We start from the raw sequence: 106633 nt of genomic DNA on the forward strand, positions 1-106633 counted from the left end.
GATGCGGTACGAGGGCGTCAGCCGGGCGCGCAGCACCGGGTCCTTGATCGCCCGCGCCATATTGGCCTTGGCGAGGGACTCGACGAGCCCGAGTTCCTCCGGCCGCTTGGTGAAGGCCTGGACCTGCAACTCCCTTATGCCCCACAGGAGCCGGCGCCGCAGGGTCCCGGTGAACGGCAGCGCCCGGTGCAGCCTGCGCTCGGCCCCGGATATCGCCCGGTCGACGCGCGGCATCACCCAGGGCGGTGTCCGCTGGAACAGCGTCAGTCTGCCCACCTCGGGCTGGATCGCGGGCACGATCTGTATGGCGGAGGCGCCCGTACCGATCATGGCGACGCGCTTGCCGCGCAGGTCGTAGCCGTGATCCCAGCGGGCCGAGTGGAAGACCTTCCCCGGGAACCCGGCGAGCCCGGGTATCTCCGGGATCTTCGGATCGGAGAGCGGCCCGGTCGCGGAGACGATGACATCGGCGGTGAGCGTTCCGCGCGAGGTCTCGATCTCCCAGTGCAGTGCGTCGTTGTCCCAGCGCATCAGCCGTACCTCGTGGTTCAGCCGCAGATGCGGCCGGAGCCCGAAGGTGTCCGCGACATGTTCCAGATACGCCCTGATGTGCCGCTGCCCGGAGAAGGTGCGCGGCCAGTCGGGGTTGGGCGCGAACGAGAACGAGTAGAGATGTGAGGGTACGTCGCAGGCGCATCCCGGATAACTGTTGTCCCGCCAGGTCCCGCCGACCGAGTCGGCGCGCTCCAGCACGACGAAGTCGGTCATCCCCTCCCGGCGCAGCCGGATGGCCGCCCCGAGCCCCCCGAACCCCGACCCGACCACCGCCACATGGACGTGCTCGGGCTCGTGGTCATGTTCGTGGTCGTGTTCGTGCTGGCCCATACCGCCTCCTGACACCGGACGACACCCGCACAACCGCGCCAGTAATCACTGGCACGATTTGGAGAGTAGAGCAGTGTCGTACTGATGGGTAGGGGGTGGGAACGGGAAAGTCGCCGCCGGGGCGAGCGGGGGTTACGGGCGGTACGTGAGGTACGGGAGGGGCATGACGGAGCGGTACGGGAGGGACGCCACGGGACGGGCGTGCCGGGCGTCGCGCGCCCGGCGGGACTTTTCCAACCCGACCCGGCACGCCATAAGCTGGCGGGCATGGCAGAAGGCCCGGAACCCCGCGAGTACCGCATGGAGGAGCTGGCCCGCGAGGCGGGCATCACCGTGCGTACCGTGCGCTTCTACCGCGAGCGCGGCCTGATCCGGCCGCCGCGCCGGGAAGGCCGGATCGCCTGGTACGACGACCACCACCTGGCCCGGCTCCGTACGATCGCGGCCCTGCTGGAGCGCGGCCACACCCTGACCGGGATCGCCCACCTCGCCACCGCCTTCGAGAGCGGCCGGGACGTGGGCGAGGTGCTCGGCCTCGGCGAGCCCACCGAGGAGACCCCGGTCCGGCTCTCGCCCGAGGAACTCGCCGACTACTTCGAGGGGGAGGTCACCCCGGAGAATCTGCGGGCCGCCCTCGATCTCGGCTATCTGGCCACGGACGGCGACGAGATAGTCCACATCAGCCGCCGCCTGCTGGATGTGTCGGCGGCCCTGGTCCGCGAGGGCGTCCCCCTGGCGGCGGTCCTCGACGCGGCTCGCCGCGTCCGCGTCCACGCGGACGCCCTGGCCGGACTCTTCGCCGCGGTCCTGCGCGCCCACACCGCCACCACGACGGACGCGGAGAAGCTCCGCCCGCTGGCGAAGAGCGTGGTGGAGGCGGAATTCTCCCTGGCCCTGGACCGCCATCTGCGTACGGACCCGGAAGCCACGGCGCCCCCCAGTCCGCCCCGCCCCGCGGCCGGTTGAGAACCGTCCCGCTGCGGCGCCGTCGCGCGGAAGGGCGTCAGCCGAGGTCGTAGGTGACCGTCACCGGCGCGTGATCGCTCCACCGCTCCTCATGGCTCGCGGCCTTCTCGACGTACGCCTTGACCGCCCGCGCGGCCAGGCCCCGCGTCGCCACGTGGTAGTCGATGCGCCAGCCCGTGTCGTTGTCGAAGGCGCGGCCGCGGTACGACCACCACGAGTACGGGCCCTCCCGGTCCGGGTGCTGGGCGCGCACGACATCCACGTAGTCCGCGTCCGTCACCTCGAAGACGCGGGTCAGCCAGGCGCGTTCCTCGGGGAGGAAGCCCGAGGACTTGCGGTTGGCCCGCCAGTTCTTGAGGTCGGCCTCCTGGTGGGCGATGTTCCAGTCGCCGCACACCAGCACCTCGCGCCCGTCCGCCGCCGCGCGCTTCTTCAGCCGCTCCAGATACGGGAGGAACTCGTCCATGAACCGGATCTTCTCGTCCTGGCGCTCCGTGCCCACCTCGCCCGAGGGCAGATAGAGGCTGGCGACCGTGACGCCCGGCAGGTCGATCTCCGCGTACCGCCCGCTCGCGTCGAACTCCGTGCTGCCGAAGCCGATCCGCGTGCCCTCCGGCTCCCGTCGCGCGTACAGCGAGACACCCGCGCGCCCCTTCGCGGCGGCGGGCGCGTGCAGGGCGTGCCAGCCCTCCGGGGCGCGGACCTCCTCGGGGAGCTGCTGGGGCTCGGCGCGTACCTCCTGGAGGCAGATCACATCGGCGGAGGTGCCGGCCAGCCACTCCACGAAACCCTTCTTCGCGGCGGCGCGCAGTCCATTCACATTCACGGAGGTCACAGTGAGCATTCCGACACACTACCCGCCCGGCCCGGACGCCCCCGGGCCCGGTCATGGCCATTCCGCGTCCTCCCGTAACGGGGCCGGTAATCCCGGGCGAGGTGAATTCCCCGGGCGTTCACGCCGCTCACACCCCGCCGCGACCGCTCCATTTGTTCCGCTCCGCCACACGCGCGGAGAGCGCCCCCGAACCGGCGCCGCCACGCGCCGCGCCCGACCCCTTGCTGTCGGGGCAAATCGACTGTCCGCACTCGCACTTGGGCCACCGGAGCCCGGACCCCGGCACCAGATCAGCGCCCTCGACCCCGCGTACGGTCATTCGGCCAGCCCCCGCAGTCCGACGGCGACGCGCTCCACCAACTCGCGCGTGGGCTCGGGAAAATCCGGCGGCACCCAGTCAGGGTCCCATCGCACATAATCCCGGACCACGGCCGACGTCGCCGGCTTGTCGATCTCGTCGATCGAGAGTGAATCCCTAGCCATAGCTGCGAGTCCTCGCCTCTTCGTGTGCAATTCCTCGTTTCTACACCCGAAGTGACCTTTCCTCACTACTCCGCATGGGGAATTCTCCGCGACAACCCATATGGAACAAAGGGGAGTTGAACGCATGAGCGAGCCGGACCGCTCAGACGCCCGCGCTATGTCCGCGGATTGGCCGCCCGTTCCAGCACCAGATAGCCGCCCACCTCGCCCACGACCGTATAAGTGGCCCGTGGATGCAGCCGCTTCGCGTACCTCAAGGGGTCGGAGACCCACCGGCTCGTGTTGTTCAGCGCGATGTAGTCCGGTGTGATGCCTCGCGTATCGCCCACCCAGAAGACCCGGCAGCGCGAGGTGAGCACGCTGACCGGCCCCACGTTGGCCTCGACCGTCGCGCCGTCGGGGATACGGTCCAGCAGCCGCTGCGCCGCTCGCACCTCGGGCCGGACACGGTAGGTGTCCGCCTCGGTCAGGGCCGACAGCGGCAGCGACGTCGTCAGGGCGAGCGCCGCGCCCGCGACCGCCGCCGGGAGATGGCGCGCGTACGCGCGCAGCCAGGGGCGCGCGTCGCGCCGGATCCGGTGGGCGGCGTCGACCAGCGCGAGCGCCACGACGGGCATCAGCACGGCGCTGTAGTGCCAGCCCGTGCCCCAGTAGTGGTCGTCCGACGACAGGAAGCGCCAGCCGAGCGTGGGCAGGGCGATCAGTATCAGCGGGGAGCGCGGTGCGAGGAGCCCGGTGGTCGGCAGCAGGAGCCAGACGAGGGTACGGAACTTGGTGTCGAAGCCGTCCAGCGGGCCGTTCCCGCCGTCGGCCTTGCCCCAGTAGTCGTATGTGCCGCCCGAGTTGAAGGCCGGTATGACGACCGTGAACGTGAGCACGGCGGCGACCACCGCCAACGCCGCCACCACCAGCGCCTCGCGCACGAACCGCGGTGCCGCGTGCCGCGCGCGCCAGGCCACGACCAGCGCGATCGCGGCGGCGGTCAGCCCCAGGTCCTCCTTCACCAGCACCAGCGGCAACGCCCAGTACAGCGCGGCCCGCCGGCGGCCCGTGAGCAGCGCTTCGAGGGAGAAGGCGATCAGCGGGACCGCGAAGGCGATCTCGTGGAAGTCGAACTCGACCGCCCGCTGCACCCCCCACGACAGGCCGTACGCCACACCGATCGCCAGGCCCGGCCACCGGCCCAGCAGACGCGCCGCGACGCGCGTGACGGGGATGGCGGAGAGCGCGAACAGCGCGGCCTGGGCGACCAGCAGCGTGACGGGCGTGGGAAACAGCCGGTACGCCGGGGCGAGCAGCGCGGTGATGGGGCTGAAGTGGTCGCCGAGGATGTTGACGCCGGGCCCCTTGAGGTCGGCGACGGGGGCCCGCAGCTGCGCGTACGCCCGTATCGCCTGCTCGAAGATGCCCAGGTCCCAGGACATCGTCCGCAGTTGCCGGTACCTGCATATGGACAGGGCGGCGTACGCGCAGAACAGGACCACGGCCACGAGGTACGGATCGCGGACCCGGACAGAGCGCGCCGGGGCCCCGGCAGGCTCGGGAAGCGGCAGGGCGGGCGGCGCGCCAGGGGGCGGGGAAGAGGACGTAGAAGGGGTGGGCGGCGGGCTCGGTATGCCGTTTTCGGGCAGGGCGAGGCTGGCTCCGTGCATGGGTGTGAGATCTCTCTGTGGATACGCGCCGGCGGACCGGACAGGACCGCTGGTCTAGTCGGCCGGCGGCCGGGAGGTGCTCGCGCCGGAGCCGGGCGGCATCGAGGCCGAAGGCCCGGGGCCGGTCCCCCGGCCGAAGGGCGGCGGCGTGAACGTCGGCGCGCCGCTGGGCGACCCCGACCCCGCGCCCGGAGGCGCGGGCGGGTACGCGGCGCTGGTGGACGGCGTGGCGAACGGGGTGCGCGACGGCGGTGGACCGGACGGCGACACGGGCTGCGACGGGGTGACCGAGGGGACAGGGCGGGCGGGCGGCTGCTCGGAGGTGAGGTTCAGCGCGGCGACCGCGCTCGCTCCGCTCAGCACGCACACCGCGCACCCGGCGGCGAGGGCCAGCGTCGTACGCCGCCGCCGGGTCCCGCGTGCCTCGATCTCCTCGACGGGCAGCGGCGACACCCGCCGCCCGCTCCGGTCCGCGGCCTGTTTGAGTGCGGCGGGCAGGCGATCCTCCAGGGGATCCTCTCCGCCTCTTCGATGAAACTCAGGCACCGTGCTCCTCCTCGGAGGCGGGTGAGTCGTCGAGCCCGGCCGCGAGCGCGGCCCTGGCCCGGGACAGATGCGTCTTGACGGTTCCGGTCGAGACCCCGGCCTCTGCCGCCACCTGCTCCACCGTCAGGTCGCACACGTAGTACAGAACGGCCACCAGACGCTGGCGCGCCGACAGCCGCTGGAGCGCGGAGACGAGGGCGACCGTGCCCGGCTCGGGCGCGGCCTCGGTATGCGGTTCGCTTCCGCTGTACCGCCGCCAGGCCTCCAGCGCCCGGCCGCGCCTTCGCCACCGGCTGACCGCCAGCCGGAACGCGACGGTACGGATCCACGCCTCGGGCCCCGCGTCCCTGTCCAGTTTCGCCCGGCGGCCCCAGGCACGTACGAAAGCCTCCTGCACCACGTCCTGAGCCTCGTGAAGGTCTCCGGTCATCAGGTACACCTGTCCCACCAGCTGCTGAACGGAGTGAGCGTAGAACTCCTCAAACTCCTCGACGGTCATGCGGCTCCCAGGACGTGATCAGGTCTCAAGACATATACGCATGGGGGCGGTGATCCGGTTGACACCGTTCCGCGAGTTTTTCCGCACCCGTCGGCCACGGGGCCCGGACATGCCGAAGGCCCGGCCCCGCGCAGTGCGCCGGGCCGGGCCTTCGGGTGGGATCAGCGGTTGCCGACACCGTTCCCGGACAGGACCGGGATGTCGTCCAGGATGTGCGACAGCGGCTCGTCGCCCTTCGCCTGGGTCGAGTTCTCGACACACTGCTGGTTCTGCGGAGAGGACAGAACGTTGATGTCCTGGACCGTGACCGGCACGAGGCCGATGAGGGAGCCGACGTTCGCCTTGAGCGGCAGACCGACACAGGGCTTGTTCAGCGAGCCCTGGACCAGGCCCAGCTGCGGGCTCATGTCGCCCCTGGTCGACTGGTTGCCGAAGGCCTGCTTCGCACCGTTGCCGCTGAGCGAGGTGGTGCCGCCGTCATCGGCGATGGCGAGCGCCGGCGACGCGGCGGCGGCCGTGGCTCCGACGATCGACGCGGCCACAGCGGCGGTTGCCCACAGCTTCTTCATGTAAATGCCTTTCCGGAAAGTCGGACTCCACCGGTGGAGTCCGACTTGCTCAACTCGCTCACGGATGGATTAGTTGCGGCGGTTCCCCCGAATGGCGTAATGCATTATTCAGAGAAAAAGGCCGGTCCACCGCGGAATTCAGCGGTGGCCCGGCCCGGCGGCCCGGCCGATTTCTCAGCGGTTGCCCGTGCCGTTCCCGGACAGGATCGGAATGTTGTCCAGGATGTGCGACAGCGCCTCGTCGCCCTTCGCCTGCGTCGAGTTCTCCACACACTGCTGGTTCTGCGGAGAGGACAGGACATTGATGTCCTGGACCGAGATCGGCACGACGCCCAGCAGGGAACCGACGTTCGCCTTGGCGGGAAGTGCGATACAGGGCTTGTTCAGCGAGCCCTGGATGAGGGCGATCTGCGGGCTCATGTTGCCGTGGGTCGCCATGTTTCCGTACGCCTGCGTGGCGAAGTTCCCGCTGGCGGACGTGGTGCCGCCGTCATTGCCGACGGCGAGCGCGGTGGGCGCGGCGGCGGCGGAAACGCCGACCACGGAGGTGGTGACGGCCAGACCGGCCATGACCTTCTTGATCACGATGAGTCCCCTTCTGAAGGAAGCCCCAAAGTCCCCGGGGCTACTGGTGCAACTCCAGACCCCGGGTTTGGTTCCGGCCCTTCACTCCAACGGCGTATTACCGGGGATCAACAGGCCCGCCAACCCTGGCGACACCGCAGGACAATGCCGCACACACCGGCAAGCCGATCGAGTGAAGCAGCGGAACTAAACAGCTGGTGGCCGGTTGTGCAGGTCGCTCCGCATGCATTCTTTGAGAAAAGGAAACACATCGTGATCAAGAAGATTATGGCCGGCGCGGCCGTCGCCGTCTCGGTGGTCGGTGTCACGGCCGCGGCGGCGCCCTCGGCGTTCGCCACCGCCAACGACGGTGGGACCACCTCCCTGAGCGGAAACGGTGCCGAGGAAGCGTTCGGCAACCAGTCCACCAGGGGCGACCTGAGCCCGCAGGCGGAGCTGATCCAGGGTTCGCTGAACGACCTGTGCCTCGGTGTGCCGGTCAAGGCCAACGTCGGCTCGCTGATCGGCCTCCTCGTGCCGGTCACGGTCCAGGACGTCAACGTCCTGGCGTCTCCGCAGAACCAGCAGTGCACGGAGAACTCCACCCAGGCGAAGGGCGACGAGCCGCTGTCGCACATCCTGGACGACATCCCGGTCCTGTCCGGGAACGGTACGGGCAACCGCTGATCCCGCACCTCCCGCACCACGTACGGGCCGGCCGGGGCGATGGAGCCCCCGCCGGCCCGTACGGCGTTTCCGACGGCCCGTCGAGGACGTGGCGCGGGGCGCGGAATTACGCAAAATTGCGCATGTATTCCGGGATGCACGGAGAAGAAAACATTATCGTGGCAACCGAGTGAACAAACGGCTGCCCGAATCCTGGACAGTTTCTTCGACAGCACATAATCGTTGGACTTCCAGCAGCGGACGTATGAGCCGGAAAAGCCGTGCTCGCGTTCCACGAAAGCCGTGCGAACGTATTCGCCGCTGCGGAAAGGGCTCAAGATGAAGTGCAAGAAGGCCGCAACGGTCGTCGCAGGCCTGCTCCTGGCCATGGGTTCCGCTGCCCCGGCCATGGCCGACGCCGAGGCGGAGGGCTTCGCCGCCCACTCGCCGGGTGTTCTCTCCGGAAACGTCATTCAGGTTCCCGTGAACATTCCGGTCAACGTGTGTGGTAACAGCATCGACGTCATCGGCCTGCTGAACCCCGCGTTCGGCAACAAGTGCCTCAACAAGTGACGTTGCAGTGACGTTGTAAGGGCACCCCGCGGGGGTGTTCTCTGCCGGTCCCGGGGCGCGTACGACCTGCGCCCCGGGACCGGCCTCAGTTGGCACCGATTTCAACCAACGACCACTGCTCGCCGAACCGGCGGGCAGGAGGAGAACCAGATGCGAGATCTCATCAGTAAAGGACTGCTCACCGCCGCAGCGGCGTCGAGCGTCCTCTCCATGAGCAGCGGTTACGCCCACGCGGTGGGCGCCGACGGGGCGGCCGTCGGTTCACCGGGCGTGCTGTCCGGGAACAACATCCAGGTGCCTGTGGAGATCCCGGTCAATGTCTGCGGGAATACGGTGGATCCCATCGGGGTACTCAACCCGGTTTTCGGCAATGCCTGCGTCAATTCGACGAGCGGACCGCAGCACGCGACGCATCCGGCTCCCGCGCACCACGCCGCGCCGGATCCTCAGGCGGCTCCCGCGCCCCACTCGGAGCCCGCGCCCCACTCGGATCCGGCGCCCCACGCCGGTCCCCCGGCGCAGGCGGCTCCCCCCGCACACGCCACGCGGCCGGCTCCCGAGGCGGACGACGCCGTCACACCGCCCGCCCCGCCCCACAGCCACGCGCCGCACCACGGCGTGCCCGGCCAGGCGTCCCCGGGCGGATATCACGACGAGGCCGCCAGCTCCACGCACGCCTCCGCCGGGGCCATCGGCTCACCGGGCGTGCTCACGGGCAACGTCCTGGAGGCCGTCCTCGACATCCCGCTGAACATCTGCGGCAACTCCGCGGATCTGATCGGCGTCCTCAACCCGGCCTTCGGCAATCTCTGTGTGAACGGCACCCCGCAGGCGCCCCACGGAACCCCCGGCACCCCCGGCTCTCCGGAGGCGCCCGAGTCCGCCACCCCGCCGGACGACCGCGCCGTGGACCCGGCCGGCCCCGTCACGCACCCGCGTACCCCGGCCCCCCGGGGTTCCTCCGAAGCGATCCTGCCCGCCTCGTCGTCCCTGACCACGGCCTCGGGCGAGATCGCTCAGCTGGCCTCCACCGGCAGTGACCTGAACATGCTCGCCATGGGAGCCGCCGGCGCCGGTCTGCTGCTCGGTGGCGGAATCCTCTACCGCCGCGGCACCGCCGCCTCGCGCGTCTGACGGCGCGTCCGCCCGGCCGGGAGAACCACGACGGATTCTCCCGGCCGGCGGAGCCCGCCGCGTCCGGCGCCGCCCCGGCCGGGCGGCGCCGTCAGGACAGTCTCGGCTCCCCCACCGGCGTCGACGAGGTCTGCCGCTGGCGGACCGCGGCGAGCGATCCGCCCCGTGATCCGAGCCGCCGCCGCACCCCCGCCACCAGCCGCTCGGCGGTGTACGCCGCCCCGTACACGAACCGCATGGAGGGGCCGAACGACGGGGCGCTGAGCAGTCCGGCCACGAACAGCCCCGGGTACGAACTCTCGAAGACCGCGCTCGCCTCGGGCGCGCTGCTCGGGCGTACCGTCCGCATGCCGGTCCGCAGCTCACGGTCGACCAGGCCGAGCCGTTCGAGCCCCGGGGTGAATCCGGTGGCGGCGATGACATGGTCCGTGTCCACGGTCTCGACCCGGCCGGTGGTGGCGACCAGTTCCAGCCGTACGCGCCCGTCCGCCCGGACCGCGCCCGCCACGCTCTCGCCCAGCCGGACGTCCACCGCCGACTCGAAGCGGTCCCGCAGCCACCACGCGCCGGCGGGGCCGAGCGCCGAGGTGAAGACCCGGGCCCGGGTCGTCTCGGGCAGTCTGCGGAAGATGCCGGGGGTCTCCGCGTAGAGGTAGTTCTTCCATCCGCAGCCCAGGCCGGTGTGCGGGGCGCGGGCCGCCTCCAGGGCGGGGCGCTGCCGGGGCGGCGGCAGGGTGTTCCAGTTCAGTCGGTCCGACCGGGCCACCACCCGTACGACGGTGCCCTGTTCGGCGAGGAGCGCCGCCGTCTCCAGGGCGGCCTGCCCGGCGCCGATGACCGTCACGTCCCGGCCCTCGAAGCGCGTCAGATCGGCGTGGTGGCTGCTGTGCGACACCTGGTCGGAGGGGAGCCCGCGCAGCGGGGCGGGGATGTCGGTGAAGGGCATCACGCCGACCGCGAGCGCCACCGTACGGGCGAGGACGGTGGTCCCGTCGTCGGTGTCGAGCCGGAAGCCGCCGGGGCAGGCCCGTACGGACGTGATCGTGCGTTCGTCGACCGGCGGGGCCGCGCGCTCCGCGAACCACAGGCCGTACGAGGCGAAGAAGCCGACGGGCAGCGGGGAGGCGTGCCGTACCTCCACCCCCTGGGTCGCGGCGTAGGCGGCCAGGCTGAACGCGCCTTTCGGATCGGAGAGATTCGACGCCCACGGTTCGGACTTCAGGAACATGCCGGGCGGCATATTGTCCCGCCACGAGGCCATGGGTCTGCCGAACACCCGCAGATCGAGTCCGGCCGCCGCCGCGTGGGCGGCGATGGAGAGTCCGTAGGGGCCGGCGCCCACAACTACCAGGTCGTACATCGTGTGTCCCGCTTCTCTGTGTCGGACGTTCTGACGTGGGGCTTGGGTGGTTGACGGACGGTTCATCAGGGCTGGACTCACTCGTCTAGGGCGTGTGGGAGACAGGGGGGCGCGGATTGGCGCGGTTCCTGCCCCGTCCGCGCTGCCGTACGGGGGACGTACGAGGCCGCTCGGAGCCGGCCGTACGGCGCCCCGGCAGCGCCCGTCCGAGCCTGCGCCAGCCACGGCGTACGACATGCAGCAGCCACGCGACGGCCATGGCGTACGCGGGCAGCGGATCGTCCAGCGCGAACCACGCGGCCTCCGTGGACCGGGGCCGCAGCACGCCGTGTCCCGCCCGGCGCACGCCCCAGTACCGGAAGGGCGTGAGGAGGGACGACCGCAGGGACGCGAGGAAGGACAGCAGCGCGTAGTTCTCCACCACGAAGGTCCTGCCGTGCGCCGCCTCCTGCGTGGGCACGGCCCGGCCGGTGAGGTCCAGATGCAGCGCCCGTACGACATCGGTGCCCGACCGGTCCGTGAAGAGCCGGAACTGCGCGCCGGGCCGGGGGTTGAAGTCGAGCAGGTGGTAGGCGCCGGTGGCGGTGTCGAGCCGGAAGTCGAGATCGAGGATCCCGCGATAGCCGAGCGCCGAGACCATCTGACGGGCCATCCGCTCGACCGCCGGGTTGGGCAGCCACCGGCCCACCGCGGTCAGTCCGGCCCCCACCGGCCAGGACCGTTCCTTCCGTCCGGCGGCTCCGATCAGGCAGTCGCCGCCACCGCCGCTGTAGCCGTGGAAGAACCAGTCCAGGTCACGGCCCTGCGGCAGGAATTCCTGGAGGAGCAGCCGGCTGCCCGCCTCGGCGCTGCGCCCGTACAGCTCGCGGGCCTCCTGCGGGGAGCGTACGACCAGGGTGGAGCGCAGTCCGGTCCCCTCGGGCAGGAGCCAGGGCCTGCTCCACTTCGCCACCACGGGCAGCCCGAGCGACCAGGCCGCCGCCGCGGCCTCCTCGGCGCCCGAGGGGATGACGGTGCGCGGGTGGGGGATGCCGAGCATGCCGCAGATCCCGACCAGCTCCGCCTTGTCCGCGACGCGCTCCGGCAGCCCTGACGGCTGATCAGGGAGCAGATAGCGGCCGTCGAGTCGTTCCCGCAGCCGGCCGACCGCGATCGCGCTCAGGTCGTCCATGGCGATGAGCACGGGCGGGGTGGCGAGCCGGTCCGCGATACCGAGCAGCAGCCGCTGAATCTCCGCCAGATCCGAAAGCTCCGTCAGATCCGTGGGGTGGTCGGGCCGTAGATACGCCCGGCGCAGATAGCGGGAGCGCCCCACGGGGCTGCGGGCGGCCTCGATCACCGCGTGGACCTCGATCCCCGCGCGGCCAAGGGATCTGACGGCGCCAAGGGTGCCGTGGTGGAACGGGTTGCGGTCGAGCCTCATGAGTACGGCGGGGACTCGGGTGTCAAAGCTCGGCACGGTGATGTCCTTCATTTCGGTAACCCATGCGGGGGATGAAATTCACGAACGGACTACTGGAACGCCAGGCCGGGTTCCCGATCGGCTTATTAGAAATACTTTGTGATCAACGTGACCACGGATCGAGGCCACGGAAAGAGGTCCAACTCACGAGGAGCGGACATGCCCCTTCGACGACGACGGCTGACGACCACCTGCCTGGGAATGGTCGCGGCCGGCCTCCTCACGTCCGGCGCGGCGCTGCCCGTCACCCATGAAGCCGACGAGCCGGCCGCGGCGGAGGATTCGGCGCGGCGCGAGAAACCGAAACCGCCGCGGGCGGCCTCACCCGCGCTCGGCGCGTATCTCGATTACGGCCCGAAAGGCGTCCGGCGTATCGCGGGCATGCAGAGATGGCTGGGCGGCAGGGAGCTGCGGGTGGGGCACACCTATCTTCCCGGTGACGTGTGGTCCAACATCGAGGGCAAGCCCGGCTTCCTTGAGGACTGGGCCGCGTGGCGAAAGGCGAAGGACGACCGGCTGTTCGTCCTCAATGTCCCCATGCTCGAACACAATGAGGAGCGGGTGCCGGACGTTCTCGTCCGCCGTGAGCTGCGCCGGGCCGCGCAGGGCGATTACGACGGCCACTTCAAGGCCCTGGCGGAACGGCTCGTCGGCCTGGGTGTCCCGGACACGGTGATCGTGCTCGGCTGGGAAATGAACGGGGTCACGTACACCCACCGCTGCGGGCCCGACCCGGAGTCGTGGAAGAAATACTGGAATCGCATCGTCACCACCATGCGTGCAGTGCCCGGACAGAAGTTCCGGTTCGATTTCGCTCCGAACCGCGGAAGGGACGCCATTCCCTGGACCGAGTGCTATCCGGGTGACGATGTCGTCGACATCATGGGCATGGATTCTTATGACCAGCCCCCGGGCCGGACATTTGATGAACAGGTGAATGAGCCCTTTGGGCTCCAGGAGCATGTGGATTTCGCCGCTGCACACGGAAAGGTTATCTCTTATCCGGAGTGGGGCCTCTTCCGCAACGGTGACAACCCGGAATACATGCGCCGCATGCTCCAATGGATCGACACGTACAAGCCGGTGTACAGCACACTGACCGACTACTGCCCGCACGGTGTCTGGCAGTGCGGGCAGAATCCCAAGTCGTCGAAGATGTTCCGGGCCCTGCTGTACGGGTTCAAGCCGGAGCCCGTACCGCTCCCGGTGCCCACACCGGCCCCGACCCCCGCGCCCACCGAGCCGCCGCGGAACTGTATGCCGCTGGACCTCGGGCCCTGGGTCGAGAAGTGGCTGGGCGGCAAGATCTGTGTCCACGTCAACTGGTCACGGCGCGAGGACGGCTGACCGGCCCCCCGTCACGGGGCGGCGGCGCCCGGGGTCATCCCCCGGCGCCGCCGCCCCGCAGCCGTTTGACGAGCGCGGCGGCCCGGCCGCGGCCCGCCGCGAGGCTGACCAGCAGCCGCAGGGACGGCGCCAGATACGGCCGGGCGAGCAGCAGGCGCCGGTTGCGCACGGTCTCGGGGCGCCAGTGGTGCTTGTACGGCTCGTCGCCGCGCAGCATGCTCAGTGTGGCGCGGCCACTCGTACTGATCCGCCGCGCCCCGCTCCGCAGCAGTATCGAGGCGACCTCCACCTTCCTGGCGCGCAGCACCGGATCGGCCCCGTACAGATAGCCGCCCTCCAGCAGGCCGGACATCAGGGTGAGATCCGCCGCGACCACCGCGCCGGACAGCCGGAACTCGGTCAGCCGCGCGTCGCCGTACTCGGTCATGGACTGTACGGACCGGATCAGATGGTCCGCGAAGCGCGGGCTGAGGTGTTCCGGGGTGACCCCGCGGCCCTGCCACTGGAGCCGGTGCAGCTCCAGCAGCCGTCCGACCGCCGCCGGGATCTCGTCCTTCGGCACCACCCGTTCCTCGATGCCCAGCGCGTCCAGCTTGCGCAGTTTGGCGCGGGCGCGCTGGGCGCGCGAGGAGGTGAGCCTGCCGAGCAGTTCGTCCATGGGAACGCCGGGCAGTTCGAGACAGAGGGAGTCGTCGAGCTGGGTGCGCGGGCCCGTCCAGCGGGCGAAGATTCGTTCCGCCGCGGCCCCGGGCCGTACTTCGCGCAGATCGATCACCGCCGTACGGGCCAGCCGCGCGAGCGACTTCGCCAGAGCCGCGGCCGCCGCCTCGGTGCAGTCGTCGTGGAGCAGGACGTCGGAGAAGTCGGAGATGGAGCCGCCGAGTTGGACGAGAACGGGGAGGGGGCGGTGGACCAGCATCAGGGGGGCGGCCGCGACGAGTTTCGTGCCCCGGCGTACGAGCACGACGCGCAGTCCGCGCCTGTTCCCGTACGACAGCCACCACGAGTGCAGCCAGGCATGGCTCTGGAACGGTGTGGCCGTGCGCGTACAGCGGTACAACTCGTGCCAGGCCGACGCGAGTTCGGCGAAGCGGTCGGCGTCACGGCAGATCTCGGTGGTGAAGACCGGGCCGGAGGAACGCGAGGCGGAGGCGGAGGGCCGGGCGAAGACGCGGAGGTGCGTGACCGGAGGAGCTGCGGGGGCCGCGGCGGTGCGCGCGCTCGATTCGGCGGCCATCGGACTCACACCGTTTCCGGCTGCGGCAGGGGCTGCGCCTGGGACTGCGGCGGGGCGGACGTCGGACCGGGGACGTTCGCGTGGAACTCACCGCGCCGCGGCTTCGGTCTGACCAGCAGACCGAGCCCGCCGAGCAGCCCGCCCGCGCAGCCGCCGACCAGGGCCGAGAGCCCCGCCGAGGGGGTGACCGGGCCGGAAGGCGCCACGGCCCGGGAGAACCGGAGCACGCGTACCTTCGTACTTCCCTGCAGCTGGGAGCCGTTGACGACCAGCGCCCGCGCCACCCCGTCCGCCATGTTCACCGCGTCCGAGGGCCGGTCCGAGGTCGCCGTCACGGAGATCATCGGAGCGTCCGGCGAGGTGGCCGTCTGCACGCTCTCCTGGAGCGTCCGCGCGGGCACTCCGGCCCAGACCGCCGCGTCACCGATCAGCGCGACCTGAGTGGCGACTCGCCCGTAGGCCGTCGCGAAGCCCAGCGCGGCGGCCGGGTCGGACTTCTCCGTCGGTACGACGACGACGTAGCTGGTCGCCGAGTACTGCGGGGTGCGGAGCATCCCGTACGTACCGCCCGCCAGCGCCCCGGCCAGGACCGCCACCGGCACGATCCAGCGGGCGGGCAGCGCCGCCACCTTCGACAGCCGAAGACGCGGGAGACGGGGGCGGCGCGGGAGACGAAAGCGACGTGGGAGACGCGGGAGACGGAGGCGACGTGGGAGGTGCCCGAGACGGGGGCGACGGGGAAGGCGGAGGCGACGGACGAGACGGGGGCGACGCTCCGCCACCGGGGCGGATTCCGATTCGGGGACGGCGGGCCGGCGCCGCCCCGCCGGGCGGCGCGGGGGATTGCTGTGCGGAGTCATGAGCAGCTCACTTCTCGGAGGGGGCCGGGCCGAGGACGGCGTTCTCGTAGACGGTCATCAGCTGGCGTGCGCTGTGGGCGATGTCGTAGTGGCGCGCGGCCGGGGGTACGGGCAGCCGCCGCGGCCCCGCCTCCTCGAACCGCCGCAGTTCGTCGACGAGTCCGGGTACGGAGCCGCTGACCCGGCGCGCTCCGGGCGCGGCGTCGGCGGGCAGGTCCTGGAGGGCGGGGCAGGTGACATGCAGGACCGGCAGCCCGGCCGCGAGCCCTTCCACGACGGCGAGTCCGAACGCCTCGTCGTGGGAGGTGGAGACGAAGACGTCCATGGCCGCGAGCAGCGAGGGAAGATCCGGCCCGTGCTGCCGCGGGAGCGGCGCGGACGGGAGCGGCGGGGGCGGGGGCGGGAGCGGCGGGGGCGGGGGCGGGAGCGGCGGGGGCGGGAGCGGCGGGGGCGGCGGGTCCTGGCAGGAGCCGTGCAGCATGATCCGGTCGGCCGCTCCCCGCTCCCGCGCGAGCCGCAGGAGCCGGTCGCGCTCGGGCCCGTCACCGACGAGGAGCAGGCGCGCGCCGGGCAGTTCGGCGACGGCCCGGACGAGCCGGTCGAAGCGTTTGCTGCCGGTGAGCCGTCCGACCCCGCCGACCACGAAGGCGTCCTCGGGCACGCCGAGGCGGGCGCGGGCCGTGCGGCGTGCGCTCTCGTCGTAGGCGAAGCGGCCGACCTCGATGCCGTTGGGCACCACATGGATACGGTCGGGGCGTACGCCCCAGCGCTCCAGCCGCCGGGCGACGGTGGCGGAGACGGCGACGGTCGCGGTGCCCAGGCGTTCGCCCGCGAGGTAGAGGCCGCGGGCGCCCGCGGAGAGCGGCCTTCCCTCGATCTGGACAGCCCCGAGGGAGTGTTCGGTGGCCACGATGGTCCGTACGCCGGCGAGCCGGGCCGCGAACCGCCCGTACAGGCAGGCGCGGTAGAGGTGCGTGTGCACCAGGTCGTACCGTCCCCGCTTGATCAGCCGCGCGAGCCGGGGCAGGGCGCCGAGGTCGCGGTTGCCCGCCATGCCGAGGTCGGTGACGGGGACGCCGTCGGCGACGATGCCCTCGGCGACCGCACCCGGGTTGGTGAGCGTGATGACTTCGCTGTCGGTCGGCAACTGCCTCAGCAGCAGCCTGAGTTGCTGCTCGGCGCCGCCGATGCCGAGACCGGTGATGATGTGCAGCACCTTCATGTCGCCGTCGCCGCCCGGGAGTCGCCGGACACGGCCTGCGCGGCCTGCGCGGTCCCCACCGTCCGTACGGCGTGGGCGGCCCGCGTGGCCTGCGCGGTCCGCCGTGTGTGCGCCGCGTACTCGGCGTAGTCCGACGCCGGGACCGGCTCGCGGCGCCAGCGGTGCGTGCGCCGCTTGAGGTGCAGCCGGGGGCCGGTGTCGCTCTCCCCGACATGGACACGGGGCAGGGCGAACACGCCGGTGAGCGGCCCCGGGTCGATGGCGCAGGCGTACGCGTAACCCGCGGCGCGTACGGCCTTGATGGCGCGCGCGTCGACCGAGCCGTACGGATAGCAGTAACCGGCGACCTCATGACGGCCGGTCAGATCCCGGAGCAGTTCGCGCAGGAGTTCACGGCTCCGCGCGGTGTCGGCGGCGAGCACCGCGTCGTCGGCCTTGGTCAGATCGGTGTGGCGCAGTCCGTGCGAACCGATCTCCATGCCCGCCCGCGCCGCCGCGCGGATGCCGTCCGCGGTGAGGAGGGACTTGCTCGGGCCCGGCCTGTCCCATTCGTTCGTACCGCCGAGACGGCCGGGCAGGACGAACACGGTCGCGGTGAAGGCGTGGCGGCGCAGCAGCGGGACGGCCTGTTCCAGGAAGTCGGCGTAGCCGTCGTCGAAGGTGAGCCCGACGAGACCGGCGCCCCGCCCCGCGGCGCGGGCGCTCAGCAGCCGGTCCATACTGACGCCGGTCAGCCCCCGGCGGCGCAGCCAGCGCAGCTGCCGTTCGAGCCGGTGCGGCGAGACCGTCACCCGGTAGGGGTCGTCGGTGGGGTCGGCGACGGAGTGGTACATGGCGGCCCACAGGGGGCCGGCGGACACCGTGTCAGCGGGCATGCGCGAGCTTTCGTGTGAGGGGGCGGGAGAGGAAGCGGAGGATGGTGTCGGTCTCGGGGGCCCGCAGGGCGCGCGCGATGACGAGGAACACCGCGCTGACCACCACGCAGGCCGCCATGGCGCCCAGGACGGGTGACGGGATGAGGGCTCCGCAGAGCCATCCGGAGCCGGTGGCCGCCGCCGCGGCGGCGGCGAGCTTGACCAGCCCCCCGGTCATGAACCGGAGGCTGACGGGCACGCTGTGCCGGCCGACCCCGTGCAGCATCAGGGCGGCGGTGACGGTGATGCCGAGCGCGTTGGCGGCCGCGATGCCGAGCACGCCCCACACCTGTACGAGCAGGGTGCCCAGGCCGGTGGTCAGCGCGAGCCCGGTGAGCATGGCGAACGCCGGGAACCACAACGGGCGGGCGGCGGAGAAGTAGCAGCGTACGAGCGCCCCGACGAGCGTGTGGCCCAGCAGACCGAGCGCGTACACCCGCATCACCTCGGCTGTCGCCGCGGTGTCCGCCGGCTCGAACGCGCCGCGCTGGAAGAGCACTTCGATGATCTGCGGCGCGCAGGCGACCACGGTGGCGGCCCCGACCAGCACGATTATCCCGGCCAGCGCGAGATCGCGCTCGACCCTGCGCCTGGCCCGCTCGGTGTCCCCCGCCGCCATGGCGCGGGCGACCACCGGGAAGGTGACGGTGCACAGCATCATGGAGAGCGTCATCGGGATCTGCGCGACCTTCTGCGCGTAGTTCAGATGCGAGATGGCCCCGGCCGGCAGCGGCGCGGCGAGGAACCGTTCGATGAGGACCTGGGACTGCCGGCTGAGCGCGAAGACGATGACGGGCGCGAGCAGGGCGAGAGCGACGGTCGGCCCGCCGCCCGCGTCCTTCGGCCCCCGCTCGGTGACGGTCACCTCCACGGGCCGCCGGGCGCGCAGTCTGCGCCACAGCACGGGCAGTTGGACGACGACCATGAGTACGCCGCCGATGGCGACCCCGGCGGCGGCGGCCCGTACCCCCCACCGGTCGGCGACCACCAGCATGGTGGTGATGATCCCGGCGTTGTACGCGACGTAGATCAACGCGGGCGCCGTGAAGCTGCCGTGCGCGCGGAGCGCCGCGCTGCAGTACCCGGCCATGCCGAAGGTGAAGGCACAGGTGGCGGTCAGCCGGGTGCAGTCGACGGCGAGCCCCGGCTCGGGCAGTCCCGGTGCGAGGACGGCCACCACCCAGGGCGCGGTGGCCACCAGCAGCGCCGAGCCCGCGCCGAGGGCGAGGAACAGCCGGGGCAGGGTGCTCCGCACCAGGAGGCGTACGGGATCCGGGTCCAGGGCCGACGCGGTGGCGCGCCGGGCCAGGGCCAGGCTGAACGCCGGTACGAGGATCAGCGCCATGGCGTCCTCGATGAGGAGCGTGGCGGCCACCTCGGGCACGGTCCAGGCGACCAGGAAGGCGTCCGTGTCGGGGCCCGCGCCGTAGAGATGCGCGATGGTCTGGTCGCGGGCGAGCCCGAGGAGCGCCCCGGCGGCGGTCAGCAGCGCGGTGAGGAACGCCGCGCGCGCCAGGAACCGTCCGGAGGAGAAGGAGCCGCGGCCCTCCGCGCCGGGGCGGGCCTCTCCTGTGCCGACTCGTCCTGTGCCGGCTCCTCCTGTGCCGCCGCCTCCCGTTCCCCCGTCCTTCGCGACCTCCGCGGAGGGCGACTCGGGCTGCGGCGGTACGGCGGGAAGGGAGTGTCTCGTATCGCTCACGCGCGGCCGGCCTCACTCGTGGCGGGGCGCCGTGCGGGCCCGAGGGCCCACCGGGCCGCCAGGCCGAGCATCACGGCCGTCAGTACGGTCGACGGGCCGCCGATGTCGGCGTAACTGAAGTCCACCAGCTGCCAGATCAGCAGCCCGGTGACGGCGAGGCCGCAGTCGGCGCCGGTACGGGAGCGGTACGCGCCGGGCAGCCGGCGCAGCGCGCGGACGAGGAGCGCGGCCCAGCTGCCCGCCAGGGCGACGATGCCCAGCAGCCCCTGTTCGCTGAGGACCAGCAGATACATGTTGTGCGGGGAGAGCAGCGGCTGACGCTGGAAGCCGAGACCCGCGCCCTCGGTGTCGCTGGCGGCGGAGAGCGCGAGCGAGGCGTGGCTGTCGCGGTAGGCGGGGAAGCCCTTCAGCCCGACGCCGGTGACCGGGTGCTCGCGCCACATGTCCGTGGCCGCGGCCCACATGGTGTACCGGTCGGTGACGGACTGGTCGGGCGCGTCGGTGACCCGCGTGATGCTGTCGAGCCGCTCGGTGATCATCTGCGAGCCGATGCCGAGACCTCCCACGAGTACGACGCCGAGCGCCCCGGCCACGAGCGTGACGACGACGGCGCGGCGCGGCCCGGAGAGCGTCAGCTGGAGGGCGACGGCCACGGCGGTGGCGATCCAGGCGCCACGGCTGAAGGACAGGGCGAGGGGTACGGCGAGCAGCGCGGCGCAGCCGAGCGCGATCGCGCTCGGCACACGGGCGGCGTGCCGCCCCGGGCCGTCCGCCGCCGAGCTGTCCGCGGGGCTCAGGGCGAAGCCGACGCAGATGACCAGTCCGTACGCGACGACCGTGGCCATGCCCATCACGTCGGTGGGGCCGAAGGTGCCGACCGCGCGGATCTCCTCGCCCATGTACGAGGCGCCGGTGCCGGTCAGATACTGCGTGACGCCGATCGCGCCCTGTACCAGCGCGAGGACGACGACGGACCCGGCGACCAGCCGGAAGTCACGGCGGTCGCGCAGCAGGAGCAGCAGCGCGCCGGGCACCAGCACGAAGATCTGGAGGTAGCGCGCGATTCCGGGCAGGTTGGAGCCCGGGTCGTGGGCGGTGATGGCCGCGATGGTCACGCCCAGCACGGGCAGTCCGAGGACGACAGCGGCGGTACGGGTCAGCGGCCTGGCCCGGTCGCGCAGTACGCGTACGAGGCAGTACAGGACGAGCAGGCCGGAGGCCGCGTCCGCGACGCTCCCGGACCCGGCGGAGCCGTCCCCGGCGGGTGCCGAGGGCACGGCGAGCAGTGCGACGACCGCGACGGCCGGCAGCAGATGCGCCGACCGGCGCAGGACGTGTCCCCAGGGACCCGCCGCCGGAAGCGTCCGGTCGGCGGACAGGTGGGCAGCGGATCGGCGCGCGGTCAGCCCCGTGCCCGCGAAGCCGCCCCCGAAGCCGCCCGGGAAACCGACGCCGGTGGCGTCCGAGGCCATCAGCTGCCCGCCGGGCGGACGAGGGACGCGGCGGTCCGCAGCAGGATGCACACGTCCTGCCACAGCGACCAGTGGTCGATGTAGTGGTTGTCGAACCGCGACCGCTCCTCGATGGAGGTGTCCCCGCGCAGCCCGTGGACCTGCGCGAGACCGGTGATGCCCACGGGCATGCGGTGCCGGGCCGCGTAACCGGGCTGGGTCTTGCTGAAGTTGGCCACGAAGAACGGACGCTCCGGGCGGGGTCCGACCAGGCTCATGTCACCCCGCAGCACGTTCCAGAGCTGGGGCAGTTCGTCCATCGACGTACGGCGCAGGAAGTTGCCCACCGGGCTCATCCGCAGATCGTTGGCGATGTTCCAGCGGGTGGCGGACTCGTGCTCGTCGGCCGGGCGCAGGGTGCGGAACTTCAGCAGGGTGAAGGTGCGGCCGTTCTGTCCGACGCGTTCCTGGCGGAAGAGCACGTCACGGCCGTCGCAGAGCCGGACGGCGAGCGCGCAGGCCAGCAGGACCGGGGAGGCGGCCAGCAGGAGCGGGAGCGTGAACACCACGTCCAGCAGCCGTTTGACGGCGGCGTCGCGGCGGTGGCGGCGTACGGGGGGCGGCGCGACGTGGCGGGCGGCGAACCCCCACAGGTGCCGCTCCATGGCGACGGGCGCGGCGGTCAGGTCCCAGGGTCCCGCGCCGACGAACCAGGTGGCGCAGCCGTACTCGTGGAAGAGCGCGACGAGGGCCGCGCGCTCCGTGCCGTCGCCGGTGCCGGTGGCGCCGGCGTCATGGAATCCGGCGTCATGGAGCCCGGACTCGCCGAACCCCGGCTCACCGAACCCCGGCTCGTTGAACCCGGGCTCCTTGAACCCCGCCTGGCCGAACCCGGAGTCGCCGAGCCCTCGCTCGCGGTCGGTGAAGTCGATGAACCGGTGGTCGATGAAGAGCGCGTCCTGGACACCGTTCTGGATGACCGCCCGGTGGATCTCCTCGGCGGAGGTCAGCACCGGCAGGGCGGGTACGTCCGCCGCTCCGCCGTCCCGCCCGCCGGTCCTCGTGCCGGCCCGGTCCGCCTCGTCCTCGTCCTGGGCGGACCCGGCGATCCCGACGGGCCGCAGGCCGTACTCGGGATGCTGGGCGAGCAGCGCGGCCAGCCGCCGCGCGGCCGGTCCCGCACCGACGACCAGCGCGGACCGCAGCCGGTTGCGCGCCAGGGCCCGGCGCCTGGTGTGCAGGAGCGAGCGGCAGCCGCACGCGACGGCGAGCTGGAGTGCGCAGCCGCCCAGCAGGTCGGGGACGCCCACGGCCAGCCAGGGGTAGCACGCGGCGAGTACGGCCGCGGCGGCGCACCAGGCCACCGCGATCCGGGCGGCCAGCGCGGGGAGCTGGTCCAGCCCCGACAGGACGACACCGGCACGGTAGAGCCCGGCGGACGCGTTCAGTACGGTCACCCAGGCGATGAGCTGGACGACGAGGACGGCGTCGCGCTGATCGTCGCCGAGTACGACCGTGGACAGCAGCGCCGCCAGCACGTCCGAGGCGACCAGCGGCAGGCCGAAGCGCAGCGGGGAGCCCGCGGGGCGGCGGGACGGCCGCGCGAGGCGGTCGGGGGTGTCGCGCGGGGAGGCGATCGAGACGCGCCGCAGGACCTGCTGCCCCAGGGTCTGTGGTCCTGAGGTCCGCGGTCCGACGGTCTGCTGTCCCAGGGACTGCTGCCCCAGCGCCTTCTGTCCTGCCGTCTGCTGTCCGAGGGCCTGCTGCCCCATGGCCTGTTCCGCCGTCCGCGCCCGCCCGGTGGGCGGGGGAACGCTGGTGCTTTCCGTGGTCACTGGGGAATCGGCTCCCTGCGTTCGGGGCGCGGCACTGAGGCGACTTCGCGATACACATCCGCGATGGCCCGCGCTGTCTGCCGCACGTCATAGGTGCTGAGTACGTGCTGATGGCCCTGACGGCCGATCGCTTCGCGCAGTGGCGCGTCGCGGAGCAGAGCGCCGATGGCGGCCGCCAGCGCGGGCGGGTCCTCCGGCGGTACGAGACAGAGCGCTTCGCGGCCGGGCGGCAGGCTCTCGCGCGCCCCGTCCACGTCGCTGAGGACGACGGTCCTGCCGCTCGCCATGGCCTCCAGCGGGGCCACCGCCATGCCCTCCCAGCGCGAGGGCAGGACGACCAGATCGGCCGCCCGGTACCAGGGCGCGGTGTCCGGTACGGCCCCGGCGAAGAGCACCGAGGGCGGCGCGGCGGCGCGCAGGGCGGCGGCGTCGGGGCCGTCCCCGACGAGGACCAGCCGTGCCCGCGGCAGTTGGAGGAGGACCTGCCGCCAGGCCCGCAGCAGGATGTCCTGTCCCTTCTGCCGGCAGAGCCGCCCGACGCAGAGCACCACGGGTGTGTCCGGCGGGAGGGCGGCCGACGGCGGGAGCGCGGCCCGCGCGGCGGTGGTGTCGGTCAGGTCCGCGGGCCCGGACGGCCCGTCGGGGGACCGGAACCGCCCGACGTCGACCCCGTTGTGGACGACGGTCCAGGAGGCGCGGATGCCGGCCCGCTCGCCGGTGCGCCGTTCGGCGTCGCTGACGCATACGACCCGGTCGGTCCACCGGACGGCCCACCGCTCCCAGTGTCCGGCCAGCCGGCCCGTCACACCGCCGACCGCCTCGAACGACCACGCGTGCGGCTGGAAGACGGTGGGCACCCGGCCCCGTACGGCGAGCCGTCCGGCCAGACCGGCCTTCGCGCTGTGGGCGTGCACCAGATCGGGCCTGACCCGCCGTACCACGCGGGCGGCCTGGCCCACTTCGCGGACCAGCGCGGGCCCGGGGCCGCGGGTCGCCCGCCAGCCATGGACCTCGGCGCCGAGCCGGGCCGCCGCCGCGGCCAGCGGCCCTTCCCCGGGACAGGCGACGGCCACGCGTACTCCGGCGTCCCGTTGTGCCTCGACGAGATCCAGGACCACCCTGGCCACTCCGCCGTCGACCGGCTGGACGAGGTGGAGCGCGGTGAAGCCGGCCCCGGGCCGGCGCCGTTCTGGCTGCACGCGCAACTCCTCCACTCGTGGATACGGAAGAACGATCTCTGCGAGCGGGCTCGGGCGCCCGGTGTTCAGTTCCGGTTTTCCGCTCCTACGAAAAACGCACCGGCACGACAGGGGTCACGCTTGGCACCGATTCGAACGCATGAGTCACTCGGCACCAGGCGAATTCATTACCGGCCCCGAGAACCGCCGAATTCCACATAGTGGCCATCCGTCTCGAAGACCGAAACAAGAAGGCACCTTTACAGAGGGCGGACTGAAAATCACGTGAGACGCGCTGAATCGCGCTGAACGTACAAAAGGACTCTTAGGAGCGGTTGTTTCCGGCCCGACGGTTGTTCCGCGCCCGAGCGTTGTTCCACGCCCGACCGCTGTTCCGCGCCTGACTGTTGTTCCTCACCCGATCGGCCACCGCCCCGGCCGAGTGGCAGACGGGGCGTCACTCTTTCGGGCGCGCAACCGATGGGCGCCTTCGGCGTTGATGCATAGGTCAGGCAATCGCGCCCGACACGTACAGCGTCCCTTTCGACCGAGGAGCCCTTCTCCATGTCGCGTATCGCCAAGGCTGTTGTTCTCTCCACCGCGGCCGCCGCCGCTGTCGCCGGCGCCTCCGGCGTCGCCTTCGCCGACGCCGACGCCGGGGCCGCCGCTGTCGGCTCCCCGGGTGTCATCTCCGGCAACGTCATCCAGGTCCCGATCCACCTGCCCGTGAACCTCTGCGGCAACACGATCGACGTCATCGGCATCCTCAACCCGGCCTTCGGCAACGTCTGCGTCAACAGCTGACGACCTTCGTCACCGCTGTCGGCGCCACACCGACGTCGCGTCGACATCGCACGCGAGAGCCGCTCTTTCCCTCGGGGGCAGAGCGGCTCTTCCGCTGTCCGGGGGTCACCCTTACGCGCCCCGGCGTCCACTCGTACGGCGGCGCGGCACGGTCCCGCGCGAGCGCCATCCGGACGCGTCGGACCAGGTGAGAGAGGGTCGGAGCGGGCCGGGACAGCCGCGGCGGCAGTGATACCGGCCGTACGGGAGGTGTCCGTTCGGTTGCGGGCCCCGCGCGGGGAACCGACGGTGAGGAGAACGTTACGACTCGTCCCGAACATCACGGCTCGCCCCGAAAGGACCAGGCATGCGTCTCCCGCTCTCCCGCCGTTTCACGACCGCCGCCGTGTGTGCCGCGCTCGCGCTCGGCACCGTGGCCCCCGCCGTCGCCCGTGAACTCCCGCGCGACACCGGCACCGACACCGCTCCCGTCTCCGCACCTGACCCAGCGCCGGGCTCGACGGCGCCCTCGGCACCCGCGGCGCCCGTGCGACAGACCAAGCCCTCGGACGACGTCAGCAACGTGCTGAAGCCCGTCGCGGATCTGGTCCAGGCGGCGCTGAAGGCTCCCGGTGGAGAGCTGTCCGCCGCGGACATCGAGAAGCACACCAAGGCCATCAGGGACGCCGTGGCCGCCCTCAAGGCCGCCGCTCCGGCCGACGCGCTGGCCGAAGTGGTCGCGACCGTACAGAAGTCCACCGATTCATTGGCCGTACCCGCCCCCGCGGCTGATCCCCGACTGCCGTGAATAGCCCACGCCCGGCTGCTCGTTCGATACGAGAATAGGGCGAGTCCCCTTCATTCGAGTGGCCTGTCCAGAATTCCTTCCCGACGGAGTTTCCGCCGCGCGCACGCGTCGTTACTGATGACGAGCGACCGCGCGAAGGTTTCTCCAAGAGGCCTGTGCGAAGCGTGAGTTGTCTCGCAACAGACATCACTGAAAGAAGGATTCACCATGAAGCCCATGAAGGTCGCCGCCGTTGTCGCCGGTTCCGTGATGGCTCTCGGCGCCGCCTCTCCGGCGTTCGCCGCCGAAGGCATGAGCCTCAATGGCGGGCTGGAGACCGTGATGAGCGAGGGCCTCAAGGACCCCCGGCCGCTGAACACCAACGCGCTGGACACCGAGAACCCGGGGTCCGTGCTGAACGCCGTGAAGGGTGCCACGGACAGCCTGAACAAGAAGAAGGGCGGCAAGACGAACGGCAAGAAGACGTCGGGCAAGACGGGCGCCAAGGAGATCGTCGGCACGTCGACCGGCAACAAGCTGCTCGGTGGCCTTCCGCTCGGCAAGTAGCCCCGTCCCCGTCATCCCCGTCGTCATCTCCGTCGTCATCTCCGTCAGCGGTCTCCGGAGAAGGAGATGACGGTTTCCGGAGGCGTGGCGATTCCCGTGCGTGACCGGACGGGACGGTCCGGGCCCCGCGAGGGCCCGGACCCCGTAGCCGGCCGGGCCGTGACCGGACCCCGCGGGACCTGGCCTCAGCTGGTCCAGAAGTCCCACCAGCGGGTCAGGATGAGCATCCCGATGATCCCGGTCCACAGCACCGGCGGCACCCAGTGGAACTCGCCGAGCGCGTCCCGCAGCCCGGCGGGCGCGGGCAGGATCCCGTGCCCGATGTTGTGCGCCGTGACGTAGCAGAACATCACGATGGTGGCGACCCAGGCCAGACAGCACCACAGACACAGCGAGTTGATGCTGTAGAGCGACTGGTACTGGAGCCACGTGCAGAAGCCGACGCCGAAGAGCGTTCCGGCGTTCAGGCCGAGCCAGAACCACCGCCGGTAGCGCGCCCCGGCCAGCAGCCCGGCGCCGACGCCGATGACCACCGCGTACGCCGCGAGCCCCAGCATCGGGTTGGGGAAACCGAAGACCGACGCCTGGTCGCTCTTCATGATGTTCCCGCAGGAGACCACCGGGTTCAGACTGCACCCCGGGGTGAAGTCCGGGTCCTCCAGCAGCTTGAACTTGTCGAGAGTGATCACCCAGGCCGCCAGCAGCCCGGCCGCCCCGCTGATCATCAGCACGAACGCGAAGGCCCGGCCGCCGCCCCACGTACCGCCGGTGGTGTCCGTACGCTCGTCGGTGGCCGTGTTCTCGGCCAGTGCCGTCGCCATGACGTCCGCTCCCCTGCTTCCGGTGCTCATCCGGTATCCGTCCGGGCTTCCGACGCTCAGCCGCGCAGGCTGCGTACCGGCACGAGACAGTGCGCGGCGCTGGTGAGCATCGCCTCGTCGCCCGCGAAGGCGCGCAGCTGCTCCTCGGTGACGGGCCTGCCCGGGGTCGCCTCGGCCCACGGCCGGGTGGCGACGATGAAGTAGACCTGCCCGTGATCCCGCGCGTCCCGCTCCCACTCCGGCGGTACGGGGCACTGCGCGTTCAGATACGGCATCGTCAGCACGGCGCGGCCCGCCTCGACGAGCAGCGTGATCGGCACGTTGGGGGTCTTCGAGACATCGACCAGATCGCCGCCGGGGATCAGCCCGATCTCGGCGAGCACCGTACGCATCGTCTCCTCGCCGACCTCCGCCCCGTCCTTGCCGTCCCCGAGTGAATAGGCCAGCAGGAAAGGCGCGTTGCGATCGCCGGTGGCGGGGTCGCTGGTCCAAGGAATTACCGAGAGAGTGCCCAGCCTGGAAGCGTGCCGCGCACTGATCGAAACGGAATTGGTAGAGGTCATGTTGCGGCACAGTAGTGGCCTGCGGGGAATATCCGTGAGCCCGCTTCACCCAAGTGGGGGACCACGCACGCCACTTCGGGACATCACTCTCTCAATTTCGTTTTTCAGTACGAGACTTATTCATCTGTCCCCGCGCGAGGCGCGTTGTACCGCCGCCTCGACGGCGGGACCGCGCTGTGACCCAGCTCTCATCCTGGCCGTGCAGCAGATGAACCGGCTGCCGCGTCGAGGAGGGGTGACAGGAAGGGAGGAGCGCATGGATCTGGCAACTGAGCGGCAGCTAACGGCAAGCCAGGCTCGGTCCTCGCCGTCGCCCCCCCACAGCCCGAAGACCGTGTCCAAGGGCGACACCATCAACCTGACGCTCTGCGCCGACAGGGGACCGGCCGAGTGTCCGAGTCCCATGACATGCTGAAAGATCGCACGAACTGATTACCGGCAGAGTGGGGGCTGTTGCGTCGTGGGTTACACAATTCCAGAAGGCGTCGACACGATGCTCGATGTGGTCGGTGTGGGGTGGCCCAACGTCGACGAGGACGCCTACCGGGACATGGCCGACGCGTTACGGGTCTTCGCGGATGACGCCGATGACGACGCACACGCCGCGTACCAGCACATCCAGCAGTTGCTCTCCAGCGGGCAGAGCGAGTCCCTCACGGCGTTGGACAATCACTGGTCGAAGGTCCAGGGCAAGCACAAGGACCTGGCGAAGGCTTCCCGGACAATAGCGGGCGCTTTGGACCGGGTGGCGGACATCATCGTGGCCCGGAAGATCGCCGCCGTGGGTGAACTGGCCGACCCGTGCGCCACGGTGGGCGTCACGCTCGCCTTCGCACCCGTGACGGCGGGGCTGTCGACACTCCTGGCCGGCGCCAAGATCGCGGCCACCCGGATCGCGTTCAAGAGGATCCTGAAGGAAATGGCGGAGGCGGCCGTCTCGGAGATCGTGGCGACGCTGACCGAGCCTGCGGTCGCGGCGATTGAGAACATCGTCGCCGACCTGGCGATACAGACCGCGATGAACGCGGCAGGAGTGCAGGACGGCTACAACACCGACCGGACAGTGCAGGCCGGCAAGGACGGGCTGCAGATCAATTCGGCCGGCGGGGCGTCCGGCCCGTCGCCGGGCGGCGGTCCTGAGATCGACCACGACGCACACGGCAAAGCCGGGATGCGGCTGGCCAACGTGCGGATCTCGATGAACGGCAGGACCAAGGGCAAGCTCGGCAGAGCCAAGAGCCACCACGGGCGCGCCAAGGGCAAGGACTCTCTGACCGCCGTCCTGGACACCACTATCGAAGGGGTCACGGAAAAACTCGGCAAGGCACTGAAGGACCTTGGCGACCACGTCGGCAAGACGGTACCCAACGCCATCACCAGAAGCTCCAAAACCCACAAGAACACCGACCAGGACGTCCGCGACCGCGTCAAGAGCATCGTGTCGAACGACGGCAAGGACGAGGGCGGCCTGGACGGACGGCGCGGCATCTCGGACGGCGAGCAGCATCGCGGATCCGACGACACACGTGTCAAGCCGAACTCCCTCGACGGCGCCAGGGACGACGCTCGCCGCAACGCCGTATCGCTGGAGAAGAAGACCTGCAGGAACGATCCGGTGGATGTCGCCACCGGCGAGATGACACTTCCCCAGACAGACCTGTCGCTCCCCGGCGTCCTTCCCCTCGTCCTGCGCCGTACTCACCTGTCCGAATACCGGTGGGGTCGCTGGTTCGGCCGGAGTTGGGCCTCCACCCTGGACGAACGCATCGAACTGGACGCCAAGGGGAAAGGCGCGGTCTGGGCGCGGGAGGACGGCTCTCTGCTGATTTACGCGGTGCTCCCGGCTCCCGGCGACACCGACGGCGTCCAGCCACTTGAGGGGCCGGACCTTCCTCTGATGTACGAGGGGCAGGACAACGCCTCCACGACGTACCGAATAACCGACCCGTCCTCGGGGTGGACGCGGTACTTCACCGGCAGCCCGTACAACGAGTCCTCCGCGTACTGGCTGAAGGAGGTGAGGGACCGAAACGACAACTACGTGTCCTTCGCACGGCGCCCCGACGGCGCGCCCGTGTCCGTGGCTCACAGCGGCGGCTACCACGTGCAACTGACGGCCGACAGCTCCCGCGTCACCGCACTCGCCGTGCGTGCTCCTACCGGCCCGGTGACCCTTCTCGACTACGGCTACGACGCGGCAGGCGACCTCACCGGCCTGACCGGCCCCGTCGGACGGCCGATGCGGTTCACCTACGATGCCGACGGCCGTATCACGTCATGGACCGACCGGAACCTCTCGACGTTCCAGTACGTGTACGACAGCGCCCGCGTCGTACGGACCATCGGCCCCGACGGCTTCCTGTCCGCCACGTTCGGATACGACGTCGAGGCCGGAACCGGCCACCGCGTCGTCCGCTACACCGATTCCACCGGCGACACCACCGTGTTCCGGCTCAACCACCGTCTTCAGGTGGTCGCGGAGACGGATCCCCTGGGCAACACCACCACCCAGGCGTGGGGCCCGGACGACCGTCTGATCTCGCGGACCGACCCGCTGGGCCACACCACGGAGCTGACGTGGGACGACCAGGGCAATCTGGCCTCGGTCCGATTGCCCGACGGCGCCCTGGCCACCGCCCGCTACAACGCGCTCGGCCTTCCCGTCGAGGTGACGACCGCCGAGGAAACCGTCTGGCGGCAGACCTTCGACGAGCTGGGCAACTGCACCAGCACCTGCGCCCCGGACGGGAGCGTCACCCGCTTCACTCACGACCGCACAGGCGCCGTGGCCGTCATCACGGACGCGCTCGGCGACGTCACCCGTATCCGAGCCGATCGGGCCGGGCTGCCTCTTGAGATCACCGACGCCGGTCACCATGTCACCCGCGTCGTGCGCGACCATCTGGGCCGCCCCACGCGGATCACCGACGCCACGGGAGAGACCGAACACTTCGCCTGGGATGCCGAGGACCGGCTGGTCTCCCGCGTCCTCAAAGATGGCAGCCGGGAGGCATGGACCTGGGACGGCGAGGGGAACTGCCTCACCCACACCGACGCGCACGGCGGTGTGACGACGGCCGAGTACGGGCACTTCGACAAACCGATCACCCGCACCACCGCCGACGGAGCGCGTTATGAGCTGCGATACGACACGGAACTGCGCCTCGAACGGGTGACCAACCCGCTCGGGCAGACCTGGGACTACTCATACGACCCCGCCGGCCGGCTCTCCGCCGAGAGTGATTTCGACGGCCGTGAGACCCGCTACGCCTACGACACCGCGGGACGCCTCGCGTCCCGGACCACGCCGCTCGGCCGGACCCTCACCTACACCTGGGACGCCATGGACCGGTTGGCCGCCCTCGACTCGGGCGGATCCGTCACTCGCTACACATACAGCGCCGGCGGCCGGCTGACCGGTGCGCGGTCCCCGGCCTCCGCTCTCACCATGGAGAGGGACGTCATGGGCCGCCTCGTCTCCGAGACCGTCGACGGCCGCACCAGTCGCTACACCTACGACCTCTTGGGCCGCCGTCTGACGCGCACCACCCCCACAGGCGCCGTCAGCAGGCTGGAGTACAACGCGGAAGGTGACCGCGTCCGTCTGATCACCAACGGTCATGCCCTGGCCTTCACACACGATGTCCTCGGCCGCGAACTGTCGCAGTCCTGGGGCACACTTCAGACACCCGTCACCCTCGACACTGCCTGGGACACACGCAGCCGGCCGAGCCACCGGTCGCTGACGTCGCGCGGCGTCACCCTGCGCGAGCGGCAGTACGTCTACCGGGCCGACAGCTATCCGGTTTCGCTGAGCGAGTCGACCGCGGACAGCCGCCGGGACACGAACATATCCCTGGATCCGCTCGGACGCCCGGTCGCCGTCGAGGCCCCGGGCCGGCGGGAGCACTACACCTACGACGCGGCCGGCAACCAGACGGCGGCCGACTGGCCGGAGGCAAACGGACATACGGACGCCCGCGGCCGACGTGACTACGACGGCGGACGACTGATCTCCGCGGGATCGATCCGCTACGAGCACGACGCGGCGGGCCGGGTCGTCGTACGGCGCCGCACCCGGCTGTCGCGGAAGCCCGACATCTGGCGCTACGCATACGATGCCGAGGACCGCCTCATCGCGTGCACCACGCCCGACGGCATCGTGTGGCGTTACACGTACGACCCACTGGGACGGCGCACGGCGAAGCTTCGTATGGCCGCCGACGGCCGGACGGTCGCGGAGGCCGTCTCCTTCACCTGGGACGGCACACAGTTGGCCGAGCAGTCGGACACGGTCACCGGCACGACGGTGACCTGGGAATACGAGGGCAGCAGGCCGCTCGCGCAGTACGAGCGCAGGGCACCCGGAAACGAGGAGACCGACGCCCGGTTCTTCGTGATCGTCTCCGACCTGGTCGGGACACCGACCGAGCTCGTGTCCGAGACGGGCGACACAGCCTGGCGCGCCCGCTCCACGTGCTGGGGCGCCACCGCGTGGAACAAGGGAGCGACGGCCTACACCCCGTTACGTTTCCCCGGCCAGTACGCCGACCCCGAAACCGGGCTGCACTACAACTACTTCCGCCTCTACGACCCCGACACAGCCCGCTACACCAGTCTGGACCCGCTGGGCCTGTCCCCCGCGCCCAACCCGTCCACCTACGTCCTCAATCCGTGGACCTGGACAGACCCGTTGGGACTCGCTCCCAAGCGCTGTCAGATGGACGCGTACGACTGGAACGGCGGCGTTCGTTACGGTCGTCTCGATCACCTGGGCCGTCCCACCGGCGTCTACGCGCAGCTCCGTCCGGAGATGCTGCACACCGGTTCGGAGGCCGGCTCCTTGTGGCCACCGGGTTGGCGTGGCAACGGAACGGCCTTCAACGAGGCACGGGGACATCTGCTGGCCGACCGGTTGGGCGGCGCGGGCAAGGGAAGGCTGGCGTTTCACAACCTGGTGACCCAGACGCAGACGCCGACGAATTCACCGGACCAGCGGGACCAGGTCGAACAGGTCATCTTCGACGCGGTCAAGAAGGGTGAAATCGTTCAGTACAACATCAAGCCGGTCTACGAAGGCAGCAATCCAATCCCGATCCGTATTGAATTCACCGCTTTCGGCAATGACACATTCAAGTTCACCCACAGCATGGAGAACCCCGCCGCCGGGGTTCGAACCGGCGTGTAGCCTTCGCGGTGAACAGCAACTGGGAGGAAAGACGTGACGCGCACCACGCCCGAGCGGCCCGTCGATATCGAGGAGGTTTTCCCGGAGCTTGTCCGGTACCGGCGCACAAGTACCCGACTGCATCCCCGGAAAGGCTCCCCGAAGCCTGACGAGAGCTCAGTGGCGGGCCCGTTCCTGTGGCCTTCCGCCGAGCCGTGGCCCGTGTGCACGGCCTCCCACGACAAGAGCACGGGCCACCGGCTGGCGGACGTACGGGAAGAGCGCCGGATTCTGAACGCCGCCCGGCAGCGCGATCCCCGGGGCGAACTGTCGCAGACGGAACGTGAGGCTCTCGCCGCGCTTCAACCCGGCTTGCACGCCCCGGAGATCGAGGCGGAAGATCCCATCCCGCTACTCGCCGCCGCCCAGTTGTTCACGCGCGACATTCCGGACCTCCACTGCCCCGAAGGGAAGGACCTTCTTCAAGTCCTCTGGTGCCCGTTCGAGGCCCACGGCCCGGACCGCACCATCGACGTGGTACTGAAATGGCGGCACTCCCAGGATGTGACGGACATTCTCCCGGACATCCCGGAGCCCGTTGTCATCGGCCGTCAGGAATGCGTGCCCATGACGTGTGTGATCGATCCGGAACAGGTGGTGGAGCATGAATACGTCGGCATGCTGAGCCAGGACCTTCAGGAGTCCATCGAAGTATGGGAGGAAGATCTCCTCGACGCCGCGGACGACTCCGGAGACCTCGGCAGCTACGACAGTTACGACAGTTACGAGGAATATGAGGCCGCCGCCGGTGACGGCCCCGAACAGTCCGAACTCACCTACCAGCACGACCTGTCCATTCCACCGGGATGGAAAGTCGGCGGTTTCGCCTCCTGGCACCTCACAGGGCCGGCTCCGATGCCCTGCTCGTGCGGCGCGGCCATGCGGCCCCTGCTGACCGTCCACGACCGTGAGTGGGACAACGGCACGCTGAGCTGGGTCCCGCTGGAGGACCGGGACAGTGTCCACATCATGGGTGCCAACGTGCCCACCGGCGTCTATCTCGGTCGTGGGCTGATGCGCGTCTTCACCTGCCCTGACGACCCCACACATCCGCACCGGCTCAGCTTCCAGTGAGTGAGGACCGACACGTCGCGAGACCGCGGGAGCCTGCTTCCGCTCCGGCGGTCTCCACGTTGCCCGGCAGGCGGACTCTCCCACCAGCAGGTGCTCAAACGGCAAGATCCCGGTCAGACGATGACCGTCTGACCGGGATCTCGTGAACCATTCCGGGACGAACCCCTGAATAGCTCTGTTGTTGTGGACCTGAGGGGATTTGAACCCCTGACCCCCTCGATGCGAACGAGGTGCGCTACCAGTCTGCGCCACAGGCCCTTGCAACGAGTGAAACTTTAGCACCCTCGCCGCCGTGCTCGGAAATCCGTCAGGGGCCGGCCACCGGGGCACCGTGTCACCGGGCCCGGGGGCGGGCGGGGTGAGCGGGGGCGGGGTGGGGGGCGCTGGGTCACTCGTTGGCCGCTCGGGGGCGGTCGTCCTCGTCGTACTGGTCGAACAGCGGCGTCCTGCCGCGGTCGCGCGTGCGGCGGGGGGCCGGGGCGCGGGGTGGCGGTGGGGGCTCCACGGTGGGTTCGGCCGTGGAGGAGCGGGCCGCGCTCCATGTTTCCGGGTCGCCTACCTCGACGCCGCCGGTGGCGCGGGGAGCGACCGGGGCCGTGACGTACGTGGGGAGCGGGACCGGTACGGGGTCCCAGCTGTCGCCGCTCGCCGGGCCGCGTTCGCGCTGCTGGTCCACCCACTCCGCGTGGTCGGTCTGCTCGACCAGGGCGCGGCGGCCCGCCTCTTGGGGCGAGACCGTGGGGGCGGGGGCCGGTTCGGGGCCGGGTTCGGGCTCCTCGTCCGGCTCGCCCGCGGCGGCCGTCGACGGCTGGTGGCGGCGCGGGCGGTTCTCACGGAGCCGCTGCGCGGCGGCCTCGGCCCTGCGCCGGTCCATGGTGAACGCGAAGCGCCGGCGCTCCTGGCCGCGCAGATGCACGATGTACGCGCTCAGGAGTACGGCCGGGAAGGCCGGTGCCCAGAGGAAGCCGAGACCGCCTACCGCCGCGACGACCGTGCCGATGGTGAAGGCGAGAAAGAGGATCACGGTGGTACGGCGCCGGCGGGCGAGGACCTGGAGGCGCTGTGCGCGCCGGGCGCGTTCCGCCGCGGCGCCCGAGGGGCGTACGCGCCGCTCGGGAGCGCGCCGCCCGGGAGCGGGCGCGGAACGGTCGGGCGCGGGGCGTCCGGGCGCCGGGCGGGATGCCTGGGCGGGACGGGACGCCTGGCGCGCGGCCTCCGGCCTGGCCGGGGCCGGGACGTCCGCGCGGATCTCCATCCGGGCTTCGGTACGGGCCGGGGGCGCGGAGAAGGCCCGGACATCGACGGAGCTGATCGACTCCGTGCGGCTGTCCGGTCCCCGGTCGGGCCCCGCCTCCTCGGCGGTGCGCTCCTGAAGCTCCTTGGCGTAACGGCGCTCCATGGCCGCCCGTCCGGACAGCAGCCGGATGGCGGTGCTGAAGCGTTCCGTCGGGCGTGCCTCATTGAGCTCGTCCTGCCTGCGGAGCCACATCGGCACCAAGTAGGCGGCCCAGGCCCCGACAATGACTGCGTAGATGAGGCCGCTGCTGCTCACGGTTCACACCGTAGAGGGGTTCGCACGAGGGCATCCGCCAATTGAGCCGGTGTGTCGCACGATCTAGCTGATAGCACTGAATTTTTTTGTGATGGTGCGGATCATTTTATGGCTATATGCCGATCATTATCGAACACTTATTTCATTTTCTGATCGTTGCCGGTCGCACCAGGTCGGGCCCTGCGCCAGCGGCGGAGCAGCCCCTCGGGCACCTCCTCGGCGGTGAGCACATAGATGAGATGGTCCCGCCACGCTCCGTCGATATGCAGATAGCGGGGGCGCAGCCCCTCCTCGCGAAATCCGAGTTTGTCGACCACCCGGCGGCTGGGGCCATTCTCGGGGCGGATACAGATCTCGACGCGGTGCAATCCGACCGTACGGAAGCAGTGGTCCACGGCGAGGGCGACCGCGGTCGGCATGACACCGCGGCCCGCGACCTCGCGGTCCACCCAGTAGCCGACATGGCCCGAGCACATCGAGCCCCAGGTGATACCGGCGACGGTCAGCTGGCCGACGAGCCGGCCCTGGTACTCGATGACGAAGGGCAGCATCCGGCCGGCGTTGGCCTCGCCGCGCAGATGGCGGACCATCTGACGGTAGGTGGGGCGCTGGGCGACCGGGCCGCCCGGGGGCGGCGGCGGGATCGTCGCCTCCCAGGGCCGCAGCCAGTCGCGGTTGCGCCGGTTCACCTCACGCCAGGCGCGCTGGTCGCGCATCCTTATGGGACGGAGGGTGATGTCGCCGTCCACCAGCATCACGGGCCAGGCCGGGTTCATCCGGAGGTGCGGGGGTGGTCGCCGCCGTGGATCTGGTCCACGGCGTGGACGAGCAGCCGGCCGAGCACGGCGAGACCGTCCCGTACCCCGCCCGTCGAGCCCGGCAGGTTCACGATCAGGGTCCGCCCCGCCACGCCCGCCAGGCCCCGGGAGAGGGCGGCGGCGGGGACCTTCGCGGCGCCCTCGGCGCGGATCGCCTCCGGGATGCCCGGGATCTCGTAGTCGAGCACGCGCCGGGTGGCGTCCGGGGTGCGGTCCGTCGGGGAGACGCCCGTGCCGCCGGTGGTGAGGATGACGTCGTACGCGGCGGCGACGCCCTCGCGCAGGGCCTGCTCGACCGGATCCCCGTCGGGGACGACCTTCGGTCCGTCGACCGCGAAGCCCAGCGCGGTCAGGCCGTTGGCGAGGATCGGGCCGCCCGTGTCCGCGTAGACCCCGGCGGCGGCGCGGTTGGACGCCGTGACGACGAGGGCACGGTACGTGGACGGGGTGGCGGACGGGGCCTCGGAGGGGCTGTCGGACGAGGTGGCGGACCGGGACGCGGACGGGGCCTCGGACGTGGGGACGGGTCCGGGGGCGGGGGCGGGGGCGGATCGCGGCTCGGGTCCGGGCCCGGGACCGCCGCTTCTCGCGGACGTACTCACTCCGCGCCTCCGTCCGCCTCGGAGACCGCCGCCCCGGGCGGCACCACCGCCTCGGGCCGGGTCCAGTGCCCGGACTTGCCGCCCGTCTTCTCCTCGACCCGTACGTCCGTGATGACCGCGGCCTTGTCGACCGCCTTCACCATGTCGACCACGGTCAGCGCGGCCACCGAGACGGCGGTCAGGGCCTCCATCTCGACGCCCGTGCGGTCGGTGGTCTTCACCGTCGCGAGGATCTCGACGGCGTCGTCCGCGACCGAGAGGTCGAGCGTGACCCCCGAGACGACGAGCGGATGGCAGAGCGGAATCAGGTCGGGGGTCCGCTTGGCGCCCATGATGCCCGCGATACGTGCGGTGGCGAGGGCGTCCCCCTTGGGCACTCCCCCGCCCCTGAGCAGTTCGACGACGCGCGGCGAGACCAGTACCCGGCCGCTGGCGCGCGCGACGCGCGCCGTGACCTCTTTCGCCGAGACGTCGACCATGCGAGCCGCGCCCGACTCGTCGATATGCGTCAAGCTGCCTTGCTGAGGGGGTCCAGGGGTCTCCCCCCGGGAAAACACGGTCATTCGCTGTGGCGCTCCCGGTCCGGGCCCGACGGGGCCTGTGTGGGCAGACACGGTACCGCCACCGCGCGGTGATCAGCCGATCAGGACGACGTCGACCTCCGTACCGGGCTCCACGGAGACGGACTCCTCCGGGATCACGATCAGCGCGTCGGCATGGGCGAGGGCGGCGATGAGATGGGAACCGGCCCCTCCCACAGGGGTGATCGTGCCCTCCTCGGCGTCGTACGTACCGCGCAGGAACTGGCGTCGGCCCGCCGGGGACGACAGCGTCTTGCCGGCCGCGAGTGTCGCCCGGACGACGGGGCGGTGCACGTCCTCCCGGCCCATCAGGGCGCGGATCGCGGGGCGGACGAACAGCTCGAACGACACGTACGAGGAGACCGGGTTGCCCGGGAGGGCGAGCAGTGGGGTGTGCTCCGGGCCGATCGAGCCGAAGCCCTGCGGCTTGCCCGGCTGCATGGCGAGCTTCCGGAAGTCGACACCGCCGCCCGGCTCGTCCTCGTCGCCGACGGAGGAGAGCGCCTCCTTGACGACGTCGTACGCCCCGACGCTGACGCCGCCCGTGGTGACGACCATGTCGGCACGGATCAGCTGGTCCTCGATGGTCGCGCGGAGCGTGTCGGCGTCGTCGGTGACGGCGCCGACCCGGTAGGCGATGGCGCCCGCGTCCCGGGCGGCGGCGGTGAGCGCGAAGCTGTTCGAGTCGTAGATCTGGCCCTCGCCCAGCTCCTCGCCCGGCTGGATCAGCTCGCTGCCGGTGGAGAGCACGACCACGCGCGGGCGGGGTCTGACCCGTACCGAACCGCGGCCGATAGCGGCCAGCAGGCCGATCTGCGGCGGCCCCAGGACCGTGCCCGCCTCCAGGGCCAGGTCACCGGCGCGCACATCGCTGCCGCGCGAGCGGACGTGGTCGCGCGCCTCGGCGGAGCGGAACACCCGTACCTCACCGCTCGATCCCTCGCCGCCGGCACCGGCGGGGCGCATGGAGGTCGCCGCGGCGCCGCCCGTGCCGCCGTCGGTCCACTCCACCGGGACGACGGCCTCGGCGCCGGGCGGCAGCGGGGCGCCGGTCATGATGCGGGCGGCCTGCCCGGGGCCGACCTCGGGCAACGCGCCGCTGCCCGCCGCGACATCGCCGATGACGGTCAGCACGGCCGGGAACTCGTCGGTGGCGCCCGCCACATCGGCCGTACGGACCGCGTATCCGTCCATGGAGCTGTTGTCGAACGGCGGCAGAGCCACCGGTACCGTGACGTCCTCCACCAGCACACAGCCCTGGGCGTCGGGCAGTTGCAGCTCGATGGGATCGAGCGGGTGGACCGCGGCGAGGATGTCCGCGAGATGGTCGTCCACCGACCACAGCCGCTCATGGCCGGCGGCCGGTACCGATTCTGCCGTGCTGCTCAAGTGCTACATCTCCTCGCTGACATAACTGCGGAGCCAGGCACGGAAGTCCGGGCCCAGGTCTTCACGTTCGCATGCGAGTCTGACAATGGCACGCAGATAGTCGCCGCGGTCACCTGTGTCATAGCGACGGCCCTTGAAAACCACGCCATGGACCGGTCCGCCCACCTTCTCGTCCACGGACAGCTGCTGGAGCGCGTCGGTGAGCTGGATCTCACCTCCGCGGCCCGGCTCGGTCTGGCGCAGTATGCCGAAGACGGCGGGGTCGAGGACGTAACGGCCGATGATCGCGTAATTGCTGGGGGCATCGGCGGTGTCGGGCTTCTCGACCAGATCGTGCACCTTGACCACATCGGCGTCACCGGTGGGCTCGACGGCGGCGCAGCCGTAGAGATGGATCTGCTTCGGGTCGACCTCCATCAGCGCGATGACACTGCCGCCCTCACGCTCCTGGACCTCCACCATGCGCGACAGCAGCGGGTCGCGGGGGTCGATCAGGTCGTCACCGAGCAGCACCGCGAAGGGCTGGTCACCGACGTGCGGGGCGGCGCAGAGCACGGCGTGACCGAGGCCCTTGGGGTTGCCCTGACGCACGTAGTGCATGGTGGCGAGGTCGCTGGACTCCTGGACCTTCGCGAGCCGGCCGGCGTCTCCCTTCCGGGTCAGCGCCTCCTCCAGCTCGTAATTCCGGTCGAAGTGGTCCTCCAGTGGACGCTTGTTGCGGCCCGTCACCATGAGGACGTCGGAGAGCCCGGCGGCCACCGCCTCCTCGACCACGTACTGAATGGCGGGTTTGTCCACAACCGGCAGCATCTCTTTTGGAGTGGCCTTCGTGGCGGGCAGGAACCGGGTGCCGAGGCCCGCGGCGGGGATGACAGCCTTGGTGATCCGGGAGGGCGAGTGAGTCATGCGGAGTACACTATCCGCGCTTTATGGGCGGAAGATGATACTCCGGTTAACTTTCGTCTCATAAAAGATCAGACGCGAGGTTTGTGATGTCCGGTGCGCAATGATGAGTAATGACATGCCCGGAAAGGCCGCGCTGCGCCGTGAACTCCTCGCCTTGAGGGCGCTCCTGTCCAGGGAGGACGCCCTCGAAACCGGGGTGGTTCTCGCGCGGCGCGCACTCGATCTGCCGGAGCTCGCCGGCGCCCGTACCGTCGCCGCTTATGTCTCGGTCGGGCGCGAGCCCGGCACGCGCCCGCTGCTCGACGCGCTGCGTGCGCGGGGGGTACGGGTGCTGCTGCCGGTGCTCCTGGCGGACAACGACCTCGACTGGGCGGAGTACGGGGGCGCGGACCGGTTGGTGCCCGCGGGGCGGGGGCTGCTGGAGCCGGACGGTACCCGGCTCGGCGTGGACGCGGTGCTGGAGGCGGAGGTCGTGCTGCTGCCCGGCCTCGCGGTGGACGGGCGGGGGATGCGGCTGGGGCGGGGCGGCGGCTCGTACGACCGGGTCCTGGGCCGGCTGGCCCGCGCCGGAGCGGAACCCGCGCTGACCGTCCTGCTGTACGAGAACGAGGTGGTCGCGCGGGTCCCGGAGGAGCCGCACGACCACCCCGTACGGGCCGTGGTGACGCCGGAGGGCGTCAGGCGCTTCGACGGCCGCCGCTAGCCGACGGGCGGCGTCGGCCTCGCCCCGGCGTTGGCCGACGGGCGGCGCCGGCCGGGCGCCGAGTCAGCCGACGGGCGAGGTTGGGCGCGGGCCGGCGTTGGCCGCGCGCCGGCGTTGGCCGCGTCGGCTCACGAGGCGGGCGGTTCGAGCGTGAGGGTGTCGCTCGTCGCGCGTTCCACCGTGTTGACCTTGTACGGCCAGTCGAGCAGCTCGCCCTTCGCCCACTTGTCCGTCTGGTCGGTGTAGTGCGCGCTGTACGCGTGCCCCGAGGCGCCCGTCAGATTGATCCAGCGGGACTTGTCCCAGTCACCGACGTTGACGACCATCCGCATCGACGGTACCCACACGACCTCGTAGCCGCCCGCCGCGTTCCAGCCCGTCGCGTCGACCGCGGCCTCGCCGCCGCCGAGGTTCCACGGGCCGCGGTTGAGCATCTGCTTCAGGAAGCCGGGTCCGCTGGTCCCGAGGGTCTGGTTCTCCAGCTGGAGCTGGTGCAGCCGGCCCCAGCTCCAGCTGGAGACGTCCTTGCCGAGCTTGGCGGTCAGCTCCCAGCGGGCGTCCTCCATGGCGCGCTCGAACAGCTTGTCGCGGGTCTTGGTGGCGTCGTCCCTGCGGCTGCCGGGGGAGCTCCACCACGCGTTGTCCTCGTCCTTGATGATGCCGCGCACGACCTCGTACCAGCGGTCCCCGCCGTCCGGCTGGGCCGCGTCGGGCGCGCGCTGGCCGCACTCCCGGACCGGCCGTATGTCGTCGTCCGCAGGACCTGTGCTGTCGGCGGGACGGACGTTCAGGCACTCGCCCTCGACGCGGACCTCCTTGGGAAGCTTGTTCCCGAAGGCGAGCTTGAGGACGTTGCGCCAGACCGCGTTGAAGTAGGCCGCGGCACCCGAGTCGGGCTCCTGGGTGTAGTCCCAGCCTTCGAGGAGCTTCTGCGCCTCGCGTACGGAGGGGTCCGGGATATCGATCTTGAGCAGATAGGGCATCAGCAGCTTCGCGATCTCGCTGGTGTTGTCCATCTGCATGGTCTGCATGTCGTCGGTCGAGATCTTCCCGCCGTCCTTGATCTTCGACTCGATCAGGTCGTTGATCCGCTGGCTGCGGGCGCCGTAGCCCCAGTCCTCGGTGAGCGGGTACGGGTACTTCTTCGAGTCGACGACGGCCTGGTTGGCGGTGACGATGTAGCCGCGCTCCGGGTCGTACTCGTACGGCAGCTCGTCGAAGGGGATGTACCCCTTCCACTGGTACTTCGGGTCCCAGCCCGGAGCCGGCGTGCGGCCGTCGAAGCCGTCGGAGCGGATCGGGATACGGCCCGGCGCCTGGTAGCCGATGTGGCCCTTGGTGTCGGCGTAGATGAGGTTCTGCGAGGGGACCTCGAAGTGCTCGGCGGCCTTGCGGAACTCGCTGAAGTCCTTGGCCCTGTTGAGCTCGAAGACCGCGTCCATGGACTTGCCCGGCTGGAGCGCCGTCCACTGGAGCGACACGGCGTAGCCGTCGCCGCGGTCCGGGGCGACATCGCCGACCGGGGCCTTCTCGCCGACCTTCACCAGTTCGCCGTTGCGGTCCGAGACCAGCGGGCCGCGGTCGGTGGAGCGTACGGTGATCGTCTTGCTCTGGCCACCCGCGACCTTGATGGTCTCCTCACGGGTCCTGAACCGCTTCTCCTTGTCGCCGTACTGGTAGGAGTCGCCGTTGACCTTCTCCAGGAAGAGATCGGTCACGTCGGCGCCGAGGTTGGTGAAGCCCCAGGCGATGTCCTGGTTGTGGCCGATGATGACGCCGGGCATTCCGGAGAACGTGTAGCCCGCGACGTCGTACTGGCAGGTCGCCGAGACGCTGCGGCAGTGCAGACCCATCTGGTACCAGAGCGAGGGCAGCTGGGGCGCGAGGTGCGGGTCGTTGGCGAGGAGCGGATTGCCCGTGGTCGTGTACCGGCCTGAGACGACCCAGGAGTTGGAGCCGATGCCGCTGCCGCTCGGGCCGAGCAGCTCGGGGATCTCGTCGAGCGTGCCGGAGAGTGCTTCGAGCTGGGAGTTGAAGTCCGCGGTGGCGCCGGACGCGGTGCTCGCGCCGCCGGTGCCGTCGCCGGTGCCGGGGTCCGTGCCGCTGTCCGTGCTGATGCCGGTCCCTGTGCCGGTACCGGTGCCCCCTGCGCCTGCGCCTGTGCCGGTTCCCGTGCCCGTGCCTGTGCCTGTGCCGCCCGTGCCGAGGTCCGAGCCCGTGCCGCCCATACCGCTTTCCGCGCCGTCTCCCGCGCTCTCGCTGGGCTCGGCCTTGGGGTCGTACTTGCCGGTGATCGGGTCGATCCCGCCCGCGCTCACGATCGGCTTGTTCCGGTCGTACGGATACGACGGGTACAGGTCATCGATCTGCTGGTCACTCAACCGGCTGGTCAGCAGTGAGCGGTCGATCTCGTCCTGCATATTGCTGCGCAGGTCCCAGGCCATCGCCTTGAGCCAGGCCACCGAGTCGACCGGCGTCCACTTCTCCGGCTTGTAGTCGTTGGTGAAGTTCAGAGCCGCGTACTCGAAGGAGATGTCCTTGCCGTCGCGGCCCTCCAGATACGCGTTGACGCCGTCCGCGTACGACTGGAGGTTCTTCTTGGTCTCCGCCGAGAGCTTGGTGTCGTACTCGCGCTGCGCCACCCCGTGCCAGTCGAGGGTGCGCAGGAAGGTGTCGGTCTTGACCTGGCTCTTGCCGAACATCTCCGAGAGCCGGCCGGAGGTCATGTGGCGCCGGACGTCCATCTCCCAGAAGCGGTCCTGCGCCTGGACGAAGCCCTGGGCGCGGAACAGGTCCTGGTCGCTGTTCGCGTAGATCTGCGGAATGCCGTAGCTGTCGCGTCTGACGTCCACGGGCCCGGAGAGCCCTTTGAGTTCGAGCTTCCCGGTCGTCTGCGGGAAGGAGGCACGGACCGTGCTGACGCCCCAGTACGTGCCGTAGCCGACACCGCCGACGAGCGCCAGCACCAGGACGATCACGATCAGACGGGCGCGTCGCCCCTTCTTTTTGGCGGAAGGGGGGGCTGTGTTGGCGGGCATCGCTGTCCTTCGAGGGGCAGGGTGGTCCTGGAATGCTGGAGCAACCATAGGCGCAGCCGTTCATCGTCCCGGACGCGGTGTCATGTAGTGCGACTCGTCGGACGATCACACAGGTGATCACGCCATGGTTCCCGGCGGATAGCTGCCGGAAGGGAGGCGCAGATCACATCGGCTCGTACTGGCAATCGAAAGCGTCAAGAAAACGTTAAAGATTAGGTAAGGTAACGAAGTACCGGCTGCCGGAGGAACGATCCGGCATGCGCGAGGGGAAGGATCGGCCGCTGTCTGTCCACCATCTCAATGAACTTCTGCTCATCAGCTCCCTCGTGCTGCTGATCGCGGTCGCGGCCGTCCGGATCTCCTCCCGGAGCGGACTCCCCAGCCTGCTGCTCTATCTCGGGATCGGGGTCGTCATAGGGCAGGACGGCCTCTTTCACGTCAAGTTCGACAACGCCGAACTGACACAGGTAATCGGATACGCCGCCCTTGTGGTGATCCTGGCCGAGGGTGGTCTGGGCACCAAGTGGAAAGAAGTGAAACCGGCGCTGCCCGCCGCGGCCGTGCTCTCGACCGTGGGTGTCGCGGTGAGCGTCGGGGTGACCGCCTCGGCCGCGCACTATCTGATCGGCCTGGACTGGCGCCAGGCGCTGATCGTCGGCGCGGTCGTCTCCTCGACGGACGCCGCGGCGGTCTTCTCCGTACTGCGCAAGGTGCCGCTGCCGTCCCGGGTGACCGGGGCGCTGGAGGCCGAGTCGGGTTTCAATGACGCCCCTGTCGTGATCATCGTGGTCGCGCTCTCGGCGTCGGGCCCGGTCGAGCACTGGTACGTGCTGGTCGGCGAGATCACGCTGGAACTCGCGATCGGCGCCTGCGTCGGACTGGCCGTGGGCTGGGCGGGTGCCTTCGGACTGCGGCATGTGGCCTTGCCGGCCTCCGGGCTGTACCCGATCGCCGTGATGGCCATCGCCGTCTCGGCGTACGCGATCGGCGCCACGGCACACGGCAGCGGCTTCCTCGCCGTCTATCTCGCCTCGATGATCCTGGGGAACTCCAAACTGCCGCACGCCCCGGCCAACCGAGGATTCGCGGAAGGGCTCGGCTGGATCGCGCAGATCGGCATGTTCGTCCTGCTCGGACTGCTGGTGACCCCGCACGAACTGGGGGACGACTTCCTGCCCGCGGTCGTCGTCGGTCTCGTACTGACCATGGTGGCGCGGCCCCTGTCCGTGCTGATCAGTCTGCTGCCGTTCCGTATCCCCTGGCAGGAACAGGCGCTGATGTCCTGGGCCGGTCTGCGCGGCGCGGTGCCCATCATCCTGGCGACCATTCCGATGGTGTCGAACATCGAGGGCAGCCTCCGGATCTTCAACATCGTCTTCATCCTGGTCGTCGTCTACACGCTGATCCAGGGACCGACGCTGCCCTGGCTGGCCAAGGCCCTGCGGCTCGGCGATCCCTCCGAGGCCGCCGATCTGGGCATCGAGTCGGCGCCATTGGAGAGGCTGCGCGGCCATCTGCTCTCCGTCGCGATCCCCGCGCACTCGAAGATGCACGGCGTGGAGGTCGGGGAGCTGCGACTGCCCGCAGGGTCCGCGGTGACCCTGGTCGTACGGGACGGCAAGAGCTTTGTACCGCAGCCTGCGACGGTACTGCGCCGCGGCGACGAGCTTCTGGTGGTCGCGACCGACCCGGTACGGGACGCCGCCGAGCGACGGCTCCGGGCGGTCGGGCAGGGCGGAAAGCTGGCCGACTGGCTGGGGACGGGCGCGGGCAACGGCACGGGCGGTGGGGCCGGCACCGGGGCTGGGACCGGGGCCGGGACCGGAAGCAAGCTCCGTTCTTAATTTCGGGCGTACGTTTCTCAGGCGTACGTTCATGGTGCTCGTTCCTTTCCCAGGTGACATGGTGTTCGTACCTGTACGATGAAGGCACAGTTGATCGACCAACTCTGCCTGACGCAGTGCTGGCGCGACCGTATGGCGGCCGTGGCGTTCCCCGATGTGGGCCCTGGTATCTACCGCAGTTCCGCGCAAGAGGACAGCTCTCGGCGGCGCCCGTGCATCCGGGGCGCGCTACCAGGCGGCAGAAAGGCAAGGACCGTGTCCCACAACACGGTCGACACCACCGAGGACGCCACCCCGGCCGCGACGCCTCCGACCGAGACGCCCCGCCCCGGATACGGACGGCTGCTGCGCACGCCCGGCGCCTGGACGTTCCTCCTCCCCGGCTTCGCCGCCCGGCAGCCCTTCGCGATGCTGACGATCGGCATCGTGCTCCTGGTCCAGCACACCACCGGCTCGTACGGCAGCGCGGGAGCCGTCGCCGCCGTGACCGGTGTCTCCATGGCGCTCTTCGCGCCCCAGGGCGGAAAGCTCGCCGACCGGTTCGGGCAGCGCGCGGTGCTCGTCCCGGGCGTGCTGCTGCACACGGCGTCCGTCACGGCGCTGATCGTGCTCGCGCTCGCCGGCGCCCCGCTGTGGGCGCTGTTCCTCGCCGCTGTCCCGACCGGCGCCTCCGTCCCGCAGATCGGCCCCATGGTCCGGTCACGCTGGGCCGCCCTGCTGGGAGGCAGCCCCTCCGGTTCCGGTTCGAGCACCGGCTCAAGCTCCGGTGGGGGCCCCGGCTCCCACTCCCGTGGCGACGCGTCGCTGCTCCCGACGGCCGCCGCCTTCGAGTCCGTGACGGACGAGTTCACCTTTGTCATCGGCCCGGTACTGGCGACCGCCCTGTGCACCGGCGTCCACCCGGCGGCCGGACTGATCGCCGAGGCCGTGCTGACGCTGGCCGGCGGGCTGCTCTTCGCCGCCCAGCGCGGTACCCAGCCCAAGACCGGGAGGCGTGGGGAAGGCGGCTCGGCCGAGCCGCGCGTCTCCGCGCTCTCCGTGCCCGGTGTGCGGGTTCTCGCCATCTCCTTCCTGGGAATCGGTTCGGTCTTCGGGGGCATGCAGGTCTCGCTGACCGCCTTCTCCGAGGAGATCGGCAACCCCGGTGTGAACGGCCTGCTGTACGGCGTCTTCGCGGCGGGCAACATGCTCGCCGGAATCGTCTGCGGCGCCGTGGCCTGGAAGATCGGGCCGCGCCGCAGACTGGTGGTCGGATACGCGGGGCTGACGCTGGCCGCGTCAGCGCTGTGGGCTGTGCACTCGGTGCCGCTGCTCGCCGGACTCGGACTGCTGGTCGGACTCTGCATCGCTCCCGCGCTGATCACGGGCTACACGCTGGTCGAGCCGCTGGTGCCCGCCTCGGCCCGTACCGAGGCGTTCACCTGGCTGACCGGCGCCGTCGCGCTCGGTCAGGCCGCGGCGGTCACCGTCGCCGGACAGCTGGCGGACGCCCATGGCGCGAGCGCCGGATTCCTGGTGCCGCTGGTGGGCACCGCGCTGGCGCTGGTCACGCTGATCGCGCTGCGTTCGAGGCTGGCCCCGAATGCCTCCGGGCGGGTCGCCGCGCGTGGGATGAGTCACCGCCTGCCGGTGACAGTGGACTGATCGCGCGGAATACGTCACTATGGAGCGTCGTTAGCACTCATTGAGTGAGAGTGCCAGGAGGAGCAAGTGCCGACCTACCAGTACCAGTGCACCGAGTGTGGCGAGGGCCTCGAGGCGGTGCAGAAGTTCACCGATGATGCCCTTACCGTGTGCCCGAATTGCCAAGGACGCCTGAAGAAGGTCTTCTCCGCGGTCGGCATCGTCTTCAAGGGCTCCGGGTTCTACCGGAACGACAGTCGTGGCTCGTCGTCGAGCAGCGCGCCTGCTTCGGCGAGCTCGTCGGGCTCCACCTCGGGTTCCGCGGGCACGAAGTCGTCCTCGTCGTCGGAGTCCAAGGCCCCGGCGTCGGCCTCGTCCTCTTCCAGCTCGGGCGGCTCCGGGTCCGGCTCCGGCTCCGGTTCCACTTCGTCGAGCAGCTCCAGCGGCTCCTCGGCCGCCTGACGCCTTCTCCTTCCGCTCCTTTCGTGTCGTGGGGACCCCGCTGTCTTGAACGGCCGGGGTCTTTCGCGTACGCCTGGACGAGTCCGGCTACTGTGATCGGATGGCGAACGCGGAGATCGGTGTGATCGGTGGCTCGGGTTTCTACTCCTTCCTGGAGGATGTGACCGAAGTCGAGGTGGAGACCCCCTACGGGCCTCCCAGCGACTCCCTCTTCCTCGGCGAGATCGCAGGCCGGCAGGTCGCGTTCCTGCCCCGGCACGGACGCTCCCACGGCCTCGCGCCGCACCGCATCAACTACCGCGCCAACCTGTGGGCACTGCGTTCCGTCGGTGTGAAGCAGGTGCTGGGACCGTGCGCCGTGGGCGGGCTGCGGCCGGAGTTCGGGCCGGGCACGCTGCTCGTACCCGATCAGTTGGTGGACCGTACGAAGGCACGCACACAGACCTTCTACGACGGGCTGCCGCTGCCGGACGGAAACACCTCGAAGGTCGTGCACATCTCGCTCGCCGATCCCTACTGTCCTGAGGGACGCAGGACAACGCTGGCGGCGGCGCGAGGGCGCGACTGGGAGCCGGTGGACGGCGGGACGCTCGTGGTCATCGAGGGGCCGCGCTTCTCGACGCGTGCGGAATCGCGGTGGCATGCGGCGATGGGCTGGTCGGTGGTCGGGATGACCGGGCACCCCGAGGCGGTACTCGCTCGTGAACTGGGGCTCTGCTACACCTCCATGACTCTGGTGACGGACTTGGACGCGGGCGCGGAGACCGGCGAGGGCGTCTCCCACGAGGAGGTCCTCAAGGTCTTCGCCTCGAATGTCGACCGGCTGCGCACGGTGCTGTTCGACGCGGTGGGCGGATTGCAGGCGAGCGAGACACGCGACTGCCTGTGCGCACACGCTCTGGACGGGATCGACACCGGGATCGAGCTGCCCTGATCCGGATTTGCCCAGGGCCCTCGCGAACCATGCGCGAGAAACCGGGAATTGCGGCGGCACCCGCCTGAACCACTCCGGCGGGTGAGGAAGTTGTCCACAACCGCCGACTGATCCACAGGCCGCGGCGGGATCGTGACGGACCGTGCATCGTGAGGAGCGACCGCAGAACTCCTCACGAAATGGTGGTGGTCGCCATGTCCCGTTACTTCTCGGGTGATGCGTCCCGTCCTCCCCTCCCGCACCCCTCGCCCGGCCTCTCCCCGCTCGCGTCACCCTTCCCCTCTCCCCTCCCCGCACCCGCCGCTCCCGAGCCGTGCGGTGTGCCGCTCTTCGATCCGCTGCGGGTGCGCGGCTCCGGCCGGCGGCTGCGCAGGGCGCTGTTCAGGCGGCGACGGGCGACCGCGGCCGGCCTGGCCATGACGGCTGCCGCGCTGGCCGCCGCCGGGGCGGGGGGCTCGGTCGGTGCGGTGGCGGATGCCGACGCCCATGCGGAGTCCACGGCGCCCGGCGCCGTGGCGGAAGCGCCGCCCCGTCCGTCCCGCGCGCAGCGGGCCGTGGAAATGGTGTCCGCGCCGGTCCGTATCGCGGACGCGGCGACGGTCAGGCTGCTGCGCCGGGGAGACCGGGTGGATGTGATCGCGGCGGCCGACGGAGCGCCGGAGGCGAGGGTGGTGGCTTCGGGAGCCCGGGTGACCGAGGTTCCGGAAGCACGGGAGACCGTCGTGGACACCGGAGACGGCGGGGCTCTGATCGTCCTGTCCGTTCCCCGCGCGACCGCCACGGAGCTGGCCGGCGCGGGCGCCACGTCACGGCTGGCGGTGACGCTGTGCTGAGCAGGCTCGTGCGGGGTCGGCTGGTGCCGAGGTTCGCGCGAGGGCGGCTTGTGGCGGGGCGGTTCGCGCTGAACCGACGCGTTCGCACTCGCACTGGCGAGCTGTGGGGTCGCCTGATCGCGTCTGCGGATTGGACAGTGTGGGCACGCGCTGCCGTAGGTTGCGAAGCTGATTGTCACCTCTACCGCACATGCGAAGAAAGGCTCACTCGTGAGCAAGGAGAAGGAGAGCGTGCTGGAGGGCTTCAAGGCCTTCCTGATGCGCGGCAACGTGATCGATCTCGCGGTCGCGGTGGTCATCGGCGCGGCGTTCACGAACGTGGTGAACTCGGTCGTGAAGGGCCTGATCAACCCTGTGGTCGGCGCGTTCGGCACCCAGGATCTCAACAAGTACAGCTCGTGCCTGCAGTCGCCCTGCGAGACGAACTCCGCGGGCGAGGTCGTCAGCGGCATTCCGATCATGTGGGGAACGGTGCTGAGCGCGGTCCTCACGTTCGTCATCACAGCGGCCGTCGTGTACTTCCTGATGGTTCTGCCGATGTCCAAGTACCTCGCCAGGCGGGCCAGGCAGCAGGCCGCCAAGGAAGAGGTTCAGGAGGTCACGGAGCTCAGCGAGCTGGAGGTACTGAAGGAGATCAGGGACACGCTGATCTCGCAGCGTGGCTCGGGGACCGCCGTCCCCGGGCAGGCCACCACTGGGCAGGAGACTCCCGGTCAGACCACCTCGGGACCGAAGAATCCGGGGCAGGGCAATCCGTAGCGGCTGAGTCCCGGACCGCCGGTCACAGGTGGTGGCGCGGCTTCTCGTCTCAGAGGTGGTGGGGCGGCTTCTCGTCGAGGAAACGCGCGAGATCGGCCGCGCTGTCGCCGCTCCCGGCGGGCCGGTCTCCCCAGCCACGGTCCGTATCGTCCGTCGACTGCTGGTCCAGCGGATCATCGAAGATCAACGCCGGACTGGGGCGGGGCGGCCGGGACGGCGGGGGCGACTGGGTCGGCTGGGACGACTCCGCCGCCGACGGCTCGGGGGTCGTGGCGCTGCTCATAGCTCCAGGGTACGGGGGCCTGGTCCGCGTCGGCGCGGGTGAGGAGGGGCGGAGGCGACCCGTCCCGGCCCCGGTGGCGCTCAGCGCGCGCCGCACCGCCCCACCACTCGTACCTCTGCTGTGCTGGGCCCATGACGTCGACCGACGCGACAGGGCCTCTGCGCCGCATGACCGCTCGCAGCCGCGCCGAGGCGCACCGTGCCGCGACACCGCTGGAGCTCTTCTTCGACCTCTGCTTCGTCGTCGCGGTCGCCCAGGCCGGGGTGCGGCTGGTGCACGCGCTCGCCGAGGGGCATACGGCCACGGGCCTCATCGGCTACCTCTTCGTCTTCTGGGGCGTGTGGTGGGCCTGGATGAACTTCACCTGGTTCGCCTCGGCCTACGACTGCGACGACGTGCCGTACCGGATCGCGACCCTGGTGCAGATCTCCGGGGTGCTGATCTACGCCGCCGAGGTGCCGCGCGCTTTCGTCGACGACGACTGGACCATCACCGTCATCGGGTATCTGGTCATGCGGGTGGCGCTGACCGCGCAGTGGCTGCGGGCGGCCGTGTCCGAGGCGCCGGGGAGCCCCGCCCGGCGGACCGATCTGCGCTATGCGACCGGTCTGGTGCTCTGCCAGGCGGCCTGGGTGGCCTTGCTGGCCGCTCCCCACAGCCTGAAGCACTGGCTGTTCCTGATCGTGGTGGCGGCCGAGCTGCTGGTGCCGGTGATCGCGGAGTGGAGCCATCAGACGCCTTGGCATCCGCACCACATCGCCGAGCGTTATGGGCTGTTCACCCTGATCGTGCTGGGCGAGACGATGTCGGCCGCGACCATCGCCGTGCAGTCGGCGCTGGACGAGCACGATGTGCTCAGGGAGTTGCTGCCCATCGCGGCCGGCGGGATCCTCATCGTCTTCGCCGCCTGGTGGATCTATTTCGCGGTCCCCGCCCACGAGCGCCTGACCGGCAATCGACAGGCCATTCCGTGGGGCTACGGACACTTCGTGATCTTCGGATCCGCCGCGGCGATCGGCGCTGGAGTGGAGGTGGCCGTGGAACAAGCGGTCGGCAAGGCACATATCCCGACGACCGCCGCCTCCGCCGCTGTTACCGTCCCGGCCGCTCTCTTCCTGCTCACGGTCTGGCTGCTGCACGCGCGCCACTTCAAGACAGGTACGGCGCAGCAGATCGTCCTGCCGGTCTCGACGGCGGCGATCGTCGGATGTACGTTCCTCGGGGCATGGGCGGTCCTCGCGTCGGGGCTGGTGGCGGCGGCGACCGTGGCGGTGGGGGTGACGCTTGCCGGGCGCCCGGACTCCCGTGGTACGGATGGGGGTTCATGACATCGAATGACGCACTGACCGACGTGGCGGGCCTGCGGGTCGGGCACGCCCAGGTGGCGGGGGACCGGGCGCTGACCGGTACCACCGTCGTTCTCGCCCCGGAGGGCGGCGTGGTGGCCGCGGTGGACGTACGGGGCGGCGGGCCGGCCACCCGGGAGACCGATGCCCTCGATCCACGCAATATCGTCCAGCGCGTCGAGGCCGTGGTGCTGACGGGCGGCAGCGCGTTCGGGCTCGACTCGGCGTCCGGGGTGATGGCGTGGCTGGAGGAGCACGGGCGGGGCGTCCGGGTCGGTCCCGATCCGTCGCAGGTGGTGCCGGTCGTGCCTGCGGCCGGGGTCTTCGACCTGGGGCGCGGTGGCGACTGGCGGGTCCGTCCGGACGCGGCGACGGGCCGTGCGGCGGTGGAGGCGGCGGCCGGTACTGCGAGCGGGGCACCGGTCGCGGAGGGCGGTGTGGGCGCCGGGACGGGTGCTCTCGTCGGTCCGGTCAAGGGCGGGATCGGTACGGCGAGTCTGGTCCTGGAGTCCGGGATCACGGTGGCCGCCCTGGTCGTGGCCAACGCCGCGGGTTCCGCGATCGATCCGCTGACGGGCGTGCTGTACGGGCGCTACCTCGAAGGCCGTCCGGAGTACCCGGCGCCCGAGGTCCACGAGGCGGCCCAGCGGCGGCTGGCCGAGCTGCTTGAGCGGAACGGACCCCCGCCGCTCAACACCACGCTCGCCGTCGTCGCCACCGACGCCGAACTGTCCCGGGCACAGGCGCACAAGCTCGCGGGCACGGCGCACGACGGTATCGCGCGCGCCGTCCGTCCCGTGCATCTGCTCAATGACGGGGACACGGTTTTCGCCCTGGCGACGGGTCAACTCCCCCTGGCCGAGGGGGCACCGCTCGCGCTCAATGAGGTACTGGCGGCCGGAGCCGACGTCGTGACCAGGGCAATCGTCTCGGCCGTCGCGGCGGCGGAGAGCGTGGCGGGGCCTGGCGGGACGTTCCCCTCGTACCGCGAGCTGTACGGGCTCGACTGACCGGCGTAGTCGCCGAGTTGGCGGGGGCGCGCGGGAACTTCACGTACGCCCCCTTCGTTTTCTCAAACTTAGGACGCGATGTAAGCCCTAGGCACTACGTTATGCAATCACCAAGTGACATGTGGCGACGGCCTGGAGACCCATCTTGAACGATCCCTACGAGACAACCGAGACGCACCTCGAGCGACTCCTGGGTCGGGCACTCAACTCCTTCGACCTGCCGGACGCATTGGTCGAGCAACTCAGCCATGCGCTGGCGCACGCCAGCTCGCTGTGTTCCGCGCACCACAGTGCGGGGCTGCACCGCGAGACGTACCGACACACGTATCTGCTCATGAACGGCAGTGCGCTGAGTCTCTGGGAGCTGGTGCACAACACCGGCCGGGACGAAGCGCGGTCGCACGAGCTGTACGCGGAGGAGTCCGAGGCACAGCTCGCCGCGGCCCGTCTCTGCCGCCCCGGCAGCCCCGAGGCACCGCGGCTCTCCGACGACGGGTCAGCGGGCCCCGAGGCGGTGCGCGATCCCGACGGGCCGCCCATGGACGACGCGGCGGCGGGACTGCTCGCGGAGTTGGAGTCCGAGCGCACGGCCGAGATCGACGCGCATCTCGCGCTGCTCCGCGGTCTGCGCGCCATGCCCTCGACCCCGCTTCCGCGGCACCGGACGTACTCGCCGGACAACTCACCCGACCATGCGCGCCGGGTGCTGCGCCGGGCGGAGAACGCCGACCGGCCGGGAGAGGAGACGGCGCGGCTGCTGCGGACGGCGTTCGCGCACCACATCACACAGGTCTTCGGCAGACAGTGCCAGGTCGAGGGCAAGGACGCCGGGTTCATGCTCTATGAGCACGCGTTCCTGCTGATCGACGGCAACGAGACAAGCCTGTGGGAGGTGGAGCACACGGCGACCCCGGACGGCCGTCATATGTGCGAGGTATACGAGACGGAAGACCTCGCGCGCGAAGCCATGGAGCTCCGCGCGCAGGTGAGATGACGTGAGGTGAGGGCGGGAAGAAAGCGGGGTGGGTCGTACGGCCGTCAGGGGTGGACGGCCGTACGACCACGAGGATCCGGCTCAGGCGGCCACCGGTATCTTGGCGTCCGCCCCGGCCTCCCCGTCACCGGTGACGCCGCCGCCGGTGCTTCCGGCCTCCGCCTGGTCAGGACGGCCCGTCTTGCGGGCTCCCTTGAGGAGGATGACCAGCCCCGTGCTCACCGCCGTACCCGCCGCGATCGCGATCAGGTAGAGGAACGGGTTGCCGATCAGCGGGATCACGAAGATGCCACCGTGCGGGGCCCGCAGCGTGCACTCGAAGAGCATCGACAGCGCGCCGGTGACCGCGCCGCCCGCCATCGCGGACGGGATCACCCGCAGCGGATCGGCGGCCGCGAAGGGGATCGCTCCCTCGGTGATGAAGGAGGCGCCGAGCACCCAGGCGGCCTTGCCGTTCTCCCGTTCGGTACGGGTGAACAGCCTGCCGCGTACGGTCGTGGCCAGCGCCATGGCGAGCGGCGGGACCATGCCGGCGGCCATCACGGCGGCCATGACCTTGAGGCTGCCCTCGTTGGGGTTGGCGAGACCGCCGACCGCGAAGGCATACGCGACCTTGTTCAGCGGGCCGCCCAGGTCGAAGCACATCATCAGACCGAGGATGACGCCGAGGATGATCGCGTTGGCGCCGGAGAGACCGGACAGCCAGTCGGTCAGCGCCTTCTGGAGCGAGGCGATGGGCTTGCCGACCACCAGGAACATCAGGAAGCCGACGATCGCGGAGGAGATCAGGGGGATCACGACGACCGGCATGATGCCGCGCAGCGGGGCGGGGACCCTCAGTTTCTGTATGGCCATCACCGTGCCGCCGGCGATCAGACCGGCGGCCAGGCCGCCCAGGAAGCCCGCGTTGATGGTGAGGGCGATGGAGCCGCCGACGAAGCCGGGCACCAGACCGGGGCGGTCGGCCATCCCGTACGCGATATAGCCCGCGAGGACCGGCACCAGGAAGCTGAACGCCAGGCCGCCGATCTGGAACAGCAGGGCGGCCCAGCTGGTGTGGTCCGTCCAGATGAAGTGCTCGGCCACGGAGGGGGCCTTGTTGATGGTGTAGCCGCCGATGGCGAAGCCGAGGGCGATGAGAAGCCCGCCCGCGGCCACGAACGGAACCATGTAACTGACTCCGGACATCAGCCACTTACGCAGCTTGGTGCCGTAGCCCTCGCCCGGTGCGCCCGCGTTGTCCACGGGTGAGGCGTGGTCGCCCGCCGTACCGGTGATCTCGCCGCGTGCCGCCTTGCCCCGTACCTCGGCGATCAGCTCGGCGGGCCGGTTGATGCCCGCCTTGACGCCGACGTCGACGGTGGGCTTCCCGGCGAACCGGCCCTTCTCCCGTACCGGCACGTCGTGGGCGAAGATCACGGCGTCGGCGGCGGCGATGACGGCGGGGTCGAGCCGGTTGAACCCGGCGGATCCCTGCGGCTCGACGACCACCTCGACGCCTGCCCGCTGCCCGGCCTGTTCCAGCGCTTCGGCGGCCATGTAGGTGTGCGCGATGCCCGTGGGGCAGGAGGTGACAGCGACGATCCGGAAGACGTGGTCGGCGGGGTTCTTCGGCTTCTTCGGCTCCTCTGCCGCCGGGGGCGCGGCGGGCTCAGGCTGCGACTCAGGGCCCGGCTCGGGCTGCCGCTCGGGGTCGGTCCGAGACTCGGGGCCCGACTCGGACTGCGGCTCAAGGCGCGGCTCGGGCTGCGGCTCGGGCTCGGGCGGCGGGGCGTCTTCGCCGCGGACCAGCGACGCCGCCGCGGTCGGGTCCGTCGCCGTACGGAGAGCCGTCGTGAAGTCCTCGTTCATCAGACGCCGGGCCAGCGCGGAGAGAATCGTCAGATGGGCGTCGTCAGCACCGGCCGGGGCCGCGATCAGGAAGATCAGATCCGCCGGACCGTCCGGGGCCCCGAAGTCGATGCCCCGCGCCGAGCGGCCGAAGGCCAGCGTGGGTTCGCTGACGTGGGCGCTGCGGCAGTGCGGGATGCCGATACCGCCGTCGAGCCCGGTCGGCATCTGAGCCTCGCGCGCGGCCACATCGGCCAGGAAGCCGTCCAGGTCGGTGACCCGGCCCAGGGTCACCATCCGTTCGGCCAGCGAGCGGGCCGCGGCTTCCTTCGTCTCGGCGGCCAGGTCGAGGTCGACCAGGTCCGCGGTGATCATGTCGCTCATCGCGGGCTCCTTCGCTTACTTATCGCGCGGGTCAGGTGAGGGGCAGAGGCAGAGGAAAAGGGAGAGGCAGAGGGAGAGGCAGGGGAAGCGGGGTGCCGTGAGGCAGGGGACGGGCTCATGAGGCGGGCTCCGTGAGAGGACGGTCCAGCGGGACGTCGGCGGTCACCGTGACCGCCGACGGGTCCAGATCCGCGGGCGACGGCATCACGCTGCCCGGCAGCTGCACCGCCGCCGCGCCGTGCGCGACGGCGGACGCGAGGGCCTCGGGGCCTTCGCCGCCCGCCGCCAGGAACCCGGCGAGTGAGGCGTCGCCCGCACCGACGTTACTGCGGACCGTGGTGACGGCCGCGTAGCCGAAGTACGTCCCCGCGCCCGAGACCAGTAGCTGGCCGTCGGCGCCGAGGCTGGCGAGTACGGACCCGGCGCCGTACGTCCGCAGTTCCTCCGCGGCCTTCACCGCGTCGCCCACCGTCGCGAGGGGGCGCCCGACGGCCTGGGCCAGCTCTTCGGCGTTCGGCTTCACGACGTCCGGCCGTTCCAGGAGCGCGGCCAGCAGCGAGGGGCCCGAGGTGTCGAGCGCGATCCTGGCCCCGGCGCGGTGCGCGCGGGCGACCAGCTCGGCGTACCACTCCGGCGCCAGGCCGCGCGGCAGACTGCCGCAGCAGGCGATCCAGGTGGCCGCGCCCGCGTGCGTACGGATCGTGGAGAGCAGCGACTCGGACTCGACGGCGGTCAGTTCCGGACCCGGCGCGTTGATCTTCGTCAGGGTGCCGTCCGGCTCGGCGAGCGCGATGTTGGAGCGGGTCGCGCCCGCGACCGGCACCGGCGCGACCTCGATGCCCTGCTCCGCGAGCAGTTCGGCGACAAGCGCGCCGGGCGCGCCGCCGAGCGGCAGTACGGCGACCGTGCGCCGGCCCGCCGCGGCGACGGCCCGCGAGACATTGACCCCTTTGCCGCCGGGGTCCATGCGCTCGGCCGTGGCCCGCAGCACCTCGCCTCGGTCGAGGGCCGGGACCTCGTACGTACGGTCCAGGCTCGGGTTCGGGGTGACGGTGAGAATCATGCGGCGCGCTCCTAGACGCACAGCACTTCGGTGCCCGCGGCCTCTACCGCCGCGGCGTCCGAAGGGCTGAGCCCGCTGTCGGTGATGAGCAGGTCGACATCGGCGAGAGCGCCGAAGCGGGCGAAGTGTTCCTGGCCGTGCTTGGCGGAGTCGGCGAGCAGCACCACCCGCCGGGCGGCGCCGACGAGCGCGCGCTTGACCGCGGCTTCGGCGAGGTCCGGGGTGGTGAGACCGCCCTCCGGCGAGAACCCGTTCGTGCCGAGGAAGACGACATCGGCGCGGATTTCGCCGTACGCGCGCAGGGCCCAGGCGTCGACGGCGGCGCGCGTACGGTGCCGCACCCTGCCCCCGACCAGATGGAGATCGATGCCCGGGTGATCAGCGAGGCGGGCGGCGACGGGCAGCGCGTGCGTGACGACGGTGAGCCCGCACTCCAGCGGCAGCGCCGCCGCGAGCCGCGCCACGGTCGAACCGGCGTCCAGGATCACGCTGCCGTCCTCCGGCAGCTCGGCGAGCGCCGCGTGCGCGATACGGTCCTTCTCATCGGCGGCGGTGGACTCGCGCTCCGCGAGGTCGGGCTCGAAGTCGAGCCGCCCGGCCGGTATGGCCCCACCGTGCACACGCCGTACGAGCCCGGCCCTGTCCAGGGCCTTGAGGTCACGCCGTACGGTCTCGGCGGTGACCTGGAACTCCTCGGCCAGCGACAGCACATCGACGCGGCCGCCCTCGCGGGCGAGGCGCAGGATCTCCTGCTGGCGCTCCGGTGCGTACATGTGGTTTTACGTCCGTTCCGTGCCCGAACCTGTGGTTTCGGCGACACGCTACGCCCAGATTTCCAGAAAGTAAACAGATCCGGGCACGGTACGGACAGGGTCGGGCGTCAGCCGTTCTCGACGGTGCCGTCGCCGTAGCCAGCGGTGCCCTCGCCGTAGCCGACGATTCCCTCGCCATGTCCGGCGGCTCCCCCGCCGCCGTCGTTCCCGGCAGCGCCGCCGCCCTCGTCGTTCCCGGCGGCGCCGCCGCCATCGTTCCCTGCGGCCTCGCCGCCGCCGTCGTTCCCCGCGGCACCGTCGCCTATCTGCGCGCCGACCGCGGCCAGCGCTGTGGTCACGGGCTGGAAGAACGTCTCGCCGCCGACGGTGCAGTCGCCGCTGCCACCGGAGGTCAGGCCGATGGCGCTGCCGTCAGCGGTGAAGAGGGGGCCGCCGCTGTCGCCCGGCTCCGCGCAGACGTCGGTCTGGATCAGGCCGGTGACCGTACCCTCCGCGTAGTTGACGGTGGCGTCCAGGCCGGTGACCGAGCCGTCGCTCAGCCCTGTGGTGCTGCCCATGCGGATCACCTCCTGGCCCACCGTGGCCTCGGCGGCCCCGGTGATCTCCACGATCTGTCCGTCGCCCGTGTCGACCGTGCTGGGGGCCTCGGTGGCGGCGTCGTCGTAGCCGACGAACGCGAAGTCGCCGTCGCCCGGGAAGGTCGCCTGCCGCACGGTGCCCACCGGCGCCCCGCCCGCGGCGTCCGACCACTCGTCGGCGGCGACTCCGCAGTGACCGGCGGTGAGGAAGCCGGGCGCGCCGTCCGCGTCGATGACGTTGAAGCCGAGCGAACAGCGCGCGCCGCCACCGAAGATGGCGTCACCACCCGCGGCCACGGTCTTGAACTCGCCCGCCGACTTCTTGATACGGGCCGTGTCGGCGCCGAGCGCCCGAACCGTGGACTGGATGCGGTCCCACTTGTCGCCGGTGACGGTGCGGTCCGCCGTGACCTGGATCTGGTTGGTCCTCGGATCGACGGCCCACGCGGTGCCCGGGATGGTGGCCTGCTGCCGCAACGTCGTCGCGGCGGACTTCAGTCGGGCCGTGCTGTTCTTGACGCTCCGCACCACGGCTCCGGCCCTGGCGGCCTCGGCACGCGCGTCGTTGTCGTCGCCGACGATATTGACGGTGACCTGCTGCCTGTCCTTGTCGTAGTAGGCACCGGCGAAGGCAGGGCCCAGTCGTACGGCGATCCGTGAGGCGAGGTCGCCCGCGGACGAGGCACTCAGTGTTTTGGGCGCGGGAGCCGGGGCGGCGTCGGATCCGTCCTGCGAGGCATTGGCCTGGGGCAGCAGAATCGCGGCAGCCACCACGGCGGCGGCACCGCCCCCGGCGAAGGCGATCTTCCGCTTGGGTATGCGTTTGTGGCTCAACTCGTGACCTCCTGTGGGGGACGGAGTCCGCTCGTCGGCAGCAGACGAAACGCGCTACGCGCTACGGGCCTTCATACGCAGGAGATCTGAGTTGTGTTCAGCCGGGGTGTTGAGCTGGAGCGTTGGGCTGGAGTGTTGGGCTGGAGTGTTGGGCCGAGGATGTCGAGCCGGGATGTCGAGCCGGGCGTTCGGCCCAGTCCTCAGCTGTCAGGAAGCGGCCTCCGAAGTGGCCCCCACCGCCGACTCCTCCACATGCTGCTTCGGCCGCGCCGGCAGCGCGAACATCATCCCGAAGATCATCACAAGCACCGCGACCACCCACCACATCGCGTGCTGGAATCCGTCCACGAAGGCCGTACCGAGCGCCCCGGGGCCGGCCACCGAGGAGCCGGCCGGCGAGGAGTCACCGACGCGGTCGTCGACCACACCGAAGAACACCACCGACACCAACCCGAGCCCGAGCGCGCTGCCCATCTGCTGCGTAGTGCTGATCAGACCCGACGCCGAGCCCGCGTGCTCGCGCGGCACCCCGGACAGCACCGCGTCCGTCAGAGGCGCGACGATCAGTCCCATGCCGAGCCCCATCACGGTCAGCGGCAGCGCCATCTGCCAGGCGTGGATGTCCGTTCCGTACCGCCCGGCTTCCCAGATGTAGACGAGCAGCCCCGTGGCCATCGTCAGAGCGCCGGTCTGGAGAACCTTCCGGCCGAAGCGTGGCACCAGTTTCTGTACGGACAGCCCCGCCGCGACCGAGACCGCGACCGAGAACGGCACTCCCGTGAGCCCCGCCCGCAGGGGGCTCCAGCCGAGGCCGATCTGCATATAGAGCGTCCAGACCAGGAAGAAGATGCCCAGAGCGATCCCGAAGGTCAGCTGCACGGCGATGCCCGCCGCGAAGCTCTTCACCCGGAGCAGCGACAACTCGACGAGCGGCGAACCGTCCTTGCGCGTCTTCCTCTTCTCGTACGCCACGAAGGCCGCGAACACCAGCACGCTGCCCGCCACGCACAGATGGCCCCACAGCGGCCAGCCCAGCTCGCGCCCGCGCGTGAGGGGGTAGATCAGCATCAGCAGGGCGACGGTCACCAGCACCATGCCGACGAGGTCCAGCCGGAGCGCCTTGGGCGCCTTGGACTCGGTGATGAACTTCCGGCCGAGCAGTACGCCCGCGATCCCGACCGGCAGATTGATCAGGAAGATCGGCCGCCACTCCAGCCCCGCGATGTTCCACTGCGTCAGCAGCGCGCCGAGCAGCGGTCCCGAGACGGCGCCGAGACCGACGATCGCGCCGAACATCCCGAAGACCTTGCCGCGTTCGTGCGCGGGGAAGGTGACATGGATGATCGCGAGCACCTGCGGCACCATCATCGCCGCCATCGCACCCTGGAGCAGCCGTGAGCCGGCCAGTATCTCCGGGGTCGCGGCGAATCCGCAGAGCGCGGAGGCGATCGTGAAGCCGCTGATACCGATCAGGAAGAGGCGCTTGCGGCCGTATATGTCACCGAGCCGACCACCTGTGATCAGTCCGGCGGCGAAGGCGAGAGCGTATCCGGCGGTGATCCACTGGATGGCCCCAAAAGAGGCACCCAGATCCCGCTCGATGCTCGGGATGGCGATATTGACGATCGTGACGTCGACCAGGTCCATGAACGCGGCGGTCATGACGACGGCCAGGGCCAGCCAGCGACGACGGTCGCCGGGCGCCGAGACCGTGCCGCCGCCCGTGCCGCCGCCTGCGGCCGGGCCGCTGTCCGGAGCGCCAGGACGGGACTCGGGTGCCTTGTCCAGAACAGCCACGGGCGTCAGGGGAGGAAGGGAAGAAGAAGTCGAAGAAGACTGAGATAGCTGAGCTGATCGAGACGGCGCAGCTGGCGGAGAAGGCTGAGCCGGCGGAGAAGGCGGAGAAGGCGGAGAAGAAGCGGGCGAAGAACTCATGCGGGAGAAGCTAGAGACCTTCTAGGCCAGCCCATGTCCTAGATGGCGCGCACCATGGATCCCATGACCGACACCCCGGCACGGCTCCTCAGTCTGCTCTCCCTCCTCCAGACTCCGCGCGAGTGGCCGGGCAGTGAGCTGGCCGAGCGGCTCGCCGTCAGCCCGCGCACCATCCGCCGCGACATCGACCGGCTGCGCGCCCTCGGCTACCCCGTCGAGGCCACCATGGGCGCGGTGGGCGGCTACCGGCTGGTCGCCGGCACCGCCATGCCACCGCTGCTCCTGGACGACGAGGAGGCCGTCGCCATCGCCGTCGGACTCCGCGCCGGGGCGGGCCATGCCATCGAGGGCGTCGAGGAGGCCTCCGTACGGGCCCTCGCCAAGCTGGAGCAGGTGCTGCCCTCCCGGCTGCGGCACCGCGTCTCCACACTTCAGGCCGCGACGATCCCGCTCACCCGGGGCGACGGCGCCACCATCGATCCGCGCACCCTGACGGTGATGGCCTCGGCGGTCACCGGCACCGAGCGGCTGCGGTTCGGCTACCGCTCGGGCGACGGTACGGAGACGAAGCGCCAGGTCGAGCCGTACCGCCTCGTCTCCACCGGCCGGCGCTGGTACCTCGTGGCGTACGACCTCGGGCGCGAGGACTGGCGTACGTTCCGGGTCGACCGGGTCAGCGAGCCCTTCCCCACCGGCGCGCGATTCCGCCCGCGCGAGCTGCCGGCCGGGGACGCGGCCAAGTTCCTGAGCCGGTCGATGTCCCGGATGCAGCCGGCGATGGAGGTCGATGTGACGTTCCTGGCGCCCGCGCTCTTCGTGGCGGCGCGGCTCCCGGCCCATCTCGGCACGCCCGAAGCCACCGGCCCCGACTCCTGTCGCCTGCGCACCTCGGTGAACGACTCGATGGAGTGGCTGGCGCTCCGGCTGGCGCTGTTGGACTGCGAGTTCACGGTGCACCGGCCGGACCGGCTGACGGACTACCTACGGGAACTGGGGGCGAGGATCACCCGGGCGACTGCCCCGACTGCCCCAGCCGCCCCGACTGCCCCAGCCGCCCCAGCGGCCCCCGGACAGGCTGGACAGAGATGAGCCCAGAGATGAGCACAGACATGAACCCCGTGGACAGAGGTGAGCCCCGGCACCTGGGGGGGGTTGGTGCCGGGGCTCGCTCTCGGGGGCCGACGCATCGGCCCGTACGTACCGCTCGGAGAGACAGTACGAGTAAGGGGGACACTACGGCTACAGGACGGCGACGTCACGCCGCCGCGTCGAAACCTGTGTCACGAGCCATCTTTTTCAGCTCCATCAGCGCGTGCTTCTCGATCTGCCGTATCCGCTCGCGGGTCAGGCCGTGCTGCTTGCCCACCTCGGTGAGCGTACGCTCGCGGCCGTCCTCGATGCCGTACCGCATCCTGATGATCGAGGCCGTGCGCTGGTCGAGCTTGCCGATCAGGTCCTCCAGCTCCTCACTGCGGAGCAGCGTCAGCACGGACTGTTCGGGCGATACCGCGGAGGTGTCCTCCAGCAGATCACCGAACTGCGTGTCCCCGTCGTCGTCCACCGACATGTTCAGACTGACCGGGTCACGCGCCCAGTCCAGTACGTCGTTGATCCGCGCCGGGTTCGACCCCAGCTCAGCGGCGACCTCTTCGGGCTCCGGATCCCGTCCGTTCTCACGGTTGAACTCCCGCTGAACGCGCCGGATCCTGCCCAGCTCCTCCACCAGATGGACCGGCAGCCGGATCGTCCGGGACTGGTCCGCTATGGAACGCGTGATGGCCTGGCGGATCCACCACGTCGCGTACGTGGAGAACTTGAAGCCCTTGGCGTAGTCGAACTTCTCCACGGCACGCACCAGGCCGGCGTTGCCCTCCTGGATCAGATCCAGCAGGGGCAGACCGCTGCGCGGGTAACGCCGCGCCACGGCGACCACCAGGCGGAGGTTCGAGCGGATGAAGACGTCCTTCGCACGCTCACCCGCGGCGACCAGCGCCTCAAGCTCTTCGTGCGAAGCGCCACCCGCTTCGCTCTTCACCTCGCCGCCGAGGATCTGCCGGGCGTAGACTCCGGCCTCGATGGTCTGGGACAGCTCGACTTCCTTTTCGGCGTCGAGCAGCGGCGTACGCGCGATCTCGTCGAGGTACATGCCGACCAGGTCGCGGTCGGCGATCTCCCCGCCTACAGCGCGAACACTGCTTGCCGCTTTCGTCCCGCCAGAGGCGGTACGACGGGCGACGGCACGGGTTGCCATGCGAGCTCCCTTACTGAACTGAGTAGGTCGCGACACCCTTGCGGGTGCCCTGCATCCGAAGGAAACAACGACTGGAATCCGGACAGAATTCCCATGCCGTACATGGATTTTGTGATCATGCAGTACCCTGTGCCGCCGCGACGGCCCCGCCGGTGCCGCGAGAAGCGCCGGAAGCGCTGGTCAGAGCAGGGGTGCGGGCCAGGATCCGGACCCGTCCCCGGTCATCGCGCATCCCCCTGCGGATCCCGGTAACACCACATTCCTGAAGACGGCTCGCGCCCGCCTTTGGTTGCTCAGCGGGCTCGGGGCAGCGGGCTCGGGGCAGCGGACTCCGGGCACCGGGCAGCGCCACCTACTGTCAGCCGAACTGCACCGACCTCTTCGCCAGGCCCATCCAGAAGCCGTCGATCACGCTCCGGCAGCTCTCCAGCTCGCCCTCCGACGCACCCAGCGTCACGAAAAGTGGCGCGAAGTGCTCAGTACGAGGGTGGGCCAGCCGGCCGGCCGGGGCCTTGTGCTCGAAGTCGAGCAGGGCGTCGACGTCCCGTGCCCGCAGCGCCCGTGTACCCCAGTCGTCGAACTCCGCCGACCAGCCGGGCACCCCGCCGCCCGCGTGCCGCAGGGCGGCCAGGTTGTGGGTGAAGAAGCCACTGCCGACGATCAGTACGCCCTCATCCCGCAGCGGCGCGAGCTTGCGCCCGATCTCCAGCAGCTTCCGTGGGTCGAGCGTGGGCATGGAGACCTGGAGCACGGGAATGTCGGCCTCGGGGAACATCTCCACCAGAGGCACATACGCGCCGTGATCGAGTCCCCGGTCCGGCACGTCCTGCACCGGCGTCCCCGCGCCGCGCAGCAGCTTCCGTACGGAGTCGGCCAGCTCGGGCGCCCCGGGCGCCGCGTACCGCACCGCGTAGTAGTGCTCGGGAAATCCCCAGAAGTCGTACACCAGCGGCACGGTCCCGGTCGCGCCGAGCGCGAGCGGCGCCTCTTCCCAGTGCGCGGAGACGATCAGGATCGCCTTGGGGCGGGGCAGCGTGGCGGACCAGGCGGCCAGCTCGCCGGGCCAGACCGGGTCATCGGCCAGCGGCGGGGCCCCATGGGAGAGGTAGAGGGCGGGCATGCGCTCGGCGACGGCGTTCATGGCGACTCCCGGTCTGTTGGCCTGCCCCGGTCCGTGGATCCCTCTGTGGATCCCACTGTGGATCTCTCCATGGATGTCTCTGTTCACGGATCCAGCTGCTTCGACTTCTACTTGAACTATCAAGCATTCGCCGACAATCCTAACCACACCTAGTTTAACTTTCAAGAATGGGTAGAGTGGAACACATGACCATGGCATCCACCGGCAACGACGCCGGTACGGGCGAGGAGCCTCGCTGGCTCAGCGACGACGAGCAGCGCGTCTGGCAGGCGTATCTCCAGGCCACCACGCTGTTGGAGGACCATCTCGACCGCCAGCTCCAGCGTGACGCCGGGATGCCGCACATCTACTACGCCCTGCTCGTGCATCTCGGGCGCGCTCCGCGGCGCCGGATGCGGATGACCCAGCTGGCCAAGGACGCCAAGATCACCAGGTCACGGCTGTCGCACGCGATCGCGCGGCTGGAGCAGCACGGCTGGGTGCAGCGCGAGGACTGTCCCTCCGACAAGCGCGGACAGAACGCGTTCCTGACGGATCTGGGAAACGAAGTCCTGGAGAAGTCGGCGCCGGGCCATGTCGCCGCCGTACGCCAGGCGATCTTCGACCGGCTCAGCCCCGAGCAGGTCGGACAGCTCGGCGAGATCATGCGGGTGATGGCGGAAGGGCTCCAGCCGGAGGGTACGGGCGCGGACCTGCCCTGGCGCCGCTGACGCACGAGGTACGACACGAGGTACGGCACGAGATACGGCACGAGATACGGCACGCGGTGCGTCGCGTAGTACGTCACCCGCGGCACGTGACCCGTAGTACGTCGCCCGTAGTACGTGACCCGTAGTACGTCACGACGCCCCACGGGTACGAGGTACGAATCCGCCCCGGTACCACCGCTGAATCGCGGCGGCACCGGGGCGGTTCCTTACGTACTCCCCGGGCAGTTCCGTACGTGCCGTAGGGCAGCGACCGTCAGTGCATCGCCACCGGCATCTTGATCTCGTCCTCCACGCCCTCGGCACCCGAGGCGACCGGCGAAGTGCCGGGACGGCCCGTGTTGATGAGGGTGACGGCGATCGCCGCGGCGACCAGCAGGATGCCGACCGCCCACCAGATCGCGCTGGAGAAGCCGGCCACCAGGGCCTGGAGCTCCAGCAGCTGCGCGTTGGTGGAAGTCGCCGCGTGGGAGGCGACGTACGCGGTCGTGGCCGAGGCCGCGATCGTGTTCAGCAGCGCCGTACCGATCGCGCCGCCCACCTGCTGCGAGGTGTTCACCATCGCCGAGGCGACACCCGCGTCACGCGGCTCGATGCCGTGCGTGGCGAGCGCCATGGCCGGCATGAACGCCGTACCCATACCGAGGCCGAGCAGCAGCTCCGCCGGCAGGATCAGGCCGGTGTACGAGGAGCCGATCTCCAGCTGGGTCAGCAGGAGCATGCCGACGGAGGCGACCAGGAAGCCGGGGCCCATCAGATAGCGGGGCGCCACCCGGGTCATCAGGCGGGCACCGATCTGCGTCGAGCCCGTGATCATGCCCACGATCATCGGCATGAAGGCGAAGCCCGTCTTGACCGGCGAGTACCCCTCGACGACCTGGAGGTAGTACGTCAGGAAGAGGAACAGACCGAACATGCCGATGATGGCGAGGCCCAGCGAGAGGTAGACACCGGCGCGGTTGCGGTTGGTCACGACGCGCAGCGGCAGCAGCGGGGCCTTCACTCTCGACTCGACGGCCACGAACGTCGCCAGCAGGACCGCGGCGGCGACGAAGAGCGAGATCGTCGTCGCGTCGCCCCAGCCGTCGGACTCGGCGCGGGTGAAGCCGTACACCAGCGAGACCAGGCCCAGCGTGGAGAGCACGACGCCGGGGATGTCCAGCGCGGAGCGGTTGCGTCCGCCCGCGGGCTCGCGGATCACGAAGTACGCGCCCAGGGCGGCCACGATCGCGAACGGGATGTTGACGAAGAAAGTCCAGCGCCAGTCCAGGTACTCGGTGAGGAATCCACCGAGGATCAGACCGACGGCGCCACCGCCACCGGCGATCGCTCCGAAGATGCCGAAGGCCTTGGCCCGCTCCTTGGCGTCGGTGAAGGTCACGGCGAGCAGCGACAGAGCGGCGGGCGCGAGCAGCGCGCCGAACACACCCTGGAGCGCGCGGGCGCCGAGCAGCAGCCCCTCGCTGTTGGCCGCGCCACCGATGGCGGACGCGGCGGCGAAGCCGATGAGGCCGGTGACGAAGGTGCGCTTACGGCCCCACAGGTCGGCGATGCGTCCGCCGAAGAGGAGCAGACCGCCGAAGGCGAGGGCGTAGGCCGTGATGACCCACTGCTTGTTGCCGTCCGATATCCCCAGGTCCTGCTGGGCGGAGGGCAGCGCGATGTTCACGATCGTCGCGTCGAGCACGACCATCAGCTGCGCGAGGGCGATGAACACCAGCGCTTTCCAGCGGCTGGGATCGGCGGCCGTGGTCCCTGGATCGGGGAGCCGCGTTTCGGCTGTTTTTGACATGGAGGTATCCACCTAAGGGTGCGTAAAGGCGAAAACGTACGTAAGTGCATGCGACGCTGCGTGACTTACGAAGTCATCGAGTCATGGAGTCATGGAGTCGACGGAGTCTCTGGTGCGGCCGCTGGAGAGCGGGCCACTGGCCGCGGGCACGGTTACGGACATGCGCCGGCGGACCTCTGAACTCAGCGGGACCGCTGGGGCTTGCCGGAACTGCCGGAGCCGCCTCGGCCACGGGATGGGCTACTGGGACTGTGGGGGCCTGGCCGCCGGGTGCGCGGGCCTGGCCGGTGCGTTGGTTCAAGGGCGCGTCACGGAGCGGCGCAGCGCAGATCCTCCAGAGTCGCGGCCGAGCCGGCGAGTTCGGACCTGGCGGGTGCTTCCAGGCCATCGAGGAACAGCTGGATATGACGGTGGGTGAACCGGTCCATATCCAGACAGCCGGTGCCGGGCAAGGGGCGGGTGAGCTGGGACAGCGCGACCATCAGATCGCCGACGGCGACATCCGTACGCAACCGCCCGGCCTGACGTGCCCGTTCCATGAGCCCCTCGACGACCGTCTCCAGACGCACACGCTGGGCGTCCAGATCGGGACGTTCACTGTCGAACGCGGCGGACAGCATCGGACAGAGCGCCCCGACTCGTTCGTCGGCCGCCGCATGCACGAAGCGGCGCAATGCGTTGAACGGGTCGGGCTCCTCCGCGGCGATACGGTCCGCCTGGTCGGCGACACTCTCCATGACGGAGCGCACTACCGCGTGAACGAGGGCGTACCGGTCGGCGAAGTGCCGGTAGAGCGTGGCATTGCCGATGCCGGCACGACGGGCGATCTCGTCGAGCGGGGCGTCGGCCCCGTACTCCACGAACATCTCACGGGCCGCCGCCACGATCCGCTCCCGGTTGCGCAGAGCGTCCGCGCGCGGACGGGGTGCTCGGCGCGCTGGGGTTTCAGCTGCGGTGGCGGTCACGTCGGACCCTTCCCTCGGTCGTTGTAAGTCGTCGTGCGTCGTCGCAAGTCGTCGTGCGTCGTCGTATGTCGTCGTAGTAGCTCGTATCTCGCAAGCGGGGATCGCTTCCCCGTTTCCCAGAGACACACGTGCAAACGGGGAAGCCATCCCCGGTTATTTCACTCAAACATGTGAGCTGGGTCACTCTGCTCCATTCGGTGCCAGGAACCCACGATCGGCGCACCCAGCGAGCGCCGACACGCCGACCGACGGAGGGTGATCGAACAGCGCAGTCAGTACGGCCGACTGCCGCGGACGTAAAGGGCGACCGCATGCAGCAGAGGCGTCAGATACGCGGAGCCGGCGGCAGTGCCGGAGCCACAGGAAACACCGAGACAGCAGCTGGAAACACCGAGGCAGCCGACGATACCGGCGACACCGACGACACCGGCGACACCGAGAACGCGACCAGCACCCGACACCCCGTGCCCGCCGGCCCCGCCCGCCGCCTCAAGCGCACCAAGTGCCCCCGCCGGCTCACCGCCATCGCCGGCCTCACGGCGCTCGCCCTCGCCGCCCTGACCTCGGCGGGTTCGTCCCTCCACGCCACCGCTCCCACCTCAGGGGGCCCCGGACATGCCATGGCGTCCCCCCTCGGCCCGTGCCGCATCCTCGCGAACGCCGCCGTACAGATGTCGGAGGGCCTGCCCACCCCGGCCGGTTACTCCCGTTCCACGGGCAAGATCCGCGCTCTCAACCTCATGATCGACTTTCCGGACGCGCCGGGCACGGGGAAGGCGCTCGACCGGCTCTCCGAGTTCTTCCCGAAGACGTCGCAGTGGTTCAGAACCAGTTCGTACGGGCGGCTCGACTACCGTCCCGAGGCCCCGCTGCGCGACTGGGTGCGGATGCCGCTGCCCTTCGCGGAGTACGGGATCGCGCGCGGCTCACCGTACGAGCCGGGCTACCGGAAGCTGGTCGACGACATCGTGGCCGTCACCGACTCGGAGGTGGACTTCAGCGCGTACGACCTGGTCAACGTGCTCGTCACGCCCAACGCGGGCCCCTCGGCGCTGGACACCGTCCTGTCCGTCACCTTCTCCGGCAACGCGGACGCCCCGCACGCCGACGGCGCCCCGCTCTCCAACACGTCGTTCGTCTACAGCCGCCAGGATGACGGCTCCGGTTCGTACGCGGAGACCGGCTACCGGGTGCTCCCGCACGAGAACGGCCATGTCTTCGGACTGCCCGATCTCTACACGATGGACGGCGGCGGCTCGGTCGGGCACTGGGACATCATGTCCGAGGACTGGGGCGCCAACAACGACCTGCTGGGCTGGCACAAGTGGAAGCTCGGCTGGCTCGACGACGAACAGATCCGCTGCGCGTCCGGTGCGGGCATCAGCGACCATGTGCTCGGTCCGCTGGCCACCACGGGCGGGCCGAAGCTGGCGTTCGTACCGATCTCCAAGGACTCGGGATACGCGGTGGAGGTACGGACGCGCGAGGGCAACGACGAGGCGGTCTGCGAGCCGGGGGTCCTGATCTATCGCGTGGACTCGGGGGTCGACACGGGCCGCGGCCCGATCACCGTCGCGGACGGCAAGCCGAACAGCGGTGGCTGTACGCGCAGGCCCAATGTGCACGCGGAGCTGTCGGACGCGCCGTACCGGCCGGGTCAGACCTTCACCGACCAGGAGAACGGCATCCGGATCTCGGTGCTGGCGCAGGAGCAGGACGGAAGTTTCAAGATCAGGGTGAAGCGGTCCTGAGCGTCTCCGCGCGCCCCTTCCCTTCATTGCCCGCACGCCCGTCATTCCTCGTGCGCACGGATGTGCTCCGCCACCGGCTCCCGCAGCTCGCGCTTGAGGATCTTGCCGGTCGGGTTACGCGGCAGCGGCTCCTCCCGTACGAGCACATGCGCCGGCACCTTGAACGCGGCGAGACGACGGCCGACATGGGCCCGCAGTTCCCCGGCGTCCGTCCCGGCCCCCGGCCTGATCCGCACCACCGCCGCGACCTCCTCGCCCAGCACGGGGTGGGGGACGCCGAGCACGGCGGCGTCCATGACGTCCGGGTGGGTGTGGAGTACGTCCTCGACCTCGACGCAGTACACGTTCTCGCCGCCGCGGACGATCATGTCCTTGAGCCGGTCCACGATGCTGACGCGCCCGTCGTCCCGTAGGACCGCGAGGTCACCGGTCCTGAACCAGCCGTCGCCGGAGAACGCCCGCGCACTCGACGCCTCGTCCCGCCAGTAGCCGCGCACGAGCGACTGGCCGCGCAGCCACAGCTCCCCCACCTGGCCGTCGGGCACCTGCCCCTCGGGCACCTTCCCCTCGGGCAGGGGCTCGTCGGACAGGGTCTCGTCGGCCGGGTCCGCGATCCGCACTTCGGTGACCGGCGTCGGACGTCCCACGCTCGCCGGGAACCGCCGGTAGTCGGCGCCGAAGTTGGCGAGCACGCCTCCGGAGGTCTCCGTCAGGCCGTAACCGTTACGGGCTTCGATGCGCTCCCCGTAACGGGCCGTGAGCCGGGCGATCAGATCGGGCGGCGCGGCGGCCCCGCCGGTGGCGAGCATGGTGAGCGATTCCAGCGGGTCGTTCCCGGCCGTCGCCTCGTCCAGCAGCTGGAGCGCGGTGGCCGGGACGCCCGCGTAGTGCGTCACCCGGTGCTCGTGGATCAGTTCCAGGGCCCGTCGCGCGTCCCACTTCCGCATCAGGACGAGCGTGCCGCCGACGGCCATCGCCGAATAGAGGCCGGTGAACGCCGCGACATGGAAGAACGGGAACGTCATGAGCGTGACGGGCGCGGGCCCCTGGCCGGGCATCTGCCCGCGCCCGAGGGCGGAGGCGGCGGCCTGGAAGCGCGGATTCATGGCCGCGCCCGCCTGTGCGAGATGGGTGGCGACGGCGCCCTTGGGCCGTCCCGTCGTCCCCGATGTGTAGAAGATGGTGGCGTCGTCCTCGGGCCGCACCTCGACGTCGGGGGGCGCGGCGGCGGGATCGGGGGCGGGGAGCTCCTCGTACCGCTCCACGCCGGCGCCGACCACGCCGCCGCCGCAGCCGCCGTAGGTGTCGTAGGTGTCGTAGGTGTCGTACGTGCCGCCGTACGTGCCGTACGTGCCGTAGTGGAAGACGACGATCCGCACCGGCTCGCTCCCGCCTTCGCGCTCCCCCTGGCCCTCGGCCCATCGGCTGACGCGCGGCAGCCGCTCGCCGTCCACGAGCAGCACGCGCGGCGCGCAGTCGTCCAGCGCGTACGTGAACTCGTCCTCGGTCCACCAGGCGTTGAGGGGTACGGCGATCAGCCCCGCCAACTGGGCGGCCCAGAAAGCGATCTGCCACTCGGGATGGTTGCGCATGGCGATGGCGGCGCGGTCGCCGGGGCGCAGCCCGTACGTGTCGACGAACCGGTTGGCGAGGGCGGAGGCGGCGGCGAAGAACTCCCCGTATGTATACGTCCGGTCCTCCGCGACCAGGAACGGCTGATCGCCGAAGGTCCAGGTCGGCTCGACGAACTCACGCAGGGTGCGCGGCCCTTCGGCGTAGACGAGCGAGCCGCTCTCGGCGCGTACGACGGCGAAGGGCGCCCCGGGCGCGGTGAGCATGTGCGACACGGGCACCTCGGGAATCTCTCCAAGCGCTTGCTCAGTACGGGGCGACGCTACTCCACCGGCATGACGGAGTCGACCCGGGCCGCCCGCGCCGCCATCAGCCCCTCAGTAGCCCCTCAGTCGACCTGCGTCCCACAGGTGATGTTGAGCGCGGTCGCGGTCATGGAGCGGGCACGGTCGGAGGCGGCGAAGGCGGCCACGTTCCCGACGTCCTCCAGCGTCGCGGCGCGCTTCAGCATCGTGCGCCGCTCGATGTCGTGGACGATGGCCTCGCGTCCGTCGAAGCCGGCGGGGAGCGTCTCCACGATGCCCGCGGTCTGGAGCGTCAATGCCCGGATCCCGAACGGCCCCAGCTCGCAGGCCAGTTGGCGCCGCAGCGAATCGAGCGCCTGAAAGGCGACCTGAAGCCCGCCCAGGCTGAACTCGGGCGTGGGATCGCCGTACCCCCCGAACATCAGGATCACACCGGAACGGCGCGGCCTCATATGGCGGGCGGCGGCGCGCGCGGTCAGGAAGTTGGTCCGCAGGGCGGTCACAACGGGCTGTTCGAAGTCCGCGAGTGCCATGTCGGCGAGCGGCGTGCCCTGCACATCGTTGTGCGAGATCAGATTGAACGAGACATCGATACCGCCCGCCCGCTCGGCCACGTCGTCGGCATGCGCGTCCACGGCCCGCTCGTCGAGCGCGTCCAGCACGGCGGTCTCGACGGCGCCGCCCTCGGCCCTGATCCCGGAGGCGACGTCCTCCAGCGGCCCGGTGGTACGGGCGACGAGAAAGACCCGCGCCCCCTCCCGCGCGAAGGTCCGCGCCACGGCGCCCCCGATGGCCCCGCTGCCCCCATAGATCACGGCGGTCTTGTTCGTGAGCAGCATGTCCGCTCTCCCCTTCTCGCATCCGAACGAGGCGTTCGTACGCCCCCACCGCATCGAACGACCGCCGATCCGCCCAGAACTCATCGCTCCGCCGGCCTGAATCCCCGCACGAACGGGACCCCGACGCCTCCCGACCAGCCCGGCACCCACACGAGCGACGGGCCCCGCACCGCCCGGCCCTGCCACGACGCCCCCGGTAGAACGGGCACAGCTAACGGCACCCGCCTCCCGGACAACGCCACCCGCTACACTGTCCCCGGCGGCGCAGCCCTCACCGGCCGCGCCGAGCCTTCGTAGCTCAGGGGATAGAGCACCGCTCTCCTAAAGCGGGTGTCGCAGGTTCGAATCCTGCCGGGGGCACAACGCGTTACCGCTCTGAACTGGGGTTTCTCCCCCAGGGAGGGGTCTTACTCGGCCTCGGACTTCTCGTCCGGGGCCGTTTGCGTGAGCGGTGCGTGAGCGGACGGGAAGTTGATCTCCCGGATTTCCCCCAACGGATCAGCACCATCCGGCACGGATTCCGCGTCGGCAGACTCTGCGTCGTCGAGCTCGGCCTCCGCCTCGGGAGCGATGTTCTCGGGGGTTGTGCGCGCTCGCGGCACGAGCCGGGCCGCAGCCTCTGCGATTGCCAGATCCGCTTCGGGGAGCAGGCTCGTGTACGTGTCCGACGTGATGGTGATCGAGGAGTGGCCGAGCATCTCCTGGATGTCCTTCAGGCCAGCACCGGCCGCGTGAGCCAGGGTGGCGGCACCGTGACGGAGGTCGTGGAGCCGGATCGGCGGTAGACCGAGTTCCTCGTGCAGTTCGATGAACCGCCGCGTGACGTTGGCAGGGTGGAGCAGTTCTCCGTTCTCACGGGTGAAGACCCTTCCGGTCTCCACCCAGGCGCTCTCCCACTCCTTGCGGTCCTTGTCCTGCTGGGCACGGTGCCGTGTCAGGGCCTGGACCGTGTCGGAGTCGAGGGCGATGGTGCGCGCTCCGGCGTCCGTCTTCGGATCGTCCTCGTACACCTCCCAGCCGTTCACCACGAGTTGCTTGGCGACCGTGAGGAGCCCGGCGTCCAGGTTCGTGTCGGTCCACCTCTGACCGCACGCCTCGCCTCGCCGAAGTCCGCGGAAAGCGACCAGGTGAAACAGCGCGTACAGCCGGTCCTCGGCTACATGGTCGAGGAAGAGCCCGGTGTGTTCCGGCGTCCAGACCATCACCGGCGAGGGCTTCTCTCCGGTGCGCTTCCAATGGAGGATGCGCTCCTCAGTCCACACAAGCGCCTTGGGGCGCCTGCCGGCCTCCAGCTCGACGTGGGCGGCCGGGTTGAAGGTGATCAGCTGCTGGGCGATCGCCGCGTTCAGCGCTGCCCGCAGCGTGGAGCGAACACGTTGCCGCGTCGCCGGACCGACAATGCGGCGGTAGGGATCCATCTCGGCGATGGCCGCTTTCATCGCCTTACGGCGGGCGCGGGGCTCGCGCCCCTTCCAGGCAATCTGTGCGAGATCCTCGAACGCCTTGCGTCGTGCGGCGTTCCCCTCAGCGATCTCGACGTTGGCCTCGGCTATGGCCTCGAACATCTCCGAGAGGTGAGTGACCCGAAGGCGGTCGAGCCGTACGTGCCCGATGCGCGGCTGAAGGTGGACGCGGATATTGCTCTCGTCGCGGCTGATTGCACTCTGCCGCCCCTTCTTGCCCGCCAGCCAGATGTCCAGCCACTCGCCGACCGTGAGGCGGCTGGTGAGGTCCAGGCCGTGGCTCAGGCGCCGACGGGTCGCCTCGATGTCCGGTAGCGGAGCCTTCTCGTCTGCCACCTTCTCCAGCAACTCGGCGATCTGATCGAGACCTTCGGAGTCATCGGAGTCGGCGAGGCCGAGAAGCGCCCGTATGTGGTCGAGGTCGACTTGGGCAGCCTTGATGCTCTCGTAGCCGGCACGGCTGAAGGATCGGCGGATTCCATCGGCTCGGGGTGGGAGCTCCTGGCGCATGGAGTAGGAGCCGTGCTTGCGGCTGGTGAGCTTGGGGCACTTCTTGCCGAGCGGCTTGCCGGTCTCGGCGTCGCGGCAGTAGCAGCGGCGGTGGGTTGATCCCTTCAAGGGCGTTCCTCCGTGGTGGTATCGGGGGCCCATTCGAGCGGGTCGACGTCGTGGAGTGCGGGTGGGAGATCGGGCGGGGTGGCCCCGTCGTCGAGGAGGTCTCGGCGGAGGTAGCGAAGGTTGTACTTCGCGGACACGGCCCGGTCGGCGTACTCGGTCCGCTTGCGTTCGGCTTCTTCCTGCTGGGCGCGGCTGGTTGCCGTCTTGGCGGCGAACCGTGCCTGCTCTTCTTCGTCGAGCGCAGCGAGGGCGGTGCTCACGAGGCTGGCGTGAATTTCGAAGTCGGGCACGAGGCCGGCGTCGTGCCCCGGTACTTCCTGCTCGCCGGTGAAGCGACGCAGGGCGTCCCAGGTCGGCACGAGGTGCTCGAAGGGGAGTTCCTGGGTCTGTTCGACGTAGCCGACCGGGAAGATCAGGCAGGCCGGGTATGTCTCCAGGGCAGCGGCCAGGACCAGGACATCCACCAATGGCAGGCCGGCCCTGCGGCCGGACTCCATGTTGGCGATCACGTTGCGTGGGATCGGGTGCCCGAGCTGCTCGCACCGGTCGGCGAGTTCCTGCGCGCTCCATCCCATCTCCTTTCGTCTGCGGCGGACTTCGCCGGCCACGTTGGCCTGGACCCGGTCCACCCACTCCGGGAAGTCGTCCGCTTCATCATCTACACCGCGTTGTGTCATAAAGACACATTAGCTTGTGGATTCTTATTGGTGGCTGCCTGGAGCCGGACGTGATGCCCGCGTTCGCCGACGGCTGTATCGAAAGGGAATGCGCATGCGCGAAAACACCACGGCGGGGTCTCCGAAGGGGATGAGCCGTGAGGACATACTGGCCCTACCTGTGGCCGTTGACCTCGAAACCAGCAACCGCGCCCTTGGGCTCGGGCGGAGCAAGGGCTATGAGCTGGCGAAGCGCGGGACGTACCCGTGCAAGGTCCTGCGGCTGGGCAACGCCTATCGGGTCGTGACCGCGGATCTGCTGATCCTGTTGGGTCTGGCCGCGTGAAAGGGCGGGAGGTTAGCAGACGGTTCTGCGCTGAGCTGACACAGAAACGCTGGACTGTGGCCGGGCGTGACCGTACTGTCCGTGGTCCCTCGCGGTACCTCAGTGCCTGCGGGAAGGGGGAGAGCCCCCGGCGGTGCAACGCCGGAGGCCCCGTAGCTCCCCAGCGATCCGATGAGAACCGACCCGGCGGAAAGGGCGGGCGAGCCCGCCACCGCCAGACGAGGAGCTGCCCAGTGGAACCCGAGAACCCCAAGGACTATTCCCAGCCCGTCAAGGCGAGCTGGCCCACGACCGCCATCCCTGGCCGGCCGGGTGCCCACCTGGGCGCTGCTCAGCCCGTGGACACCGATCCGGGCCTGACCGCCGGTTCGGCCGCCGACAGCGCCGCCGAGGCGCAGGCTCCGAGCGGGCTGGAGGACATGCCCGATGCGGAGTCGACGCAGGGCTCCGTGCTGCTGGAGGAACTGCATGCCCAGATAGCCCAGTTCGTGATCCTGCCGTCAGCGGAGGCGCTGGATGCGATCACCTTGTGGGTGGTGGCCACGCACCTGCAGCCCGCGTGGCAGCACGCGCCGCGTCTGGCGGTGGTGGGGCCGGCGAAGCGGTGCGGAAAGTCGCGTCTCCTGGACGTGCTGACCGAGACGGTTCACGAGCCGATGTTGACGATCAACACCACGCCGGCGGCGATCTTCCGCTCGATCACCGAGGAGGAGCCGCCGACCCTTCTCGTGGACGAGGCGGACACCATCTTCGGTACGCCGAAGCAGGCGGAGCGGAACGAGGAGACGCGTGGCCTGCTCAACGCCGGTCATCAGCGTGGGCGTTACGTGACTCGGGTCGTCGGTAGCGACCACACGCCGCACAAGTTCGCCACTTTCGCGATGGCGGCCATCGCGGGGATCGGCGACCTGCCCGACACGGTCATGGACCGGTCGGTCGTGATCCGGATGCGTCGGCGGGCCGAAGGGGAGAGGGTGAAGCCATTCCGCTCTCGTCGTGACATTCCTGCCCTGCACGAACTGCGCGACCGGATAGACGCGTGGGCCCGCCCGCTTCTGGAGGAGGCCGCGATCCTTGAGCCGGACATGCCGGTCGAGGACCGTGCAGCCGACACCTGGGAGCCCTTGGTGATCGTCGCCGAACTGGCCGGGGGGTCCTGGCCGCGCCGAGCCCGAGTGGCGTGCGCGCGGATGGTTGCTGCCGAAGTGGTCGCCGAGGAGGACAATCCCGGCAGCGCACGGATCCTCGCCGACATCCGTCGGATCTTCGCCGCCCAGAGGGAAGTGGACAGTCTCTCCACCGAGGAACTCCTCCATCACCTGCGCCAGGACCCCGAGGGCCCGTGGGCGGAGTGGGGACGCGGCGGGCTGAACGCCCGCGAGCTGGGCAGGCTGCTGCGGAGCTTCGGTGTGGGGCCGGGCAACGTCCGGATGGCCGACGGAACGCAGCGCAAGGGCTACACGCGCAACAAGTTCCTCGATAGCTGGCGGCGGTACTGCCCCACCGTCCACCCCCTCGACACCCACCCCGCCCCCGACAGGGGCTGAGGCCCACCGCCCTGGTTGCCGTCCCTGCCGTCCCTGCCGTGATCTCGCAGGTCAAACGGCCTGCAGGCGAGACGGCGACCGGGGGCAAGACGGCAACGCGATCACGACTACCGGCGGGCCCGCCCAAGACGCTGCCGAGATCCGTCTTTCACCGTCTTGTGCGTCCTTGCCGTATCAGTGCAGGTCACAGCCATGGGCGGCGAGACGGAAGACGCAATGCGCTGTCCCGACTCGGGACAGACACCCCTGTCCCGCCAGCCGGGTGCTGGCACGGCGAATCGCCTCCGCCGTACTTCGACAGAGCTGAAGACGCCGGCGGCACCACCGAGGCGGAGAGCCGGAGCCGCTGCCGTACCGCCCTGACCTGCACTTGCAACGGCCAAGACGCCAAAGACGCACCACACCACCCCCAGGAGCACCTGCTTGTCCACCTCTCCCCTCTCACCCCTGCACCACGACCAGCCGGGCAATCGGACGGCCGATGGACGGCCGGCAGCGTCCCAGGGTGCAGCCGAGCGCTACGCGCTCATCGCAGCCGGCATCGTCATCGTCGCCCTGACCACCGGAGCATTCTGTCTTTCCTACGCGCACCTGGCCGACGTCGCCGGGCAGCATGGCCTGGGAGGTTCACCGATCCGCCGCTGGGCATGGCCCGCCACCCTGGACGCCTTCATCGTCGCGGGCGAGCTGCTCATGCTCCGCGCGGCCCTGCGGCGGGTCACCGACCGATGGGCCATCGCCGTGACCGCCATCGGCTCGGCCGGCTCCATCGCCTTGAACGTTGCCGGGGTCAGCGGCACACGCGATACCGGTGACGTTCCATTCCTCGACCACGTGGTGGCCGCGGTTCCACCGGCAGCCGCGATGGTGGCCTTCGCCGTACTGATGCGGCAGATCCACCAGCTCGTGGACCAGCACCCGACCGCAGGTTCCGGGCAGGTGTTGAGGGCATCGGTCACCACACCCCTCCAGGCCGCCGGAATACCAGCGGAGCCGGCAGAACCCAGCGAGCTCACCGAGCCACCGGTCGCCGTGCCCGATGAGTCTCCGCAACCTCCGGCGGAGGTCGCGGAGACCAAGGCCCGGGGTGGCCGTCCGCCCGGCGCCCCGCTCGGGGATCTCGTGGAGATCGGCAGGGCTGCCTGTGCTGAGCAGGGAAAAGCCACCCGGTCCATTGTCCGGAAGGCAGTTGAGGACAAGGGCCTTCCGATTTCCAGCGAGCGGCTGACCGAGGTGACGAACGTCCTCCGGAACGAACTCACAGCCTCCGCCGAAAGCGGTCCAGCCAGCGGCTGACCAGGAACCTGCCGGGTGACCGGAACCCGTTCCGGTCACCCGGCCAAGCCGGTCACTGCTGGCTCATCACCCCTATAGGCGGAGCCGTGTGACCGCTCGCAACTCACGGACTCCCAAGAGCCCGCCCCACCTTCGTCTGGAGCATCACTCATGACGCACGACCCTCACCGCAGTATGGAACCGACACCGCTGACGAAGCCGCCTGTGCTGACGGAAAGTGTGCGGCAGCCATTCGGACGGGCTGCTTCCGACGGAGCAAGTTGTCGGGTAAGGAGTCCTTACCCGTCCTCCGCTCCAGGGGAGGCGGAGGCATCCGGCGCCGAGGCGGCACCGGAGTCGGCCGGCCCGGGGGAGCCGACCAGGACAGGGGGCACCAAGCCGTCGTCGAGCATGCCGCAGCAGTCAGCGCCGCGTCGCCGTCTGCGTGACAAGCAGTTGCGCGAGCGCCGCGTCCACCCCCGCTACAACGACCACGAGTTCGTCCTCGTCAAGAACGCCGCTGCCCTGAGCGGCATGGCCACCGGTGGCTACGTGGCCGAGTGCTCGCTCGCCGCTGCCCGTGCCGGCGATCCCACCGCAGCTGTTGCCGACTATCGCGCCATGGTGAAGACGCTCATGGCCGCCAACGGACAGCTCGGCATGATCGGCAGCAACCTCAATCAGCTCACCCATCACCTCAACAAGGACGGCGCATGGCCCCACCCCGCCACCGTCCAAAGGCTCCTGGCCCGCGTCGAGGCGTCCATCGACGACCTGGACACCGCCATCGCCCAGGTCACCGAGGCCCGGTGAGCCGGTGATTCCCAAAATCATCCTCGGCGTGGGCCCGAAAGCCACGCAACGCACCATCGCCTACCTCTTCGGCAAGGGGCGGGCCAACGAGCACACCGACCCACACCTGGTGGCGTCCTGGAACGGCTTCGCCCCAGACCCCGGCCGCAGCCCCCACCGCAACCCGAAGGACGTGCAGGCCCAGCTCGTCGCTCAACTCGACCAGCCCGTGAAGATGCTGGGCGACAAGGCCCCCAGGGACACCGTGTGGCACTGCCCCGTCCGCGCCGCGCCCGAAGACCCGATCCTCAGCGACGGCCAGTGGGCGGACATCGCCCGCCGGATGGTGGCCGCCGCCGGCATTGCCCCCGAAGGGGATGAGGAAGCCTGCCGCTGGGTGGCCGTCCGCCATGCCGACGACCACATCCACATCGCCGCCACCCTCGTACGCCACGACGGCCGTCGGCCCGAGCGCGGCTACAACCAGCGCGCAGTCCAGCGTGAGGCCCGCTCAATCGAGGCCGACTACGGGCTCCGGCGGTTGAAGCCGGGCGACGGCACAGGCGCCAAGCGCCACACCAGCAAGGAGCACTTCAAGGCCAAGCGCCTGGGCCAGGGCGCCACCGCCCGTGACGTCCTGCGTCTGCGGGTACGCCGCGCGGTTGCCGCCGCGTCCGACGAGGCCGAGTTCTTCGCACTGCTGGAGAACACAGGAGTGGCTGTGCGCTTCAAGCGCGGCCCTTCCGGAGATGCGCTCGGCTGCAACTTCGCCCTGCCCCACGACACCAACGACAAGGGCGAGCCAGTCTTCTACGCGGGCTCCACCCTCGCCCCCGACCTGTCACTGCCCAAGATCCGCAAGCACCTCGCCACCACCAGCCCCGAACCGGTCACCATCCGGCCGGGCAACCCATGGCACCAAGCCACCGCCGCCGCGGAACGAATCCCCCACCACCTCACCCACGGCGACGACCAGACCGCACAAGGCCAACTGGTCCTACTCGGCGCAACGCTGGATCTACTGCCGATCAACGCACCGACCGCGGTGAAGGCCGAACTGGAACGAGCCGCTGTCGCCTTCGAGCGCGCCACCCGCTCCCGCATCGCGGCCGACCTCGCCAGCACCCACGCTCTGCGGCGCGGAATCCAAACGATCTGGCGAGACCGGCCCTCGGACGGCGACGGGTCCGGAATCGCCATGCTGCTGGACACCGTGCTCACGGCAGTAGTGCTCGCCATGCACTGGCACCGCACCCACCAGCACGCCCAGCAGGAAGCGGCAGCAGAACAGGCTCTCGTACACCTTCTAGCCGCTTACGCCCACGTCGCCGAGCCGGTCCTGACCGGCCTCGCGCAACGCGCCCCCAGCCCCCAGATGAAGCACCGCTACGCCCACCACCTCCAGCAGGCCGTGCCGGAGCACGCCGAGCGCATCCTCAACGACCCCGCCTGGGACGCACTCACCGCCGTGCTCGCCGAAGCCGAGGCTGCCGGACACAACGCGACGACCGTGCTCGTTCAGGCCCTCGGGCAGCGCACCCTGGACGACGCCCACAGCCCCGCCCGCACGCTGACCTGGCGCATCCGCCGCCTCGGCGACCGTCACGCCCCTGGCCCCCGCGCCCAGGCGGCCAGGGCACGCAGCGCCACACAACGCGCCGCTGCTCCCGTCTACCCGGTAGCAGCCCCTCCGCCGCCGCAGGCACCGCCAGCACGGCGGCGCTGATCAGGCCGGTGCGGACAGCTTGGGAGTAAGCAGCTCCAGCGCCTCTTCCCAGCGGTACTGGTCCGCGCCACCGCCGGCCTTCGGCTTATGGGGCTCGTACGAACCGATCAGGACGCCCATCTCGCGCAGCCGCTCCAGGCTCTGGCTGTATGCGGGATGGGCGGCCTGCGCCGAGTTCAGGTAGGGCATGACGGCGGTAGGGATGCCGAAGCCGTCGCCCGGCAGTCCGTGAGCTGGTGGTCGACATATCCGCCCGCGATCGCCGCAGGAACTGCACTCAATCTCTCGATAGCAACCCAGTCCGGTCGAGAGTTCCTGACCGATGAAAAAAGGCGTTAGGAACCGCTTGGAGGCGTTGCATCCGCTGGCGAGGACTCAGTGTTCGCGCCAACGGCTTCATCCGGGCTATCGGCCGCCGCCGACGCGTCTAGTTGACCACCAACAAGTTGCAGAGCCATCTGGGCCCGCACCTGGTTGCGAAGGGGTTCTTCGCTGATGTTGTCGGATAGCACACCGGCGGCCTTCAGCCGGCGGTCGAACCGGCCGTCATCACGGAGCATCACGCCTTGCGCACCCATGTCTCGACGCGTGCGGTTGGACTGCAGGAAGAAGACTCCTGCCAGAAGATCGATGACTGCTCCAGCGGTCTGCGTCACGATCGCTGCGTACCGGCTGCCGTTGCTGTCGGCGTGCACGATTGCCAGTCCGACCCCAGTCAGAAGAACCGCTGAACCGACCATGCCGAAGACAATGCTGACGAAGAAGCTGACCTTGGCCTGGGCGAGTCCGTGGGAGTAGATCTGGGTCAGCATCGACGACTGCGCGTCCGGGCCCAGGAGCGGTGCGGTATTGCCGTCCTTGGCACCTGCGTGAGACGCCCCGGGCTGGATGTAGACCCGCGACTCAGCTCCATAGACGTGGACGTGGGGAAGGTCGGGATCTTCTACGTGGCGACGTGCACTTTCTGCCTCGCTGGCGAAGGAGCGGCTCGCTGCCCATAGCAACGACAAGATCACCCCGGATACTCCGAGGAGGACGGAAGCGGTCGTGGTAGCGGTATCAAGCCAAGCACGCTTCTCAAGGTCGTCGTAGGAGGGGCCGTTGGCCTTTAGGAATGCCCAAGAAGCGAAGGCGACCACCACCGACAGCACAATCCCGAGGGCGGCAACCAGTGGCGTGCGCACTCTACGCACGAGTCGTTCCGTGGTCGCAGGTGAAGGAGACGGGGCTTCTTCACCTGTCTCTGGTTCTGTCCCGGCCAAGGTCTGTTGTGCCTTTCTCGGAGATGCACTGCACGCATTGTGCGGGCCGACGGACACTGATTCTGCGGTTTCCGACCGGTCTCCGCCATACCAATGTTCGCTTCGTTGCCCGTGCTTCCTCCTGGGGGGGCGAGGCCGAGGAGGTTGGCCTCAAGGCGGTCACGGGTGTCATGGTCAAGGGCCAGCAGTTCCGAAATATGGCCGGGCGGCTCTGGCCCGGACAGCGTGGTTCGACGGCAAGAGGCGGCGCCGGCTGGGCCGCCGTCGAAGGGCGACTGCCTGCCTGAGCAGGGCTTCCGATCCTCAAGACTTGCCCGCCCCGGACATCCCGTGCAACTCGTTCGGCAGAGCCGGCGACACGAACGGCGCCGAAGGAGCGGAACACCTCGCGGTAGCGTCGTCGTCGAGGTCGACGGAGAGGAACCCCGCAGCATGCCGCAGCCCACGGACACCGCCCACCACGAGACCCCGCGCGGGCTCATCCTGGACTTCGCCGGAGTCCTGACCGGGGACCCCCGCCCCGTGCACCGCGCCTGGTGCGAGTCCGAAGGGCTCCTCGCGGAAGCATGGCGGGCGACGCTCAACGACCACCCCGAGGGGCGGCGGCTGTACACCGCCCTGGAGATCGGCCACATCGGCCAGGCCGAGTGGAACGAGGGGACTGCCGCCCTGCTCGGCGCGCACGTTGCGCCGGAGAACCTGATGGGACGCGCCTGGGCGAAGGTACCGCCAGCCCGGCGCATGGCCGCGCTCGCCCGCGCCGCAAAGGATGCCGGATACCGGCTGGCGCTCCTGTCGAACAGCTTCGGACTGGAGCCGTTCAACCCTTATGCACATGCGGGTATTTGGGACCTGTTCGACGTCCACGTGGTTTCGGAAGTGGTCGGTCTCGCGAAGCCCGACCCGGCGATCTACCAGCTCACCCTGGACCGCCTCGGCCTGCCGGGGCCGACCTGCTATTTCGTCGACGACCACCCGGTCAACCTTCCGCCCGCTGAGTCCCTCGGCATCACTACCGTCCTCGCGACGACTGAGAACGAGACAGTCGACGAGCTGGAGCGCCTCCTCGGGGTAAACGCAGCCCTCACCCTGTAGGCACATTCCAGCCGCCCCGCCAACTCGCCCTCACTCAAAGGGTGCGCACACCTGTGGTGAAGTGGGTACGGTCCAAGCCTGGCTTGAACGGCCCGGGGAGTGACTGCCATGCAATGGTCGGAATACACCACCGCTGAACGCCTCAAGACCCTCCGCAGCGGGATGACGCAGGAGCAGCTGGCGGAGGCCGCCGAGGTATCGGTCGGTGTCGTGCGGAAGCTGGAACGTGGCGGCACCGCTTCTCTTCCCTCCCTGCTGGCCATCGCTTCCACGCTCGGCACCGACATCGCGGTACTCCTCGGGCAGCAGGCACCTCGCCGCTCGATGAATCGTGACGAGCGGGCGGCCTTGCGAACTCTCTCGGCTGCCACGCACGACGCCGCGATCGGCATCCTCTCCGGCTCCGAGCCTGGCACCGTTGCGGAGCTGCGTGCCGTCGTCCAGCACGCGGACACCGCCTACTGGGCAGGCCGGTACACCGAACTAGGCACCCTGCTGGCGGTCCTGCTGCCGGAGGCCCGTGCTCGGTACGACGCCGCCGGCACCGACGAGAGAGAAGCCGCAGCCGGTCTGCTGGCCGACGTCTTCCAGACTGCGGGCATGGCCGCGAACGTCTGGGGTTCGCGCGACCTCGCCTACGCCGCCCTCACCTACGGGCGCCAGATCGCTGTCCAGGCCGGCGACGACCTGCGCGAGGCGCACCTCGCCGCCACGACGGCGTGGGTGAACCTCCGTGACGGTCGTACGGCGCAGGGCTTCGCGCTCGCCGCCGCCCGAGCGGAACGGATCGAGCCCAGGATGTCCGAGCATGACCCCGACCGCCTGTCGGTGTACGGGCAGCTCGTCACCAATGCAGCCGTGGCCGCGTCGCGGGGAGGGGCTTCCGCCGACACGGCACGCGAGTACCTGTCCCAGGCCCACGCGGTCGGCGCCCGCCTCGGCAGCGAGTACGCGCGCGGTGGTCACGCCCAGCCGTACGGTCCGCTGTACGCCGCCACCCAGGCCATGAGCATCGCCGTTGCCCTGGGCGATACGGCGGGGGCGCTGCGGCTCATGGACACCGTCCGACTGGACGAAACGGTCCCGCTCGCGACCCGAGCCCGCTATGGGCTCGACGTCGCCCTGACCCACGTGGAGTGCCGTCGGTGGGACCGGGCTGCTGACACCCTGGAGGCGGTCTGCACCATGGCACCGGGATGGGTTCAGCACCAGATGCTGCCCGGCGTGATCATCTCGCGGCTGGCAGGTGTGTCCGTGGGCCGACTTCGCGGACTCGCGCACGCAGCCGGCGTCCCTTTGGGCGTGCGCTGACCACCCACCACCACGACCCGTAGCAGTTCGGCGGTCAGGACTTTGCCGACTGCCACGCTCCGTGACAGTCCGAACCCCGCTTGCGGGCTCTACCGGTACGGGGTGTGGCAGCCCAACCGGTCCCGAACCTCCGCTGTAGCAACGGCCCGTGTCTGTTGACCAACGGTCCGTCCCAGCACGCTTGTGACATGCCGAACTCCTCGTCCGGCGGCCTCGGACACGTTCCCGTCGCCGTCTACTCCTGCGCTGTCGAGCCCCCTGCAGTACGCGAGGCCGAACTTCGCGCTCGCCACTACTCCGACGCACGCCACTGGCACGTCGCCGGTGTCTGGTCCGACGACGACCCCACCGTGCCCCTGGACACCCGGTTGGGCTGGTCGGCCATCACGGGGGCTCTGTCGTCCGGCCTGGTCCGCGGCATCGTCGTCGCCGGAGCCACACACGTCGCCGACGACGCCGCCCAGTTCGCCGCACTCGGCGTCCTCATCCGCGATCGTGGCGGATTCCTGGCCGAGGCGACGAACAGCCCCTCCCGCCACGCGCCCGGCCAGCACAACCGTCGCCGGATCCTCTTCGAGGCGGCGGCCGGCTGGACGCCGTGGGGGCGCCTCGTCCCTGGGAGCGTCCAGTGAGTCGCGTACGTGCGGAGATCGGCGATCTCGTCCGGGACGGCACCGGACCGCAGGCGATCGTGACCGACATCAAGCAAGGGCGGACCTGGGTCCTGCGTCGACCGGCTGGCGGCATGTCGCACCAATGGGAGACCGACGACCCCGACTCCCTTCACGTACTGGAGACCCGCACGTCCCGGTTGGAGCGCCAGCGAGACAAGTAGTGAGCGCCCCCACAGACATCCCATTCCTGCCTCTGGAAGGCGAATCCGCTGTGTACGCATTCGGCTTATGCCTCGACCAGCGCTACCTCGTCCCCGGCCTGGCCGCCATCACCGCCCTCGCCGACAGCCTCACTCCCCGAGCCCGCCGGGACGTGGCGCTGCGCGTACTCACCCTCGACCTGACTCCGCCCGAGGCCGTGCTCCTCTCGCATCTGGCGCGACGGGTCGGCTTCCGCTCGTTCGACCTGGCCCACCGCTCCCCGCTGCGTACCGCGCGGATGGCGGACTCCTCCTACATCAGCGTCGCCACCTACCTGCGGTTCGAGTTCACCGCCGCGTTCGTCCGACGCCCGTATCTGATCTACCTCGACGCCGACACTCTCGTGCGAGGCGACCTGAGTGCACCGCTGAACGACTTGCGCCTGGGTGACGTGGGCGCTGTACGGGACGAGTTCGGCCCGTCCGTGGGCGACAGCCACGCCCTGCCGGGTGCCGTAGAACGCTGGCCTCACTTGAAGGGCAGGCCGTACCACAACGCCGGCCTGCTGTGGGCCCACGTCGCAGACCTGCCGCAGGTACGTCGCGGAGTCGGACACGCACTGGTCCGGCTACGCCGGCACATCCACCACAACGACCAGGACGCCCTGAACCTCTGGCTCCTCCACGCCGGCCGCGCTCGACCGGTCGGCCCCGGATACAACCGTTTCGAGCTCGGCCGGTTCCTCGAACGCGGCAACTGGGCCCGACGCGTCGTCGCCCGCTCCACGCTCCCCGACACCTCCGCACCCCTCATCCACTTCGTGGGACCCGAAAAGCCATGGCAGGTCGGCTGCCCCCGCACCGAGGAAGTCCGGGAGTACCGCACCCACCTGCGACGCACCATGCACCACGTCCGCGCCCTGGGCTTCACACCTGAACAACCGGAGCTCCGATGACCACACCACCCCTCGCCGCGCCCGTCCCGCCGATGGTCTCGCGCGCCTGCAACCTGCTGCTTGGAAGCCCCGCCAAGACCGCCGAACGCCTGACAACCGGCTCCCGTACCGCCGTCTACCGAGTCGCCCTCCCCGCCGGCTCGAACGTGATCGTGAAGCTCTACTCCCACACCGCACGCCGGAACGCCCTCACCGAAGCCGCAGCGATTCGTGCGGTCTCGGCCGCCGTGCCCGTACCGCGGGTACTCGGCTACGGCACCACCTCCAGTGGCGGCGCCACCGCGCTGGTCACCTCCGACTTGGGCCCAAGCACCCTCGGCTCCGCCGTGCGCTCGGACAGCGTCCCGCGCCTCCAGGCGCTCAGGGACCTCGGCACGCTCCTCGGCCGCATGCACGAGGCACCGGTTTCCACCAGCGCTCCTCGGCGTCCCGTGATCGAAGCCGTCGCCTCCCTGAGTCGGCGTTGCCCGTCCGACGTACTGGACCGGCTCGCACCCGCCCTCGCCATCATCACCGACACTCCCGACGAGGCGTCCGCCGTGTGGTGCCACGGCGACCCCCACCTCGACAACGTGGTCCTCTCCGGGACCCGGCAGACCCGTCACCTGGTCGACTTCACCGACGCCGCGCCCGGACGCCGGGAAGCGGACGTGGCACACGCCCTCGTCATGACGGACGCCCACTCGCAATGGGACCGGCACGCCCTCCTCGGTGCCTATCCGCACGTCGTGAACGACACCCACCTCGCGGCCTGGTCGGCCGTCCTCACGGTGAGCTGCTGGACCCATGCCAGCCCCGGCAGCAACCGGACCACCTGGTCCCACCGGTTGACCGAGCTGTCCCGTCGGACGCCACACCTCTTCAGGCCCCATTCGGGGCACTCCCACGCACCGCACGCGAGAAGGAGAGCCCGATGACCAGCCCCGCCCCCGGCCTGACGGTAGTCATCCCCGCTCACAACGAAGCTGCCTACCTGCCCCGCTACCTCCCCACCGTCCTCACGGCCATCGCGCACTGGGAGGCCGCGAGCGGTGAGCAGGGCGAAGTCATCGTGGTCGACAACGCCTCCACCGATGCCACCGCCGACATGGCCGCCACCTTCGGGGTCCGCGTGATCAGCGAGTCGGTCCGCAGCATCGGCCGGGTACGCAACGCCGGTGCGAACGCTGCGCGTAGTCCCCGACTGTTCTTCGCAGACGCCGATGTCGCCCTGCCCGCCGAAGCGATCAGCGCGGCAGCATCCGCGCTGGACACCGGATCCGTCGGCGGAGCGATCCCGCCCCTTTACACGCCGGACCGACTCGGGGCGCGACTGTTGTGCGCGTACTGGGACCACTACCGCGCCCGCCACGGCGGCGCACAGGGAGTCGCCCAATTCGCCACCGCCGCCGCGTTCAAGGCGATCGGTGGATACCGCGAGGACCTACTCATGAGCGAGGACGTCGACCTCTTCGCCCGCCTGACCGCCCACGGCCGTATCACCGCCGCCCCGGTCAAAATTCTGGACGACCTGCGAGTACGCCCCTCCACCCGCCGCTACGACCAGTGGTCGAGCCTCCGGATGCTGTGGTGGCAGAACCCGGTCACCGCCCGCCTTCGGCTCAGCTCCCCGCGCATGTGGCGCCACTGGTACGAGACCACCGTCCGATGAGTCAGGAGCCCCGAATGAACGGCACGACCGCCCTCACCGACACGTCCGCACCGCCGGTTCCCATGCCGGTGCCGGACGCAATGGGGATCTACACGTTCCCCGGCGACCTCGACCACGCCCACCACCAGTGGACCCACCAGCTCCTCACCCGCCACCGCGCACACGACCACACAGTCATCGAGCTGATGGCCCCGCACAGCGGCCGGCCCCACTTCATCGAGCTGCGGCGCCCGACCGGCCGCCCCGTCCTCGCGCTCGAACCGCACCACGACGACTTCGCGCTGTCGGCCTCCGGGACGTTCCTCGCCCACCCCCGCCCGCTCACCGTGGCCACGGTCTTCACCCGCTCCACCAGCGTCCACCCGTCGATGGAAGACGCCTACAGCACCGAATCGGCGGTCTCGCACCTGCGCGATCGGGAAGGTGCCGCCGCCCTGGCCCCCCTCGCCGCGACCCGCCTCACCCTCGGCCACAAGGACGCGGAGCCTCCGTACCGCCCCTACGACCAACGCCGCCTCGCCCAGATCACGGAGGAACTCCGCGCCATCGTCGCCGCCCACACGGACGCCGAACTCCTCGCCCCCGCGGCCGTCACTCGCCACCCCGACCACCTGCTGGTGCACGAAGCCGCGGTCCGCCTCGGATGTCGGTGGTTCTGGGAGGACCTGGCGTTCTGGTCCACCTACGCGCTCGCGGGCTGCGACCAGCATCTTTTCCGCTCCCGGACACGGGCCGCCCTCGTGCCTTCGCTGGTCGACATCACCTCGGTGGTCCTCGACAAATGCACCGTCCTGCGGATGCACGGCTCACAGATGTACCCAGCCCGGAAGATGTACCGCCCGATCCGGCACGCCTGGACCGCCGCCGCCGACCTCCCGGGCGATTCCGGCACGTACGCGGAGCGCTTCTACCGGACGGAGTCGCTGTGAAGGTCATCGCGATCGAAGGGCCTTCGTACGCCGGGAAGTCGACGGCAGTACGTCACCTGCGCAGGCGCGGCTACGGGGAGCGGGCCTACATCGCGGACTGCTACGTCAAGCAGATCGGCCGTCGGGACGCCGTGCCCCCGGCACGCACAGCGTCCGCCGCCGAACAAGTCGCCGCCTTCGAGACGTTCATGGCCGTCGAGGAGGCCCGCGTCCACACTGCACTCGCAGCCGCGAAACCCGTGGTGATCCTCGACCGCTCTGTGGACACCCTCCTCGCTCACGCCCACGCCGTCGACACCCTGTTCGGCTACGCCGTCCAGCACCAGCTACGCGACCGGCTCCAGGTGCTCCCCCACCTGCGCCCCGATCACACGCTCTACCTCGACGTGCCCGCCGAGGTGCTCGGCCTACGCCGCAAAACCGCAGGGCACACGGCCACCGAGCCCGACTACTTCCTGCACGAGCCCGCCTTCCTCACGCACACCCGCGACTACTTCCTCGCCCGCGCACGGCCTCCTGTTTCTCAAGAGGTCACCGTGCTCCCTGCCGACACCAGCCAGGACGGAATCGCCCAGGCAGTGGAAACCCTCATCTCGTTCTGGACCAGGTGACCCGCCCATGCCCACTGCCCTCTTCGCCTGGCGCCGCACCCCACCACCACTCCTCATCGGAGGCGCCGAAGTCACGCAGCAACTCCTGGCCGAAGAACTCGCGGCCGCCGGCTGGCAGGTCGTCTACCTGGGGTCCCACCAGGCACCCTGGGACCAGACCCCACAACTCCCCCAGCTACGAAGCCTGCTCGATGCACGTCAGACCCCATACGAGGAGGCCAAGGGGGTGCTCCGCTACCGCTGGAACGGAGTGGACTGCATCGCCGCACCACAGCATCAAATCGGCACCGCCCTGCACGAGCTGCTGACCGGCCTGCGCCCCGATGTTGTGTTCACCTCTCAAGAGAGCGCGGCGGACCTCGCCGAACAGGCCCGGCCTTCTGCGCTTGTCGCAGGCATCCTGCACTCCGTATCGAAGACCGGCCTCGGGGTCCTGACGGGACGCCCTCAATACGGCCTGGCTGTCTCGAAGTTCGTGCTCGGCCGAGCACGCCACCATCTCGGTACACGTCTCGCCGTCTTCTACCCGCCGTTCGTGCAGCCCTCGCGTGGTACAAACGTGCTGCGGACGGAGGCGGTGCTGATGGTCAACCCGATCCCGGCGAAGGGTTCTGCCCTCCTCCACGAGGTCATCCGCATGATGCCCGAGCAGCACTTCACGCTGGTCGAAGGCTGGTGGCACAACGCCGAAGATTTCGCGGCCTACCCGAACGTGGCCTACGTCCCTCGCACCTACGACATGGACGCTCTCTACCGAATCCATCGCCTGCTGCTGGTGCCATCCACGGTGGAGGACGCGTTCCCCCGGGTGATCGTCGAAGCCGCGCTGCACGGCACCCCCAGCATCGGCAGCGACAGAGGCGGCATCCCGGAAGCCATCGGCCCACACGGAATCGTCCTGCCTCACACGGCGGGACCACGGGCCTGGGCGAACGCCATCAACGCTGCCGACCATCACGCCCTCGGCCAGCAAGCCCGAGGCCACGCGGCGCGCCTCACCCGCCCCAGGCTGCCAGAGCTCGAAGCCATCGGGATCTACCCTGCGGCGAACGCGTCCTCGACCTGATCGAGCCGCTCCGTCCACCAGTGCAGCAGCGCCTCGTCCGCCGTGAAGAGACCATCGAACGAGAATTCACCGCGGTCGTAATGGAACTCCAGCTGCCAGAAGTCCGTCATCCGCTTCCACCACAGCCGACGGGCACCATCAGCCAGCGCCGACGTCTCCAGCGGCACCACCGAGCGGTAGCCACGAACGAACTCTGAGACCCGCGCGAGGTCGAGCACCCCGTCCACACCGAACTGCACCTGGGCCGTCCGCACGACCTCCTCGGCGTACGGTCGGACGCCAACACGGTCCCAATCGAGGATGGCAGCCAGATCTCCGCCCTCCCACAGCAGATTCCGGTGCTGGACATCGCCGTGCGTCCACCCCTGGGGGCCCGCAGGGACCTCGTCGTGTGGCCGGCGGCCGGCGTGCTTGCGGATAAGCACGCCTCGCTTCTCCAGAGCGACCGTCGCGGCCGCGTCGAACGCGCTGCCCGTGCCCTTGTCTCCCACCGCTCCGGACAGCCGCTCCAACTTCTCCACCGCGCGTTCCTGCGTCGTCACATCCGCGGTCACCGTCTCGGGCATCGCCAGCAGTCCTCGATCACAGGCCCGGCCCAGCCCCTTGTGAAGGCGCCCCAGGTGCGCCCCCAGGGAAGCAGCCTGGGACAGGCTGAGGTCGACACCTCGGAGGTGAGCGCCGGCCGCCCACGGGAACAGGCACCAAACACCGCCGCCGGCCTCGGCCACCAATGCCCCGGAGTCGGTGCACACGGGAGCAACGACCGGGATGCCATCGGAAGCCAGTGAAGCCAGCACCCCAAGATTGCGGACTAGCTGATCAAGCGCCACATCGGTGACCCGCTTGAGTGCGAATACTCCGGCTGGGGTGTCCACCTTCCAATTCGCGTTCATCAGCCCATCGGCGAGGTAGCACCTCTCCCGCACCTCTTCGAGGCCGAAAGCGCTGGTCAACTCGGCGAGGACGCTGGCTTGGATCTCAGTCCTGTCCGTCACGGACGCATCAGTCACGTGAAGGACGATACGCGGGATGGATGGCTCCAGTCACGGTGCTCACGGCTTGCCTTGCTGATGCACTTCCGCTTGGCGTCAATAAAGGTCATGTCCTTTCGTTGGAGCCCGAGACAATCAGCTCCCTCCCCCATGAAGCGCACCCCCAACCAGATAAAAAACAATAGAACTTTCCCTGTTTTATTCGATAACCACGCGCAGCACACGCTCGGGAACCCGACATTTTCGTACCCCTGTGGGCGCACTTCAACTGCCCGATACATCCTTAATCGCAATAAGCGCAAGGTGAGGGATTACACCAATCGCGTTTTCGAGCAAGTTTTCAATGGCATTGGCAGTACCCGACGTGTCGATATCAATCATCGCCGCCCAGCCAGCGGGCTCGTAGCGCGCCAAAATCGACAGCCCAAAGAGAACTGCCCACCATACTAGAAATGGATGGACGGATTCCGCCATACCGTCCAGAGCGGGAAATACGTACGCGTCACTCGGACCTCGATACAGAGTAGCCCGCTCCATGACTTCTGCCGCTCCCTCCTCGGCTTGCGCGTGAGCCTCAAGCTTCGACGGCAGGTAGATCTGCAGCGAGTTGACGACCCCCTGCTTCTGCCACTGAATAACATCAGGAACGTCGGGAGTATTAGACCAGCCATTCAACGATGGGTAATGCGCCAGAAAACTCTCTAGCGCAGACGCATCTACATCAACAGCAGCTTTCACTTCTGCAGGTATCGGCATCAAAGAAACCCGACACCAACGTTTGTCATTTCGGTGCACCAACGCACCTGCATGAAAATTGAGCGCAGGAAACGCGCCAACGCTCGCAAGAGGCACCGGCTGCCCTTCTGGAATTAGTGGCCACAATTCACCTAGTGACAATTTACTCTTGGCTGCGAGCGGGGGAACCCCCATTGCGCGAGCAACCCCGGCCAAGGAGCCGTTTTCATGAGGGACGACCTGCACGCAAGCGAGCCCATTTCGTACGTCGAGGTTCTTTGTGCCAATGCCGTGCCCTTTAAGTAGCCACTCTTCCCCGGAAAGGGCGCTAGACGCAGCCGAGATCGCTCGACCAAACTGCGATAGTGAGTAAAAAATCTGCACGGGCCGAGTGGCTGGCCCCGCGGACTCCGCGGCCTCCATGAACTGTTGCGCCTGCTCCAGGGCTGCAGTGAAAACAGCCGACCGGTCAGGGTTGGTGCGCCCAGGCCCGACAACCCCCGTACGTAGCCCACGAAGGTCTCGCCAAACTTCTCGACGTGAAGGCAGTGAAAGATCTCGCCACGTGGCCACGGGCCCTCCATATTCAGTGATCGAAGTTAACCAGCCTGCCCCGGAGCGACTCTCCAGTCTGCTAGAAAAGAGGATGCTGATCAGAGCTGGGAGATTCAGCAGCAGATCGGACCGTTTCCATGGGGATCAGGTCAATTCGTTCTGGGTCGTACAACCAGTAATACCGACCCTCAATCTCCTGGCGCCCTGTCACTCGAATAGCCATGTTGTCTCGATGGGCGTCCATGGCGAGATCATAGTCCTCCGCCTTAAGCCTCACACGCATCTTTTTTGCGGTGGTGCCCGACAACACGTTAATACGAATCAGTCCAGGACGACCGAACTGTGGCCGCTCGAGGAGCGTTACCGCACCCACAACCGTAACCCTTCGGGGCCGTGTCGTGGCAGCAAGGACATTGCCAGCAGTCTCAAGAATAGGATAGTCAGCTGGCGAAAACTCCATTTTGTGCGACTCGACACGAGCGTCGGAAAATAGGTCGGCCGCTACATTCATTTCAATTCCCACCTCAGCACCATCGGAGTCTCTGACGAGATCCCGAACCGCTTGTGTGATCTCGAAACAGAAACCCCTATTCACGCTGTCTAGAAATCCTGCACTAGATCCAGTGCTCGAAAAGTGGTCAACCACCTCCCTCGTCGCTTGGAGGACATCAACCAGACCCCGGGTAATGTCCCGCCCGGTATGCGTTCCCGTGGACGGGAGCGTGTCCCCTGGGTGCAGCTTCTTTTCCGTGAAAACTTCCTGCGGAGGCACATAGGCAGTCACCACATAACTACCCACCTCAGTTTGCCCCATCAAGACCGACTCCAAGAACGAACGAGCCAGGTGCGCATTAGAATTGCCGTAGTAAGCTAGCCTGGATTTGCGTGATTTTGCAGCAACGGCCATCGATTTACGTGCCGCTGAATGCAAGTCCTCTCCGGCCAGCCATTGGATCGTCCCCTGAAACGTTCTCGCTTCTTTATGGAATTTCATCTCGTCGCCGAGCACGTGCGCAGCTGCAGCTTTCTCCATCAGCGCTCGTAGGCGAGCGCTTCCAAGCTTCCACGCCTGCGCAACGGCCTGAGCAAGTAACTCCGAGTAGTCTGCGAGATTATCATTTTGAGGAAGAAGCAAACTTGCTGCCCGCTCTCGACCCGCTGGCCTCCAGCGACTGTAAACGCTCTCTTGACCACCGAATTTCTCCCACCCGGTGATTTCTAGGAGATGTGCAAGTTGCGCATCGTTGAGTCGGGCGGCAATTCCCTCATAACTTGGGAAAATCATGGGGCCCCTCCCTGCCCAATTCTTTCCATGATCTCACACAGCGCCACGTCATCAAATATCTGCGCAGTCGAGACCCTAATGGAGGATGAATCTACACCCGTCGGAGCCACGCCCGTAACGCTTCGCCAGTAAGCACAATGCCTCAGGGAAAGGTAATCATGACTCGCCTCAACCCAACCAGCAAATTCTTTAGGAACAATCATCGCCACAAGTATTCGATGAACGGCGACCGGAGTGCGAGCCATCATTGCAAGTCTGTCATTTTTTAAGTTTACAGAAACGAATCCATTGGGAGGATTGGGGGCGGAAGTCCAAGTGCTCTTGAGCTGAATCTTCAAGTCGATCTGGCAATCAACTACATGGGCTGATGACGAATGAGTCAGCTGCCAGTCGATCCCATCGTCTGGCTCTGGCTTCGCCATCGTGCATCCAGACGCTGCCGCTACCGCCCTGAGGTAGCTGTCCTGGAGCATCTCCATCCGGTCCTTCTGCCTCAGGTCTCCGCGCAACGGCTCGGCTGGCCTGGGCTCACTCACGCTCAACATCCGTGCAGCTCTCCCCCTGATCTACAAGGCCCTCACCGTAAGCCGCCGTTCGGCTCATGGGTAGAGGGTGCGGCACTGTGCGTGTCCACGCTGCTACCCCATCGCTCGTGCGGGGACCCCTGACAGAGCCTCGGCAGCTTCCGAGGCTCAGGCTGCGCAAGACGAGCAGATGAAGTGGCTGATGACGACCAACGCGGGCGGGAAGGCAAGGGTCCGCTAGAGCTGAGCCCTGCCGCCTACATGGTCAGACCGCCGAAGCCATCTGAAGGCGCGTTCAGGTCCTGATCAACACGGCATCCAAGTTGGCAACGCCGGCCGAGCATGCAGCTGGGCGCCTAACTAAGGGCTGGCGCTGGCTGCCAACATTGGAACGACGATGAACCGCATCGGTTCAACAAGAGAAGGGTCTTCTGAATGTCGAACCCGATCGCCAAGCACGCCGCGGAGCTGATGGACGCTATCCAGACAGGGCCGATACGCACTGAATGGCATTGGTTGGGCTACAACTTCACCCCGAAGACACCCGGCTTCGTCGCGGTGGGGATACCAACAGTGATGGCGCTGGCGACCGGCGACGCGGTGATGCCGGGCTTCGCCAAGGAGCAGCTCAAACGCCTGGAGTCGTTCGGCGGAGTGGACCGGAGCCAGGGGCACTACCAGCAGATTCTGGCTTGGTACGCCGAAGTGCTGGTCGTGGCACACCTGGCCGCCTACGCGTGGCCAGCTTCGGCCAAGTTCGAGATGGAGCCCGTTGCCGGCGGGTCGAAGGCGAATCCCGAGGTCGTCATCACGCTCGATGGCTTCGGCGCACTCGGGGTAGAGGTTAAAGCCGCGGACCTGAGGACACATGCGAAACATCGGTCGTCGAACAGCTTGCAGCTGAACGGGCGCATCGGGGTACCCCCGAAGTCCCTCGGCGGGTCCGTTACGCTTCCTCGCGACAACCCGGTGAAGGACTTCCTGGTTAGTGCAGACAAGAAGTTCGCCGGATTTCGCGCAACTGACCCGGACTTTCGATCGGTTCTGGTCCTGGTGTGGGATGACTTCGTCAACGAGCCTCTGACGGCGTTGACGTCTCCGGCTTCGGGGTTGTTCACCCCGAACTCGTTCCATCGTACTGATGGTGGTGCGGCAGTGTTTCGGAACGTCGACGCGGTCCTGCTGGTCAGGCATCAGCATCAGGTGGTGGAGGGCTTGGCGGGCCGCCCACTGGTCGATGACCGAGCGCATCTTCTGGACTACGGCCTTCCCGGAAGATTCCCTCCGCATGCGTTGGTGACGAACCCGGCGGGGCGCCTAATGCCAGCTGAGTTTCTGTCAGCGTTGCACGCTGTCCCGGTTGAGGTGTTGAACGCTGCGGCAGAGTACAACCCGGGCGAGATCGTGATGTGGGTCGACGGCGCCGAAGACTAGTTCCCGGCGACCACACCGAGCCGGGTGAGTGGCAGCGGACGGGGCGTAGGCCCAACCCCCTCCGTGGCCGCGATGCACTGGAGACTGCCGGCCATCTGGACAGCGGAGGGGCCAACCCCAACGGGTAGCACCTGCAGGTTGCGGTGACGCGGTCCCCAGTGGTTGCCCGCCCCGCGTGCATCCCAGGAAGCGGTCTACCGCCGAAGCCTGCAGCAGGTCGGGACCGTGATCATGGCGTGCGCCGCCGGGCCGCCAGCGGAAATTACCCCTACTGCCGAGACGCCGGTGCCTGACTCCACTCACGCGCACGCGCGTGAGCAATGCGTGAGCGGACAGTGCGACACAAGGTGTCATCGGCCGGATCGAGGGCCAAACTCTGGGTCGCTGACCAGGCACGACAGCATTGCGCGGCATGCCTAGGCACCCCCCGGCAAGGATTCGATCCCACTCCTAAAGCGGGTGTCGCAGGTTCGAATCCTGCCGGGGGCACAGAGAAGCTCCAGGTCAGGGGCCCTTCCGCCCAGTGGGCGGGAGGGCCCCCGCGTTTGCGGCATACGCATGGCACCCATGCCGGATGCCCGGCACGGATGAGCCGGCCCGGCGTCGGTACGGGAAGTTGATCGAACGCCTTGAGTCGCTGATGCGGGGCGCCCTCAGGCGCGAGTATCGGGGCCGGCACGGGCAGCTGGTCCCGGGCAGCTGCGATCTTGCGGGGACGAGCGAGTCAAGGATGTCCGAGGAGATCGAGTAGCCGGCCGAGGACGCGGCAGTCGAGGCGATGGAGGGGCCGGCCAGGGGGCGCGTCCGGACAGGGCGCCATCAGGGACTCGGCTCGCGCGACTCCCACATGCTTCGCATCTGCTCACGGGCCCGGTCGGGAGCGGGGACTCGTTCAAAGACACCCGGGGCAGCCCGATGAATGACGTCGATCCCGTAGTGGTGCAGAAGGTGGAGCTCCTTAGGCCCGAGAGGTTGGGGGAAGAGTGCTGTGAGGCGGCCGACCACGCCGGGCGCGTATCGCGCGTAGTCGAGCAGTTGGGCCAGTGCCTCACGTACGTAGCCACGCTCGACGCGCGACTTCGCCTCGATGAGTTCGTATCCCTCGGGACCGTTCAAGAAGATGTCACAGATGCCCGCCGCACGGGCGAATCGTTTCACTGTGGTGTCGGTGAGCATTCCGCGGAATTCGATGACCAACGCCGACTCGTCGCGGTCGAAGAGAACCTGTTGCGCGGCTCGCTCGACCGTCGTGGAGCGGGTGTGCTGGCGCTCCACCGGCAACTCGCGGACCGTGCCGGGCGGCGTCACGGCCCCGGCGTCCTCCAGGGCCTTTCTGGTGGTGATGAGCAGACCGTCGATTCCCGCACGAGCCTGCTCACCGGACAGCACCAATTGGCCTGGGTACTGGAAGTTCGGCTTGTAGCCGAGGAGAGCGCTCAGCGTCGCGTATGGGATCTCCGCCGGCCCGAACTGGCGCAGGCTGTAGACCGTGTGCCAGCTCTCGCCGCCCTGCTTCGGCGGCCACATCACATCAGCGAAGGACCCGTTCCGGAAGAAGGCCCCGATCTCGCCGATGGCACACACGTGGTTCTTGCCGGTGAACAGCACCACGTCACCCGTAGAGACATGCTCCATCTTGCCGTCGTGGCCTGACGTGGCACCCCAGAAGCGGGCCCGCCCCTCCGGGTGCAGCTCCTTCAGACGGTCCAGCTGGTCGTCCGTCAGCTGCCCGGCGTACGGGGGTTCGGTGAACGGAACCGGCTGGTCCAGAGTGTCCTTCCAGTGTCGGCGCGACTCGGCACCGCCGAACGCCGGGGAGACCAACAGACGGGTCACGAAGCTTGAATCGGCAGGTGCCTTCCCCGTTCGGGGTCCCTCGACACGGAAGCCAAGTCGGTTGAGTACGGCGACAATTGTCGCGGCGCCTCCGGAGAAGTCACCCGATTGCAATGCGTGACCCCGCACATGACGGTGGGCCACACCGACGATGGCCTTGGATTCATACCGACGGCCGTTATGGAGAATCAGGTAACGTCGAGCAGGCTTGAATCCGTACTTGGCGAGGAACGCCTCCCGGCCGCGGTCGTCATACTCCGCCGGTGTCTGCGACGCAGACGGCCGGTATCGGCTCCCAGTTGGAGTGCTTCCCGCATGGCTCCCCGCGTTGCGCCGGATCAACCGAACCTCGCGTGCAGACGGTGATACGGATCGTGAGGGGAGCCGGGCGAGGCCCGTACATCGAACGGTGCGGCTCCGTGGGTGTGCGGAGCGGGTGCCGGGGTTCGAATCCTGCCGGGGGCCCGTACAACCTCCGGGGCCCTTCAGGGGTCACCTCTGCGTCCATGTCGTCGGTTCGGGATACCGACTCGGATGGCCGTCACGGCGTCCGGCGTGCCGTAGGAGAAGAAGACACGCATGCAGCAGCACCTTCGTACCATCCTCGCGACCACCGCCTCGGCCGCCCTCGTCAGTGGGCTGCTTCTCGCCGCCGGGGGGAGCGCCGTTGCCGCGCCGGCCGGGGTGCCGGGCGACTTCAATGGCGACGGTTACCGCGATCTCGCGATCGCCGCGCCCCTCGGGAAGATCAGTGGAAAGGCGGGGGCCGGGTATGTGGCCGTCGTCTACGGGACCAAGAACGGGCTCGACAAGTCCAAGCGCACCCTCATCAGCCAGGCCACCAGCGGTATTCCGGGGACGCCCGAGACGGGTGACTACTTCGGCGACCGGCTCACCACCGGGGACCTCGACGGCGACGGCTACACCGACCTGGTGGTCGGCGTGCATGCCGAGCGGATCGGCGATTCCGACTCCTTCGGCGTTCTCACCGTCGTCTGGGGCGGCGCGAGCGGGCTGAAGTCCGGGGTGGACATTTCCGCGCCGCTGCCCACGTACCGGAACGAACTCGGCTGGGGCCTCGCCACCGGTGACTTCGACGGCGACGGGCGCACCGACCTGGCCGCCGTCAATATCGCCGCACCCGAGCTGAACATCTTCAAGGGACCCGTCTCCCGGACCGGCAAGGCCGCGGGCCTCGCCGGGATCGACACGTACAGCCAGACCGGCATCAACGCCGACAGGATCGTCGCGGGGAACGTCAACGGCGACGGCGCGACCGACCTGCTGGTCATGGGCCAGGAGGAGAGCGGCGACGCGTACCGGACCCGCAGCGTCCTCTACAAGGGGGGCAAGACCGGCCTCAAGGCGTCGAGCAAGGTCGCCGGGGGGTACGAGGCGGTCATCGCCGATGTCGACAAGGACGGTTACGGCGACATCGTCACCGGCAACTTCATGGAGAAGTCCGCCGACGAGCCGAACGGCGGTCTCGGGGGCGCGGTCACCGTGACGTACGGCAGCGCCGCCGGACTGTCCACCCGTACGCCGGTCCGTATCACCCAGGACACCACCGGAATTCCCGGTACCGCCAAGAAGGGCGACCGCTTCGGCTGGAGTCTGGCCGCGGGTGACACCAACCGCGACGGCTACGCGGATGTCGCGATCGGCGCGCCGGGCGAGGCCACCGGGAGCAAGCGGGGTACGGGCACGGTCACCGTGCTGCGGGGCTCCGCCAAGGGGCTGACCGGTACTGGTTCCAAGAGCTTCACGCAGGACACGGCGGGCGTGCCCGGTGCCGCCGAGGCCGAGGATCAGTTCGGCGCCTCCGTCGAACTCACGGACAGCGACAAGGACGGCCGCGCGGAGCTGGTGGCCGGCGCCTTCGCCGAGAACGAGGGCGCGGGGTCGGTCTGGCTCTTCAAGTCCGGTACGAGCGGTATCACCGCCACCGGTTCGGCGACCTTCGGCGCGGCCTCGGTCGGCGGGCCCTCCGGTCTGTCGTACTTCGGCGACGTCCTCGCCGGATAGGGCGCGGCAGCACGGCACGCGGCACAGGGCCGGACCCCGGTGGGTCCGGCCCTGTGCCGTCCGTGCGCGCGAGGGGAGTGCGAGAGACGCTTTCCGCGCCGCATTCTCCTCGCCTTCATGAATTTCTGCTGAACTGCGCCCGAAAAAGAATTGCCATATCGCGGCCCATCGGCCAAACAGCGCTGGTCAGTGAATATTCGGTCCGCCGCGCCACAGATACGCGGATATACACCGAGTGCGTTGGGTGCAACCAACTCCAATCCCAGGCGGTCACTAGTAATTGTAAGAACCACATACGCCTCACGGAGGTTTGCACATGCCCTCTCCCCTCGTCAGCCACCGGGTCGTACGTGCCGCATCGGCACTGACGCTGGCTCTCGGTACGGGGCTGGTCGCTCCGCTCCTCCTGGCCGGTACGGCCGGCGCCGCGGCGCCGTCGGCCACCGCCGCGTTCAGCTCGACCGACCACGCGATCCTCTACACGGCCGCCGCCGGCCAGACCAACAAGGTGAGCGTCACCGCGTCGAGGGCCAGCGGCACCGCGGAGATCACCTATGTGATCGACGACTCCGTGCCGATCACCGCGGGCACCGACTGCGTCCACCCCAGCAGCGCGGACCGGACCAAGGTCTCGTGCACGGTCGCCGCTCTGGACAGTCAGGACCCGTACGCCACCCTGAAGTTGGTGCTCGGCGACGGCGACGATGTCGTCACCTACAACAACACCACCGACGAAACGTACTACTTCGCCTCCATCGACCTCGGCGCCGGCAAGGACACTCTGACCGAAAAGGGCGGTGTCAACGGCAACTACGTCCTCGGTGGAGCGGGCGACGACAACCTCACGGTGGACGAGACCACCGTGGTCTCCGGTGGTGACGGCAACGACACCATCCGCGCCGCCCGCGGAACCATAGCCCTGGGTGGCGACGGCAACGACACGATCTACTCCAACGGCGACGACAGCGCCGCCGACGGTGGCGCGGGCGACGACGAGATCCACGGCGACGCGGGCGATCAGAGGCTGGAGGGCGGCGACGACAACGACACGATCCACGGCGGCGCCGGAAACGACTTCATCTACGGCGGGAAGGGCAACGACATCCTGCACGGCGAGGGCGGCAACGACACGATCTACGGGAACAGCGGGGACGACGAGCTGTACGGCGGCCCCGGCACGGACACCCTCTCCGGCGGCCCCGGCACGAACGTCGTCCACCAGGACTGACCACGCCTGGCCGCCGGAACCGGCCACGTCACAACGCCCGGTGCACGGCGCGGCTCACCAGGCCGTGCCGTGCTCCGGTAGCGGCAGCAGCGGCAGCAGCGGCAGCAGCCGCAGCGGCAGCGGCCCGTAGCCACGTCACGTGCAGTTGAGGTTCATCTGGGCCGCCGCGTGGTGGGCGCCGTAGCGGTCTTCGCCTCCCCAGTCCCTGCCGCGGTCGAGGAGCTGGACCGAGAAGGACTCGCCCTCGACCCGGTAGCTGCCGACGCTCACCAGGCTGCCGCGGTGGGCGGTCTGGCGTACGCCGAAGGCCGCGTACGCGGACGAGGTGTCGGCGGGATCGCGCAGGACGCGGTAGACGGTGGGGTGGCCCGCGGTGTCGGCGGGGCGGCCACTGTCCGGGACGTAGACGGCCAGCGCGCACTGCTCGTACGCCTTGCCCAGCTTCCAGGACCAGGTCGCCGTGGAGCCGCGGTCCTGGGCGGGGCTGCCGGACATGGGGACGGCGGAGAACCGGCCGTCGCACGAACCACCCTCGTAGCCGCCGTCGGTGACGGTGTACCAGGCGGCGTCGCCGTTCTCGAAGCGGCCGTGTTCGGTGTACTCGCCCGAGGCGCAGCCGGGGCCCGCCCACGCCGAGTAGCCCGGCCCGTCGGGGTCGTGGGTCGCGGTCGGTGGCGCGGACGCCGACGCGGTCGGTGCCACCGTCGGAGGGGCGGCCGGGGGCGCGGACTGGGACGGGGCCGGGGGCGCGGATGAGCCTCCACCGCCCAGGCCCGGCAGTTCCGGTGGGCCGATCCTGGTCGGGATCCCGCCGGCCCCCGCACCGCCCGCCCCGCTCACGCCTCCGCCTCCGGCGCTGTCCCCGGAGCCGGTGACCAGGGCGAGTGTCGCGCCCAGGGTGCCCAGCGCCAGTGCCACCACCGCGACCGTCACCAGCGGGCGCTTGCGCGAGCGGCGGCCGTCGTCATGGGCCGCGTGCCGCTCGGGCCCGCCCGCCGCGGTGTCGCACACGGGGCACACCACGCCCGGCAGCGATACTCCCCGGCCGCTCCCGCACCGTTCGCACCTCATGCCGCCCCACTATGGGGGATCCCGCCACTCTCCGGCAGCGGAAGCTCACGATTGGCCGGTTGCCCCGTACCCACCGTCAGAACACACCATCAGGTCACCGGGTCACCGGGCCGTCGACCAGCACGGGGGGGCCGACGCGGAGAACTAGCCCCCCGCCGTCGCCTTCCCCGTCGCCTTCCCCGTCGCCTTCCCCTCCGCTTTCCACTCCGCGACCGCCGTCGTCATCGCCGCGACCACCCGGCGGCCACGAGCCGTGTCCACCCGGACCGTACGGCTGAACTCCACGTGGATGAACGGGACTCCGTCGTCCGCCGCGAGCCTGCCCTGCTTGTTCGTGCGCCCCGCCAGCGGGCACTTGGCCGACCAGGCGCGGCACACCCGGAACCCGTCGTCCGCCAGGGCCCGCGCCAGGGTGACGGCCTGCGGGCGGCCGTCGTCGCCCGCGCCCGTGGACACCACCGCGTCGTGCGCCCGTGACGTCTCGTCCGCGAAGCCGTGGACCTGGATGCCGGGAAGTCCGCGGGCGACGAGTTCCGCGCAGACCGCGTGGAAGACCGTGTCGGTACGGTGCGCGACGTCCGCGGCGTTCCCCTCGCCCGCCGCGCGATGCGCACCGGCCATGACCAGCACTCCGCCTGGGGCGCCGCGCAGCACGCCGAAGCCGAGGGTCTCGCTGTACGCGTCGGCGACGGGGTGCGGCACCTGCACCGAGAAGCGGGCGGGCGCGTCGAGGTCGATGTAGACCCGCCCCCAGCCGCGCGCGCCCTCGCGGGCCCGGTCGGCGATCTCCGCGTACCGCCGCCCCTTCACGGTGTCCCGGAGGATGTGTACGCCGAAGTCGACCTCGGCGAGCCTGCGTTCGGCCTCACCGCGCTTGCCGTCGAGATAGAGTCCGACCCCGGCGGCGACGGTCTCGCGCTCGACGCGGTTGGGCGGCAGAAAGCGGGCACCGGCCACGGTGTCCGTGGCGAATCCCGCGATGCGGCGTTCCAGATCGAGGTCGGTACCGTTGCCGGTGGCGGGTGCGGAGGGGTCGTCGGAGTGCCGGTCCAGGACCGGAGTGACGATCACCACAGCTGCCGCGATCAGGACCCCGACCAGCAGGCTTGCCATGATTGTTATCTTCACGGTCGGAGATCGTGTCATATGACGTTCAAAATACCTATGTGAAACAACCCCTCCCTCTGCTCCGCGGACGACTCGCTCTGCCCCGCGGACGCCGTGCCGCCGGCCGTACGGCCCTCCGCACCGCCGCGACAGCCTGTCTCGCCGCCTCCCTCGCCATGGCCGTCGCGGGTTGTTCCGTACTCGGCTCCGGTGACGGCGGCGCGGACGCCAAGGGGGGCGGAGGCCCGTCGTTCACGGTCGCCGCGGCCGGTGACGTACTGATCCATCCGCCACTGACGGATCAGGCGACGAAGGACGCGAAGGCCATGGGAGGCACGGCCGGGACGCTCGACTTCGCGCCGCTGATGGCCGGAGTGAAGCCGGTGATCAGCAAGGCGGATCTGGCGATCTGCCACATGGAGCCGGTGGTCGCCAAGAAGGGCGGGCCCTACGAGGGGCACCCGAACTTTCAGGTCCCCCCCGAGATCACCACCACGCTCAAGGGCGTCGGCTACGACACCTGCTCGACGGCGTCGAACCACTCGATCGACCACGGCGCCGACGGCGTGAAGCGCACCCTGGACGCGCTCGACGCGGCCGGTGTGCGCCACACGGGCTCGGCCAGGAGCGAGGACGAGTGGCGCACGCCACTCATCACCCAGGTGAAGGGCGTGAAGGTGGCGCAGCTCTCCTTCGCCTATGGATTCGGGGCCGAAGAGGTGCCCGCGGACAAGCCGTGGCTGGTCAACAAGACGTCCTTCAAGGAGATCGCGGCGGCCGAGAAGCGGGCCCGCGCGGCGGGCGCGGAGGTGGTGATCCTCAGCATCCACTGGGGACGTGAGCACCAGAACGCGCCGAGCACCTCGCAGATGAAACTGGCCAAGCGCCTCACGAAGGACACCGGCATCGATCTCGTCATCGGCCACCACTCCCATGTCGTGCAGCCGATGGAGAAGGTCAACGGCACGTGGGTCGCCTACAGTCTCGGCAACCAGGTCGCCCGGCACGAGGTGCCCACCGGGCAGTCCGAGGAGGGTGTCATCGGCTGGTTCACCTTCACCAAGCGCGGTGGCGCGTGGGACGTACGGGCGCAGTACGTGCCGACGTTCGTCGACATCCCGCCGGACCCGGAGGACCCCGAGACGCCCGACAAGCTGCCGGACGGCGCGGTCACGGACTACCGGCTGGTGGATGTGGCGCGGGCGCTCAAGAACGGCAAGCCGGAAAGCGGCACGCCGGACGAGGGGAAGAAGTACACCGAGGTGCAACTCGCCCGTTACCGGCTGGCCTTCGACCGTACACAAGGCACGATGCTGAACCGCGGTGCGGCGAAGGACGGGCTGACACCTCTTGAGGAGCCGCCCAACTAGGCTGATTCCGGAGGTTGTTCGGCCTGCCGGGGTTTCGGGCGCGGATATCGCGCAGCAACGCCCCGCGGCCCGCAATCCCTTCGGTGCGAGGCGCCCTGACGGCAGCTTCCGGCCGGAGGTTCCGCATGTCCGGTACGTAACATCTGTAATACAGATCACACGCGCGACTGTCTGATTTTGCACAACCATTCGACGGCGCGACCAGTCCTAATTTCGCGCGTGGGACGCGTGGGAACGGTGGGGGAAATCCCCCCGTCCCCCTCCTTCCCACACACGCCCGTCTTTATCCGCTTGATCCGCCCGCGCGCACGAACGCGCGCGCTACGGCGCTGCCCGCACCACGCTGAGAGAGGTACCCCATGGCCGTTTCGTCTGCGAAGCGGCGGCACAAGGTCCGCAGACGGGCCGACATGTCGCTCCTGGGCGGCATACGCCCACCGATCGCGGTCCTCTCGGCACTGCTGCTCGCGCTGGCCGGCCTCACGGCCCTGGGCTTCGGCAAGCCGGAGAACGAGGCGCTCCCCAAGGCGGTCCGGATCTCCCAGCAGCACTTCGCCGAGGACGGCGCCATCGCGCTGCGGGCTTCGCTGGACGAGTCGATCACGGACCTCAGCCGGACGGCGGCCCTGTTCAACGCGGGCGATCCGGTCTCCGCCGACACCGTCCTCGACAAGCTCGGGAACGTCTACCAGAAGTGGCGCGGCTCGGCCATCGTCGAGATCAAGTCCGGCAAGCTGCTCGCCGCGCGCGGTGAGAACGTGCCGCTCCTCGCGGTCGACCGGAAGAAGCTGTCCGACGAGGACGGTCTCGCTCCCCGGATGGTGCGGCTGAAGAACGGCGAGACCCGGCTGCTCACCTTCGCCCTGCTGTCGTGGGAAGGACAGCCGCAGCAGCTGCTGGTCACCTCGAACAGCCTGAAGGTCCCCGGCATCAGCCTCGGCAAGTTCCGGGTGATCGCCGTGGCCGACTCGGACGGCACGATCCTCAGCAGCGACGGCCTCCAGATCTCCGCGGAGACCGAATCGGAGAGCATCAAGGACGAGCTGAAGGAGACCGAGAAGCAGCTCAAGGCCTTCGCGAAGCTCGCCGCGCAGAAGTCCGGACAGAACCCCCTCACGACCAAGGAGCCGGGCTCCGGCGGCTTCCTCGGCGTCAGCGGGACGCTGACGGGCCCCCGGATCGCCGGCGAGCGCACGGTCGCGGGATACGCGACGCTCGCGGCGCCCGAGGCGGGCGAGAGCACCGACGCGACCGGCCTCGGTCTCTCCGTGGTCACGCAGGTCGCCGTCCCGGAGAACACCAGTCGGGTGAACGACCCGCTGTTCGGCCTGTTGTCCGCCGCCGCGCTGCTCATCATCGGGGCGCTCGCGGTGGCCCTGCTGCTCGGTACGGTCCAGCGCCCGCTGCTCCGGCTCTTCCTGGAGAGCCGCCGCCTCACCCGGGGTGATCTCACCCGGCCGGTGACCGTGCCCCGGTTCGGCGAGACGCGACGCGTCGGCGACGCGCTGGAACAGCTGCGGCTCCAGCTGCTCGGCGCCCCCGCGCCCGGCGGCTCCGGCACGGGCCCGGCCTCGGACAAGGAAACCGGAACCAACGGCTCCAAGCGGCGCGGACGGCGCGTCGGCACCCGCGCGCTGCTGGCGGGCGGCGGCATCCTGCTGCTGATCTGGTCCGCCCCGATGATGCTGCTCCTCAACCGCGCCGGGGACACCGCCGTCGTACCGCAGCAGCTCGTCAACGACCAGCGCGACCGCACCGACACCGTCACCGACCGCGTACGCCGCGCCCTCAACGAAGGCCACGCCGACCTGCTGTCCGTCGCCACCCTCATCGGCGACCGGACCGGGCCCGCGGACATGGCGAAGGTCCTCGAACGCACCATGACCGAGCACCCGCGCTACCGCTCGCTGTACGTGCTCTCCGCCGACGGCTCCGTCCTCGCCAAGGCGGGCGACAAACCGCAGCACCCCGGCGGCAAGCGCACCAGCACCGACCCGATCGGCATCCTCAGCACCGACGCCAAGGAACCGCAGGTCGCCGGCTACGCCGAACTGCCCGGCCGGGACGGCGCCCTCGTGGTCGGCGAGTTCCGCGTCGACTTCCTCAACTCGCTGCTCAAGCGGCCCGGTCTCGGCCAGATACGGATCGTCGACGCCGAGCGCCGCACCGTGGGCTCCAACACCGGCTACCGCGCGTT

At 69.7% G+C, this 106633-nt stretch carries 92 protein-coding genes, 2 tRNA genes and 2 pseudogenes (1 of these 96 running past the window's edge); 44 read left to right on the forward strand and 52 right to left on the reverse strand.

Translation table 11 applies throughout. From position 1 onward, the window contains the following. Window positions 1-885: the 5' portion of a flavin-containing monooxygenase gene (locus ACZ7LS_RS30010; protein WP_385131552.1), read on the reverse strand. It extends 795 nt beyond the left edge of the window; the window shows 885 of its 1680 coding nt (coding positions 1-885); its start codon is at window positions 883-885; the stop codon falls past the left edge of the window. 267 nt (window positions 886-1152) lie between these two features. Here ACZ7LS_RS30010 and ACZ7LS_RS30015 point away from each other — a divergent pair, with 267 nt between their 5' ends. Then, window positions 1153-1851: a MerR family transcriptional regulator gene (locus ACZ7LS_RS30015; protein ID WP_382522062.1), complete on the forward strand. Its 699-nt coding sequence runs from the start codon at window positions 1153-1155 to the stop codon at window positions 1849-1851. Window positions 1852-1888: 37 nt separating this feature from the next. Here the strand turns inward: ACZ7LS_RS30015 and ACZ7LS_RS30020 are convergent, their stop codons facing one another. From ACZ7LS_RS30020 to ACZ7LS_RS30050, 7 genes are all read right to left on the reverse strand, one after another. After that, window positions 1889-2695, reverse strand: coding sequence for an exodeoxyribonuclease III (locus ACZ7LS_RS30020; protein ID WP_385131555.1), 807 nt, complete (start codon window positions 2693-2695; stop codon window positions 1889-1891). Between the two features lie 306 nt (window positions 2696-3001). After that, the gene (locus ACZ7LS_RS30025) at window positions 3002-3169 is read right to left on the reverse strand and encodes a hypothetical protein (RefSeq protein WP_382522068.1); all 168 of its coding nucleotides are present in this window, start codon (window positions 3167-3169) and stop codon (window positions 3002-3004) included. Window positions 3170-3324: 155 nt separating this feature from the next. Further along, entirely contained in the window at window positions 3325-4821 is a 1497-nt protein-coding gene (locus ACZ7LS_RS30030; RefSeq protein WP_385131558.1) for a DUF2079 domain-containing protein, read from the reverse strand. Window positions 4822-4875: 54 nt separating this feature from the next. Further along, a complete protein-coding gene (locus ACZ7LS_RS30035; protein ID WP_385131561.1) occupies window positions 4876-5367 on the reverse strand; it encodes a hypothetical protein in 492 nt (163 codons plus the stop codon). Beyond that, window positions 5360-5866: a SigE family RNA polymerase sigma factor gene (locus ACZ7LS_RS30040; protein ID WP_382522077.1), complete on the reverse strand. Its 507-nt coding sequence runs from the start codon at window positions 5864-5866 to the stop codon at window positions 5360-5362. Before ACZ7LS_RS30040 ends, ACZ7LS_RS30035 begins: the two co-directional genes overlap by 8 nt. Window positions 5867-6027: 161 nt before the next feature. Further along, complete coding sequence (locus ACZ7LS_RS30045) at window positions 6028-6435, reverse strand: rodlin (protein ID WP_382522079.1); 408 nt, start codon at window positions 6433-6435, stop codon at window positions 6028-6030. A 174-nt stretch (window positions 6436-6609) separates the two neighbouring features. After that, window positions 6610-7020 carry a rodlin gene (locus ACZ7LS_RS30050; RefSeq protein ID WP_356512537.1) on the reverse strand — a complete coding sequence of 137 codons (411 nt, stop codon included), beginning with the start codon at window positions 7018-7020 and terminating at the stop codon, window positions 6610-6612. 255 nt (window positions 7021-7275) lie between these two features. On the opposite strand from ACZ7LS_RS30050, the gene ACZ7LS_RS30055 reads away from it, so the two are divergent. The 3 genes from ACZ7LS_RS30055 (at window position 7276) to ACZ7LS_RS30065 (ending at window position 9372) form a co-directional block, all read left to right on the forward strand. Continuing rightward, window positions 7276-7686, forward strand: coding sequence for a rodlin (locus ACZ7LS_RS30055; RefSeq protein WP_382522266.1), 411 nt, complete (start codon window positions 7276-7278; stop codon window positions 7684-7686). A gap of 318 nt (window positions 7687-8004) precedes the next feature. After that, window positions 8005-8238 carry a chaplin gene (locus ACZ7LS_RS30060; protein ID WP_382522269.1) on the forward strand — a complete coding sequence of 78 codons (234 nt, stop codon included), beginning with the start codon at window positions 8005-8007 and terminating at the stop codon, window positions 8236-8238. Between the two features lie 150 nt (window positions 8239-8388). Then, window positions 8389-9372, forward strand: coding sequence for a chaplin (locus ACZ7LS_RS30065; protein ID WP_385131567.1), 984 nt, complete (start codon window positions 8389-8391; stop codon window positions 9370-9372). Window positions 9373-9463: 91 nt separating this feature from the next. On the opposite strand, the gene ACZ7LS_RS30070 is transcribed toward ACZ7LS_RS30065, so the two are convergent. Together ACZ7LS_RS30070 and ACZ7LS_RS30075 are read right to left on the reverse strand one after the other, a co-directional pair. Beyond that, on the reverse strand, window positions 9464-10732 hold the full coding sequence (locus ACZ7LS_RS30070) for an FAD-dependent oxidoreductase (RefSeq protein WP_382522086.1): 1269 nt from the start codon (window positions 10730-10732) through the stop codon (window positions 9464-9466). A gap of 85 nt (window positions 10733-10817) precedes the next feature. Further along, window positions 10818-12191: a carboxylate--amine ligase gene (locus tag ACZ7LS_RS30075; RefSeq protein WP_382522089.1), complete on the reverse strand. Its 1374-nt coding sequence runs from the start codon at window positions 12189-12191 to the stop codon at window positions 10818-10820. Between the two features lie 162 nt (window positions 12192-12353). Here ACZ7LS_RS30075 and ACZ7LS_RS30080 point away from each other — a divergent pair, with 162 nt between their 5' ends. Continuing rightward, on the forward strand, window positions 12354-13541 hold the full coding sequence (locus tag ACZ7LS_RS30080) for a glycoside hydrolase family 26 protein (protein WP_382522092.1): 1188 nt from the start codon (window positions 12354-12356) through the stop codon (window positions 13539-13541). Between the two features lie 34 nt (window positions 13542-13575). Here ACZ7LS_RS30080 and ACZ7LS_RS30085 read toward each other — a convergent pair whose 3' ends face one another. The 8 genes from ACZ7LS_RS30085 to ACZ7LS_RS30120 form a co-directional block, all read right to left on the reverse strand. Beyond that, the gene (locus ACZ7LS_RS30085) at window positions 13576-14778 is read right to left on the reverse strand and encodes a GNAT family N-acetyltransferase (RefSeq protein ID WP_385341614.1); all 1203 of its coding nucleotides are present in this window, start codon (window positions 14776-14778) and stop codon (window positions 13576-13578) included. 5 nt (window positions 14779-14783) lie between these two features. Then, on the reverse strand, window positions 14784-15407 hold the full coding sequence (locus ACZ7LS_RS30090) for a YveK family protein (protein ID WP_382522098.1): 624 nt from the start codon (window positions 15405-15407) through the stop codon (window positions 14784-14786). Window positions 15408-15645: 238 nt separating this feature from the next. Next, a complete protein-coding gene (locus ACZ7LS_RS30095; RefSeq protein WP_385131573.1) occupies window positions 15646-16860 on the reverse strand; it encodes a glycosyltransferase in 1215 nt (404 codons plus the stop codon). Then, window positions 16857-17735, reverse strand: a complete 879-nt coding sequence (locus tag ACZ7LS_RS30100) for a polysaccharide deacetylase family protein (RefSeq protein WP_385131576.1) — start codon at window positions 17733-17735, stop codon at window positions 16857-16859. Before ACZ7LS_RS30100 ends, ACZ7LS_RS30095 begins: the two co-directional genes overlap by 4 nt. Further along, window positions 17725-19473: a murein biosynthesis integral membrane protein MurJ gene (gene murJ, locus ACZ7LS_RS30105; protein WP_385131578.1), complete on the reverse strand. Its 1749-nt coding sequence runs from the start codon at window positions 19471-19473 to the stop codon at window positions 17725-17727. Before murJ ends, ACZ7LS_RS30100 begins: the two co-directional genes overlap by 11 nt. After that, complete coding sequence (locus ACZ7LS_RS30110; protein ID WP_385131581.1) at window positions 19470-20945, reverse strand: O-antigen ligase family protein; 1476 nt, start codon at window positions 20943-20945, stop codon at window positions 19470-19472. The genes murJ and ACZ7LS_RS30110 overlap by 4 nt, the downstream gene beginning before the upstream one ends. After that, the gene (locus ACZ7LS_RS30115; protein ID WP_382876247.1) at window positions 20945-22759 is read right to left on the reverse strand and encodes a sugar transferase; all 1815 of its coding nucleotides are present in this window, start codon (window positions 22757-22759) and stop codon (window positions 20945-20947) included. Before ACZ7LS_RS30115 ends, ACZ7LS_RS30110 begins: the two co-directional genes overlap by 1 nt. Further along, window positions 22756-23958 (reverse strand): glycosyltransferase, encoded by a 1203-nt coding sequence (locus tag ACZ7LS_RS30120; RefSeq protein WP_382522114.1) that lies wholly within the window; start codon window positions 23956-23958, stop codon window positions 22756-22758. Before ACZ7LS_RS30120 ends, ACZ7LS_RS30115 begins: the two co-directional genes overlap by 4 nt. A gap of 543 nt (window positions 23959-24501) precedes the next feature. On the opposite strand from ACZ7LS_RS30120, the gene ACZ7LS_RS30125 reads away from it, so the two are divergent. From ACZ7LS_RS30125 to ACZ7LS_RS30135, 3 genes are all read left to right on the forward strand, one after another. Beyond that, entirely contained in the window at window positions 24502-24741 is a 240-nt protein-coding gene (locus tag ACZ7LS_RS30125; protein WP_382522117.1) for a chaplin, read from the forward strand. Between the two features lie 346 nt (window positions 24742-25087). Then, window positions 25088-25528 (forward strand): hypothetical protein, encoded by a 441-nt coding sequence (locus ACZ7LS_RS30130; RefSeq protein WP_385131585.1) that lies wholly within the window; start codon window positions 25088-25090, stop codon window positions 25526-25528. Between the two features lie 207 nt (window positions 25529-25735). Beyond that, window positions 25736-26074 carry a hypothetical protein gene (locus ACZ7LS_RS30135; protein ID WP_382522123.1) on the forward strand — a complete coding sequence of 113 codons (339 nt, stop codon included), beginning with the start codon at window positions 25736-25738 and terminating at the stop codon, window positions 26072-26074. Window positions 26075-26259: 185 nt separating this feature from the next. On the opposite strand, the gene ACZ7LS_RS30140 is transcribed toward ACZ7LS_RS30135, so the two are convergent. Together ACZ7LS_RS30140 and ACZ7LS_RS30145 are read right to left on the reverse strand one after the other, a co-directional pair. Continuing rightward, window positions 26260-26895 (reverse strand): vitamin K epoxide reductase family protein, encoded by a 636-nt coding sequence (locus ACZ7LS_RS30140; protein WP_382522271.1) that lies wholly within the window; start codon window positions 26893-26895, stop codon window positions 26260-26262. A gap of 56 nt (window positions 26896-26951) precedes the next feature. Further along, window positions 26952-27458 (reverse strand): DUF5949 family protein, encoded by a 507-nt coding sequence (locus ACZ7LS_RS30145; RefSeq protein ID WP_385131588.1) that lies wholly within the window; start codon window positions 27456-27458, stop codon window positions 26952-26954. A gap of 460 nt (window positions 27459-27918) precedes the next feature. Here ACZ7LS_RS30145 and ACZ7LS_RS30150 point away from each other — a divergent pair, with 460 nt between their 5' ends. Then, window positions 27919-32646 carry a DUF6531 domain-containing protein gene (locus ACZ7LS_RS30150; protein WP_385131591.1) on the forward strand — a complete coding sequence of 1576 codons (4728 nt, stop codon included), beginning with the start codon at window positions 27919-27921 and terminating at the stop codon, window positions 32644-32646. A gap of 201 nt (window positions 32647-32847) precedes the next feature. Further along, window positions 32848-33759, forward strand: coding sequence for a hypothetical protein (locus ACZ7LS_RS30155; protein ID WP_385131594.1), 912 nt, complete (start codon window positions 32848-32850; stop codon window positions 33757-33759). A 184-nt stretch (window positions 33760-33943) separates the two neighbouring features. Here the strand turns inward: ACZ7LS_RS30155 and ACZ7LS_RS30160 are convergent. The 7 genes from ACZ7LS_RS30160 to galU all read right to left on the reverse strand — a co-directional run bounded on the left by ACZ7LS_RS30160 (window position 33944) and on the right by galU (window position 39607). Continuing rightward, window positions 33944-34017: transfer RNA gene (locus tag ACZ7LS_RS30160), tRNA-Ala, on the reverse strand. 130 nt (window positions 34018-34147) lie between these two features. Next, the gene (gene sepX / locus ACZ7LS_RS30165) at window positions 34148-35311 is read right to left on the reverse strand and encodes a divisome protein SepX/GlpR (protein ID WP_382522138.1); all 1164 of its coding nucleotides are present in this window, start codon (window positions 35309-35311) and stop codon (window positions 34148-34150) included. A gap of 137 nt (window positions 35312-35448) precedes the next feature. After that, window positions 35449-36087 carry a GNAT family N-acetyltransferase gene (locus ACZ7LS_RS30170; protein ID WP_382522141.1) on the reverse strand — a complete coding sequence of 213 codons (639 nt, stop codon included), beginning with the start codon at window positions 36085-36087 and terminating at the stop codon, window positions 35449-35451. Further along, window positions 36084-36731 (reverse strand): MogA/MoaB family molybdenum cofactor biosynthesis protein, encoded by a 648-nt coding sequence (locus tag ACZ7LS_RS30175; RefSeq protein ID WP_385131597.1) that lies wholly within the window; start codon window positions 36729-36731, stop codon window positions 36084-36086. The genes ACZ7LS_RS30170 and ACZ7LS_RS30175 overlap by 4 nt, the downstream gene beginning before the upstream one ends. Beyond that, a complete protein-coding gene (gene moaC, locus ACZ7LS_RS30180; RefSeq protein ID WP_385131600.1) occupies window positions 36728-37294 on the reverse strand; it encodes a cyclic pyranopterin monophosphate synthase MoaC in 567 nt (188 codons plus the stop codon). The genes ACZ7LS_RS30175 and moaC overlap by 4 nt, the downstream gene beginning before the upstream one ends. A 72-nt stretch (window positions 37295-37366) precedes the next feature. Then, window positions 37367-38701 carry a molybdotransferase-like divisome protein Glp gene (gene glp / locus ACZ7LS_RS30185; RefSeq protein WP_382672511.1) on the reverse strand — a complete coding sequence of 445 codons (1335 nt, stop codon included), beginning with the start codon at window positions 38699-38701 and terminating at the stop codon, window positions 37367-37369. A gap of 3 nt (window positions 38702-38704) precedes the next feature. Further along, window positions 38705-39607: a UTP--glucose-1-phosphate uridylyltransferase GalU gene (gene galU / locus ACZ7LS_RS30190; RefSeq protein WP_382522153.1), complete on the reverse strand. Its 903-nt coding sequence runs from the start codon at window positions 39605-39607 to the stop codon at window positions 38705-38707. Window positions 39608-39710: 103 nt separating this feature from the next. Here galU and ACZ7LS_RS30195 point away from each other — a divergent pair, with 103 nt between their 5' ends. Beyond that, window positions 39711-40310 (forward strand): 5-formyltetrahydrofolate cyclo-ligase, encoded by a 600-nt coding sequence (locus ACZ7LS_RS30195; protein ID WP_382522156.1) that lies wholly within the window; start codon window positions 39711-39713, stop codon window positions 40308-40310. A gap of 128 nt (window positions 40311-40438) precedes the next feature. Here ACZ7LS_RS30195 and ACZ7LS_RS30200 read toward each other — a convergent pair whose 3' ends face one another. Further along, entirely contained in the window at window positions 40439-43348 is a 2910-nt protein-coding gene (locus ACZ7LS_RS30200; RefSeq protein ID WP_385131604.1) for a penicillin acylase family protein, read from the reverse strand. 257 nt (window positions 43349-43605) lie between these two features. Here ACZ7LS_RS30200 and ACZ7LS_RS30205 point away from each other — a divergent pair, with 257 nt between their 5' ends. The 6 genes from ACZ7LS_RS30205 to mscL all read left to right on the forward strand — a co-directional run bounded on the left by ACZ7LS_RS30205 (window position 43606) and on the right by mscL (window position 49803). After that, window positions 43606-45192 (forward strand): potassium/proton antiporter, encoded by a 1587-nt coding sequence (locus tag ACZ7LS_RS30205; protein ID WP_382522161.1) that lies wholly within the window; start codon window positions 43606-43608, stop codon window positions 45190-45192. 255 nt (window positions 45193-45447) lie between these two features. Next, window positions 45448-46836, forward strand: coding sequence for an MFS transporter (locus tag ACZ7LS_RS30210; protein ID WP_385131607.1), 1389 nt, complete (start codon window positions 45448-45450; stop codon window positions 46834-46836). 66 nt (window positions 46837-46902) lie between these two features. Next, window positions 46903-47277: an FmdB family zinc ribbon protein gene (locus tag ACZ7LS_RS30215; protein WP_382522165.1), complete on the forward strand. Its 375-nt coding sequence runs from the start codon at window positions 46903-46905 to the stop codon at window positions 47275-47277. Window positions 47278-47377: 100 nt separating this feature from the next. After that, on the forward strand, window positions 47378-48211 hold the full coding sequence (locus tag ACZ7LS_RS30220) for an S-methyl-5'-thioadenosine phosphorylase (protein WP_382522167.1): 834 nt from the start codon (window positions 47378-47380) through the stop codon (window positions 48209-48211). A gap of 194 nt (window positions 48212-48405) precedes the next feature. Beyond that, a complete protein-coding gene (locus tag ACZ7LS_RS30225; RefSeq protein ID WP_385131610.1) occupies window positions 48406-49044 on the forward strand; it encodes a hypothetical protein in 639 nt (212 codons plus the stop codon). A gap of 210 nt (window positions 49045-49254) precedes the next feature. Next, window positions 49255-49803 (forward strand): large conductance mechanosensitive channel protein MscL, encoded by a 549-nt coding sequence (gene mscL / locus ACZ7LS_RS30230; RefSeq protein WP_382875368.1) that lies wholly within the window; start codon window positions 49255-49257, stop codon window positions 49801-49803. A gap of 49 nt (window positions 49804-49852) precedes the next feature. On the opposite strand, the gene ACZ7LS_RS30235 is transcribed toward mscL, so the two are convergent. After that, window positions 49853-50086, reverse strand: coding sequence for a hypothetical protein (locus ACZ7LS_RS30235; RefSeq protein WP_382522171.1), 234 nt, complete (start codon window positions 50084-50086; stop codon window positions 49853-49855). Window positions 50087-50217: 131 nt separating this feature from the next. Between ACZ7LS_RS30235 and ACZ7LS_RS30240 the strand changes: the two genes are divergently transcribed. The 3 genes from ACZ7LS_RS30240 (at window position 50218) to ACZ7LS_RS30250 (ending at window position 53436) form a co-directional block, all read left to right on the forward strand. Continuing rightward, window positions 50218-51414: a low temperature requirement protein A gene (locus ACZ7LS_RS30240; RefSeq protein ID WP_385131615.1), complete on the forward strand. Its 1197-nt coding sequence runs from the start codon at window positions 50218-50220 to the stop codon at window positions 51412-51414. Then, a complete protein-coding gene (locus ACZ7LS_RS30245) occupies window positions 51411-52442 on the forward strand; it encodes a P1 family peptidase (RefSeq protein WP_385131618.1) in 1032 nt (343 codons plus the stop codon). Before ACZ7LS_RS30240 ends, ACZ7LS_RS30245 begins: the two co-directional genes overlap by 4 nt. A gap of 145 nt (window positions 52443-52587) precedes the next feature. Continuing rightward, window positions 52588-53436 carry a DUF6227 family protein gene (locus tag ACZ7LS_RS30250; protein ID WP_129766924.1) on the forward strand — a complete coding sequence of 283 codons (849 nt, stop codon included), beginning with the start codon at window positions 52588-52590 and terminating at the stop codon, window positions 53434-53436. 81 nt (window positions 53437-53517) lie between these two features. Here the strand turns inward: ACZ7LS_RS30250 and ACZ7LS_RS30255 are convergent, their stop codons facing one another. From ACZ7LS_RS30255 to ACZ7LS_RS30275, 5 genes are all read right to left on the reverse strand, one after another. After that, window positions 53518-55650, reverse strand: coding sequence for a PTS fructose transporter subunit IIABC (locus tag ACZ7LS_RS30255; protein WP_385131621.1), 2133 nt, complete (start codon window positions 55648-55650; stop codon window positions 53518-53520). 115 nt (window positions 55651-55765) lie between these two features. Next, on the reverse strand, window positions 55766-56713 hold the full coding sequence (gene pfkB / locus ACZ7LS_RS30260) for a 1-phosphofructokinase (RefSeq protein ID WP_385371093.1): 948 nt from the start codon (window positions 56711-56713) through the stop codon (window positions 55766-55768). A gap of 11 nt (window positions 56714-56724) precedes the next feature. Continuing rightward, window positions 56725-57486 (reverse strand): DeoR/GlpR family DNA-binding transcription regulator, encoded by a 762-nt coding sequence (locus tag ACZ7LS_RS30265; RefSeq protein WP_129766921.1) that lies wholly within the window; start codon window positions 57484-57486, stop codon window positions 56725-56727. Window positions 57487-57593: 107 nt separating this feature from the next. Next, window positions 57594-58898, reverse strand: coding sequence for a S1 family peptidase (locus ACZ7LS_RS30270; protein WP_385131628.1), 1305 nt, complete (start codon window positions 58896-58898; stop codon window positions 57594-57596). Between the two features lie 207 nt (window positions 58899-59105). Then, window positions 59106-60560 (reverse strand): MFS transporter, encoded by a 1455-nt coding sequence (locus ACZ7LS_RS30275; RefSeq protein ID WP_385131677.1) that lies wholly within the window; start codon window positions 60558-60560, stop codon window positions 59106-59108. Window positions 60561-60896: 336 nt separating this feature from the next. Between ACZ7LS_RS30275 and ACZ7LS_RS30280 the strand changes: the two genes are divergently transcribed. Then, entirely contained in the window at window positions 60897-61922 is a 1026-nt protein-coding gene (locus ACZ7LS_RS30280) for a helix-turn-helix transcriptional regulator (RefSeq protein WP_385131630.1), read from the forward strand. 166 nt (window positions 61923-62088) lie between these two features. On the opposite strand, the gene ACZ7LS_RS30285 is transcribed toward ACZ7LS_RS30280, so the two are convergent. Continuing rightward, window positions 62089-63084: a sigma-70 family RNA polymerase sigma factor gene (locus tag ACZ7LS_RS30285; RefSeq protein ID WP_382522189.1), complete on the reverse strand. Its 996-nt coding sequence runs from the start codon at window positions 63082-63084 to the stop codon at window positions 62089-62091. Window positions 63085-63442: 358 nt separating this feature from the next. After that, a complete protein-coding gene (locus ACZ7LS_RS30290) occupies window positions 63443-64225 on the reverse strand; it encodes a dioxygenase family protein (RefSeq protein ID WP_382522192.1) in 783 nt (260 codons plus the stop codon). A gap of 176 nt (window positions 64226-64401) precedes the next feature. Between ACZ7LS_RS30290 and ACZ7LS_RS30295 the strand changes: the two genes are divergently transcribed. Beyond that, a complete protein-coding gene (locus ACZ7LS_RS30295) occupies window positions 64402-64935 on the forward strand; it encodes a MarR family winged helix-turn-helix transcriptional regulator (protein WP_382873155.1) in 534 nt (177 codons plus the stop codon). A 253-nt stretch (window positions 64936-65188) separates the two neighbouring features. Here ACZ7LS_RS30295 and ACZ7LS_RS30300 read toward each other — a convergent pair whose 3' ends face one another. Both ACZ7LS_RS30300 and ACZ7LS_RS30305 read right to left on the reverse strand, forming a co-directional pair. After that, window positions 65189-66724 (reverse strand): MFS transporter, encoded by a 1536-nt coding sequence (locus ACZ7LS_RS30300; RefSeq protein WP_382522195.1) that lies wholly within the window; start codon window positions 66722-66724, stop codon window positions 65189-65191. Between the two features lie 308 nt (window positions 66725-67032). Beyond that, window positions 67033-67689: a TetR/AcrR family transcriptional regulator gene (locus ACZ7LS_RS30305; protein WP_382522198.1), complete on the reverse strand. Its 657-nt coding sequence runs from the start codon at window positions 67687-67689 to the stop codon at window positions 67033-67035. Window positions 67690-68000: 311 nt separating this feature from the next. Here ACZ7LS_RS30305 and ACZ7LS_RS30310 point away from each other — a divergent pair, with 311 nt between their 5' ends. Next, window positions 68001-69440, forward strand: a complete 1440-nt coding sequence (locus ACZ7LS_RS30310; protein ID WP_385131635.1) for a M6 family metalloprotease domain-containing protein — start codon at window positions 68001-68003, stop codon at window positions 69438-69440. A gap of 41 nt (window positions 69441-69481) precedes the next feature. On the opposite strand, the gene ACZ7LS_RS30315 is transcribed toward ACZ7LS_RS30310, so the two are convergent. Continuing rightward, window positions 69482-71278: a class I adenylate-forming enzyme family protein gene (locus ACZ7LS_RS30315; protein ID WP_385131680.1), complete on the reverse strand. Its 1797-nt coding sequence runs from the start codon at window positions 71276-71278 to the stop codon at window positions 69482-69484. Between the two features lie 122 nt (window positions 71279-71400). Then, on the reverse strand, window positions 71401-72156 hold the full coding sequence (locus tag ACZ7LS_RS30320) for an SDR family NAD(P)-dependent oxidoreductase (protein ID WP_382522203.1): 756 nt from the start codon (window positions 72154-72156) through the stop codon (window positions 71401-71403). 287 nt (window positions 72157-72443) lie between these two features. On the opposite strand from ACZ7LS_RS30320, the gene ACZ7LS_RS30325 reads away from it, so the two are divergent. Further along, window positions 72444-72516: transfer RNA gene (locus ACZ7LS_RS30325), tRNA-Arg, on the forward strand. Between the two features lie 47 nt (window positions 72517-72563). On the opposite strand, the gene ACZ7LS_RS30330 is transcribed toward ACZ7LS_RS30325, so the two are convergent. Beyond that, complete coding sequence (locus ACZ7LS_RS30330; RefSeq protein WP_382970201.1) at window positions 72564-74237, reverse strand: site-specific integrase; 1674 nt, start codon at window positions 74235-74237, stop codon at window positions 72564-72566. Then, a complete protein-coding gene (locus ACZ7LS_RS30335) occupies window positions 74234-74914 on the reverse strand; it encodes a helix-turn-helix domain-containing protein (RefSeq protein WP_382882023.1) in 681 nt (226 codons plus the stop codon). The genes ACZ7LS_RS30330 and ACZ7LS_RS30335 overlap by 4 nt, the downstream gene beginning before the upstream one ends. Window positions 74915-75008: 94 nt before the next feature. On the opposite strand from ACZ7LS_RS30335, the gene ACZ7LS_RS30340 reads away from it, so the two are divergent. From ACZ7LS_RS30340 to ACZ7LS_RS30360, 5 genes are all read left to right on the forward strand, one after another. Then, entirely contained in the window at window positions 75009-75239 is a 231-nt protein-coding gene (locus ACZ7LS_RS30340) for a hypothetical protein (RefSeq protein WP_382882021.1), read from the forward strand. Between the two features lie 233 nt (window positions 75240-75472). Then, window positions 75473-76786 carry a DUF3631 domain-containing protein gene (locus tag ACZ7LS_RS30345; protein ID WP_385131638.1) on the forward strand — a complete coding sequence of 438 codons (1314 nt, stop codon included), beginning with the start codon at window positions 75473-75475 and terminating at the stop codon, window positions 76784-76786. A 423-nt stretch (window positions 76787-77209) separates the two neighbouring features. Further along, window positions 77210-78082: a DUF2637 domain-containing protein gene (locus ACZ7LS_RS30350; protein ID WP_382878322.1), complete on the forward strand. Its 873-nt coding sequence runs from the start codon at window positions 77210-77212 to the stop codon at window positions 78080-78082. Window positions 78083-78472: 390 nt separating this feature from the next. Further along, on the forward strand, window positions 78473-78874 hold the full coding sequence (locus tag ACZ7LS_RS30355) for a plasmid mobilization protein (protein WP_382878319.1): 402 nt from the start codon (window positions 78473-78475) through the stop codon (window positions 78872-78874). 4 nt (window positions 78875-78878) lie between these two features. Then, the gene (locus tag ACZ7LS_RS30360; RefSeq protein ID WP_385131641.1) at window positions 78879-80579 is read left to right on the forward strand and encodes a mobilization protein; all 1701 of its coding nucleotides are present in this window, start codon (window positions 78879-78881) and stop codon (window positions 80577-80579) included. Here ACZ7LS_RS30360 and ACZ7LS_RS30365 read toward each other — a convergent pair. Further along, window positions 80580-80834 (reverse strand): annotated as a pseudogene (locus ACZ7LS_RS30365) (flavoprotein); the annotation flags it as partial. Window positions 80835-80914: 80 nt separating this feature from the next. Then, entirely contained in the window at window positions 80915-81763 is an 849-nt protein-coding gene (locus ACZ7LS_RS30370; RefSeq protein ID WP_382878315.1) for a TRADD-N-associated membrane domain-containing protein, read from the reverse strand. Window positions 81764-82273: 510 nt separating this feature from the next. Here ACZ7LS_RS30370 and ACZ7LS_RS30375 point away from each other — a divergent pair. The 10 genes from ACZ7LS_RS30375 (at window position 82274) to ACZ7LS_RS30420 (ending at window position 90274) form a co-directional block, all read left to right on the forward strand. After that, on the forward strand, window positions 82274-82936 hold the full coding sequence (locus tag ACZ7LS_RS30375) for an HAD-IA family hydrolase (protein WP_382970196.1): 663 nt from the start codon (window positions 82274-82276) through the stop codon (window positions 82934-82936). A 108-nt stretch (window positions 82937-83044) separates the two neighbouring features. Next, entirely contained in the window at window positions 83045-84247 is a 1203-nt protein-coding gene (locus ACZ7LS_RS30380) for a helix-turn-helix domain-containing protein (RefSeq protein ID WP_382880449.1), read from the forward strand. Between the two features lie 188 nt (window positions 84248-84435). Continuing rightward, on the forward strand, window positions 84436-84879 hold the full coding sequence (locus ACZ7LS_RS30385; RefSeq protein ID WP_382880447.1) for a hypothetical protein: 444 nt from the start codon (window positions 84436-84438) through the stop codon (window positions 84877-84879). Beyond that, the gene (locus ACZ7LS_RS30390; protein ID WP_328582368.1) at window positions 84876-85082 is read left to right on the forward strand and encodes a hypothetical protein; all 207 of its coding nucleotides are present in this window, start codon (window positions 84876-84878) and stop codon (window positions 85080-85082) included. The genes ACZ7LS_RS30385 and ACZ7LS_RS30390 overlap by 4 nt, the downstream gene beginning before the upstream one ends. A 50-nt stretch (window positions 85083-85132) precedes the next feature. After that, a complete protein-coding gene (locus tag ACZ7LS_RS30395; RefSeq protein WP_382970193.1) occupies window positions 85133-86017 on the forward strand; it encodes a glycosyltransferase family 8 protein in 885 nt (294 codons plus the stop codon). Beyond that, entirely contained in the window at window positions 86014-86934 is a 921-nt protein-coding gene (locus ACZ7LS_RS30400; RefSeq protein ID WP_382970189.1) for an aminoglycoside phosphotransferase family protein, read from the forward strand. The genes ACZ7LS_RS30395 and ACZ7LS_RS30400 overlap by 4 nt, the downstream gene beginning before the upstream one ends. Further along, window positions 86931-87668: a glycosyltransferase gene (locus ACZ7LS_RS30405; RefSeq protein ID WP_385131647.1), complete on the forward strand. Its 738-nt coding sequence runs from the start codon at window positions 86931-86933 to the stop codon at window positions 87666-87668. The genes ACZ7LS_RS30400 and ACZ7LS_RS30405 overlap by 4 nt, the downstream gene beginning before the upstream one ends. Window positions 87669-87682: 14 nt before the next feature. Beyond that, a complete protein-coding gene (locus tag ACZ7LS_RS30410) occupies window positions 87683-88597 on the forward strand; it encodes a PIG-L deacetylase family protein (RefSeq protein WP_382878633.1) in 915 nt (304 codons plus the stop codon). Continuing rightward, complete coding sequence (locus tag ACZ7LS_RS30415) at window positions 88594-89208, forward strand: dTMP kinase (RefSeq protein WP_382878631.1); 615 nt, start codon at window positions 88594-88596, stop codon at window positions 89206-89208. The genes ACZ7LS_RS30410 and ACZ7LS_RS30415 overlap by 4 nt, the downstream gene beginning before the upstream one ends. Window positions 89209-89215: 7 nt before the next feature. Then, window positions 89216-90274 (forward strand): glycosyltransferase, encoded by a 1059-nt coding sequence (locus ACZ7LS_RS30420; protein ID WP_382970186.1) that lies wholly within the window; start codon window positions 89216-89218, stop codon window positions 90272-90274. Here the strand turns inward: ACZ7LS_RS30420 and ACZ7LS_RS30425 are convergent. The 4 genes from ACZ7LS_RS30425 to ACZ7LS_RS30440 form a co-directional block, all read right to left on the reverse strand. Continuing rightward, a complete protein-coding gene (locus ACZ7LS_RS30425) occupies window positions 90244-91284 on the reverse strand; it encodes a phosphotransferase (protein ID WP_382878627.1) in 1041 nt (346 codons plus the stop codon). The two genes, ACZ7LS_RS30420 and ACZ7LS_RS30425, sit on opposite strands and share 31 nt — an antisense overlap. Before the next feature lie 246 nt (window positions 91285-91530). Then, window positions 91531-92574, reverse strand: a complete 1044-nt coding sequence (locus ACZ7LS_RS30430; protein WP_382970184.1) for a YaaC family protein — start codon at window positions 92572-92574, stop codon at window positions 91531-91533. A gap of 61 nt (window positions 92575-92635) precedes the next feature. Next, entirely contained in the window at window positions 92636-93841 is a 1206-nt protein-coding gene (locus ACZ7LS_RS30435; RefSeq protein ID WP_382970181.1) for a hypothetical protein, read from the reverse strand. After that, window positions 93838-94386, reverse strand: a complete 549-nt coding sequence (locus ACZ7LS_RS30440) for a DUF4365 domain-containing protein (protein WP_385131652.1) — start codon at window positions 94384-94386, stop codon at window positions 93838-93840. Before ACZ7LS_RS30440 ends, ACZ7LS_RS30435 begins: the two co-directional genes overlap by 4 nt. 414 nt (window positions 94387-94800) lie before the next feature. Here ACZ7LS_RS30440 and ACZ7LS_RS30445 point away from each other — a divergent pair, with 414 nt between their 5' ends. After that, window positions 94801-95799, forward strand: a complete 999-nt coding sequence (locus ACZ7LS_RS30445) for a hypothetical protein (protein ID WP_382879397.1) — start codon at window positions 94801-94803, stop codon at window positions 95797-95799. An 819-nt stretch (window positions 95800-96618) separates the two neighbouring features. Here ACZ7LS_RS30445 and ACZ7LS_RS30450 read toward each other — a convergent pair. Then, window positions 96619-97635 carry a hypothetical protein gene (locus ACZ7LS_RS30450; protein ID WP_385131655.1) on the reverse strand — a complete coding sequence of 339 codons (1017 nt, stop codon included), beginning with the start codon at window positions 97633-97635 and terminating at the stop codon, window positions 96619-96621. A 51-nt stretch (window positions 97636-97686) separates the two neighbouring features. After that, window positions 97687-97977: pseudogene (locus ACZ7LS_RS30455) on the reverse strand (ScoMcrA-related endonuclease); the annotation flags it as partial. A gap of 237 nt (window positions 97978-98214) precedes the next feature. Here ACZ7LS_RS30455 and ACZ7LS_RS30460 point away from each other — a divergent pair. Together ACZ7LS_RS30460 and ACZ7LS_RS30465 are read left to right on the forward strand one after the other, a co-directional pair. Beyond that, window positions 98215-99660 (forward strand): FG-GAP and VCBS repeat-containing protein, encoded by a 1446-nt coding sequence (locus ACZ7LS_RS30460; RefSeq protein WP_382970177.1) that lies wholly within the window; start codon window positions 98215-98217, stop codon window positions 99658-99660. A gap of 316 nt (window positions 99661-99976) precedes the next feature. Continuing rightward, window positions 99977-100888, forward strand: coding sequence for a calcium-binding protein (locus ACZ7LS_RS30465; protein WP_382522212.1), 912 nt, complete (start codon window positions 99977-99979; stop codon window positions 100886-100888). A gap of 135 nt (window positions 100889-101023) precedes the next feature. Here ACZ7LS_RS30465 and ACZ7LS_RS30470 read toward each other — a convergent pair whose 3' ends face one another. Both ACZ7LS_RS30470 and ACZ7LS_RS30475 read right to left on the reverse strand, forming a co-directional pair. Next, window positions 101024-101899 carry an adhesin gene (locus ACZ7LS_RS30470; RefSeq protein ID WP_382522213.1) on the reverse strand — a complete coding sequence of 292 codons (876 nt, stop codon included), beginning with the start codon at window positions 101897-101899 and terminating at the stop codon, window positions 101024-101026. 204 nt (window positions 101900-102103) lie between these two features. Next, window positions 102104-103072 (reverse strand): hypothetical protein, encoded by a 969-nt coding sequence (locus ACZ7LS_RS30475; RefSeq protein WP_385131659.1) that lies wholly within the window; start codon window positions 103070-103072, stop codon window positions 102104-102106. 170 nt (window positions 103073-103242) lie between these two features. Between ACZ7LS_RS30475 and ACZ7LS_RS30480 the strand changes: the two genes are divergently transcribed. Continuing rightward, a complete protein-coding gene (locus tag ACZ7LS_RS30480; RefSeq protein ID WP_382970283.1) occupies window positions 103243-104436 on the forward strand; it encodes a CapA family protein in 1194 nt (397 codons plus the stop codon). A gap of 359 nt (window positions 104437-104795) precedes the next feature. After that, the coding region (locus tag ACZ7LS_RS30485) for a HAMP domain-containing protein (RefSeq protein WP_385131662.1) at window positions 104796-106633 on the forward strand (1838 nt) is incomplete at its 3' end.

The organism is Streptomyces sp. NPDC039430 (genome assembly GCF_055639435.1).

What these genes read in the sequence shown, in the direction of transcription:
- moaC (WP_385131600.1), bottom strand. Translation starts at nt 37,294, where the DNA reads ATGACCGTGTTTTCCCGGGGGGAGACCCCTGGACCCCCTCAGCAAGGC.
- ACZ7LS_RS30140 (WP_382522271.1), bottom strand. Translation starts at nt 26,895, where the DNA reads ATGGCGACGGCACTGGCCGAGAACACGGCCACCGACGAGCGTACGGAC.
- ACZ7LS_RS30045 (WP_382522079.1), bottom strand. Translation starts at nt 6,435, where the DNA reads ATGAAGAAGCTGTGGGCAACCGCCGCTGTGGCCGCGTCGATCGTCGGA.
- ACZ7LS_RS30275 (WP_385131677.1), bottom strand. Translation starts at nt 60,560, where the DNA reads ATGACCGCCGCGTTCATGGACCTGGTCGACGTCACGATCGTCAATATC.
- ACZ7LS_RS30170 (WP_382522141.1), bottom strand. Translation starts at nt 36,087, where the DNA reads ATGAACCCGGCCTGGCCCGTGATGCTGGTGGACGGCGACATCACCCTC.
- ACZ7LS_RS30060 (WP_382522269.1), top strand. Translation starts at nt 8,005, where the DNA reads ATGAAGTGCAAGAAGGCCGCAACGGTCGTCGCAGGCCTGCTCCTGGCC.
- ACZ7LS_RS30100 (WP_385131576.1), bottom strand. Translation starts at nt 17,735, where the DNA reads ATGCCCGCTGACACGGTGTCCGCCGGCCCCCTGTGGGCCGCCATGTAC.
- ACZ7LS_RS30420 (WP_382970186.1), top strand. Translation starts at nt 89,216, where the DNA reads ATGCCCACTGCCCTCTTCGCCTGGCGCCGCACCCCACCACCACTCCTC.
- ACZ7LS_RS30030 (WP_385131558.1), bottom strand. Translation starts at nt 4,821, where the DNA reads ATGCACGGAGCCAGCCTCGCCCTGCCCGAAAACGGCATACCGAGCCCG.
- ACZ7LS_RS30355 (WP_382878319.1), top strand. Translation starts at nt 78,473, where the DNA reads ATGCCGCAGCAGTCAGCGCCGCGTCGCCGTCTGCGTGACAAGCAGTTG.
- ACZ7LS_RS30385 (WP_382880447.1), top strand. Translation starts at nt 84,436, where the DNA reads ATGCCGAACTCCTCGTCCGGCGGCCTCGGACACGTTCCCGTCGCCGTC.
- ACZ7LS_RS30245 (WP_385131618.1), top strand. Translation starts at nt 51,411, where the DNA reads ATGACATCGAATGACGCACTGACCGACGTGGCGGGCCTGCGGGTCGGG.
- ACZ7LS_RS30240 (WP_385131615.1), top strand. Translation starts at nt 50,218, where the DNA reads ATGACGTCGACCGACGCGACAGGGCCTCTGCGCCGCATGACCGCTCGC.
- ACZ7LS_RS30110 (WP_385131581.1), bottom strand. Translation starts at nt 20,945, where the DNA reads ATGGCCTCGGACGCCACCGGCGTCGGTTTCCCGGGCGGCTTCGGGGGC.
- ACZ7LS_RS30095 (WP_385131573.1), bottom strand. Translation starts at nt 16,860, where the DNA reads ATGAAGGTGCTGCACATCATCACCGGTCTCGGCATCGGCGGCGCCGAG.
- ACZ7LS_RS30460 (WP_382970177.1), top strand. Translation starts at nt 98,215, where the DNA reads ATGCAGCAGCACCTTCGTACCATCCTCGCGACCACCGCCTCGGCCGCC.
- ACZ7LS_RS30445 (WP_382879397.1), top strand. Translation starts at nt 94,801, where the DNA reads ATGTCGAACCCGATCGCCAAGCACGCCGCGGAGCTGATGGACGCTATC.
- ACZ7LS_RS30200 (WP_385131604.1), bottom strand. Translation starts at nt 43,348, where the DNA reads ATGCCCGCCAACACAGCCCCCCCTTCCGCCAAAAAGAAGGGGCGACGC.
- ACZ7LS_RS30435 (WP_382970181.1), bottom strand. Translation starts at nt 93,841, where the DNA reads ATGATTTTCCCAAGTTATGAGGGAATTGCCGCCCGACTCAACGATGCG.
- ACZ7LS_RS30480 (WP_382970283.1), top strand. Translation starts at nt 103,243, where the DNA reads ATGGCCGTCGCGGGTTGTTCCGTACTCGGCTCCGGTGACGGCGGCGCG.
- ACZ7LS_RS30310 (WP_385131635.1), top strand. Translation starts at nt 68,001, where the DNA reads ATGCAGCAGAGGCGTCAGATACGCGGAGCCGGCGGCAGTGCCGGAGCC.
- ACZ7LS_RS30255 (WP_385131621.1), bottom strand. Translation starts at nt 55,650, where the DNA reads ATGAGCGACATGATCACCGCGGACCTGGTCGACCTCGACCTGGCCGCC.
- ACZ7LS_RS30410 (WP_382878633.1), top strand. Translation starts at nt 87,683, where the DNA reads ATGAACGGCACGACCGCCCTCACCGACACGTCCGCACCGCCGGTTCCC.
- ACZ7LS_RS30465 (WP_382522212.1), top strand. Translation starts at nt 99,977, where the DNA reads ATGCCCTCTCCCCTCGTCAGCCACCGGGTCGTACGTGCCGCATCGGCA.
- ACZ7LS_RS30015 (WP_382522062.1), top strand. Translation starts at nt 1,153, where the DNA reads ATGGCAGAAGGCCCGGAACCCCGCGAGTACCGCATGGAGGAGCTGGCC.
- ACZ7LS_RS30070 (WP_382522086.1), bottom strand. Translation starts at nt 10,732, where the DNA reads ATGTACGACCTGGTAGTTGTGGGCGCCGGCCCCTACGGACTCTCCATC.
- ACZ7LS_RS30405 (WP_385131647.1), top strand. Translation starts at nt 86,931, where the DNA reads ATGACCAGCCCCGCCCCCGGCCTGACGGTAGTCATCCCCGCTCACAAC.
- ACZ7LS_RS30300 (WP_382522195.1), bottom strand. Translation starts at nt 66,724, where the DNA reads ATGTCAAAAACAGCCGAAACGCGGCTCCCCGATCCAGGGACCACGGCC.
- ACZ7LS_RS30285 (WP_382522189.1), bottom strand. Translation starts at nt 63,084, where the DNA reads ATGGCAACCCGTGCCGTCGCCCGTCGTACCGCCTCTGGCGGGACGAAA.
- pfkB (WP_385371093.1), bottom strand. Translation starts at nt 56,713, where the DNA reads ATGATTCTCACCGTCACCCCGAACCCGAGCCTGGACCGTACGTACGAG.
- ACZ7LS_RS30400 (WP_382970189.1), top strand. Translation starts at nt 86,014, where the DNA reads ATGACCACACCACCCCTCGCCGCGCCCGTCCCGCCGATGGTCTCGCGC.
- ACZ7LS_RS30145 (WP_385131588.1), bottom strand. Translation starts at nt 27,458, where the DNA reads ATGACCTCTACCAATTCCGTTTCGATCAGTGCGCGGCACGCTTCCAGG.
- galU (WP_382522153.1), bottom strand. Translation starts at nt 39,607, where the DNA reads ATGACTCACTCGCCCTCCCGGATCACCAAGGCTGTCATCCCCGCCGCG.
- ACZ7LS_RS30065 (WP_385131567.1), top strand. Translation starts at nt 8,389, where the DNA reads ATGCGAGATCTCATCAGTAAAGGACTGCTCACCGCCGCAGCGGCGTCG.
- ACZ7LS_RS30315 (WP_385131680.1), bottom strand. Translation starts at nt 71,278, where the DNA reads ATGCTCACCGCGCCCGGGGCGCCCTTCGCCGTCGTACGCGCCGAGAGC.
- ACZ7LS_RS30235 (WP_382522171.1), bottom strand. Translation starts at nt 50,086, where the DNA reads ATGAGCAGCGCCACGACCCCCGAGCCGTCGGCGGCGGAGTCGTCCCAG.
- ACZ7LS_RS30080 (WP_382522092.1), top strand. Translation starts at nt 12,354, where the DNA reads ATGCCCCTTCGACGACGACGGCTGACGACCACCTGCCTGGGAATGGTC.
- ACZ7LS_RS30135 (WP_382522123.1), top strand. Translation starts at nt 25,736, where the DNA reads ATGAAGCCCATGAAGGTCGCCGCCGTTGTCGCCGGTTCCGTGATGGCT.
- ACZ7LS_RS30380 (WP_382880449.1), top strand. Translation starts at nt 83,045, where the DNA reads ATGCAATGGTCGGAATACACCACCGCTGAACGCCTCAAGACCCTCCGC.
- ACZ7LS_RS30220 (WP_382522167.1), top strand. Translation starts at nt 47,378, where the DNA reads ATGGCGAACGCGGAGATCGGTGTGATCGGTGGCTCGGGTTTCTACTCC.
- ACZ7LS_RS30320 (WP_382522203.1), bottom strand. Translation starts at nt 72,156, where the DNA reads ATGCTGCTCACGAACAAGACCGCCGTGATCTATGGGGGCAGCGGGGCC.
- ACZ7LS_RS30040 (WP_382522077.1), bottom strand. Translation starts at nt 5,866, where the DNA reads ATGACCGTCGAGGAGTTTGAGGAGTTCTACGCTCACTCCGTTCAGCAG.
- ACZ7LS_RS30290 (WP_382522192.1), bottom strand. Translation starts at nt 64,225, where the DNA reads ATGAACGCCGTCGCCGAGCGCATGCCCGCCCTCTACCTCTCCCATGGG.
- ACZ7LS_RS30205 (WP_382522161.1), top strand. Translation starts at nt 43,606, where the DNA reads ATGCGCGAGGGGAAGGATCGGCCGCTGTCTGTCCACCATCTCAATGAA.
- ACZ7LS_RS30440 (WP_385131652.1), bottom strand. Translation starts at nt 94,386, where the DNA reads ATGTTGAGCGTGAGTGAGCCCAGGCCAGCCGAGCCGTTGCGCGGAGAC.
- ACZ7LS_RS30025 (WP_382522068.1), bottom strand. Translation starts at nt 3,169, where the DNA reads ATGGCTAGGGATTCACTCTCGATCGACGAGATCGACAAGCCGGCGACG.
- ACZ7LS_RS30130 (WP_385131585.1), top strand. Translation starts at nt 25,088, where the DNA reads ATGCGTCTCCCGCTCTCCCGCCGTTTCACGACCGCCGCCGTGTGTGCC.
- ACZ7LS_RS30335 (WP_382882023.1), bottom strand. Translation starts at nt 74,914, where the DNA reads ATGACACAACGCGGTGTAGATGATGAAGCGGACGACTTCCCGGAGTGG.
- ACZ7LS_RS30340 (WP_382882021.1), top strand. Translation starts at nt 75,009, where the DNA reads ATGCGCGAAAACACCACGGCGGGGTCTCCGAAGGGGATGAGCCGTGAG.
- ACZ7LS_RS30225 (WP_385131610.1), top strand. Translation starts at nt 48,406, where the DNA reads ATGTCCCGTTACTTCTCGGGTGATGCGTCCCGTCCTCCCCTCCCGCAC.
- ACZ7LS_RS30195 (WP_382522156.1), top strand. Translation starts at nt 39,711, where the DNA reads ATGAGTAATGACATGCCCGGAAAGGCCGCGCTGCGCCGTGAACTCCTC.
- ACZ7LS_RS30020 (WP_385131555.1), bottom strand. Translation starts at nt 2,695, where the DNA reads ATGCTCACTGTGACCTCCGTGAATGTGAATGGACTGCGCGCCGCCGCG.
- ACZ7LS_RS30475 (WP_385131659.1), bottom strand. Translation starts at nt 103,072, where the DNA reads ATGGCAAGCCTGCTGGTCGGGGTCCTGATCGCGGCAGCTGTGGTGATC.
- ACZ7LS_RS30265 (WP_129766921.1), bottom strand. Translation starts at nt 57,486, where the DNA reads ATGTACGCACCGGAGCGCCAGCAGGAGATCCTGCGCCTCGCCCGCGAG.
- ACZ7LS_RS30280 (WP_385131630.1), top strand. Translation starts at nt 60,897, where the DNA reads ATGACCGACACCCCGGCACGGCTCCTCAGTCTGCTCTCCCTCCTCCAG.
- ACZ7LS_RS30125 (WP_382522117.1), top strand. Translation starts at nt 24,502, where the DNA reads ATGTCGCGTATCGCCAAGGCTGTTGTTCTCTCCACCGCGGCCGCCGCC.
- ACZ7LS_RS30375 (WP_382970196.1), top strand. Translation starts at nt 82,274, where the DNA reads ATGCCGCAGCCCACGGACACCGCCCACCACGAGACCCCGCGCGGGCTC.
- ACZ7LS_RS30085 (WP_385341614.1), bottom strand. Translation starts at nt 14,778, where the DNA reads ATGGCCGCCGAATCGAGCGCGCGCACCGCCGCGGCCCCCGCAGCTCCT.